The 82,674-nt window shown below is 71.7% G+C and carries 81 protein-coding genes; 35 read left to right on the top strand and 46 right to left on the bottom strand.

The window, feature by feature from the left end:
• The 3 genes from IEZ03_RS37335 to IEZ03_RS22015 all read right to left on the bottom strand — a co-directional run.
• The coding region (locus IEZ03_RS37335; protein ID WP_194506012.1) for a PEP/pyruvate-binding domain-containing protein at positions 1–2,310 on the bottom strand (2,310 nt) is incomplete at its 3' end.
• 2 nt (positions 2,311–2,312) lie between these two features.
• Positions 2,313–2,954 (bottom strand): methyltransferase family protein, encoded by a 642-nt coding sequence (locus tag IEZ03_RS22020; RefSeq protein ID WP_184885956.1) that lies wholly within the window; start codon positions 2,952–2,954, stop codon positions 2,313–2,315.
• Between the two features lie 7 nt (positions 2,955–2,961).
• Positions 2,962–3,777 carry an AfsA-related hotdog domain-containing protein gene (locus tag IEZ03_RS22015; protein ID WP_184885958.1) on the bottom strand — a complete coding sequence of 272 codons (816 nt, stop codon included), beginning with the start codon at positions 3,775–3,777 and terminating at the stop codon, positions 2,962–2,964.
• Between the two features lie 612 nt (positions 3,778–4,389).
• Between IEZ03_RS22015 and IEZ03_RS22010 the strand changes: the two genes are divergently transcribed.
• The 4 genes from IEZ03_RS22010 (at position 4,390) to IEZ03_RS21995 (ending at position 8,694) form a co-directional block, all read left to right on the top strand.
• On the top strand, positions 4,390–5,679 hold the full coding sequence (locus IEZ03_RS22010; protein ID WP_229808478.1) for a PucR family transcriptional regulator: 1,290 nt from the start codon (positions 4,390–4,392) through the stop codon (positions 5,677–5,679).
• A 183-nt stretch (positions 5,680–5,862) separates the two neighbouring features.
• On the top strand, positions 5,863–6,219 hold the full coding sequence (locus IEZ03_RS22005) for a histone-like nucleoid-structuring protein Lsr2 (RefSeq protein WP_131986053.1): 357 nt from the start codon (positions 5,863–5,865) through the stop codon (positions 6,217–6,219).
• 17 nt (positions 6,220–6,236) lie between these two features.
• The gene (locus tag IEZ03_RS22000; protein WP_132050768.1) at positions 6,237–6,566 is read left to right on the top strand and encodes a histone-like nucleoid-structuring protein Lsr2; all 330 of its coding nucleotides are present in this window, start codon (positions 6,237–6,239) and stop codon (positions 6,564–6,566) included.
• A gap of 244 nt (positions 6,567–6,810) precedes the next feature.
• A complete protein-coding gene (locus tag IEZ03_RS21995; RefSeq protein WP_308427991.1) occupies positions 6,811–8,694 on the top strand; it encodes a CASTOR/POLLUX-related putative ion channel in 1,884 nt (627 codons plus the stop codon).
• A gap of 18 nt (positions 8,695–8,712) precedes the next feature.
• Here the strand turns inward: IEZ03_RS21995 and IEZ03_RS21990 are convergent, their stop codons facing one another.
• Positions 8,713–9,672 (bottom strand): MBL fold metallo-hydrolase, encoded by a 960-nt coding sequence (locus IEZ03_RS21990; RefSeq protein ID WP_184885960.1) that lies wholly within the window; start codon positions 9,670–9,672, stop codon positions 8,713–8,715.
• A 175-nt stretch (positions 9,673–9,847) separates the two neighbouring features.
• Between IEZ03_RS21990 and IEZ03_RS21985 the strand changes: the two genes are divergently transcribed.
• The 5 genes from IEZ03_RS21985 to IEZ03_RS21965 are packed head-to-tail and all read left to right on the top strand — an operon-like array spanning position 9,848 to position 13,581.
• Positions 9,848–11,173: a hemolysin family protein gene (locus IEZ03_RS21985; protein WP_184885962.1), complete on the top strand. Its 1,326-nt coding sequence runs from the start codon at positions 9,848–9,850 to the stop codon at positions 11,171–11,173.
• On the top strand, positions 11,170–12,186 hold the full coding sequence (locus IEZ03_RS21980) for a CNNM domain-containing protein (RefSeq protein WP_184885964.1): 1,017 nt from the start codon (positions 11,170–11,172) through the stop codon (positions 12,184–12,186). Before IEZ03_RS21985 ends, IEZ03_RS21980 begins: the two co-directional genes overlap by 4 nt.
• A gap of 58 nt (positions 12,187–12,244) precedes the next feature.
• Entirely contained in the window at positions 12,245–12,475 is a 231-nt protein-coding gene (locus tag IEZ03_RS21975) for a helix-turn-helix domain-containing protein (RefSeq protein ID WP_184885966.1), read from the top strand.
• Between the two features lie 4 nt (positions 12,476–12,479).
• Entirely contained in the window at positions 12,480–13,025 is a 546-nt protein-coding gene (locus IEZ03_RS21970; RefSeq protein WP_184885968.1) for a Clp protease N-terminal domain-containing protein, read from the top strand.
• A 19-nt stretch (positions 13,026–13,044) separates the two neighbouring features.
• Positions 13,045–13,581, top strand: coding sequence for a hypothetical protein (locus IEZ03_RS21965; protein WP_184885969.1), 537 nt, complete (start codon positions 13,045–13,047; stop codon positions 13,579–13,581).
• 57 nt (positions 13,582–13,638) lie between these two features.
• Here the strand turns inward: IEZ03_RS21965 and IEZ03_RS21960 are convergent, their stop codons facing one another.
• From IEZ03_RS21960 to IEZ03_RS21950, 3 genes are read right to left on the bottom strand one after another with little or no spacing between them, the layout of a single operon-like run.
• On the bottom strand, positions 13,639–14,439 hold the full coding sequence (locus IEZ03_RS21960) for a carbon-nitrogen hydrolase family protein (protein ID WP_184885971.1): 801 nt from the start codon (positions 14,437–14,439) through the stop codon (positions 13,639–13,641).
• A 36-nt stretch (positions 14,440–14,475) separates the two neighbouring features.
• Positions 14,476–16,983, bottom strand: a complete 2,508-nt coding sequence (locus tag IEZ03_RS21955; protein ID WP_184885973.1) for a DEAD/DEAH box helicase — start codon at positions 16,981–16,983, stop codon at positions 14,476–14,478.
• Positions 16,984–17,042: 59 nt separating this feature from the next.
• Positions 17,043–17,633: an HD domain-containing protein gene (locus IEZ03_RS21950; protein WP_184885975.1), complete on the bottom strand. Its 591-nt coding sequence runs from the start codon at positions 17,631–17,633 to the stop codon at positions 17,043–17,045.
• Between the two features lie 95 nt (positions 17,634–17,728).
• Between IEZ03_RS21950 and IEZ03_RS21945 the strand changes: the two genes are divergently transcribed.
• Positions 17,729–17,914, top strand: coding sequence for a hypothetical protein (locus IEZ03_RS21945; protein ID WP_184885977.1), 186 nt, complete (start codon positions 17,729–17,731; stop codon positions 17,912–17,914).
• 46 nt (positions 17,915–17,960) lie between these two features.
• Here the strand turns inward: IEZ03_RS21945 and IEZ03_RS21940 are convergent, their stop codons facing one another.
• The 3 genes from IEZ03_RS21940 to IEZ03_RS21930 form a co-directional block, all read right to left on the bottom strand.
• A complete protein-coding gene (locus tag IEZ03_RS21940) occupies positions 17,961–18,257 on the bottom strand; it encodes an SUKH-4 family immunity protein (protein ID WP_184885979.1) in 297 nt (98 codons plus the stop codon).
• A 19-nt stretch (positions 18,258–18,276) separates the two neighbouring features.
• Positions 18,277–18,720 (bottom strand): ATP-binding protein, encoded by a 444-nt coding sequence (locus tag IEZ03_RS21935; protein ID WP_184885981.1) that lies wholly within the window; start codon positions 18,718–18,720, stop codon positions 18,277–18,279.
• 187 nt (positions 18,721–18,907) lie between these two features.
• Positions 18,908–19,132 (bottom strand): hypothetical protein, encoded by a 225-nt coding sequence (locus tag IEZ03_RS21930; protein WP_184885983.1) that lies wholly within the window; start codon positions 19,130–19,132, stop codon positions 18,908–18,910.
• Between the two features lie 419 nt (positions 19,133–19,551).
• Between IEZ03_RS21930 and IEZ03_RS21925 the strand changes: the two genes are divergently transcribed.
• The 6 genes from IEZ03_RS21925 (at position 19,552) to IEZ03_RS21905 (ending at position 24,051) form a co-directional block, all read left to right on the top strand.
• Positions 19,552–21,279, top strand: coding sequence for a hypothetical protein (locus tag IEZ03_RS21925; protein WP_184885985.1), 1,728 nt, complete (start codon positions 19,552–19,554; stop codon positions 21,277–21,279).
• Positions 21,266–21,706 (top strand): hypothetical protein, encoded by a 441-nt coding sequence (locus IEZ03_RS21920; RefSeq protein WP_184885987.1) that lies wholly within the window; start codon positions 21,266–21,268, stop codon positions 21,704–21,706. The genes IEZ03_RS21925 and IEZ03_RS21920 overlap by 14 nt, the downstream gene beginning before the upstream one ends.
• Entirely contained in the window at positions 21,703–22,314 is a 612-nt protein-coding gene (locus IEZ03_RS21915; RefSeq protein ID WP_184885989.1) for a hypothetical protein, read from the top strand. Before IEZ03_RS21920 ends, IEZ03_RS21915 begins: the two co-directional genes overlap by 4 nt.
• A gap of 665 nt (positions 22,315–22,979) precedes the next feature.
• Positions 22,980–23,147 (top strand): helix-turn-helix domain-containing protein, encoded by a 168-nt coding sequence (locus IEZ03_RS38060; protein WP_229808477.1) that lies wholly within the window; start codon positions 22,980–22,982, stop codon positions 23,145–23,147.
• A complete protein-coding gene (locus IEZ03_RS21910) occupies positions 23,132–23,860 on the top strand; it encodes a DUF5753 domain-containing protein (RefSeq protein WP_229808476.1) in 729 nt (242 codons plus the stop codon). The genes IEZ03_RS38060 and IEZ03_RS21910 overlap by 16 nt, the downstream gene beginning before the upstream one ends.
• Entirely contained in the window at positions 23,857–24,051 is a 195-nt protein-coding gene (locus IEZ03_RS21905; RefSeq protein WP_184885991.1) for a DUF397 domain-containing protein, read from the top strand. The genes IEZ03_RS21910 and IEZ03_RS21905 overlap by 4 nt, the downstream gene beginning before the upstream one ends.
• Positions 24,052–24,117: 66 nt before the next feature.
• Here the strand turns inward: IEZ03_RS21905 and gnd are convergent, their stop codons facing one another.
• A complete protein-coding gene (gene gnd / locus IEZ03_RS21900; RefSeq protein ID WP_184885993.1) occupies positions 24,118–25,542 on the bottom strand; it encodes an NADP-dependent phosphogluconate dehydrogenase in 1,425 nt (474 codons plus the stop codon).
• Positions 25,543–25,703: 161 nt separating this feature from the next.
• Between gnd and IEZ03_RS21895 the strand changes: the two genes are divergently transcribed.
• Together IEZ03_RS21895 and IEZ03_RS21890 are read left to right on the top strand one after the other, a co-directional pair.
• Positions 25,704–26,453 carry a beta-phosphoglucomutase family hydrolase gene (locus IEZ03_RS21895; protein ID WP_184885995.1) on the top strand — a complete coding sequence of 250 codons (750 nt, stop codon included), beginning with the start codon at positions 25,704–25,706 and terminating at the stop codon, positions 26,451–26,453.
• Positions 26,450–28,834 carry a glycoside hydrolase family 65 protein gene (locus IEZ03_RS21890; RefSeq protein WP_229808475.1) on the top strand — a complete coding sequence of 795 codons (2,385 nt, stop codon included), beginning with the start codon at positions 26,450–26,452 and terminating at the stop codon, positions 28,832–28,834. Before IEZ03_RS21895 ends, IEZ03_RS21890 begins: the two co-directional genes overlap by 4 nt.
• Positions 28,835–28,999: 165 nt before the next feature.
• Here the strand turns inward: IEZ03_RS21890 and soxR are convergent, their stop codons facing one another.
• The 8 genes from soxR to IEZ03_RS21850 form a co-directional block, all read right to left on the bottom strand.
• Entirely contained in the window at positions 29,000–29,533 is a 534-nt protein-coding gene (gene soxR / locus IEZ03_RS21885; protein WP_184885997.1) for a redox-sensitive transcriptional activator SoxR, read from the bottom strand.
• Between the two features lie 66 nt (positions 29,534–29,599).
• Entirely contained in the window at positions 29,600–30,163 is a 564-nt protein-coding gene (locus tag IEZ03_RS21880) for an HdeD family acid-resistance protein (RefSeq protein ID WP_229808474.1), read from the bottom strand.
• A gap of 140 nt (positions 30,164–30,303) precedes the next feature.
• Positions 30,304–32,139: a phosphoenolpyruvate carboxykinase (GTP) gene (locus IEZ03_RS21875; protein ID WP_229808473.1), complete on the bottom strand. Its 1,836-nt coding sequence runs from the start codon at positions 32,137–32,139 to the stop codon at positions 30,304–30,306.
• Positions 32,140–32,316: 177 nt separating this feature from the next.
• Positions 32,317–33,435: an ABC transporter ATP-binding protein gene (locus IEZ03_RS21870; protein ID WP_184886003.1), complete on the bottom strand. Its 1,119-nt coding sequence runs from the start codon at positions 33,433–33,435 to the stop codon at positions 32,317–32,319.
• Entirely contained in the window at positions 33,432–34,217 is a 786-nt protein-coding gene (locus tag IEZ03_RS21865) for an ABC transporter permease (protein ID WP_229808471.1), read from the bottom strand. Before IEZ03_RS21865 ends, IEZ03_RS21870 begins: the two co-directional genes overlap by 4 nt.
• A 137-nt stretch (positions 34,218–34,354) precedes the next feature.
• On the bottom strand, positions 34,355–35,125 hold the full coding sequence (modA, locus tag IEZ03_RS21860; RefSeq protein WP_184886007.1) for a molybdate ABC transporter substrate-binding protein: 771 nt from the start codon (positions 35,123–35,125) through the stop codon (positions 34,355–34,357).
• Positions 35,126–35,141: 16 nt separating this feature from the next.
• Positions 35,142–35,549, bottom strand: a complete 408-nt coding sequence (locus IEZ03_RS21855; RefSeq protein ID WP_132048754.1) for a TOBE domain-containing protein — start codon at positions 35,547–35,549, stop codon at positions 35,142–35,144.
• Positions 35,550–35,649: 100 nt separating this feature from the next.
• Positions 35,650–36,801 carry a nucleoside 2-deoxyribosyltransferase domain-containing protein gene (locus IEZ03_RS21850; RefSeq protein ID WP_184886009.1) on the bottom strand — a complete coding sequence of 384 codons (1,152 nt, stop codon included), beginning with the start codon at positions 36,799–36,801 and terminating at the stop codon, positions 35,650–35,652.
• Positions 36,802–36,890: 89 nt separating this feature from the next.
• On the opposite strand from IEZ03_RS21850, the gene IEZ03_RS21845 reads away from it, so the two are divergent.
• Entirely contained in the window at positions 36,891–37,514 is a 624-nt protein-coding gene (locus tag IEZ03_RS21845) for a hypothetical protein (RefSeq protein ID WP_184886011.1), read from the top strand.
• A 35-nt stretch (positions 37,515–37,549) separates the two neighbouring features.
• On the opposite strand, the gene IEZ03_RS21840 is transcribed toward IEZ03_RS21845, so the two are convergent.
• The 14 genes from IEZ03_RS21840 to IEZ03_RS21775 form a co-directional block, all read right to left on the bottom strand.
• A complete protein-coding gene (locus tag IEZ03_RS21840) occupies positions 37,550–37,753 on the bottom strand; it encodes a hypothetical protein (protein WP_184886013.1) in 204 nt (67 codons plus the stop codon).
• A 170-nt stretch (positions 37,754–37,923) separates the two neighbouring features.
• Positions 37,924–39,309 carry a ribosome biogenesis GTPase Der gene (der, locus tag IEZ03_RS21835; protein ID WP_184886015.1) on the bottom strand — a complete coding sequence of 462 codons (1,386 nt, stop codon included), beginning with the start codon at positions 39,307–39,309 and terminating at the stop codon, positions 37,924–37,926.
• Positions 39,310–39,344: 35 nt separating this feature from the next.
• The gene (cmk, locus tag IEZ03_RS21830) at positions 39,345–40,007 is read right to left on the bottom strand and encodes a (d)CMP kinase (RefSeq protein ID WP_229808470.1); all 663 of its coding nucleotides are present in this window, start codon (positions 40,005–40,007) and stop codon (positions 39,345–39,347) included.
• Positions 40,008–40,193: 186 nt separating this feature from the next.
• The gene (locus IEZ03_RS21825) at positions 40,194–41,285 is read right to left on the bottom strand and encodes a prephenate dehydrogenase (protein ID WP_268248550.1); all 1,092 of its coding nucleotides are present in this window, start codon (positions 41,283–41,285) and stop codon (positions 40,194–40,196) included.
• A 29-nt stretch (positions 41,286–41,314) separates the two neighbouring features.
• A complete protein-coding gene (gene aroH, locus IEZ03_RS21820; protein WP_184886017.1) occupies positions 41,315–41,677 on the bottom strand; it encodes a chorismate mutase in 363 nt (120 codons plus the stop codon).
• A 29-nt stretch (positions 41,678–41,706) separates the two neighbouring features.
• Positions 41,707–42,438 carry a pseudouridine synthase gene (locus IEZ03_RS21815; RefSeq protein ID WP_132048764.1) on the bottom strand — a complete coding sequence of 244 codons (732 nt, stop codon included), beginning with the start codon at positions 42,436–42,438 and terminating at the stop codon, positions 41,707–41,709.
• Entirely contained in the window at positions 42,435–43,010 is a 576-nt protein-coding gene (scpB, locus tag IEZ03_RS21810; RefSeq protein ID WP_184886019.1) for an SMC-Scp complex subunit ScpB, read from the bottom strand. Before scpB ends, IEZ03_RS21815 begins: the two co-directional genes overlap by 4 nt.
• Positions 43,003–43,884, bottom strand: a complete 882-nt coding sequence (locus IEZ03_RS21805; RefSeq protein ID WP_229808469.1) for a segregation and condensation protein A — start codon at positions 43,882–43,884, stop codon at positions 43,003–43,005. Before IEZ03_RS21805 ends, scpB begins: the two co-directional genes overlap by 8 nt.
• A gap of 126 nt (positions 43,885–44,010) precedes the next feature.
• Positions 44,011–44,541 (bottom strand): SecDF P1 head subdomain-containing protein, encoded by a 531-nt coding sequence (locus IEZ03_RS21800; RefSeq protein WP_184886023.1) that lies wholly within the window; start codon positions 44,539–44,541, stop codon positions 44,011–44,013.
• A gap of 286 nt (positions 44,542–44,827) precedes the next feature.
• On the bottom strand, positions 44,828–45,694 hold the full coding sequence (locus tag IEZ03_RS21795) for a ParA family protein (RefSeq protein ID WP_184890741.1): 867 nt from the start codon (positions 45,692–45,694) through the stop codon (positions 44,828–44,830).
• 150 nt (positions 45,695–45,844) lie between these two features.
• Positions 45,845–46,810: a site-specific tyrosine recombinase XerD gene (gene xerD / locus IEZ03_RS21790; protein WP_229808468.1), complete on the bottom strand. Its 966-nt coding sequence runs from the start codon at positions 46,808–46,810 to the stop codon at positions 45,845–45,847.
• Positions 46,811–46,991: 181 nt separating this feature from the next.
• On the bottom strand, positions 46,992–47,639 hold the full coding sequence (locus tag IEZ03_RS21785; protein WP_184886025.1) for an NUDIX domain-containing protein: 648 nt from the start codon (positions 47,637–47,639) through the stop codon (positions 46,992–46,994).
• Complete coding sequence (pyrG, locus tag IEZ03_RS21780; RefSeq protein ID WP_184886028.1) at positions 47,636–49,330, bottom strand: CTP synthase; 1,695 nt, start codon at positions 49,328–49,330, stop codon at positions 47,636–47,638. The genes IEZ03_RS21785 and pyrG overlap by 4 nt, the downstream gene beginning before the upstream one ends.
• A 444-nt stretch (positions 49,331–49,774) precedes the next feature.
• On the bottom strand, positions 49,775–51,586 hold the full coding sequence (locus IEZ03_RS21775) for a hypothetical protein (RefSeq protein WP_184886030.1): 1,812 nt from the start codon (positions 51,584–51,586) through the stop codon (positions 49,775–49,777).
• A 384-nt stretch (positions 51,587–51,970) separates the two neighbouring features.
• On the opposite strand from IEZ03_RS21775, the gene pip reads away from it, so the two are divergent.
• The 12 genes from pip to IEZ03_RS21715 all read left to right on the top strand — a co-directional run bounded on the left by pip (position 51,971) and on the right by IEZ03_RS21715 (position 63,243).
• Positions 51,971–52,954: a prolyl aminopeptidase gene (pip, locus tag IEZ03_RS21770; RefSeq protein WP_184886032.1), complete on the top strand. Its 984-nt coding sequence runs from the start codon at positions 51,971–51,973 to the stop codon at positions 52,952–52,954.
• Between the two features lie 597 nt (positions 52,955–53,551).
• The gene (gene ectA / locus IEZ03_RS21765) at positions 53,552–54,100 is read left to right on the top strand and encodes a diaminobutyrate acetyltransferase (protein ID WP_184886034.1); all 549 of its coding nucleotides are present in this window, start codon (positions 53,552–53,554) and stop codon (positions 54,098–54,100) included.
• A 50-nt stretch (positions 54,101–54,150) separates the two neighbouring features.
• The gene (ectB, locus tag IEZ03_RS21760; protein WP_184886036.1) at positions 54,151–55,413 is read left to right on the top strand and encodes a diaminobutyrate--2-oxoglutarate transaminase; all 1,263 of its coding nucleotides are present in this window, start codon (positions 54,151–54,153) and stop codon (positions 55,411–55,413) included.
• A 314-nt stretch (positions 55,414–55,727) separates the two neighbouring features.
• Entirely contained in the window at positions 55,728–56,123 is a 396-nt protein-coding gene (locus IEZ03_RS21755; protein WP_131982395.1) for an ectoine synthase, read from the top strand.
• Positions 56,120–57,028 (top strand): ectoine hydroxylase, encoded by a 909-nt coding sequence (thpD, locus tag IEZ03_RS21750; RefSeq protein ID WP_184886038.1) that lies wholly within the window; start codon positions 56,120–56,122, stop codon positions 57,026–57,028. The genes IEZ03_RS21755 and thpD overlap by 4 nt, the downstream gene beginning before the upstream one ends.
• A 105-nt stretch (positions 57,029–57,133) precedes the next feature.
• Complete coding sequence (gene ehuB, locus IEZ03_RS21745; protein WP_184886040.1) at positions 57,134–58,027, top strand: ectoine/hydroxyectoine ABC transporter substrate-binding protein EhuB; 894 nt, start codon at positions 57,134–57,136, stop codon at positions 58,025–58,027.
• Between the two features lie 6 nt (positions 58,028–58,033).
• The gene (gene ehuC, locus IEZ03_RS21740; RefSeq protein WP_184886042.1) at positions 58,034–58,750 is read left to right on the top strand and encodes an ectoine/hydroxyectoine ABC transporter permease subunit EhuC; all 717 of its coding nucleotides are present in this window, start codon (positions 58,034–58,036) and stop codon (positions 58,748–58,750) included.
• On the top strand, positions 58,750–59,403 hold the full coding sequence (gene ehuD / locus IEZ03_RS21735; protein WP_184886044.1) for an ectoine/hydroxyectoine ABC transporter permease subunit EhuD: 654 nt from the start codon (positions 58,750–58,752) through the stop codon (positions 59,401–59,403). The genes ehuC and ehuD overlap by 1 nt, the downstream gene beginning before the upstream one ends.
• A complete protein-coding gene (ehuA, locus tag IEZ03_RS21730) occupies positions 59,390–60,337 on the top strand; it encodes an ectoine/hydroxyectoine ABC transporter ATP-binding protein EhuA (RefSeq protein WP_221480798.1) in 948 nt (315 codons plus the stop codon). Before ehuD ends, ehuA begins: the two co-directional genes overlap by 14 nt.
• Positions 60,338–60,521: 184 nt before the next feature.
• Entirely contained in the window at positions 60,522–61,682 is a 1,161-nt protein-coding gene (locus tag IEZ03_RS21725; protein WP_184886046.1) for a thiolase family protein, read from the top strand.
• A 5-nt stretch (positions 61,683–61,687) separates the two neighbouring features.
• Positions 61,688–62,071: a Zn-ribbon domain-containing OB-fold protein gene (locus tag IEZ03_RS21720; protein WP_184886048.1), complete on the top strand. Its 384-nt coding sequence runs from the start codon at positions 61,688–61,690 to the stop codon at positions 62,069–62,071.
• A gap of 35 nt (positions 62,072–62,106) precedes the next feature.
• Entirely contained in the window at positions 62,107–63,243 is a 1,137-nt protein-coding gene (locus IEZ03_RS21715; protein WP_184886050.1) for an NAD(P)H-dependent flavin oxidoreductase, read from the top strand.
• Positions 63,244–63,266: 23 nt separating this feature from the next.
• On the opposite strand, the gene IEZ03_RS21710 is transcribed toward IEZ03_RS21715, so the two are convergent.
• Both IEZ03_RS21710 and IEZ03_RS21705 read right to left on the bottom strand, forming a co-directional pair.
• The gene (locus IEZ03_RS21710; RefSeq protein ID WP_184886052.1) at positions 63,267–64,526 is read right to left on the bottom strand and encodes an ABC transporter substrate-binding protein; all 1,260 of its coding nucleotides are present in this window, start codon (positions 64,524–64,526) and stop codon (positions 63,267–63,269) included.
• Entirely contained in the window at positions 64,523–65,506 is a 984-nt protein-coding gene (locus tag IEZ03_RS21705; protein ID WP_184886054.1) for a GlnX family signal transduction membrane protein, read from the bottom strand. The genes IEZ03_RS21710 and IEZ03_RS21705 overlap by 4 nt, the downstream gene beginning before the upstream one ends.
• A gap of 367 nt (positions 65,507–65,873) precedes the next feature.
• Between IEZ03_RS21705 and IEZ03_RS21700 the strand changes: the two genes are divergently transcribed.
• Both IEZ03_RS21700 and IEZ03_RS21695 read left to right on the top strand, forming a co-directional pair.
• Positions 65,874–66,464 (top strand): TetR/AcrR family transcriptional regulator, encoded by a 591-nt coding sequence (locus tag IEZ03_RS21700; RefSeq protein WP_229808467.1) that lies wholly within the window; start codon positions 65,874–65,876, stop codon positions 66,462–66,464.
• A 101-nt stretch (positions 66,465–66,565) separates the two neighbouring features.
• A complete protein-coding gene (locus IEZ03_RS21695) occupies positions 66,566–67,477 on the top strand; it encodes an SDR family oxidoreductase (protein ID WP_184886058.1) in 912 nt (303 codons plus the stop codon).
• Here the strand turns inward: IEZ03_RS21695 and IEZ03_RS21690 are convergent.
• Both IEZ03_RS21690 and IEZ03_RS21685 read right to left on the bottom strand, forming a co-directional pair.
• Positions 67,474–68,442: a CapA family protein gene (locus tag IEZ03_RS21690; RefSeq protein ID WP_184886060.1), complete on the bottom strand. Its 969-nt coding sequence runs from the start codon at positions 68,440–68,442 to the stop codon at positions 67,474–67,476. The genes IEZ03_RS21695 and IEZ03_RS21690 overlap by 4 nt on opposite strands.
• 78 nt (positions 68,443–68,520) lie before the next feature.
• Positions 68,521–69,069 carry a dihydrofolate reductase family protein gene (locus tag IEZ03_RS21685; protein WP_229808466.1) on the bottom strand — a complete coding sequence of 183 codons (549 nt, stop codon included), beginning with the start codon at positions 69,067–69,069 and terminating at the stop codon, positions 68,521–68,523.
• A 97-nt stretch (positions 69,070–69,166) separates the two neighbouring features.
• Between IEZ03_RS21685 and IEZ03_RS21680 the strand changes: the two genes are divergently transcribed.
• On the top strand, positions 69,167–69,742 hold the full coding sequence (locus IEZ03_RS21680; RefSeq protein ID WP_184886062.1) for a TetR/AcrR family transcriptional regulator: 576 nt from the start codon (positions 69,167–69,169) through the stop codon (positions 69,740–69,742).
• A gap of 10 nt (positions 69,743–69,752) precedes the next feature.
• Here the strand turns inward: IEZ03_RS21680 and IEZ03_RS21675 are convergent, their stop codons facing one another.
• Both IEZ03_RS21675 and IEZ03_RS21670 read right to left on the bottom strand, forming a co-directional pair.
• Positions 69,753–70,787, bottom strand: a complete 1,035-nt coding sequence (locus IEZ03_RS21675; protein ID WP_184886064.1) for an SGNH/GDSL hydrolase family protein — start codon at positions 70,785–70,787, stop codon at positions 69,753–69,755.
• 74 nt (positions 70,788–70,861) lie between these two features.
• Complete coding sequence (locus IEZ03_RS21670) at positions 70,862–71,368, bottom strand: GNAT family N-acetyltransferase (RefSeq protein ID WP_184886066.1); 507 nt, start codon at positions 71,366–71,368, stop codon at positions 70,862–70,864.
• Positions 71,369–71,530: 162 nt separating this feature from the next.
• Between IEZ03_RS21670 and IEZ03_RS21665 the strand changes: the two genes are divergently transcribed.
• Complete coding sequence (locus IEZ03_RS21665) at positions 71,531–72,367, top strand: GNAT family N-acetyltransferase (protein ID WP_184886068.1); 837 nt, start codon at positions 71,531–71,533, stop codon at positions 72,365–72,367.
• Between the two features lie 181 nt (positions 72,368–72,548).
• Here IEZ03_RS21665 and uvrB read toward each other — a convergent pair whose 3' ends face one another.
• The 7 genes from uvrB to IEZ03_RS21630 all read right to left on the bottom strand — a co-directional run bounded on the left by uvrB (position 72,549) and on the right by IEZ03_RS21630 (position 82,193).
• Positions 72,549–74,666: an excinuclease ABC subunit UvrB gene (gene uvrB / locus IEZ03_RS21660; RefSeq protein WP_184890745.1), complete on the bottom strand. Its 2,118-nt coding sequence runs from the start codon at positions 74,664–74,666 to the stop codon at positions 72,549–72,551.
• A 98-nt stretch (positions 74,667–74,764) separates the two neighbouring features.
• Complete coding sequence (locus IEZ03_RS21655; protein WP_184886069.1) at positions 74,765–75,916, bottom strand: sensor histidine kinase; 1,152 nt, start codon at positions 75,914–75,916, stop codon at positions 74,765–74,767.
• Positions 75,917–76,215: 299 nt separating this feature from the next.
• Positions 76,216–76,830, bottom strand: a complete 615-nt coding sequence (gene coaE, locus IEZ03_RS21650) for a dephospho-CoA kinase (RefSeq protein WP_184886072.1) — start codon at positions 76,828–76,830, stop codon at positions 76,216–76,218.
• A 16-nt stretch (positions 76,831–76,846) separates the two neighbouring features.
• Entirely contained in the window at positions 76,847–77,338 is a 492-nt protein-coding gene (locus IEZ03_RS21645; protein ID WP_184886074.1) for a GNAT family N-acetyltransferase, read from the bottom strand.
• A 38-nt stretch (positions 77,339–77,376) separates the two neighbouring features.
• Entirely contained in the window at positions 77,377–79,341 is a 1,965-nt protein-coding gene (locus IEZ03_RS21640; protein ID WP_184886076.1) for an endonuclease/exonuclease/phosphatase family protein, read from the bottom strand.
• 302 nt (positions 79,342–79,643) lie between these two features.
• Positions 79,644–81,134, bottom strand: a complete 1,491-nt coding sequence (gene rpsA, locus IEZ03_RS21635) for a 30S ribosomal protein S1 (RefSeq protein WP_184886078.1) — start codon at positions 81,132–81,134, stop codon at positions 79,644–79,646.
• A 237-nt stretch (positions 81,135–81,371) separates the two neighbouring features.
• On the bottom strand, positions 81,372–82,193 hold the full coding sequence (locus IEZ03_RS21630; RefSeq protein WP_229808465.1) for a polysaccharide deacetylase family protein: 822 nt from the start codon (positions 82,191–82,193) through the stop codon (positions 81,372–81,374).
• Between the last annotated feature and the right edge of the window lie 481 nt (positions 82,194–82,674).

The raw sequence follows: 82,674 nt of genomic DNA, 5'->3' as shown, positions 1-82,674 counted from the left end.
GTCCCGCAGGGCCGCCGCGACCGGGCGCCCGGCGGGCGCCGACAGCAGCGCCGGTGGCGGCGGTGCGGCGCGGTCGCGGTCGCGTTCCGCGCGCCGCACCGCCGCGATCCCCCGCAGGTCCGTGCCGGGGAGCGTGCCGTCGAAGGCGCCGATGACCTCCTCGACGGTGAGGTCGTGCACGTCCATGGGGTCGTCCAGCATCCCGGCCTCGGCGAGGTGGCCGCCGAGCCGCCACAGCACCTCGCGGGACAGCCCGAACAGCTGCGTGCGGATGAAGCGGGTGTCCTCCCGCGTCCGGACGAACCACCGCATCGGGGACAGCAGGCCGGTGAGCACGGCGCGGCGCAGCGGGTCGCGGCACGCGGCCCGCAGCCGGCGGCGGCTGTCCGCGGCCGCGCGCGCCTCCGCGGCCCGGTTACCCGCGACCGTGGCGCCCTGCCGGACGAACGGCGCGATCGTCGCGGCGACCGCCCAGGGGCGCTGCCGCGGCGTCGGCTCGTCGAGCTTGAGGTCGTGCATCCCGCGGTCCCCGTACCGCCGCAGGTACCCGCGGGCGGCCGCGGCCATCGGCGACCCGTACCGCCCGGCGGCGATGTCGGCCCAGACCGCCCGCAGGCGCTCCGCACCGGTGCTCTGGTCCGCGGCGCCGGGGTCTCCGGCATCCGCGGCCAGGAGCGCCGCCTTCAGCTCGGGGATCGCGGCGGCGCGCTCGGCGAGGGCGATGGCGGCGCGGGCGGCCGCCAGCGAGCGGTTCTCCCGGCCCCCGCACAGCAGGCCGGGGAGCAGCTCCGGTCCGGCGCCCGCCCAGCGGCGCAGCAGCGCGGTCCCCGCCCGCATGACGAGCAGGCCGTAGAGCCCGTTCGCGAGCGTGACGCCCCAGCGCCGCGCGACCTCGGCCCACACCCGCCGGTACAGGGCGATCAGCTCGTCCGGGGAGCGCTCGGCGAGCGGCGGGGCCGCCGGGCCGTGGACCTCCTCCATCAGCCCGTCCCACCAGCGCAGCAGCCGGGCGGTGGCCAGCCGGTGCCCGGCCGCGTGCCACGCGGTCGGGAGCAGGGCGGCGGCGGCGCGGGCGCGCGGCCGGCGCCGGTGGCCGCGCGCGTCGCCGGTGATGCCCATTCCCTCCTCCCACCCGGCGCGGACGAGGTCGAACACGGGCAGCTGGCCGTGCAGCTCCTGCCAGTCGTCCAGCCGGTAGTACACGCGGCCGTCGAGGTGCCCGACCATGCGCGGCAGCCGGTGCGCGTTCGCGCGCAGCCGCCGCTCCGGCACGCCCATCCGCCGGTACAGGTCGGTGAAGGCGAGTTCGTAGAACATGCGCGCCTGCGAGTAGGTCAGCGCGCCGGACACGCCCGGGAAGCTCTCGGTGACGTTGTGGTTGCCCCAGAGGACGCGGGGCCCGGCCTCGGGCCCCTCCCCCGCCAGCGGCCGCGCCTGGACGAGGTGGACGGCGCCGTCCGGCGTGAACGTCCCCTCGATGTCCTGCGGGCAGCCGAACCGCTCCTCGACGCGCGCGGCGAGGTCGGCGACCTCCTGCGCCTGGTCGTCGGTGAGGACGGGCACGTCCCGGAGCTCCTCCGGTACCTCGGTCACTCGCGGGTCGGTCTCGCCGTCCGCGGGCGGTCCGACCATGCGCCGCTTGGCGACGACCTCCGCGCGGACGGTGCCCGTCTTGGGATCGACGAAGAAGTGGTCGACGTCGGCCTTCTCCTGGACGACGCCCTCACCGATTCCGTGCGCGGCGGCGATGACGTGGTGCCTCGACCCGTCGCGGGGGTCGCGGGTGAACGCCACGAACGAGCGGGTCCCGAGGACCATCCGCTGCACGCCCACCGCCACCCGGACCCGCGCGGGGTCGACGCCCCGCAACGCCCGGTACCGGACGGCCTCGGCCTTGAACGCCGACGCCCAGCAGCGCGCCACCGCCTCCAGCAGGCCGTCCCGCGGGACGTAGAGGAAGCTGTCGCTCATCCCGGCGAACGGGTCGCCGGCGGAGTCCTCGCCGCCGCCGTCCTCGCCCGGCACGGCGCAGGCGCGCACCGCGGCCGTCGCGTCCGCGCCGATGCGCTCGTCGAAGGCGGCCAGCAGCCCGGCGGCGAGGTCCCCCTCCGGGACGGCCTTCGCCAGCGCCGAGGCGGCGGAGGCGCACCACTCCCGGACCGGCACGGACGCCACCGGCGGGAGCCCGCGGCGGACGCCGTCGAGCGCCCGGTCGAACTCGGCGGCGGGCAGGCAGAAGAAGTCCGGGACGGGGAGCCCAGCCGCGCGCAGAGTCTCCAGCCGCGCGAACTTGTGGCCGATCTCGTTCATGGTCACCACACCCCCGGCAGGAGGCGCGGCCTGCCCGCCGCGTAGCCCCGGTAGCCGGGGACGTCCGCGAGCGCCCGCTCCTCCACCCGGATCCGCCAGACCACGGCGGCGCCCAGCAGGAGCAGCGCCGCCGCGCAGGCCGGGGTGGCGAAGAAGGCCGCGAAGCCCGCGTTCGCCAGGAGCATCCCCGCGTAGGCCGGGTGGCGGACGACCCCGTACAGGCCGCCGGTGACCACGCGATGGCCGTCCTGCCGCATGACGTGGTGGGAGTAGAACCGGCCGAGCGTGCGGATCGCGGCTTGCCGCAGCAGGACCCCGGCCCCGAACGCGGCCGCGGGGACGGCCAGCCACGGCGACCATGCGTCCCAGGGCAGCGGCGCGAAGGACGCCGAAGCCACCAGCAGGATGCGGGCGAGCGCGTAGGGGAGCAGCGTCCGCGCGTCGGCGGGCGGGGCGGCGGCACGGCGGAACGTCACCGGAGCCTCCAGCAGCAGCCAGCCCAGGTAGGCCGCCAGCAGGGCCGCCGCGACGTTCCCGGGCGCGCCGCCGCCTCCCCCGGCGTGGTGGGCGATCCCGGCGAGGAGCGTGGCCGCGCCCGCGACTAACAGCAGGCGCGGCGCATGGATCAGGAGCCTGTCGTTCATCGTCCGGTCACCGCGCCCTGGTCCGCGCGTACTGCTCCGGGTCCACCGCTTGCGCCTCGTAGGTGAGCGATCCGAGGTCGGCGCCCGTCGCCGCGTCCGCCAGCGTCACCGCGCAGTGGGAGCGGCTTCCGGAGACACGGGCGGTCGGCCAGCGCAGCAGGAGGGGGACGTCCCGGTCAAGTCGGTAGGGGATGTCGAGACGCAGCGCCACCCAGAGCAGCGTCACGTCCATGGGCCTGCCGTGCTCCTGGTGCTCCAGAATCGTGGCGAACTGCCGGCCGGCCTCGACGAGCTCCACGGGACCGCGGAACGGGGGCGGCGGCTCCGGCCCCGCCGGCGGCTCCAGCACGGCGGCCTCCACCACCCCGCGGCCGCGCCGCACCGGCTCGCCGACCAGGACGTTCTCCGGGCGGTGCCGGTGGACCAGCTCCGCCGGAGCCTGCCGGGAGGGGGTCGGCGCGGCGGCCCCGCGGGAGCCGTCCGGGGCGGCCGGGGCGTCGTCGGCGAACGCGATGGAGCCGGCGCACACCTCCTCCCCCGACTGCCGGGCCGCGACCGTCCAGGCCCGGTTCGGTCCCGGCACCGGGGTGCAGGACAGCGCCGTCGCCGTGCGCAGCTCGCAGAAGCGGGTGAAGCCGAGCCCGGCCACCACCCGGCCGGGCCGCCGCCCCCGCGACCGCAGTTCGTCGGCGCGGACCGCCAGTTCCAGCAGGCCGCTGAACAGCAGCATCCCCGGCACGTGGTCGAGCGGGTGGTCGAAGTAGAAGGGATCCGACTCGTCGACGACCAGCTCGCGGAATCGATCGATCACGGACGCGGCCATGCGCCCTCCCTTCATTTTCCGGATCCCGGCTTCTCTCCGGCACCGAAAACGGCACCGGACGCGCTTCTCGACAAGAGCGGAAAAACCGGATGGACGGCCGTCATCTTGCTACATGAATGCGCGCAGCTGAACTGCACTCCTGGGCAGTCCAGGGCGCGGGAGTCTGCCCAGACCGGCAACCCGGCACCCGGCGAACACGCTCCGTGCAGGGGCGCCCGGACCGGAAAGCGCATGTCAGCGTCCACTTGCGGGCCGCGCCCCGTCCGGCGGCGTCCGGGCGCCCGGGCGAAGCGCGCACGTCATGAGGCCGCAATGGAGATCGATAGGAACGCGTTTGTCCGCACCCCGCGCGGAGCTTTTGGCCGCGGGTCGGACAAGATATATTTTCAAACTATTGTCCGGTCACTCCGAAACGGCGGCCGTTGTGACCTTGCCCACAATTAATTGGCTGAATGCGGTCAGCCCGCGTCCCGCCCCCCGGGACGCGGGCTTGTCAGGCGACTGACAAACACCGCCCCGCGGGCTAAAGACCGGTGAGTGTCGCGGATCACAGGGCGTGCCTAGGTTGAGACGACCGGCCCCCCGACCGGTCCCCAGGCGAGGAGGTGCCCCGTGGCGACGGCGTATGAGGACCCCCACTCCGCGGCCTCCGTCCTGGACGGCCTGACCGAGGAGCCGTGGCGCGACATCCCGCCGGAGGAGGCGCGGTGGATGCGCCCCCATCTCCCCGACCTCCTCGGCCCCATGGTCCGGGGCGTGCTGCGGCACGTCCCCGAGTACGACCGGCCGGGCGACAGGGCGTACTCGCGGGTCGCCGAGGCCGCCGTCGCGCACGCCATGGAGCACTTCGTGCACATGATCGCCGACCCCGACGCCTCCTGGAAGGAGGTGTACCAGGTCTTCTTCGACGTGGGCTACGGCGAGGCCGTCGAGGGGCGCAGCCTCGAACACCTGCAGAACGCGATGCGGATCGGGTCGCGGCTCGCCTGGCGGCACCTCGCCGTCGAGGCCGAGCGGCTCGGCCGCCCCCGCACGCTGATCAGCCTGCTCGCCGAGGCCAACTTCGCCTACCTGGACGTGCTGGCGTCCGCGGCGGCGCACGGCTACTCGCGGGCCAGGGAGAAGGCGGCCGGGGAGCGCGAGCAGCGCCGCGGCCGGCTGCTGACCCTGCTGCTGTCGGATCCGCCGGCGCCGCCCGAGGCCGTCCGCGAGCAGTCCGCCCGCGCGGGGTGGCCGCTGCCGAAGCGGATGGCGGTGCTCGTGCTGCGGCCGCGGCCGGGCAGCGGGGGCGAGGGCCCGGCCGGGCTGCCGCCGTCGCTGCTGACCGGGCTCGACCACGGCCGGCCCTGCCTGATCGTGCCCGACCCGGACGGCCCCGGCCGGATGGAGGAGCTGGCGGCGACGCTCGCCGGCTGGACCGGCGCGATCGGCCCGTCGGTCCCGGTCGACCGCGCTGGGACGTCGCTGCTGTGGGCGCGGCGCGCTCTGGAGCTGGCACCCGCCGTTCCCGGTAGGGGCCGGGCGGGCGGCGGGCCGGGGAACCGGGCCGGCGGGCGGGGCGCGCGCCGCGGCGGGGTCCTCGTCCGCGCCGAGGAGCATCTCCCCGAGCTGCTGCTTCGGGAGGGCGGCACGCTCGCCGAGATCGTCGCGGGCCGGCGGCTCGCCCCGCTGGAGGAGGCCGGGCCGCGGCAGGGCCTGCGGCTCGCGGTGACGCTCCTGGAGTGCATGAAGCACGGCTTCAACGCCACGGGGGCCGCCGAGGTCCTGTGCGTGCATCCGCAGACGGTCCGGTACCGGCTGGCGCAACTCCACGGCATGTTCGGGTTCGACATCGAGGACCCGGCGATCCGGCTGGAGATGATGCTGCTCCTGCACACCTGGATCGAGCGGCACGGCACCTGATCCCCGCCCGATACCGGCGCCCGATAGCCCCGCTCGATACCCCCGTCCGATACGGCGCCATTCCGGCTTCACTATCGAGGCTTCGGGTTCCGCCGACCGGCGCGTCTACGCACCATGCCGGGGCCTGGAATCCGCTACGGTCGGGGACGCCGCGCAGGCGAGGGGAAGGAACACCGAGTACACATGGCCGAGAAGGTCATTAGGGTGGACGACATCGACGGCTCCGAAGGGGCCGATGTCGCAAAGCGGGACTTCGAAGTCCTGGGCCGCACGTTCACGATCGACTTGAGCGATGACAACTTCAAGCGGCTGAACGAGATGCTGGACGCGTTGGCGCCCTTCATCGAGAACGCGGCCGAGGTGAAGCCCGCGGGGAAGGGACGCAAGTCCCGCACCGCGAAGATCAAGGGCTACACGAACGGAGATGTCCGTGCGTGGGCATTGCGAAGTAACATCGAAGTCTCTGAACGTGGCAAGATATCGGATGAGGTCTATGCTGCATTCATCGAGGCACATCCGGACGCCAAGCCGGACGCATAGCTAGAGGGAGTCCCCGCATGGCACAGAAGGTGGAAGTCCTTCTCGTGGACGACATCGACGGCGGAGAGGCTGACGAGACCGTCAGCTTTTCCATCGATGGCACCAGTTACGAGATCGACCTGAGCAAGAAGAACGCCGCCAAGCTGCGCGACGGCCTGGAGCCGTTCGTGGCCGGCGCGCGGAAGGCGCGCAAGCCCAGCGGGCGCGGCGGCCGCGCCGCGCGGACCGCGGGCAGCCGCGAGCGCTCCGCGGAGATTCGCGAGTGGGCGAAGAGCCGCGGCATCAAGGTCAATGAGCGGGGCCGTATCCCCGCCAATGTGATCGAGCAGTACGAGGCCGCGCACTAGCGGCCCGCCGCGTGGCCGGCGGCGTTCGGCACGGTTGCAAGGGGCCGGGGTGCGGAATTCTCCGCACCCCGGCCCCTTGCGGTGCGCAGGCGGGCAAATCGCCTTTTCGGTACGGCATTCGCGGGCCGCCGATCGCCCCGCAGCGCCCGGCGCCGAACGCGCCCGGGCCCGGGGAGAATGCCGGAATTGGTATGAGACAACACAATAGGCTGAGGCCCGGGGAACGGGCCGAGGGGGCAGACCGTTGAGACGCGCGACGCGATGGGACCGGGTCCGGTACTGGTTCGACAGGACCATGTCGAAGGGAACGCCCGCGCTCATCGGCTGGCTCGGCCTGGCGTCGGCGGCGCTGGTGGTCGTGGTGGCCACCGCGGCGGTCGTCATCGCGCCGCGCGACAGCGCCGACAACGGAGAGTGGCCCGGCCTGGTCTGGCGCAGCCTGCTGCGCACCCTCGACCCCGGCACCATGGGCGACGACACCGGCACCGGCCCGTTCCTGGCGCTGATGCTGGTCGCCACGATCGGCGGGATCTTCATCGTCAGCTCGCTGATCGGCGTGATCACCACCGGGCTGGAAGGCAAGATCGCCGAACTGCGCAAGGGCCGGTCGCGGATCGTCGAGCACGGCCACACCGTCCTGCTCGGCTGGTCCGAGCAGGTCTTCACCGTGGTCGGCGAGCTGGTGGAGGCGAACCAGAGCAAGCGCCGGTCGTGCGTGGCGATCCTCGCCAACCGCGACAAGGTGGAGATGGAGGACGCGATCCGCGACCGGGTCGGCGACCTCGGCCGCACCCGCATCGTGTGCCGGACCGGCGACCCGCTGAAGATCGCGGACGTGGAGCTGGTCAGCCCCGGCTCCGCCCGCTCCATCGTGATCGTCACGCCGGAGACCGACGACGCCGACACACGGGTCATCAAGGTGCTGCTGTCGCTCGGCTCCCGGACCTGGGGGCGCCACCGCCCGCACGTCGTCGCCGCCGTGCACGACTCGGCGAACCTGCCCGCGGCCCGGCTCGCGGGCGGGGAGAACGCGCACGTGATCGACGCCGACGACATGGCGATCCGGCTGATCGTCCAGTCGCACCGGCAGTCGGGCCTGTCGCAGGTCTGCACCGACCTGCTCGACTTCGCCGGCCACGAGTTCTACATGCGGCGCGAGCCCGCCCTGGACGGGGTGACGTTCGGCGAGGCCCTGGCCGCCTACGAGCTCGGCATCCCGTCGGGGCTGCGGCGCGCGGACGGGACCGTCCTGCTCAACCCGCCGATGGACACCGTGATCCGCGGCGACGACGAGGTCATCGTGCTGGCCGAGGACGACCTGATGATCCGGCTCGCGTCCGCGTCCGCGCCCGCCCCGCCGGTCCGCGAATCGGTGATCACCACGGCGGTGCCGCGGCCGCCGGTGCCCGAGCGCACGCTGATGCTCGGCTGGAACCACCGCGCCCCGAAGATCATCGAGCTGCTGGACGAGTTCCTCGCCCCGGAGTCGGCCCTGACGGTCGCGGCCCCGCGGGAGGACCCGACCGCCCGGCTGCGCCCGCGCGACAACCTCGCGGTCGACTTCGTCCGGGCCGAGCCGACCGAGCGGCCGTCCTTGGAATCCCTCGACATCGGCTCCTACCAGCACATCATCGTGCTGTCCGAGGAGGGCGTCGACCACGAGCACGCCGACGCCCGCACGCTGGTGACGCTGCTGCACCTGCGCGACATGGAGGACGCCCTGGGCGACCCGTTCTCGATCGTCAGCGAGATCAACGACGACGCCAACCGCGAGATCGCTCAGGTCACCAAGGCCGACGACTTCGTGGTCAGCGAGAAGCTGATCAGCCTGATGCTGACCCAGCTCAGCGAGAACCGCTACCTGTACGACGTGTTCGTCGACCTGCTCGACCCGGCCGGTTCGGAGATCTACCTGAAGCCCGCCTGCGACTACCTCGCACCGGGCGAGGAGGCCGACTTCGCCACGCTCATGGAGTCGGCGCGGCGGCGCGGGGAGGTCGCGCTCGGCTACCGGCGGACCGAGCGCTTCCACGAGCCGCCCGGCTACGGGGTGGTGCTCAACCCGGACAAGCGGGCGCCGCTCACGCTGGCGGCCGACGACCGCGTCATCGTCCTCGCAGAGGACTGACGGGTCTCGGCCGCCTGCTCAGCCTTGGAGCTGCGCCCAGACCTCGCGGTCCCGGTCGGCGGTCCAGATCCGGGGGCGCTCGACGCCGTCCAGCTCGTCCCACAGGCGGGAGACGTCGAACGGCAGGCAGTGCTCGAAGATCGGCCAGCGGCCGTAGGCGGGCGCCAGCGCGGCGTGCACGGCGGCGAAGGCGTCCTTGAGCGTGCCGCCGCCGTCCCGGACGCGGCCGGTCTCGCGGATCATCGTCTCCAGGAAGTCGCGGGTCTGCCCGATGGCGGCGTCCACGGCCGCGCGGCCGTGCGCGACGGCGCCCCGCCCGCCGACGAGGGTCTCGGCGCCGAACGAGTGCACGTGGTCCAGCGTCCGGGACGCCCACTCGCGGTGGAACGCGTCGCCGGTGTAGAGGGCGGCCTGCGTCTCCACGAGGTCGCCGGCGAACAGGATCCGCTGCCGGGGCAGCCACGCCACGATGTCGCCCTCGGTGTGGCCGCGCCCGCAGTACGCCAGGTCCAGGTCGCCGCGGTCGCCGCCGAGGTCGATGGTGAGCGTGCTGGAGAACGTCACCGAGGGCCAGGTGAGGCCGGGGATGCCGGACGGGTCCTTGAAGAGCCGGGGCATCCGGGCGAACTCCGACTCCCAGTCCTGCTCGCCGCGCTCGGCGATCAGCGACCGGGTCAGGTCGTGCGCTATGACCACCGGGGCGCCGAACGCGCTCGCGCCGAGCGTCCGGACGGCGTGGTAGTGCGACAGGACCAGGTACCGGATCGGCTTGTCGGTGTGCGCGCGCAGGACGGCCAGCCAGTCCCGGGCGGCCGCGGGCGTGGCGAGCGCCTCGAAGCACACGAGGAAGTCCTCGCCCTCGACGGCGCCGACGTTCGGGTCCCCCTCGGCGGTGAGCGCGTAGACCCCGTCGGCCAGGACCTCCAGCGTCTGCTCCTTGTCGCCCAGATCTGCGGACGACGCGAACGGTCTGGGCATCGGCGCCCCCTCGCACTCCCGGCCGCGGGCCGCCGCCCGGGCGGGCGGCGCCCGAGCGGCTCCCGTCCAGGGTTCCTTCCACGCGGAGCGCCCGATAACCGTCCATGATCCGGGGAAGAAGGCGCCGACGGGGTAAGGAGATCTCGGACATGACGGGCCGGGGAGGGAGGGCCGGGTGACCGCCGCGCTCGGGCTGCTGGCCGTCCTGCTGCTGACCGTCGCGACCGGGTACTTCGTGGCGCAGGAGTTCGCGTACGTCACCGCGGACCGGCCCGCCCTCGACCAGCGGGCGGCGGAGGGCGACCGGGCGGCGGCGCGGGCGCTGCGGGTGATGGGACGGCTGTCGTTCATGCTGTCGGGCGCCCAGCTCGGCATCACCGTCACCGCGCTCGTGGTGGGCTTCATCGCCAAGCCGGCGCTGGCCGACCTGATCGCCCCGGCGCTGGGCGCGGCCGGGGTGCCGGACGCGGCGACGGGGACCGTGGCGGTGGCGCTCGGGTTCGCGCTGGCGACGGTGGTACAGATGGTGCTGGGCGAGCTGTTCCCCAAGAACCTCGCATTGGCCAGGGCGGACAGCCTGGCCCGCGCGCTGGCCGCGTCCACCCTCGTCTACCTGGCGGTCGCGGGGCCGCTGATCAGGCTGTTCGACGCGGCCGCGAACCGGCTCGTCCGCGCGGTGGGCATCGAGCCGGTGGAGGAGCTACATCACGGCGCGACGCTGGCGGAGCTCGGACGCATGATCGGCGAGTCCGGCGAGCGGTTCCAGGAGGACCACGCCGACCTGCTGGAGCGGGCGCTGACGTTCGCCGAGCGGGACGCCGAGGAGGTGATGATCCCGCGCGTGGACGTGGTGACCGTCCCCGCGTCGGCCTCCGCCGACGAGCTGACCGACGTCATCGCCGCGAGCGGGCACTCGCGCTATCCCGTCGTCGGCGCGGGCGTCGACGACCTCGTCGGGGTCGTCGGGCTGGAGGAGCTGGTCCTGCTCGGCCCGGACGACATCGCGCGCACCGAGGTCCGCGACATCGCGCAGGCGCCGCTGCTGCTGCCGTCCTCCCTGCCGCTGCCGGAGGTGGTGCGTCGGCTGGAGGACGCCGATGCGCCGATGGCCTGCGTGGTGGACGAGTACGGCGGCTTCGCCGGGATCGTCACGTGGGAGGACGTCACCGAGGAGCTGGTCGGGGAGATCGCCGACGAGAACGAGCCCGACGACGACCTCGCGATCCGCACCGGCGACTGGTGGACGACCGACGCCGGGCTGCGGATGGACGAGGTCGCCCACGAGACCGGGATCGAACTGCCGGACGGCGACTACGAGACCGTCGCGGGCCTGCTGCTGAAGCGGCTCGGCCGGGTCGCCGAGCCCGGCGACGTGGTCACCGTCGACCTCCCCCCGACGCGGCTGGACGAGCCGCCCCGCACCGCCGTGGTGGAGGTCCTGACGATCCACCGGCACGTGCCGGAGCTGATCCGCATCCGCACCGTGGAGGCGGACCGGTGAGCCCCGTCCTCGGCGCTCTCGTCACCGTGGCCCTCCTGATCGGCAACGGGTTCTTCGTCGCGACCGAGTTCGCGCTGGTGGCCGCCAGGCGTTCCCGCCTGGAGCAGACCGCCGCGCGCGGCGGGCGGGCCGCCGGCGCAGCGATCGCCGGGATCGACGAGCTGTCGCTGACCCTCGCCGGGGCGCAGCTCGGCATCACGATGTGCTCCCTCGGCCTCGGCCTGGTCTCCGAGCCGGTGTTCGCCGCGACGCTCACGCCGCCGATCCACGCGCTCGGGCTGCCGGAGGGCGCGGCGCACGCGGCCGCGTTCGTCCTCGCGCTCGCGTTCGTGACGTTCCTGCACATGGTCGTCGGCGAGATGGCGCCCAAGTCGTGGGCGATCACGTACCCGGAGCGCTCGGCGACCGTGCTGGCGCTGCCGTTCCGTGCGTTCGTCACCGCGGCCCGCCCGGTGCTGGCCCTCCTGAACGGCTCGACGAACCTGATGCTGCGCGCGGTCGGGGTGCAGCCGGCCGGCTCGCGGGAGGTGGCGCGCACGCCGGAGCAGCTGCGCAGCATCGCGGAGGAGTCCCGGCGGCTCGGGCTCATCCAGGACACCGAGCTGACGCTGCTCACCACCGCGCTGGACGCACCGCGCGCCCCGCTGGCCGGGCTGGTCGTCCCCGTCGCGCAGATCGTGGCGGTCTCCGCGGCGGCGACGCCGCAGGAGATCATCGACACCGCCGCCCGCACCGGCCGGCTCCGCATGATGCTGCGGGGCTCCGGCAGGCGGGCCGCCCGCATGGTGCACGTCCGGGACGCCTACCTGGCCCGCGCGCGCGGTCTCGACACGACGGCGCGGGCCCTGTCGCACCCGGTGCCGGCGATTCCGGTGGGGACGCCGGTCGGCGAGGCCGTCGCCACGCTGAAGGCGCACCACAGCCACCTCGCCCTCGCCGTGGCCTCGGACGGCGGCATCGCCGGGATGATCACCCTGGACGACCTTCTCACCACCCTGGTGACCGTCCGCTGAATCCCGCCCTGCGTCAACATCGGTTGACACAGACGGACTGTCAACCTACATTGACGTCATGACCGATGGAGAGACGCTCGCCCGGGAGGCGGGCAGCCGGGACCCCGCGGTGGGACTGCGGGCGGTGCGCGCGCTGCGCGAGCTGGCCGAACGGCTGGAGGCGCTCCAGGTCGCGAGCGCCCGCGACCAGGGCTGGTCCTGGCAGGAGATCGCGGTCTGCCTCGGCGTGAGCCGGCAGGCCGTCCACAAGAAGCACGGCGGAGGCCGCCGCCTCAGGAAGGAGCAGTAGCGCCATGTTCGAGCGGTTCACCAAGGAGGCCCGGGCGGCCGTCACCGGCGCGCAGACGGCGGCACGCGACCTGGGGCACCAACGCATCGGCTCCGGGCACCTCCTGTTCTCCGTCCTGCGCGGCGACGAGGCCATGGCCCGCACGCTCCGCGAGCACGGACTGGACGCGGACGACCTGCGCGCGAGGCTCGCCCGCACCGGCAGTGGCGGCGAGACCCTCGACGCCGAGGCGCTGCAGAGCCTCGGCATCGACCTCGACGCCGTCCGGGCGGCCACCGAGGACGCCTTCGGCGAGGGCGCCCTCGACGTCCCCGCCGGGCAGCGCCCGCGCGGCCACATCCCCTTCACGCCGGAGGCGAAGAAGGCACTGGAGCTGAGCCTGCGGCACGCGATCCGGCTCAAGCAGAAGGAGATCCGCGGCGGCCACATCCTGCTCGGCGTCCTGCACGACGACGGTTCCGAGGCGGCACGGCTCGCGGCGCAGGCGGGCGCGGACGTGCGGGCCCTGCGCGCCCACCTGGACCGGCTGCTGACGTCCGAGGCGGCCTGATCACCCGCCGAAGGACCGGGTGAGCGCCGCGGCGCAGGCCGCGCGGCGGCGCGGATCGTCCGGGAAGCGGCGGCGGCACTCGGCGGCGATCCAGGGCGGCACGGCGGGGCGCGCGTTTCGCGGACGGGTCACCGGCGCGGAACGAGGCGTGGGCGGCCTCTGCGTGTGCGGCCTGTGCGTGCGCGACGGGACGGCCTGCCCCGGGCGGGACGGCTTCTGCCGCGTCGCCGGGCGGCTCGCGGAGGCCGCGTCCCCCGCTCCGGGCGCCGCCCGGCCGGGCGCGGACGCCGCGGCGGACCGCGCCGGTGCAGGCGCGGACGGCAGCGTTGGCACGGAGCGCGGCGCGGCCGAGGACGTGTTCGCGCCGGGCGACACCGTGCGGGCCGGCGCGGCGATCGTCCCGAGCCCAGCTGCGAGAGCCAGCCCTGCGCCCAACGCGACCGCGACGAGAACCCACGAGAGCCGGCGCGTACGGGTGGGCGGCCTGGGCTCGGCGCGGGTGAATCCGGCGGGCGGGAGATCGGAGGAGAGGCGCACCCTCCGATCGTCACGCTAAGCACTCGGCGGCATGCGGAGAATCAGGAAGACCGTTGCCACCTCGATACAACGGCGCCTATTCGGCCTTCGCGACCGTGAAGCGGCGAAGGCGCAGCGCGGGGTTCTTCTCCCGGACGGCGGCGACGCGCTCCGGCGAGACCTCGCCCGCCACGACCCCCGGGCTCTCCCCCAGCCCGGCCGTGACCACGCCCATCGGGTCCACGAGCATGCTGTTCCCGGCGCCGGTCGGGGCGCACTGCCCGGCCGCGGCCACGTAGATCGTGTTCTCGATGGCGCGGGCGCGGGCCAGCGTCCGCCAGTGGTCCTCCTTCAGCGGCCCCGGCACCCAGGCGGCGGGGAGGGCGAGCACATCGGCGCCCGCGTCCACGATCCGCCGCGTCACCTCGGGGAAGCGGACGTCGTAGCAGGTCTGCATGCCGAACGTGACGCCCTCCACCGTGAACGTCTCCGGGTTCCCGATCTCGCCCGGCCGGACTATCGCCGACTCCCGGTACCCGAACGCGTCGTACAGGTGGATCTTGCGGTACTCGGCGACGAAGTCCCCGGCGGGACCGGCGGCAACGAGGGTGTTGGAGATGCGCCCCGGCTCGTCCAGGCGCTCGTTCACCCCCGCGACGACGTGCACGCCGTGCCGTCGAGCGACGTCCTTGAGCCCGCCGGCGAACGGGCCGTCGAGCGGCTCGGCGGAGTCGGCGAACCGCTCGTCCAACTTCGGCGCGGTGAACATGGCGAACTCGGGGAACACAACAACCTTCGCCCCGCGCCCGGCCGCCTCCCCCGCCAGCTTGCCGATCGCCGCGAGGTTCTCGTCCTTGTTGACCCCGGGCGCGAACTGCGCCACCGCGACCTGCACCATGCCCGTGCTCCCTATTCCGCCAATGCCTGCTCTTCCCTACATTCTGTCCACGCCGGTCACGCGTATCACTGCCTCGCCCTCCTGGTCCGAACCCGCCAGGTCGACCTCGGCGCTGATCCCCCAGTCGTGGTGCCCCTCCGGGTCGTCGAACACCTGCCGGACCCGCCACAGCGCGTCCTGCGGGACCTCCTCGATCTGCAGGAGCTTCGGGCCCCGGGCGTCGGGCCCGGTGAGCAGCTCGTCGTGCTCGGCGAAGTACCCGTCCATGGCCTCGGCCCACGCGCCGGCGCCGAAGTCCGGGTCCAGCTCGCCCAGCTCCCGGTACTTCTCCAGCGCGGCGAGCTCCACCCGGCGGAACAACGCGTTGCGGACCAGGACCCGGAACGCCCGCGCGTTCGCGGTCACCTTCGTGACCCGCTCCTCGATCGGCTCGTCCACGTCCTCGTCGGCGGGGTTCGCGAGCTGCTCCCACTCGTCCAGGAGGCTGGAGTCGACCTGCCGGACCAGCTCCCCCAGCCACTCGATGAGGTCGATCAGGTCATCGGTCTTGATCGACTCCGGGACGGTCTGCTGCAGCGCCTTGTAGGCCCCCGACAGGTAGCGCAGGACGAGGCCCTCCGCCCTGGCCAGCTCGTAGAACCCGATGTACTCGGTGAACGTCATCGCCCGCTCGTACATGTCCCGCACGACGGACTTCGGGCGCAGCGGGTGGTCGCCCACCCACGGGTGCCCGGACCGGTAGATCTCGTACGCGGCGTCGAGCTCGTCCTCCAGCGGCTTCGGGTGGTCGACGTCCTGGAGCAGCTCCATCCGCTCCTCGTACTCGATGCCCTCGGCCTTCATCTCGGCGACGGCCTCGCCCCGCGCCTTGTTGAGCTGGGCCGCGAGGATCTGCCGGGGGTCGTCCAGCGTCGCCTCGATCACCGACAGCACGTCCAGCGCGTACGACGGCGACGCCGGGTCCAGAATCTCGAACGTCGCCAGCGCGAACGTCGACAGCGCCTGGTTGAGCGCGAAGTCCTCCTGCAGGTCGACGGTGATCCGCGCGTAGCGGCCGAGGTCGTCGGGCTCGGGCAGCACCTCGACCACGCCGCCCGCCAGCAGCGACCGGTAGATCGCGATGGCCCGCGAGATGTGCCTGCGCCGCGCCGCCGGCTCCTCGTGGTTGTCGGTCAGCAGCCGCTTCATGGCCTGGAACGCGTTGCCCGGCCGCGCGATGACCGACAGCAGCATCGCGTGGCTCACCTGGAACCGCGACCGGAGCATCTCCGGCTCGGCCTCCTGCAGCTTCTTGAAGACGTCCTCGTCCCACCCGACGAACCCCTCGGGCGGCTTCTTGCGCTGCACCTTCCGCCGCTTCTTCGGGTCGTCCCCCGCCTTGGCCAGTGCCTTCTCGTTCTCCACCACATGCTCGGGCGCCTGCGCGACGACGAACCCGACCGTGTCGAACCCGGCCCGCCCGGCACGCCCCGCGATCTGGTGGAACTCCCGCGCCCGCAGCCGCCGCACCCGGTGCCCGTCGTACTTGCTCAGCGCGGTGAACACCACCGTGCGGATGGGCACGTTGACGCCGACGCCCAGCGTGTCGGTCCCGCAGATGACCTTCAGCAGCCCGGCCTGCGCGAGCCGCTCCACCAGCCGCCGGTACTTCGGCAGCATCCCCGCGTGGTGCACCCCGATCCCGTGCCGGACGAACCGCGACAGGTTCCGCCCGAACTTCGTGGTGAACCGGAAGTTGCCGATCAGCTCCGCGATCCGGGCCTTCTCCGCCTTGGTGCACACGTTGATGCTCATCAGCGACTGGGCCCGCTCGATCGCCGCCGCCTGCGTGAAGTGCACCAGGTACACCGGCGCCTTCTGCTCGGCCAGCAGCTCCTCGATCGTCTCGTGCAGCGGCGTCACCCGGTAGTCGTAGATCAGCGGGACGGGCCGCTCCGCCGACGTCACCAGCGCCGTCGGCCGGCCCGTCCGCCGCGCCAGGTCCTTCTGGAAGAAGTCGACGTCCCCCAGCGTGGCCGACATCAGCAGGAACTGGGCCTGCGGCAGCTCCAGCAGCGGGATCTGCCACGCCCATCCGCGCTCCGGCTCGGCGTAGAAGTGGAACTCGTCCATGACCACCACACCGATGTCGGCCTGGGCGCCGTCCCGGAGCGCGATGTTGGCCAGCACCTCCGCCGTGCAGCACACGATCGGCGCGTCGGCGTTCACACTCGCGTCGCCGGTCATCATCCCGACGTTCTCGCGCCCGAACATCTCGCACAGATCGAAGAACTTCTCCGACACCAGCGCCTTGATCGGCGCAGTGTAGAACCCCACCTGCTCCCGGCCGAGCGCGGCGAACAGCGCCCCCGCCGCCACCAGGCTCTTGCCCGACCCGGTCGGCGTCGACAGGATCACGTTCGCGCCCGACACCACCTCGATGAGCGCCTCCTCCTGCGCGGGATACAGCGTGATCCCGCGCCCCGACACCCACCGCTCGAACGCCTCGAACAGCGAATCGGCGTCGGTGTCGTTTCCGGAGGGAAGTTCATCAATGAGGCTCACCCCTCCATCCTGCCCCCACCCGCCCACTGCCCGCGTCACCGCCGCCCACGGGAACCCGCCTATACGAGGGCGTGGCCGTACTCGTCCACGAGCGGCTTGAGATCGGGCTCCCCGAAGAACGCGCGCATCGCCTCGAAGACCGCGACCTTCTCCTCCCCGTACCGGCGCACGTGAACGGCGTAAGAGTCGGCGGACACGAACGTCGGCGGCCGCGTCTTGCTGTGGAACTTGTCGGCGTACATGACCAGCCGCTCCTCACCGGTCTCGGCCACATAATCACCCGGCGGCACCGGAAGCCCCTGCCGCGCGATGTCGTCGCGCGTCAGCCCCATCCCGGTGTGGCGAGAGCAGAACCGGCAGATCTCCTCGGGGAACCCCTCGTCGCGCAGGACCTCGTGCCCCAGCACCCCATGCCGCACGTACTGCCCCGGAACCCGGTCGCCGTCGTCCAGCCGGTAGACCCCGATGTCATGGAGCAGGCACCCGGCCCGCACGAGCTCCGCATCGACGTCGAGCCCCGCGGCCTCGATGATCCGCTCGGCGATCCTCCACACGATCACGCAGTGCGTGTAGACGGCCTCGAACGCCTCCGGACTGGGCGCGTACCTCTCATGCAGCGCCCGGATCTCCTCGTCCCCTGGAATCCGCACGCCCCGACCCTATGCCGGAGACCGGACCCACGGTTAGGGATTACTTCTGCGGCAACAACGTGCGGAACGAAGCAGCCGAACCAGAGGGGGCAGCGATGCAGAAGAGGGACCAGCCGGACGGCCCAGAGCCCGGCGCGAGATCGGGGCTGGAGGAACAACCCCGCGAGCGTTCTGTGCCGGGCAGCGAAAGCGCAGCCGAAGGCTACGAAAGCGACGCCGAAAGCGGCACCCGAGACGGCGACCCCACCGCCGGGGTCGAGAACGAGCCCGACGACATCTGAAGCCTTACGGGGCCGCCTATCCATAGGAAGCGACATCCGCAGCCGGTCAGAGTTCGCCACGTCGGTACCGGCCGTACTGGGTTGCGAGGGTGTCGGTGGCATAGGCGGGCCAGAGGGTGAGGGCGGCGGTGTCGCGGTCGATGATTAGAACGTGGTCGGGAGCTTCGGGCGGTGGTATGGCGGGGCGGGCGATGAAGCCGTGGTCAAAGGACTCGACGGACAGCAGGACGGGGCGACCACCGGTGGTGCGGGTATACCAGGCGTCGGCGCGGCGCCAGGCTTCGGGCCGGTCCAGCGGGTGGGCCTGGAGGTCATGGCGGAGCGGACCTGCGCAGCGGTCCACTCGCGCAGGTCACGGCCGCTCACACCGCCCCCAGCAGCGATGGGGCGGAGAAGAGCGCGGCGACGGTGCGCGAGCGATCGTTGCCGAACCAGCCCCAACTGGACGCCAGCAGCGAGACGGTGCGCAGGCCGCGCCCGGACTCGGCATCGTCGGCGGCGTCGGTGACGGCGGGTTCGCTCGGGCCGCCCTCATCGCCGACGCAGATCGCGACGGCGCCGTCCCATCGGGTGATCTCGACGGTGAAGGTGCCGCCAGGCTGACCGGACTTCGTGTGCCGTAGCGCGTTGACCACGAGCTCGTCCACGGCCAGCAGCACCTCGTCCAACTCGGGGCAGCCGGCCAGAAGAGCGCCGGTGAACCGACGGGCCGCACACGCCTGGTCAAGGTCACCGGGAAAGGCCCGCCGCCACCGCTGGGCACCCGCCGGAACGGGGACGGGCGGGTAAGGGATCGGATACGACATGGGGTTCCTCAACGCATAGTGGTCGGTTCGTCATCGTGCGTGCTCATCATCACGCCGACACCCAATGCGCACACGCAAAACCCCTCGTCGGCCCCTTGATCGGCACGTCCAAGGCATGTGCGTCGATCGCCGGGGCGACAGAAGTTCGAACATCCGCGATTTGAACGCTCACGAGTCCGGGCCGGGGCTACCTTCTGTCGGTCCGCAAGCGCTCTCCGGCCTCACGCCAGTGCAGATCCGCAAGTTCCTTGCCCAACGCCAGGTGCTCACCGCAGAACCACATGAGCCATGGGGGATGCCCGACCCAGCCGTCCCGCGCCCGGTCCCGTTCGAGCGCCTCCTCGTCCGCGTTGATCGCGAACCGGACGATCTCGAAGGCCGAATCTTCTTCCTCACCCTGAGGGGCTCGCATACAGATCACGCAGCTCGGCGGCCTCATGCCAATCTCCCAGGGAATGGGCCCATCCCGAGAAGGTATCGGGACCACGGTTGCGCTCGGGTGAACGCATGGCGTCCCAGCAGCCCATCCGGCACAGAACGGATAAATAGGGCATCGCCACGTTCTTTGAATCATGCGCTAGTCAACCGCTGACTGTCTTGCAGGCAGCCTCTCGGATGACGAAACCACACGCCACCGACCGGCGGACGGTTAAGAAACGAATGTACGGCGCTGGATGCCTGATATCGGTACGTGCAAAGTTCGGACGTGCGCGATTACATGGGTGCCGGTGTGGCCCCGGCGTCAGCCCCGCACGTCAAGGCTCACCTCGGCGAATCGTCCGCCGCCCTCCCTGACGGACGGTCGCCTCCCCAGAGGAAAGGGCCGCGGGCGTGGGCGTTGAAGACACCACCAAGACCGACACTCGCACGGAGACGTCCGACAAGCCCGCCCCGCAAGAGCGCCCCACCCCGCCACCCGACAACCCGGGCTCCCCCGGCCAGCCGTCCCGCCTGGAAAGCCTCCGCCGCGCCCGCGAACAGCAGGAAAGCAGAGCGCAGGAGACCCAGGGCGAGAACACCGGCACCTCACCTCGGGAGCAACGCGACGACAAGGCCGCCTCGCAACAGTCCGACAGCCGCGAGGAGAACGCAGATTCCGGCACGCCCGAAGCCGAAGACAGGCAGCAGGGCAAGGACAAAGACCAACGCGAGGACGACCCGCGCACCCAAGACCAGGGCACCAGCGCCGTCCGCGAGACCGACACCGGCACACCTGGCGACCGCAACCGCGACCGGCCCCAAGCCCAACCCGCCGAACCACGAGCCGACACCCGCACCGAACCCGCAGACAGACCCGCCTCGCCCCAAGGACAGTGGACGCCGCCACCCGACAACCCCGGCTCCCCCGGCCAACCGTCCCGCCTAGAAAGCCTCGCCCGCGCCCGCGAACAACAACAGGCCGCCGCCGCAAAACGTCTCGAAGTCGGAAACGACGAGCCGAGCAAAGGACAAGACACCGACCCCGCCTTGGCGGGCCCCGGAGACCTAAGCGACAAGACACAGCCCGCCGACGACCAGGAGCGCGAGCCAAGCGGAGCCGGACCGCGTGAAGCACAACGGCCGGGCGAGCATGAGCGCGACCGGCCGCCGACCCGAGACCACGAGGGGCTCCCTCAGCAGGACGGGCCACAGTCACAGCCGGCCGAACGCCCAGCCGAGCAACCGCCAGGCGCCGGACAGAACCATCCAGACCGGCCTGTCCAAGCCGGCCCCCCGGCCGAGAGCCCGCTACCCGACACCCCCGACAGCGAACAGCCGGGGACCACTGACACCCAGGCCGATCCCACGACGGAAACAACCGGCCAGACCGTCGAAGCCACCGAATCCGCCCGCGACACCGGGACGCACGCGGAAGGACCAGGCGATCAGCCGAACGGCGAGAACGCCCCTCCCCCCATTGAAGAACCAGCCACAAACCGGGAGACAGCGGAATCCGTCGGCCAGCACGAGGTCCGTGGTAGGAATGCCGAAGAACCTGAGACCGCAGAACCCGGCAGCGACAACAACACACAGGAGCGCATCACACGCCAATCCGGTGAAACGGATGAACCTGGCACAGCTCTGGCTCCACAAGAAGAGCGTACGGAAGAGATAGAGGAGGCCGGCCGCTTCGAAGGACGGATCCGGATAACGTTCGACAATGACGGCAGACCCATACCGCCAAGCCGCGACGCCGATAATGACAATGCAGACCACGGCGAACTCCAACGCCCCGAAGACGATCCCGTAGACCGCAGCCCAAACGAGCCTGATCCGGAAAATCAATCACCCCTCGATCGATTCCTGCGTATCGGAGTTTCCCGAGCAGAAGACTTCGAGAGCGTTGCTAAAACAGATGGAAAGCTTGTGGACGCTTTCTTGCGCCCACCGCCAACAGGAAAGGCAGAGGTCGGAACAGGTCCATATATAGAGCCCATGCAAACCAATGCAGGCACTGGAAATGCAGCACTCTCTTTGGGGATAGCCGCGATCGTGACCGTCGACGCCACACGCAGAGCCGCCCGAGGCGTAAAGAGCGGCATCAAATGGATAAGGGAGCAAAGAAGTGAAAATTACTGACCTACAGGCCGCCACACTGCGCGCCCAACTCGCAGGCCAAGGCGAAGAGCACCAGCGCCTCCTGAGCCAACTCACCACCCCCGAAGACAGGGAGGGTTACTCCCTACTCCTGGCCGTCGGATTCTTCGAAGCCGTCAACCGGCGCTTCCAGGCAAAGAGAGACGCCGTCGACAACGATGCCATAATCGACTTCGTCGCCAATCTCCGCGCCAGGACTCGAGAAGTTGCCGAAAGGCTTGACCCTGTGGTTGCAGAAAAAATGATATTGCACGCTCTCGGCAAAGGTGACCTCGTTGGAATCGACGAGAACACCAAGCTGAGCGGCCAAATTCTGATCTTGAGTGGTCTCATAGCCGACTCGGCACCCACCGAAGCAGAACTGGACGCCTTTATGAGCAAGGTCAAAGGCATGGCGCAGGGCGGGTGACGTTGGCGAACAAGAGGAGCACCTCCCTGGAAGATGTATCCAAAAAAGCATTGCGTATTCACATTCTTGATCCCGATGAATGGGAGTCGAAGTATGTCTCCAAGATCGAGGACGCGAGCCTCCATCCCGAGTATGGAGCATTAATTCTGTCCACCCTCCAGATAGCAGTTATCGATAAGTTTTCGCCTGCCCCGTCACTCGGCGACGTCATCCGCTACGTCGCCGATCTGCGCCTGCAACTCGGCGAACATGCGGGCATGTTGAACCCGTTACTCGCGGAAAAAGCGATCCGCTCGCTGCTCGGCGACGATGCTCTAAAGGAAGTTCCGCCTTTTGGCGAAAACCCCGAAGACATGCTGAGCACCGCCCTCCTCCTGCTCGCTTCTTTGGTCGCTGAAGCAGGTCTTGACGAGAGCGGCGTGGACGAGTTGATCAATGAAGCCACAGATAATGCCGAAAAGATCAACTGGTCCTCGCTCCCCATCGGCCAGAGAACTGGTTCGCCGCCCTTGCAGGGCGGTAGCGACACGGCTGCGGGCGCGGCATCGATTCTGAACGCAAACCCGGGGCCGTCGCGGGGCGTGGGCGGATCCTGGAAGGGTTCGTAGCCGATCGCGCGGTTCGGTCCGGAGTTGAGGGCGGCTCGCCCGTGGCAGTTGGTGGCGCCGTCACAACCGACCTCGTCCTCCGCAGCAGCGCGCGGCGCCACACTGAACCTATGGAGAGATTCGCACCGATGCTCTAATCTGCCTAGCCCTTCGCGATCTTGAGACGCTTCAGCTCACCCAAGACCACTGGCGTCCTCGATGGTGGCCAGGCTCACCTGTACGTTACTGATGCCATCCGCGAAGCGGATAACCTACTTCCCTTAAGGCTCCCCCGGCTTGTATGCAGCCGCGTCGGCGGCGCCCTGCCGAAGATCTAATAGCCTTCCGGCGCTAAGTTCTGGGAGCAAAGACGCGACCAGCCAGCGCTGCTGGTGCTGCACCTGACCATGTCGGTCTTGCCGACGCTGGACACTTCTCGCCCCATACACAGACGAGTCCTCGCATATATCAGGCGCTTGCGACGTATGAGACATCTATCTAAGCCCGGAGGGGGCAGGACGGGGCAGGGCTGGGTGTGCGAAGTGTGTACGTGCGGATATTGGCTGGGGCGGCGGTCGTGGCGAATGCTTGACCGAGCGTGACCTTATGATTGCCCGGCGGCGGTCGAACACAGAGAGTCAGTGTTCTGAACAGACCGTGACAGGTGCGATATCGGGAGGACGGTCATGCCTAGCCCCTACGTCCGGCGCCGCCAGTTGGCGGCGGAGATCCGCAAACTCCGCGAGAGCCGTGGCCTCACCACCGATGGCCTGGCTCAGCTCATGTACTACTCCCGTACCAAGATCTCTCGACTGGAGAACGGTCAGGACGCCCGGACGTGGGCGAGATCATGAACATGCTTGAGGTCCTCGAAGTCACCGGAAGCCAGTACGACAAGCTCCTCAAGCTTGCCCGCGAGGCCGCGCATAAGGGCTGGTGGGACAAGTATGGCGTCTCCATGGGTCCCCGCCAGAAGCTTGCAGCCGACCTCGAATACAACGCCGCTTACGTTCGCAGCTACGACCAGAGCGCGATGCCGGGTGCTCTGCAGTGCCGCTCGTTCATCGACGCCCTCGTCACGCTCGACGAAAGCCAGCAAACACTCGACTACCAGCCGGAACGGATGGCCGAAGCCCGCGAGAGGCGACAGCGGGAGCTCCTCCGTCCGAATGGACCGTCCTACGAGACCGTCCTGGATGAGTCCGTGATCCATAGATTGGGAGTGCCATCGGAGGTCATGGCCGCCCAGCTCAAGCACATGATCGCGACGGTCTTGGAGGAAGAGCGGATTACGGTTCGCGTGCTAATGCACAACGCCCGCATCCCCGGAGGCTTCCTTCCGAAGTCGTCCTTCTACCTCTACACCTTCGCCGGGTCAGACGACCCACCCGTGGCAATCGTTGACACCGTCACCACTGACCTCGTCCTGACACAGCGGGGCGAGGTAGCGCGGTATACCGAGAGATATGACCGCCTCCTGGAGGCCGCCCTGTCTCCAGAAGACAGCATCGCCTTCCTGGATCAGGTGGCCAACCGGCTTACCGACCGGACAGGATCGGGTACATGACCAAGGAATACAACGGCTGGCGGAAGTCAGGCCACAGTGAACCCAACGGCCACTGCATCGAAGTCGGCCAAGCGGCCGACGGAACGGTCGGCGTTCGCGACACCAAGCTCAACGGCACCGGACCGACTTTGGAATTCACCAGGGAGGAATGGCGGAGCCTGCTCGACAGGATCCGAGCCGAGGCTCACTGAGAACTCCCGACACCTGCGGCCTTGAGACGCCCGCTCTCGTCCAAGGCCGTTGGCGGCGGCAGAGGGTCAGCCGGTCACCTCTGTGCGGTCGGCGCCCCAGAGGGTGTGGAAGGAGCCTTCGCGGTCTACGCGGCGGTAGGTGTGGGCGCCGAAGTAGTCGCGTTGGCCCTGGGTTAGGGCGGCCGGTAGGCGGTCGGCGCGTAGGGAGTCGTAGTAGGACAGGGCGGTGGCGAAGCCGGGGGCCGGGATGCCTAGGCGTGCGGCCACGGAGACTACCTCGCGCCAGGCGTCCTGGGCTTCGCCGAGGGCTTCGGTGAAGTGGGCGTCGGTGAGCAGGGTCGGGGTTTCCGGGTCGGCCTCGTAGGCGGCGCGGATGCGGTCCAGGAAGCGGGCGCGGATGATGCAGCCGCCGCGCCAGATGGTGGCCATCGCGCCCAGGTCGATGTTCCAGCCGTACTCGGCGCTGCCCGCCTGGATCTGGTGGAAGCCCTGCGCGTACGCGACGATCTTGGACGCGTACAGGGCCCGCTCGACGGCGTCGGCGAAGCCGGAGCCCGCGTCGCCGGTGCGGGACGGGCCGGGCAGGTTCCGGGAGGCCTCGCGGAGTGCGGCGTGGCCCGACACCGAGCGGGCGAATACGGCCTCGGCGATGCCTCCTACGGGGACGCCGAGGTCGAGGGCGGTCTGCACCGTCCAGCGGCCGGTGCCCTTCTGCTCGGCCTGGTCGAGGACGACGTCCACGAACGGCTTGCCGGTGGACGCGTCGGTGTGCGCGAGGACCTCGGCGGTGATCTCGATGAGGTAGGACTCCAGGCGGCCGGTGTTCCAGGTGCGGAAGACCTCGGCGATCTCGGCCGGGGCGAGGCCGGCGGCGTGCCGGAGCAGGTCGTAGGACTCGGCGATCAGCTGCATGTCGGCGTACTCGATGCCGTTGTGCACCATCTTGACGAAGTGCCCGGCGCCGTCGGGGCCGACGTGGGTGCAGCAGGGCGTGCCGTCCACCTTGGCGGAGATGTCCTCCAGCAGGGGGCCGAGGGCCTCGTAGGACTCGGCGGAGCCGCCCGGCATGATGCTGGGGCCGTGCAGGGCGCCCTCCTCACCGCCGGAGATGCCGGTTCCGACGAAGTGGAGGCCGCGTTCGCGGAGGGCGGACTCGCGGCGGCGGGTGTCGGCGAAGTTCGCGTTCCCGCCGTCGACGATCATGTCGCCGGGCTCCAGCAGCGGGGCGAACTCGTTGATCACGGCGTCGGTCGGGCCGCCCGCCTTCACCATGATCACCAGGCGCCGGGGGCGCTCCAGGGAGGAGACGAACTGCTCGGGCGTCTCCGCCGGAAGGAACGTTCCCTCCGCACCGAACTGATCTACGAGCGCCTTGGTCCGGGTGGCGGTACGGTTGTGCACGGCGACGGGATGACCGTGCCGGGCGAGGTTGCGGGCCAGGTTGCGGCCCATGACCGCCAGCCCTGTGACGCCGATACGCGCCTTTTGCATTGGATCATTCCTCCTCATGTGCGACCCTGACCAAGGGGTTGTACGGGGATCGTGATCCCCGTGTTCGAGCGGTCGCGGCCCCCATCCCAGGGTCCGGCCCGAGTACGCGGCGCGCGTGCCAGGGATCTCTTTCAATGGTGACATTCTCCAGGGGGTTACGGATGCTGGGACTGCCCGACGAGGCAGCGGCGTGTCTCTTCGATCTCGACGGGGTGCTGACCCGGACGGCGGCCGTCCATGCCGCCGCCTGGAAGGAGATGTTCGACGGCTACCTCGGGGAGCGGGCGGAGCGGACCGGTGAGGCGTTCACCGAGTTCGACCCCGTGAAGGACTACGGCCGCTACGTCGACGGCAAGAAGCGCGAGGACGGGACGCGCTCGTTCCTGGAGTCGCGCGGCATCGAGCTGCCGGAGGGCTCCCCCGACGACCCGCCGGAGGCCGAGACCGTCCGGGGCCTCGGCAACCGCAAGAACGCGCTGGTCCTCAAGTTCATCGAGGAGAAGGGCGTCGAGGTCTTCGAGGGGTCCGTCGACTACGTCCGCGCGGCGCGGAAGCGGGGGCTGAAGACGGCGGTCGTGTCGTCCAGCGCCAACACCGTCCAGGTGCTGGCGACGGTCGGCATCACCGACCTGTTCGACGCCCGGGTCGACGGCGTGATCGCCGCGGAGCGGGGCCTGCCCGGCAAGCCCGCCCCCGACACGTTCGTCGCGGCCGCCCGGGAGTTGGGCGTCGCCGCCGCGCAGGCGGTGGTGTTCGAGGACGCGCTCGCCGGCGTCCAGGCTGGACGTGCCGGCGGATTCGCCTACGTTGTGGGCGTCAATCGCATGGACGACGCGCACGGCGCGGCCCTGGCCGAGCACGGCGCGGACATCGTGGTGTCTGACCTGTCCGAGATGTTGGAGGTTGAGTGATCGAGCGGGAGGGCCAGGGCGTGATCGACCGGCCCCTGTTCACGGTGGAGCCGTGGTGCATCCGCGAGCCGGAGCTCCGGCTGGACCGGCTGGCGCAGACCGAGTCGGTGTTCGCCCTGTCCAACGGCCACGTCGGCATGCGCGGCAACCTCGACGAGGGCGAGCCGCACGGGATGCCGGGCACGTACCTCAACTCGTTCTACGAGCAGCGTCCGCTGCCGCACGCCGAGACCGCCTACGGCTACCCGGAGCAGGGCCAGACGGTCATCAACGTCACCAACGGCAAGGTGATCCGCCTGCTGGTGGACGACGAGCCGTTCGACGTGCGGTACGGCCGCGTCCACCACCACGAGCGGAACCTGGACATGCGGGCGGGCACGCTCACCCGGCACGTCGAGTGGACGTCGCCCGCCGACAAGACGGTCAAGGTGACCTCGGTCCGCATGGTCTCGCTGACCCAGCGGGCCGTCGCGGCGATCTGCTACGAGGTCGAGCCGGTGGACGAGGCGGTCCGCATCGTCGCCCAGTCGGAGCTGGTGGCCAACGAGGCGCTGCCCGGCGGCGCCAAGGACCCGCGCGCCTCCGCGATCCTGGAGAGCCCGCTGGTCGGCGAGGAGCACGTCGCCAACGGCACCAAGGTCCTGCTGCTGCACCGGACGAGGCAGAGCGGGCTGCGGATGGCCGCGGGGATGTCGCACGACATCCAGGGCCCCGAGTCGACGACGATCGACACCGAGAGCTCCAAGGACGTCGGCCGGCTGACGGTCGCGACGCGGCTGGAGCCCGGCCAGAAGCTGCGCATCGTCAAGTACATCGCGTACGGGTGGTCGAGCCAGCGGTCGCGTCCCGCCCTGCACGACCAGGTGGTCGGGGCCCTCGCGGGCGCGCGGCGGACCGGCTGGGGCGGCCTGCTCTCCGAGCAGCGCGACTACCTGGACGAGTTCTGGGAGGGCGCGGACGTCGAGGTCGACGGCGACGCCGAGATCCAGCAGGCCGTGCGGTTCAGCATGTTCCACGTCCTGCAGGCGGGCGCGCGCGCGGAACGCCGCATGATCCCGGCCAAGGGCCTGACGGGGCCCGGCTACGACGGCCACGCGTTCTGGGACACCGAGACGTTCGTCCTGCCGGTGCTGACCTACACCTCGCCGGGAGCCGCGGCGGACGCGCTCGCCTGGCGGCACATGACGCTGCCGCTGGCGTGCGAGCGAGCCGTGCAGCTCGGCCTGGAGGGCGCCACGTTCCCCTGGCGGACGATCCGCGGCCAGGAGTGCTCCGGCTACTGGCCCGCCGGGACGGCCGCGTTCCACATCAACGCCGACATCTCCGACGCCGTCCTGCGCTACCTGGACGCCACGGAGGACGTGCAGTTCGAGCGGGAGATCGGCCTCGACATCCTGGTGCAGACCGCGCGGCTGTGGCGGAGCCTGGGCCATCACGACGTGGGCGGCGTGTTCCGCATCGACGGGGTCACGGGCCCCGACGAGTACAGCGCGGTCGTGGACAACAACGTCTACACCAACCTCATGGCGCGCCGTAACCTCCAGGAGGCCGCGGAGATGGCGATGCGCCATCCCGACGTGGCCGACCGGCTCGGCGTGGACGCGGAGGAGGCGGCGTCGTGGCGGGACGCCGCGGCCGCGATGCTGATCCCCTACGACGAGCGGCTGGGCGTCCATCCGCAGAGCGAGAGCTTCACCCACCACGCCCGCTGGGACTTCGCGGCCACCAAGCCCGACCACTATCCCCTGCTGCTGAACTACCCCTACTTCGACCTGTACCGCAAGCAGGTCGTCAAGCAGGCGGACCTGGTGCTCGCGCTGCACCTGTGCGGGGAGGCGTTCACCGAGGAGGAGAAGGTCCGGAACTTCGCCTACTACGAGGGGCTCACCGTCCGGGACTCCTCACTGTCGGCGCAGACCCAGGCCGTCGTGGCGGCGGAGGTCGGCCAGCTGGAGCTGGCGCACGACTACCTCGGCGAGACCGCGCTGGTCGACCTGCACGACCTGAACCGCAACACCCGCGACGGGCTGCACATCGCCTCGATGGCGGGCGCGTGGAGCGGGCTCGTCGCCGGGTTCGGCGGGATGCGGGCGGGCGGCGGCCAGCTTCGCTTCGCGCCGCGGCTGCCGGGCGGCATCAGCCGGCTGGCGTTCCGGATGCGGTACCGGGGCAGCCGGATCAAGGTCACCGTCACCTCCGACTCGGCCGCCTACGAGCTGATGGACGGTCCCGGCATCAAGCTGTGGCACCACGGGGAGCTGTTCACGCTGGGCGACGAGCCGGTCGAGCTGCCGATCGAGCAGATCCCCGCGCGTCCGGCGCCGACCCAGCCGACGGGACGGGAGCCGGCCCCGCGCCGCATCGACCCGCACGGCCGCTGATTTTTTGCAGTCCAGGTCCACTGCGCTCGCCTGGCGGCTCGCTCCGTGACCTGGCCTGTGCGAGCGCGAATCGCTTCGCGATCTTCCCGGTGAGGCTCGCCTCCGGCTTCGCCTCACCGGTCAGGTCACGCGCTCGCGTGCGTGGCTGAGGCCGCGTCGAACGGCCTAGTTCCGGGGGGCGCAGGGGTCGCCGCAGTCCGCGTCCGCTCCGCCCCCCGGACGGGATTCGGCGTCCCCGGCGCCCTTCGGGACCAGGAGCCTGCGCGGTCCAGGGCCCTCGTCGCCGAGCCTGTCGTAGGGGTTGGCGAGGGCGCACTTGCTCATCGACAGGCAGCCGCACCCTATGCAGTCGGTGAGGTCGTCGCGGAGCCGTTCGAGCTGCCGGATGCGGGCGTCGAGGTCGCTGCGCCACGCCTCCGACAGCCGCGCCCAGTCCGCCACCGTGGGGGTGCGCTCCTCGGGGAGCGTGGCGAGGGCGTCGCGGATCTGGCTGAGCGGTATCCCGACCCGCTGGGAGACCTTGATGAACGAGACCCGGCGGAGCGTGTCGCGGCTGAAGCGCCGCTGGTTGCCGGCCGTCCGGCGGCTGCTGATCAGGCCCTTGGACTCGTAGAAGTGCAGCGCCGAGACGGCCACGCCGCTGCGCTCGGCGAGCTGCCCGACGGTCAGTTCGTACACCCGGTGCTCAAGCCGCGTCATGGGCGCATCCTATGCGACCTCAACCGCGGTCGAGGTTCTGCCCGGCGGCGGTGGCCGGGGGCGCCGCTAGTGCTGGGGCGCGGCGCCCATCCCGTGCCGGCCCGCGGTCTCGTGGCCGAGCCGCCGCAGCCGGAAGGCGGCGCCGACCATCGCCGCGCCGGTCAGGATCGCGAACAGCCCGATCAGCCAGACGACGGCGAGCGCGCCGGAGACGGGCCACACGAACAGCAGGATTCCGAACAGCACCGAGATCGCGCCGGAGAGCAGGTACGCCCACTCCCCCCGCAGTTCCTTGCGCAGCGCGATCGCGGCGACGATCTCCAGCACCCCGGTGGCGACCGCCCACGCGGCGATCAGCATGAGCAGGACGAACGCGGTGATGCCCGGCCAGCCGATCGCCGCGATGCCGAGCGCGATCCCCGCGGCGCCCGACAGCGCGAGCAGGCCGCGCGGCGCACCCGTCGTGCCGCGCACCGCCAGCATCACGGCGACGAGGCCGTCCGCCAGCGCGAAGGCGCCGAACAGCACGACCAGCGCCCAGACGGTGATGGCCGGCCAGATGAGGGCGACGGCGCCGAACAGGATCGCGAAGGCGCCGCGCACGGCGAGCACCCACCAATGGCGGGCCATCAAATCAAACATAACGGACCTCCTGTCCGATATGTCTCCCTACTTTCGGCCCCTACACCTGCGGAAACGTCAAGACCGGCCGCGGACGCCCGCAGGCGCTCGCGACCGGTCTCGGTTCATGCCCTACCGACCCCCCGGGGTCAGTGCTCCAGGCGGCGGACCAGGTCGTGGTACTCGTCCCACAGCGCCTTCGGCATGTGGTCGCCGAACTTCTCGAAGTGCTCGGGGACGAGGGCGGCCTCCTGCTTCCACACCTCGGTGTCCACCGTGAGCAGCGTGTCGAGGTCGGCGTCGCCGATCGTCAAGCCCTCGGTGTCGAGCGCGTCCCTGGTCGGCAGGTGCCCGATCGGGGACTTGACCGCGTCGGCCTGCCCGTTCAGCCGCTCCACGATCCACTTCAGCACGCGGCTGTTCTCGCCGAAGCCCGGCCAGATGAACTTGCCGTCGGCGTTCTTGCGGAACCAGTTGACGTAGTAGATCCGCGGGAGCTTCTCCGGGTCGGTCGCCTTGCCGATCTTCAGCCAGTGGCCGAAGTAGTCGCCCATGTTGTAGCCGCAGAACGGCAGCATGGCGAACGGGTCGCGGCGCAGCTCGCCCACGGCGCCCTCGGCGGCGGCGGTCTTCTCCGACGCGACGTTGGCGCCGAGGAACACGCCCTGCTGCCAGTCGAACGACTCGGTGACCAGCGGGACCGCGGACGCGCGGCGGCCGCCGAACAGGATCGCCGAGATCGGGACGCCCTTCGGGTCCTCCCACTCGTCGGCGATGATCGGGCACTGCCCTGCCGGGGTGGTGAAGCGGGCGTTCGGGTGCGCGGCCGGGGTGTCGGAGTCCGGCGTCCAGTCGTTGCCGCGCCAGTCGGTCAAGGCGGGGCGCCCATCAGGACGAGTGGGCGGCTCGTCGGTGAGGCCCTCCCACCACACGTCGCCGTCGTCGGTGAGCGCGACGTTGGTGAAGATGCTGTTGCCCCACAGCGTCTTCACGGCGTTGGCGTTGGTGCTCGCGCCGGTGCCGGGCGCGACGCCGAAGAACCCGGCCTCCGGGTTGATCGCGTAGAGGCGGCCGTCGTCGCCGAACCGCATCCAGGCGATGTCGTCGCCGATCGTCTCGACCTTCCAGCCCGGGATGGTCGGCTCCAGCATCGCGAGGTTCGTCTTGCCGCACGCGGACGGGAACGCCGCCGCGACGTAGCGGGTCTCACCGGTGGGCGGCGTGAGCTTCAGGATGAGCATGTGCTCGGCCATCCAGCCCTCGTCCCGCGCCATCGTGGACGCGATCCGCAGCGCGTAGCACTTCTTGCCGAGCAGCGCGTTGCCGCCGTACCCGGACCCGAAGGACCAGATCTCCCGGGTCTCGGGGAAGTGGGTGATGTACTTCGTGGAGTTGCACGGCCACTTGGCGTCCTCCTGGCCGGGCTCAAGGGGGGCGCCGACGGAGTGGACGGCCTTGACGAACGACCCGCGCTCCTCGATGAGCCGCAGCGCGCCCTCGCCCATCCGCGTCATGATCCGCATGGACACGGCGACGTAGGCCGAGTCGGTGATCTCTACGCCGAGCTGCGAGATGTTGCCGCCGAGGGGGCCCATGCAGAACGGCACCACGTACATGGTGCGGCCCTTCATGCAGCCGTCGAAGAGACCGTTCAGGGTCTCCTTCATCTCGGCGGGCGCGACCCAGTTGTTGGTGGGGCCGGCGTCCTCCTCCTTCTCCGAGCAGATGAACGTGCGGTCCTCCACGCGGGCGACGTCGGTCGGGTCGGACGCGGCGTAGAAGCTGTTCGGCCGTTTCGCGGGGTCGAGCCGCGTGAGGGTGCCCTGCTCGACGAGGAGGCCGGTCAGGCGCTCCCACTCCGCGTCCGAGCCGTCGCACCACTCGACGCGGTCCGGCTTGGTCAGCTCGGCGATCCCGCGTACCCACTCGATCAGTTCGGTGTGGCCGGTTGGGGCCTGGTCGAGGCCGGAGACCTGGTTGGACACGGGCAACTCCTTCAGCTGTTCGCAGATCCTTGCATGATGAACAAGACCCGCCGTTTTTGCCATTTGGTCTGGACCAATCCCGTCCCCTATTGGCCCTTCCATGCCCCTTTTGTGGCGGATATCACCTACGTACGGCGATGACGGGCGGAGCGGAGCCACGTAACGTCCAGGTACCGGTCAAGCTGGGTAAACGTGCGTCTCGGTGGCCTTCACGGCCGCCCATATCAGGCTGCCCTCGGACAATTGGAGCTCCGCGACGGCCGCCGGCGTGACGTCCGCGACGGCGTCGAAAGGCGGCCCGGACAGCCGGACCCGGACCCGGTCGCCCTGCCGTTCGACCGCCGCGACGCGGGCGCGCCAGAGGTTGCGGGGGCTGCCGTCCGGGCGGGTCCGGTACAGCGCCACCGAGGATGGCGAGAAGGCGAGAAACACCTCACCGTCGAGTGAGTCCACCGTGTCGAGCGTCCCGGCGGCGCCCCCGGCGGCGCCCCCGTCGATCACCACCGAGCCCGCCTTCGCGTGCCCCCGGTACAGGTTCAGCCCGACCAGGCGCGCGACGTAGTCGGTGCGGGGCCTGCGGGCCACCTCGGCGGGCGTCCCCTCCTGGACGAGGCGCCCGCCCTCCACGACCACGATGCGGTCGGCCAGCACCATCGCGTCCAGGGGGTCGTGCGTCACCAGGACGGCCGCGCCCGCGAACCCGGCGAGGTGGCGGCGCAGCGCGGCGCGGATCTCCAGCCGGGTGTGCGCGTCGAGGGCGGCGAGCGGCTCGTCCAGCAGGAGCAGGCCCGGCTCGACCGCCAGCGCCCGCGCCAGCGCGACGCGCTGCGCCTGCCCGCCCGACAGCGCTCGCGGCCGGGCGGACGCGAACTCCGCGAGGCCGACGCGCTCCAGCCACCGCGCGGCGCGGCGGCGGGCCTCGCCGCGCCCGGCGCCCTGGCAGCGCGGCCCGAACGCGACGTTCTCCAGCACGCTGAGGTGCGGGAACAGCAGGTAGTCCTGGAACACCATGCCGATGCCGCGGCGGTCGGGCGGCAGCGCGCCCAGGTCGCCGCCGTCCAGCCGGAGGTGGCCGCCGGCCGTCGGGACGAGGCCCGCCAGCGCGCGCAGCGCGGTGCTCTTGCCCGCCCCGTTCGGCCCGAGCAGCGCCACGACCTCCCCCGGCTCGGCGGTGAGCGCGAGGTCCAGATCGAACACGGCCCGCCGCACCACGAGCCGCGCGTCCAGCCCGCCGTCGCCGCTCGTCGTGCCTCTTGTGGAGGGACGACCCCCCACACCCCCCCGTCCACTACTCATCCGGACGTCTCCATCCACCTGCCCCGCAGAGCGGCGAGGACCACCACCGACACCGCCAGCAGGACGAGGCTCAGCACGATCGCGGCCTCCGGGTCGGTCTCCAGCGCCAGGTAGACGGCCAGCGGCATCGTCTGCGTCCGGCCCGGGAAGTTGCCCGCGAAGGTGATCGTCGCGCCGAACTCGCCCAGGGCCCGCGCCCAGCACAGCACGGCACCGGCCACGACGCCGGGCGCAACGAGAGGCAGCGTCACCCGGCGGAAGATCGTCCAGCGCCCCGCGCCCAGGGTCGCCGCGGCCTCCTCGTAGCGCAGGTCCGCGGCGCGCAGCGCACCCTCCACGCTGATCACCAGGAACGGCATCGCGACGAACGTCTCGGCCAGCACCACCCCGGCGGTGGTGAACGGGAACGTGATCCCGAACGTGGAGTCCAGCCATCCGCCGACCAGCCCGCGGCGCCCGAGCACGAGCAGCAGCGCGACGCCGCCGACCACCGGCGGCAGCACCAGCGGCACCGTCACCAGCGCCCGGACCAGGCCGGCGCCCGGGAACCGGACCCGCGCCAGCGTCCAGGCCAGCGGGACGCCGAACAGCAGGCACAGCCCGGTGGCGAGGGTGGCGGTGACCATCGAGAGCCGCAGCGCGTCCAGCACCTGCGGCTGCATGATGCGGGTCCCGAGCGTGGACCACGGGGCGCGGACGAGCAGCCCGAGCAGCGGCAGCACCAGGAACCCGAGCCCCGCCAGCGCCGGCACCAGCAGCACCAGCGGCGGCCGCCCAGGCAACCGGTCCGAGTCCCGGAGCGTCTGCCTGCCCCGTCGAGGGGGGACGACCCCCCACACCCCCCGGAGCGCCTTCGGCGCCTGCCTGCCCCTTCGAGGGGGGACGACCCCCCACACCCCCCGGAGCGCCTTCGGCGCCTTCATGGCACCTCGAAGCCCGCCCGACTCAGCGCCGCCCTGCCCTGCGCCCCCAGCACCAGCTCGATGAACTCCTTCGCGAGTGCGCTGTGCGGAGCCTCGGCCACCTCGACGATCCAGTAGTCGTTGAGGGCCCGTGCGGACTCGGGGAACTCGATCCCCTTGACCCTGCCGCCGGCCGCCTTGGCGTCGGTCCGGTAGACGAGCCCTGCGTCGGCCTCCCCGATGCCGACCTTGGTGAGGACGGCCTTGACGTCCTGCTCCCGCGACACCGGCTCGACCTTCACCCCGGCCGCGCCGAGAGCCTTCTCCGCCGCGGCACCGCAGGGCACCTGGACGGCGCACAGAATGACCTTGAGCCCCGCCTTGGACAGGTCGCCGACCGACTCCACCGCACCCGGGTTGTCCTTCGGTACGGCGATGACCAGGCGGTTCCGGGTGAACACCCGCGGCCGCCCGGCCGCGTCGCCCGCGCCGGTGACCGTCGCCATAGTGGCGGGACTGGCCGCCGCGAAGACGTCCACCGGCGCGCCCTGCGCGATCTGCTGCGCGAGGGTCGAGCTCCCGGCGAAGTTGAACCTGACCCGCACACCGGGATGCGCCGCCTCGAACTCCTCGCCGAGCCCGGTGAACACCTCGGTGAGCGACGCCGCCGCGAACACCGTCAGTCCCTCGCCGCCGCGTGCGCCCGGCGAGCCGCCGTCATCGACGTCACCGCATCCGGACACGGCGACGACCAGGAGGGACACCACCGCCAGTGCGCGCTTGAACATGTGCTGCTCCCCGAGGTCAGGACGGCTCGGCCACCTCGACCACGACGTTGGTGGACTTCACGACCGCCTCGGCGACCACGCCCACCTCCAGCGCGAGGTCGTCGGCCGCCTCGCGGCTCATGAGCGACACCACCCGGAACGGCCCGGCCTGGATCTCGACCTGCGCCATCACCCCGTCGCGCACGACCTCGGTCACGATGCCCCGCAGCCGGTTGCGCGCCGAGGAGAACCGCTCGCCCTGGTCCGACGGCGCGGCGCCGCGCGCCTGCTCGCGCACGAAGGCGGCGAGCTCGGCGCCCGGCACCAGCCGGTGCCCATGCTCGTCGCGGGACGCGGGGAGGCGGCCCCCGTCCACCCAGCGCCGGACGGTATCTGCACTGACCCCCAGCAGCGCGGCGGCCTCACTGATCCGGAACGTCGTCACGCCACCCAGCGTACCCTTCCGCAGATGCCGGTTATAGACCGCTCCGAAACCAGCAGATGCCGGTAACACAGACTCTTAGGCTGGCAGATGCGAGAGCCGATCAGGCACCGGGCGCCGGCTCCAGCAGGGCTTCCGCGATCATGCCGAGGGTGGCCCAGTCCACGAGCCGCTCCCGCCGGATGCGGCCGAACGGGGTCACCTCCACGTAGGTGCGCTCCCCCTCCGCCGCCGCCCCGTGCGGGCCGGACCCGCGCAGCCGCACCAGCTCGTCCTCGGTGACCTCGGCCGAGAACAGGTGCGCCCGGTGCGCGGACATCGTGGCGTTCACCTGCCGCGTCCCGTGCTCGCGGAGCCGCGCCGGGGCCAGCACGAGCCCGGTCTCCTCGGCGACCTCCGCCAGCGCGTTCTCCAGCGCCCTGCCGGGCCCGGAGCCGCCGGGCAGCTCGTGGACGAACCCGTCCGCGCACGGGCTGCGGAACTCGCGGACGAGCACGATCTCGGTGTCGTCCAGCGTCCGGCCGGGGCGGTGGAGGACGACGGCCGACACGTCGGGCCGTCCGATGACGACCTCGTTGTCCTTCACCCGGTCCTCGGCCGCCACCCGCATCCGGACGTGCAGGCCCCAGCACACCCCGAACCGGAACACCACCCGGGCGCCGAGCAGCTCGTTCCCCGCCCTCCGCTGCGCCATGTACCAGTCCTGGAAGGGCCGTTCGCGCCAGAGCAGCAGCGGGACCGCCCGTTCCCCGCCCCGCCGGGCGGCGCCGGCGCCGATCCGCGCGAGCGCGACCGCGACCGTCTCCGCGAGGTCGGCCGCCGCCGGCACGCCGGACGCGGCGGCGTAGTGCAGCAGGTAGCGGTTCCGCGGAGCCCCGGGCGGCGCGCCGAACACCGCGCGCCCGCTGTCGTGCCACATCCCCCACTCCACGTTCGTGGTGAACGCGGGCATGGTGGCCAGGTCGCGCGGGACCCAGAAGATCACCTCGTCGGAAAGGTGCAGGCAGCGCTCCTCCCAGCCGACCTGGGCGTCGTAGTCCGGGTAGCGGCCGTGCCGGTCCTCCGGGACGAACACGACGAGCCGCCCGTCCCCGCGCCACCGGTGGCGGAGCTCCGCCACCGCCTCGGGCCGCCACGACGGGACGTCCGCGGAGCGGGGCGTCGGCCCGGCGAGGAAGACCGCGGCCGCCCAGTGATCCGGCGGCTCCTCCCGCGCGTACACGATGGTGATCTTCGCGGTGATCTCCGCGTTCATGCGAGGGCCTTTCCCGGCTGTGTGGAGTGGATTGCTCCGGGTATTGGGTGATTCAAACAAAATCCCCCGCCCGGTCAGGAGGAATGATCATGACTGGGACCATGCGCGCACCCCGCACCCGGGGCCTGCTCAGCGGGACGCTGCTGGTGCTGCTCGGCCTGTGGGGCGGACTGCTGCCCTTCGCCGGCCCGTACTTCGGCTTCGGCTTCGCACCGGACGAGACGTGGGTCTACGACACCGACCGGCTCCAGCTCAGCATCGCCCCCGCGGCGGCCGTCGTGCTGGGCGGCCTGATCGTGCTCGCGGGCGCCAACCGCGTGTTCGCGATGTTCGGCGCCTGGCTCGCCGCGCTCGGCGGCGCCTGGTTCGCCGTCGGGCACACCGTCGCCTCCCTGTGGGACGCCTCCGGTGTCGGCGCCCCGCTCGGGACGGGCGAGGGCCAGCGGATCGCCGAGCAGCTCGCCGGGTTCACCGGGCTCGGCGTCGTCATCGCGTTCCTCGCCGGCCTGGCGCTCGGCCGCTTCGCCGTGGTCGGCGCCCGGGAGGCGGCACGCGAGTCCGCCGAAGCGCAGGAGGCCGAACGGCCGGGCTCGGGCACCACGCAGCCGCTGGTGTACGGACGCTACGCGCGGGAGAACCCGCCGGGGCCGGCGTCGTCCCCGCCGGGATACGGCGACCAGCCGGTCGCGGGCGAGCACCGCTACGACCGCTGATCGGACGCACCGGCGCGCTTCTCAGATCGGAACGGCTACCGGTCGCGCCTGCGCATGTTGCGGACGGACTTGGTCGTCTCGTAGCTGCCGCGCTCGTCGTCGAGCCGCACGTCGTCGCGGTCGGTGAACATCGCCACGAAGGCGATCAGGAGGCCGATGCCGCCGATCCACGGCTCCCGCCACGCGAAGCTCAGCGCCACGCAGACGACCGCACAGGAGATCAGCAGCAAGAGCTTCACGTCGTACCCCTCGACCCGCTCCCGATGCCGGACACCCCGGTCACCGGCCGAACACCACTTGCGGGATCAGCGAGTAATGGAAGACTTACTCACGGCCCGCAGGATGCATACTGACATGCCGCGGCCCGCCCGGGAAAGATCCCGGGCGGGCCGGACGGCGAATATTTCGGTCACTTGCGGTTCTTGCCGCGCTTCTCGCGGATCTTCATGCTGATGTCGAGCGGCGTCCCGGCGAAGCCGAACTCCTCGCGCAGCCGCCGCTCGATGAACCGCCGGTACCCCTCCTCCAGGAACCCGGACGTGAACAGCACGAACCGCGGGGGCCGCACGCCCGCCTGCGTCGCGAACAGCACGCGCGGCTGCTTGCCGCCGCGCACCGGATGCGGGTGCGCGTTCACCAGGTCGGCGAAGAACTGGTTCAGCTTGGACGTGGGGACGCGGGTGCCCCAGCCCTCCAGCGCCGTCTCGATCGCCGGCACGAGCTTCTCCATGTGCCGCCCGGTCTTGGCGGAGATGTTCACGCGCGGCGCCCACCGCGCGTTGTGGAGCTGCCGGTCGATCTCCCGTTCGAGGTAGTGGCGGCGCTCCTCGTCCAGCAGGTCCCACTTGTTGTAGGCGATGACGAGCGACCGGCCCGACTCGACCACCATGGAGATGATCCGCAGGTCCTGCTCGGCGAGCGGCTGGTCGGCGTCCACCAGCACGACCGCGACCTCGGCGCGCTCCAGCGCCGACCGGGTGCGCAGCGTGGCGTAGAAGTCGGCGCCCTGGTTCTCCCGGTGCCGCCGCCGGATCCCGGCCGTGTCGATGAACCGCCACGTCTTGCCGCCGAGCTCGATCAGCTCGTCGACGGGGTCGCGGGTCGTGCCCGCCACCGCGTCCACGACGGCCCGCTGCTCCCCCGCCAGCTGGTTCAGCAGGCTCGACTTGCCGACGTTCGGGCGGCCCAGCAGCGCGACCCGGCGCGGCCCGCCCGGCTCGCCGAACGTCTCGGGGGGCGCCTCGTCCGGCAGTGCCGCCAGCACCGCGTCGAGCAGGTCGCCGCTGCCGCGCCCGTGCAGCGCGCTGACCGGGTGCGGCTCGCCGATGCCGAGCGACCACAGCAGCGCCGCGTCGGACTCGGCGGCCACGCCGTCGACCTTGTTCGCGACCAGCACCACCGGCTTGCCGGAGCGGCGCAGGATCTCCACCACGGCCTCGTCCACGTCGGTGGCGCCGACGGTCGCGTCCACGACGAACAGCACGACGTCCGCCAGCTCGACCGCCAGCCGCGCCTGCTCGGCGATCGCCGCGGCCAGCCCGGTCGAGTCGGGCAGCCACCCGCCGGTGTCGACGACGGTGAACCGGCGCCCGCTCCACGTCGCGTCGTAGGCGACGCGGTCGCGGGTCACTCCGGGGACGTCCTCCACGACGGCCTCGCGGCGGCCGAGGATCCGGTTGACCAGGGTCGACTTGCCGACGTTCGGCCGCCCCACCACCGCCACGACCGGCGCGGGGCCCGCGTCCTCGGGGACGTCCTCGACGACGTCCACCGTCTCGATCTCGTAATCGCTCACTGTCCCGTCTCCGCGGGGGCCCTCAGGCCGCCCGCTCACTCTTGCTCTTTGGCGAGCCGCACGATCGTCTCGACGACCTCGCTCAGGCTCAGCTCCGTCGAGTCGATCTCGTGCGCGTCCCCGGCCCTGGTCAGCGGGGACGCCTTCCGGGTGGAGTCCAGGCGGTCGCGCCGCGCCTGCTCGGCCTGCGTGACGGTCACCGTGGCCCCCGGGTCTGCCGCGAGGTCCTTCGCACGGCGCGCCGCGCGCGCCTCCTCGCTGGCGGTCAGGTACACCTTGACCGGCGCGTCCGGGGCGACGACCGTGCCGATGTCGCGCCCCTCCACCACGATGCCGCCCGTCCCGATGATCTCGCGCTGCAGCTCGACGAGCCGGGTGCGGACCGCGGGGACGGAACTGACGGCGCTGACCGCGTTCGTCACCTCGCGGGTGCGGATCGGGCCGGACACGTCCGTCCCGTCCACCGTGATCGTCGGCGCGTCCGGGTCGGTGCCGGACTCGATGGCCGGTTCGAGCGCGCGGGCCGCGACGGCCCCGCCGTCCTCGACCGGAACGCCGTGCTGGAGCATCCACCACGTCATGGCGCGGTACATCGCGCCGGTGTCCAGGTAACGGAGGCCCAGTGCGCGGGCGACGCCCTTGGACGCGCTGGACTTGCCCGACCCGGAGGGTCCGTCCATGGCGATGACGAGCGGCACGATCGCTCCCTCTCTGTTCCGTTGGAGCGCCCTCCGGCGCGAGGCCGCGGGCGGGCCGGGCGGCGCTCTCCGCCGCGCCGGCGCGCGGGTTCCCCCCGGACGGGCCCCGGCGAACCAGGCTACCGTTCCGCGCCGACTCCCCGGGCCGACTCCCCGGGCCGACTCCCCGGGCCGACTCCCCGGCCCCTAGCCGGGCACCGACCAGCCGCGGGCGCGCAGCTCGGCGGCGAGCCCCTCGGCCGCCTCCGGCACCACCGACAGCTCCAGCACGCCCAGCGGGCGGCCCGGCGAGTGCTCGATCGTCACGTCCTCGATGTTGACGCCCGCGATCCCCGCCGCCTGGAAGATCATCGCGAGTTCGCCGGGACGGTCCGGGATGACCACCTGGACGGTCGCGTAGGCGGGCTGGTCCCCGCCGTGCTTGCCGGGGATGCGGGAGCGGCCCGCGTTGCCGCGCAGCAGCAGGTCCGCCACGTGCGCGGCGGCCTCCTCGCTGCCGTCGCGCAGCAGCGACGCCGCCACCGCCAGATCGGTCGCGACGGCCTCCAGCACGTCCGCGACCGGCTCTGAGTTCGCCGACAGGATCCCGATCCACAGCCGCGGGTCGCTGGCCGCGATCCGGGTGACGTCCCGGACGCCCTGCCCGGCGAGCCCGAGCGCCGTGTCGTCCGCGCCGGTGAGCCGGGCGGCGACGGCGGCCGACACCACGTGCGGGCCGTGCGACACCAGCGCGACGGCCCGGTCGTGCTCGGCGGCGTCCACCTGCACCGGCGTCCCGCCGCACGCCTTCACCAGGCCCGTGACGGCCGCGACGGTCTCCGGCGTCGCCTCCGGCGGCGCGCACAGCGCCCAAGGGCGGCCGAGGAACAGGTCCGCGCGGGCCGCGCCCGGCCCGGACCGCTCCCTGCCCGCGAGGGGGTGCCCCGCCACGAACGTCGTCAGGTCGCAGCCCAGCTCGGCCGCCTGCGCCAGCGGCAGCGCCTTCACGCTCGCCACGTCGGTGTAGGCGGTGGCGAGGCCGCGCTTCTGCGCGTCCAGCAGCGTCACCGCCACCGCCGCCGGCGGCACCGCGAGCACCGCCAGATCGGCGGGCCCGGCGGCCGCACCGTCCGGCAGCCGGTCGCCGGCGCCGAGCTCGACCGCCATCGCCAGCGCGGCCGCGTCCCGGTCGGTCAGCAGCACCTCGGCGCCCCGCTCCCGCATGGCCAGGGCGATCGACGTCCCGATCAGCCCCGTCCCGACCACGATGATGCGCCGCGCCGCCGCGTCCTCACTCACGCCGGTCAGCCTACTGCCCTCCGGACGGGTCACTGGGCGATGTCGAGGCGGAGCGCCGTCGCGCCGCGCAGGTACACGTGCTGGACGGCGGAGCGCGGCCGGGACGTCTCGATGTGGGCCATCAGCCGGATGACCCGGGGCAGCGCCGCCGGCACGGCGATCTCCGACGCGCACAGCAGCGGCACCTCGTGGAAGCCGAGCTTGCGGGCGGCGAGCGCCGGGAACTCGGCCGTGAGGTCCGGCGTGGTCGTGAAGATGACGCTGATGACGTCGTCGGTGCTCAGCTCGTTGCGGTCCATCACCGCGGAGACGAGCTCCGTCGTCGCCTCCAGGATCTGGTCCCGGTCGTCGGCGTCGACCTGCGTCGCGCCGCGGACCGCGCGTACCGCCATAGCCGTTCCCCCTCCTCGTGCCGCCGGTGCTACAGCCCCACGGCCTTGTACAGCTCGCCGACCTCGTGGACGGTCAGCGCCCGCATCGTGCCCGGCTTCAGCGAACCGAGCCGGATCGGCCCGAACTCTATTCGGGCGAGCTGCTGGACCGGGAACCCGACCTCCTTCAGCAGCCGCCGCACGATGTGCTTGCGCCCCTCGTGCAAAGTGATCTCGACCAGCACGCGCCGGCCGACCTGGTCGAACACCCGGAACCGGTCGGCCTTGGCGGGCCCGTCGTCCAGCGTCACGCCGGCCCGCAGCCGCTTGCCGAGGTCGCGGGGGATCGGCCCGTGGATCTCCGCCAGGTAGGTCTTGGCGACGCCGAAGCTCGGGTGGGTGAGGCGGTGCGACAGCTCGCCGTCGTTGGTGAGCAGGATCAGGCCCTCGGTGTCGGTGTCCAGGCGGCCGACGTGGAACAGCCGCTCGGGCACGTCGACGTACTCGGCGAGGGACTTGCGGCCCCGTTCGTCCGCCATCGTGCTCACCACCCCGCGGGGCTTGTTGATGGCGTAGTAGCGCATCTCGGCGCGGGTCTCGACGCGCTTGCCGTCCACGTGGATGACGGCGCGCCGGGGGTCGACGCGCTCACCGAACCGGAACACCTTCTTCCCGTCGACGGTGACGCGGCCCTCGCCGATCAGCTCCTCGCAGTGGCGGCGGCTGCCGATCCCGGCCTCGGCCAGGACCTTCTGCAGCCGCACGCCCTCGTTCTCGGTCACGTGTCCTCAACTATGTCGTCAGGCAGGTCATCGGGCAGGAAGGGGGCGAGCTCGGGCAGCTCGTCGAGGTCGCGGAGCCCGAGCCGCTCCAGGAAGTACCCGGTGGTGCGGTACAGGTGGGCCTGGGACTCGGGGTCCTGCCCGGCGTCCTCGATCAGGCCGCGCAGCGTCAGGGTGCGGACGACCCCGTCGCTGTTGACGCCGCGGATCGCCGACACGCGGGCGCGGCTGACCGGCTGCCGGTAGGCGACGACGGCGAGCGTCTCCAGCGCGGCCTGGGTGAGCCGCGCCTGCTGCCCGTCGGTGACGAACCGCTCGACGACCGGGGCGCACACGTCCCGGGTGTAGAACCGCCAGCCGCCCGCGACCTCCCTGAGGTCGAACCCGCGGCCCTGCTCAGTGTATTCCGCGGCCAGCTCCCGCAGCGTCTCCGCGACCTCGCCGCGGGGGCGCTCCAGCAGCTGCGCGAGCGTCAGCTCGGTGACCGGCTCGTCCACCACCAGCAGGATCGCCTCGATGGAGGCCCGCAGGCCCGGAGGCTCCGGCGCGTCCGCGCCGGGTTCCTCAGTCATCGTCTCCCTCGTCCCTCTGATCCTTCTCGTCCTGCTCCGCGGCGCCGTCCTTCTTGGCGGCGCCCTCGTAGTCGTCGCCGACCTCGACGTCGCCCTCGTCGGTGCCGGTCCAGGTGACGTGCAGCTCGCCGAGGGGCTCCAGCTGCTCGAACATGACGTTCTGGTCCCGGTACAGCTCCAGCAGCGCCAGGAACCGCGCGACGACCTCGTAGGTGCCCTCGGCGTCCGACGCGAGGACGCGGAACGTCGTGCTCCGGAGCCGGCGGAGCCGGGCCACGACGATCGCGGCCTGCTCGGTGACGCTGGCCCTCGGCTGGTAGATGTGCTCGACGGAGACCGACGGCGGCTCCTTGGGCGCGAAGGCCCTGGCGGCGAGGCGGGCGAACTCCTCGGGCCCGAGGCCGAGCAGCACCTCCGGCAGCAGGTTCGCGAACCGCGGCTCCATCGGGACGAGGCGCGGGAACCGGCGGCTCGCGTCGGCGATCCGCCCCGCGAACACCTTCGCGACCTCCTTGTAGGCGCGGTACTGCAGCAGCCGCGCGAACAGCAGGTCGCGGGCCTCCAGCAGGGCCAGGTCCTCCACGTCGTCGACCTCGCCGGACGGCAGCAGCCGGGCGGCCTTCAGGTCCAGCAGGGTCGCGGCGACGAGCAGGAAGTGGCTGGCCTGGTCGAGGTCCCAGTCCCGGCCGTAGGAGTGGATGTGCGCGATGAAGTCGTCGGTGACCTTGTGCAGCGACACCTCGGTGATGTCGAGCTTGTGCTTGGAGATCAGCCCGAGCAGCAGGTCGAACGGCCCCTCGAAGTTGTCCAGGTGGACGCGGAACCCCTGCTCCTCCCCGGTCTCCCGCTCCGGCTCCGGCGACGTCTCGTCCACGTCGCTCACGGTAGCGGAGGTCACCTCCCGCGCTGTGCTCACCGGCCACATCGTCCCACGCGCCCGGCACCGCTCGCACCGCGCCGCCACCGGTCCCGAGGGGTGGTGCCGCGGGCCCCGGGCGCCCTACCGGCCGGTCATCCGGCGCACGAGGTCCTCCACCGCCGCCCGGTCGAAGTCGCCGCTGATCATCACCTCGCCGCCGGTGATCGGGTCCTGCACCATGGGGGCCGAGATGACGGTCCCGGCGACGATCATCGCGATGAGCCTGCCGTCGCTCCCCTCGGGCTGCTCGGCGGCCTTGCCGGTCAGCCGCCCGAACTCCGCGCCGTCGGCAGGGGTCAGTTCCAGTTGGACGGTCCAGCCGGCCTGGCCGCCCTCCGGCCCCTGCAGTGCCGCCTCGATGCGCTCCACCCGCTCGACCGTCATGCGCTCCGGGCCGAGCCGGTAGCAGGTGCCGGCCCCGTCGTCGGGGACGGTCCCGGACGCGCAGGGCGGCGCGGACTGCTCCGCCACGAGCTGGAACGTCAGCGGCTCGCGCAGGACGACCGGACCACCCCCCTCGCCGCCCTCACCGCGGTCATCCCGGACGGCCAGGAACACGGCGACGCCCGCCAGCAGCAGGCCGAACGTCAGGAGGGCGACGACGAGCACCACGCGCCCGCCCCCGCCCCGCGGAGGCGGACCCCCCGGCCCCGGCGGCGGGAACGCGGCATAGGGCGGCCCCGCCGGTGGAGGCGGCGGCCCGAAAGGCGGCGGAGGAGGTCCCGGCGGCGGTCCCGGAGGAGGCGGCGGCGGCGCGGGGGGCTGCTTCACGGGCGTTTCCCGTTCGTCGGGGTTCGCCACCGGGCCGGGCGGCGGACCGGGATCCTGTGCTACCGCGGCCTACGGCGTCCGTGCTCGCCGCGGCGACGGCCTCGCCGACTTTGTAACACGGGAGACCTCACCCTGTGAGGGCCCACCGTCCCAGAACCTCCCGCGCGAGCCCGCGGTAGGCGTTCGCGCCCATCGAGTTGGGGTCGAAGTAGGTGATCGGCTCCCCGGCGACCGTCGCGTCCGGGAAGCGGACCGTCCGGTTGATGACGGTGTGGAACACCTTCTCGCCGAACGCCTCGACGATGCGCCCGAGGACCTCGCGGGTGTGCAGCGTCCGCGAGTCGTACATGGTGCCGAGGACGCCGTCGATGACGAGGTGCGGGTTGATGCGGCCCTGCACCTTCTCGATGGTCTCCATCAGCAGCGCGACACCGCGCATCGCGAAGTACTCGCACTCCAGCGGGATCAGCACGCCGTCGCTGGCCGCCAGCGCGTTGACGGTGAGCAGGCCGAGCGACGGCTGGCAGTCGATGAGGATGTAGTCGTAGTGCTCGACGGCCGACTTCAGCGCCCCCTGGAGGATGTACTCGCGGCCGACCTCGTGGACGAGCTGGACCTCCGCGCCCGACAGGTCGATGTTGCTCGGCAGCAGGTCCATCCCGTCGACACCGGTCTCGATGACGATGTCCTCCCACTCGGTGTCGCGTTCGAGCAGCAGGTTGTGGATCGTCACGTCGAGCTGGCGCGGGTCGCCCTTGCCGAGCCCGACCGACAGGGCGCCCTGCGGGTCGAAGTCGACGAGCAGGATGCGGCGGCCGTACTCGGCGAGCGCCGCGCCCAGGTTGATCGTCGTGGTCGTCTTGCCGACGCCGCCCTTCTGGTTGCACACGGCCACGATCCGCGCGGGTCCGTGCTCAGCCAGGGGTTCGGGCTCCGGGAACACCGGCACGGGCCGCTGAGTCGGCCCGAGCCCCCTGCTCGGATCGGTCTCTATGGTGGCGGAGGATAGGACTCCATCCGCACCGTTTGTGCTGGTCACCAGATCCCTCCCCGGTGGCCCGGAAATGCCATCCAGAACGGGGACTCTAGGGCCGCCGGTGCCGGGTCTCAAGCCGACGCGCGCCGAACGTCGCGATTTGCCCGATCAGCTTCTGGCGCGCGGATGCGAAGTGGCGTAGACCTCGCGCAGCAACTGGACGGTGACCAGCGTGTAGACCTGCGTCGTGGTGACGGAGGCGTGCCCGAGCAGTTCCTGCACGACGCGGACGTCTGCGCCGCCGTCGAGCAGGTGGGTCGCGAACGAGTGCCGCAGCGTGTGCGGGGACACCTCCGACAGGTGCGCCCGGTCGGCGGCCGCGCGCAGCACCATCCACGCGCCCTGCCGCGACAGCCGGCCGCCGCGCGCGTTCAGGAACAGCGCCGGGCCGCCCCGCCCCGCCCGGGCGAGTTCGGGACGGGCCCGCACCAGATAGGCGTCCACGGCCTCCCGGGCGTAGTCGCCGATGGGCACGACCCGCGCCTTGCCGCCCTTTCCGGCGACGCGGGCGAACCCGTCCCGCAGGTCGAGGTCGTCGACGTCCAGGCCGACGGCCTCGGAGATCCGGGCGCCCGACCCGTACAGCAGCTCCAGCAGCGCCCGGTCGCGCAGGCCGCGGGCGGTGCCGGTGTCGCCGCCGGACGGCGCGTCCGCCGCGGCGAGCAGCCGCTCCACCTCCGCCAGGGAGATCGCCTTGGGCAGCCGCCGCGGCGGCGTCGGCGGCTTGACGTCGTGCGCGGGGTCCCCCGCCGCCAGGCCCTCGCGCAGCGCGAAGCGGTGCAGCCCGCGGACGGCGGCGAGCGCCCGCGCCGCCGACCCCGCCGACAGCGGCGGATGGTCCGCGTCGCCCTCCCGCAGGCTCACCAGGTAGGCCCGGACGTCGCCCTCGGTGATGTCGGCGATGTCCGCGCGGCCCCGGCCGTCCTGGACCTGCACGTAGCGCCGCAGGTCGCGGCGGTAGGAGCTGAGGGTGTTGGCGGCCAGGCCCCGCTCGACCGCGAGGTGCCCGAGGTAGGTGCGCACGGTGGCGCCGAGCGCGGAACCGGCGCCCGCGTCCCGCGCGGCCGGGCGCACGGACCTCCCGGGCGGCGGGCCCGCGGGCAGCGCGTCCGTTTCATCCGGCCTGTCGCCGCAGCCGGCACCCGTCGCCGGCGACCGGGGATGAAGAGTGTTCAGTTGCGGCACCTCTTCCGGGCGTGGCTACGGAGTCCCGCCCATCATGCCCCCTCCGGCCCGGCGCGGGGCCCCATCCCGGTCAGCTCTCCGGCGCGTCGACCGGGCGCAGCCCGGCGTATCCCGACGCCCGCGCGGCCTGCGCCGCCAGCACCCCCGCACAGGTGATCATGTTGTGCAGGTCGCCGGCCAGCACCTTGCGGACCGCCTCCTCCAGCGGCACCCACACGACCGGCATGTCGGCCTCCTCGTGGACGCGCTCGAAGTCGATCTGGTCCGCGGGCACCTCGGCGACGTCGCGGGCCAGGAAGATCCGGACGCGCTCGTCGGTCATGCCGGGCGAGGTGTACACGTCGACCAGGGTGTCCCAGCGGCCCGCGCGGTACCCGGCCTCCTCCAGCAGCTCCCGCTCGGCGAGCTTGTGCAGGGGCTCGCCGTCGACGTCCCGCAGCCCGGCCGGCGCCTCCCACAGCAGCCGCCCCACGGGATGGCGGTACTGCCGCAGCAGCAGCACCCGGTCGCGGTCGTCGACGGCGATGACGCCGACGGAGCCGACGTGCCGCACCAGGTCGCGCACGACGATCTCGGTGCCGTCGCCGCGCGGCATCTCCACCCGGTCGCTGCGGACGCCGAACACGCGCCCCTCGAAGACCGTGGACTCCTCCACGACGTCCCAGCGCTCGGGACGGTCCCGGACGTCGTCCGGGCCGAGGCCCCCGGCCGGGCTCATGAAACGGTCACGTTCCCCGCCTCGCCGTCGCCCGTGCGGGCCTCGGCATAGTCGAGCGCCGCGGACACCAGCCCGGTGAACAGCGGATGCGGGCGGGTCGGGCGGGACCGGAACTCCGGGTGCGCCTGCGTGCCGACGAAGAACGGGTGCTGCTCGCGGGGCAGCTCGACGTACTCGACCAGGCGGCCGTCGGGCGACAGGCCGGAGAACCGCAGCCCGGACTCCGCCAGCCGGTCCCGGTAGGCGTTGCTGACCTCGTAGCGGTGCCGGTGCCGCTCCGACACCTTCGCCTCCCCGTACAGCTCCCGGACGATCGACCCCTCGGCGAGGTCGGCCGGGTAGAGGCCGAGCCGCATCGTCCCGCCCATGTCCCGCTCGCCGGCGACCACGTCGATCTGGTCGGCCATCGTCGCGACGACCGGGTGGGCGGTGGCCGCGTCGAACTCGGCGCTGCCGGCGCCGGCGAGCCCGGCCAGTGTCCGCGCCGCCTCGATCACCATGCACTGCAGGCCGAGGCAGATGCCGAGGAGCGGGACCCGGTTCTCCCGGGCGTGCCGCACCGCGCCGAGCTTGCCCTCGATCCCCCGCACCCCGAACCCGCCGGGGATGAGCACGCCGTCGGCGCCGTCCAGCTCCCGCTTGGCGCCCTCGGGCGTCTCGCAGTCGTCGCTCTTCACCCAGCGGATGTGGACCTTGGCGTCGTTGCCGAACCCGCCGTGCCGCAGCGCCTCCGTCACCGACAGGTACGCGTCGGGCAGGTCGATGTACTTGCCGACCAGCGCGATCGTGACCTCGCGGGCCGGCTTGTGGACGCGCCGCAGCAGCTCGTCCCACGCGCCCCAGTCCACGTCGCGGAACGGCAGGTCCAGCCGCCGCACCACGTACGCGTCCAGGCCCTCGGAATGCAGCACCTTCGGGATGTCGTAGATCGACGCCGCGTCGACCGCCGACACCACGGCCTCCCGGTCGACGTCGCACATCAGGCTGATCTTGTGCTTGAGCCCGTCGGTGATCGGCCGGTCGGACCGGCACACGATCGCGTCGGGCTGGATGCCGATGGAGCGCAGCGCCGCGACCGAGTGCTGCGTCGGCTTGGTCTTCAGCTCCCCGGACGGGCCGATGTAGGGCAGCAGGGACACGTGCAGGAAGAAGCAGTTGTCCCGGCCGATCTCGTGCCGGATCTGGCGGACCGACTCCAGGAACGGCAGCGACTCGATGTCGCCGACCGTCCCGCCCACCTCGGTGATGACGATGTCGACGTCGCCGTCGCCGGCCATCCCGATGATCCGGTCCTTGATCTCGTTGGTGATGTGCGGAATGACCTGCACGGTGTCGCCGAGGTACTCCCCGCGCCGCTCCTTGGCGATCACGTTCGAGTAGACCTGCCCGGTGGTGACGTTCGCCGACCCGTGCAGCTCCGTGTCGAGGAACCGCTCGTAGTGGCCTATGTCCAGATCGGTCTCCGCGCCGTCGTCGGTGACGAAGACCTCACCGTGCTGGAACGGGTTCATCGTGCCGGGGTCGACGTTGAGGTACGGGTCGAGCTTCTGCATCGTGACGCGGAGGCCGCGAAGGGCCAGAAGCCGCCCGAGGCTGGACGCCGTCAACCCCTTGCCGAGGCTGGAGGCGACACCGCCCGTGACGAAGAGATGCTTGGTAGGCCGCGAGCTACCAGTGGCTGCCGAAGGCAAAGAAGATGCTCCCGTGGTCGTTGCGAGGCGGACAACGCACTGTCCACGGGCTCTCAGTTTATTGCATTGCCCTCGGCGGTCGGGCCCTGGGGGCTCGCGCTTATTGCATCGCCCTTGGCGGTCAGGCGCTAGAGCGCCTTCCCTTCGGCGGGCAATGCGTGCGATCGCTGCATCGCTCCGGCTCGCCTAGCGGCTCGCTGCGCGATCAGGTTTCTCGCAGGCTCGAAACCTGCCTTCGGACGCGATCGCAGGCGTTGGGGTCGTTGCGGGGTTGCGGCGGTGGCTGATGTAGCAGCGTCCGCGAAGACCCCTAGGTTCGGGACAGCGTGGCTGTGACGTACAGCGGGGCTGTGACGTGTGGAGAGCTCACGTCGGGCCTTACTAGGTCCCTGGCGGGGTGTCGGGGCTGGTGGCTTGCGGACTGGTCTTGTGCCTGGGCTCTGGTTAGAGGCGGGGGGTGGCTGCGGTGGGCATTATGGTGCGGAGTTGGCGGGTCAGTTCGTCGATCAGGGAGCGGGCCTGGTCGGCGGCGGTGCGGGCGGCGTCGCGTTCCTGGGAGAGTTCGGCGATCTGGGCGCGCTGCTCGGTGACGGCCTGGGCCAGTTGATCCACCCACTGGTCGCGTTCGGCCAGCTTCTCGGCGATGGCGTCGCGTTCGGCGGCCATCTGGCGCATGGCCGCGACGGCCTTGTCGCGTTCGCGGCCGGCCTGGTCGGCGCGGCCGCGGGCCAGGGTCAGCTCGGACTCGGCGCGTGCCTGGGCCTGGACGGCGGCCTCGCGGGCCCGCTCGGCGGCCTCCTTGGCCTTGGCGTTGCCGTCGCGCTCGCGCTCGGCCTTCTTGGCGGCCTCCAGCGATTGCGAAGCGGTGTCGAGGGCCTGCTGGCGCTCGGCCTCGGCGTTCTCGGCCCGTCCCACGGCCTCCTGGAAGCGGCGCTCGGCCTCTTGGGCACGGCGTTCCGCCTCGATGGCGCGGCGCTCGTTCTCCTGGGCGCGGTGCTCGGCGACCTCGGCGCGGCGGCGGGACTCGTCGGTCTCCTGCCCGGCCGCGACGATGGCGTGTTGCAGGTTCTGCGCGGTCATCTCGGCGTCGGTGACCTTGGCGCGCAGCGCCGACAGCTCGGCGTGGGCGGACTCCAGGCTGCGTGACAGCTCGCCGGCCTGCTCGGCCACGCGGTCGCGTTCCGCCTCGGCGGAGCGGCGCCCGGTGACGGCCTCCTCGACGGCGCGGAGCGCGTCGTCGCGGGCCTCGCTCATGGCGTCGCGCTGCTGGATGGCCTGCCGGACGGTGGCCTCGGCCTCGGCGACGCGGCGCTCGGCCTGCTCGACCTGGCCCTGCACCTGCTCCATCTGCGCGCGGGTCTGCTCGGCCTGCGCGCGGGCCTGGTCGGCCTGGATGCGCGCCTGCTCGGCCTGGCCGCGGGCCTGGTCGGCCTGGGCGCGGCCCTGCTGCGCCTGGTTCCACGCGGCGGCGGCGTCCCGCTGCGCGTTCTCCTTCTCGGTCTGGAGCGCGGCGATCTGCGTGACGGCCTCGTTCTGGACCTCGGCGATACGGCGGTCGGCGTCGGCGAACTGGCGCTCGGCCTCCACGGCGCGGCGCTCGGCCTGCTCGGCCTGGCCCCGGGCGCGCTGAACCTCGCCCCAGGCGGCCGCCGCGTCACGCTGGGCGGCCTCCTTCTCGGCGGCGACGGCCGCCACCTGCGAGGCGACCTCGTTCTGCGCATCGTTCAGGCGGCGCTCGGCCTCGACAGCGCGGCGCTCGGCCTGCTCGGCCTGGCCCCGGGCGCGCTGAACCTCGCCCCAGGCGGCCGCCGCGTCACGCTGGGCCGTCTCCTTCTCGGCGGCGACGGCCGCCACCTGCGAGGCGATCTCGCTCTGCACCTCGCTGACCTTGCGCTCACCGGCGGCGAGCGCGTCGCCGATGAGGTCGGCCATCTGGCGGAGCCGCTCGACCATGTCCCAGGGCTGGGCCTCGGGCTTCTCGAGTTCGGCGCGCACGAGTTCGGCGCGCACGAGCTCGCCGGGACGGCCCTGGCGGCCGTGCTGCCCCTGCGGCGCTTGGTGGGGCGGCTGCTGGGCCTGCTGGGCCTGCTGGGTCTGCTGCGGCTGCTGCTGGGCGGGTTTGGACATCTGGATCGGCTGCTGGGCGGCCGGCACCGGCGCCTCGGGCGCGCGGTTCGGGTCGCGCCCCATCGCGTTCCAGGGGGAACCCGCGTCCGGGACTCCGCGGGAACCGCCCGATCCGTTCAGCTCACTCACTGCTCTCCTCGCCTCACGGCTCGGTGCCACGTGAACGCCATGGCCCTGCTCGTCCCGCTCGCGGCGATCCTCGCCCGGCGGCTCGTCATCTCGCTCACGCGTCTCCTCGCCGGGCGGCGTCCGGCCGCGTTCGCGGGGGTAGGTCTGCACATCTCGTTCGCTCCGCCACCGGCCCTGCGCCTCGTCGCTTCGCTCACTGAAGGCACTCTAGTCGCGACCAGCGGAACCTTTGCCCAGTTTGGGGTTTACTTTCTTGATCCTCGCACGGTATCCGCGCACACGGCGTCCCTGCTCGGGGCCTGTGCGGGCCGTCCGCGGCGGGTCCGGCGGGTGCCGCGGGTCACACCGCGCGGGACGGTGTGACGGGTGGGACAATCGCGCTCCATGGAGCTTCGCACCCTGTATCCGCCCATCGAGCCGTACGACTCCGGGCTGCTCGACGTCGGCGACGGCAACCGACTCTACTGGGAGGTGTGCGGGAACCCCGAGGGAAAGCCCGCGGTCATGCTGCACGGCGGCCCGGGCGCCGGGTGCAGCCCGGCGCACCGCAGGCAGTTCGATCCCGAGAGGTACCGGATCGTCCTGTTCGACCAGCGCAACTGCGGCCGGAGCCTGCCGCACGCGAAGGACCCGGAGGTGTCACTGGAGGCGAACACCACCTGGAACCTGGTGGCCGACATGGAACGGCTCCGCGAGCACCTGGGCATCGAGCGCTGGCTGGTGTTCGGCGGGAGCTGGGGCAGCGCGCTGTCGCTGGCGTACGCGCAGACGCATCCGGAGCGGGTGACAGAGCTGGTGCTGCGCGGCATCTTCACGCTGCGGCCTTTCGAGCTGTACTGGTTCTACCAGGAGGGCGCGTCGCTGCTGTTCCCCGACCTGTGGGAGAAGTACCTGGAGCCGATCCCCGAGGACGAGCGGGAGGACCTCATCTCGGCGTTCCACGAGCGGCTCAACTCCCCGGACCGGGACGTGCGCGTCGCGGCGGCGAAGGCGTGGTCGACGTGGGAGGGCTCCACGATCACGCTGCGGCCCGACCCGGAGGTGGCCGGGGCGTTCGGCGAGCCGGACTACGCGGTGGCGTTCGCCCGCATCGAGAACCACTACTTCATGAACGAGGGGTTCTTCGAGGAGGAGCAGCTCATCCGCGACGTGGACAGGATCCGCGACATCCCGGCCGTCATCGTTCAGGGCCGGTACGACGTGTGCACGCCGGTCGCGACCGCCTGGGACCTCCACCGCGCGTGGCCCGAGGCGGAGTTCCACATCGTCGACGACGCCGGGCACGCCTTCAACGAGCCGGGAATCCTGCATCGCCTGATCGAGGCGACCGACCGCTTCGCGGGAAACGGCCGCCCGGAAGCGCCATAGGTCGGGGTCGCGGAATCCGACCAGAATCGGATGGGTCACGTAACCCACTTGTGACATGTCCATAAACAGTGCGGGGCGCGGCGCCGGTGCCGCGCCCCGGCCGGTCTACTCGTGACCGAAACACCTGATTCCTTACCTTTCAGCCATCCCGCTCTTACCCGTTCGTGAGTGAACCTGCCCCTTGAAGGGCAGGGACGGGGGCTCCCAGAACCCGCGCCAACGCCTTGCTCCACACGCGTCCCAGCACGCCCGCGACCGGACGACCTCGCGCGATGCGACGTGACGCCCGCCGCACCCGGGACGTTCACAGTGAATTTATGTGACTTACATCACACAACCGATACACAAAACCCCTCGCGCGGTCACGACAAAACATTAAGCTGACGTTCAGGAAGCGTCCCGGCACGTCCGGCCGCGGGTTCGCCAGTAACACCTGCGTAACACGGAGAAATGCGCGGAAGCGCCCGCGCGGGGCCCTCGCGAATTGCACCCAATTCGACAAAGCCTATTACCCTACCCAGTGGGCCGGGCCGCTAAACATCTCGTAGATAACATTCCTCTGCGATCACGGCGCGAGATTCGCTAAATTGCCTGGACATGGCAGCGCAACCCCTGGAATCACCGACCCGACGCCCCGGTCCGAACGAGACGAACGCGGACGTGCAACTCCAGGAGCCGAGCCTCTCCGACGGCCCAGAGCTCTGGCGGATGGCCCGGGACTCGCGAGTCCTGGACGTCAACTCGCCGTACAGCTACACGCTCTGGTGCCGCGATTTCGCGGACACTTCCGTGGTGGCATGCGACGCCGGCGCTCCCTGTGGGTTCATCACCGGCTACGTCCGCCCGTCCCGGCCCGACACGTTCTTCGTGTGGCAGGTCGCCGTAGACCACGACCATCGCGGCCAGGGCCTCGCCCGCCGCATGCTCGACCACCTCGCCGACCGACTCGCCCCGCGCGGGCACCGGTTCATGGAGGCCACGGTGACCCCGGACAACACCGCTTCCACCGCGATGTTCGAATCGTTCGCCCGGGACCGCGGCTGCGAGGTCGCCCGCAGTCCGCTGTTCGGCACGGAGCACTTCCCCGACGGGGGACACGAGCCCGAGGTGCTCTTCCGGATCGGCCCGATCACCGACGCGAACTGATCCAGCACATCCCAGTCCGCTCCCCCACGACAACCTGCCTGGAGGCAGACATGGACGTTTTCGCCAGCCTGGAATCGGAAGTGCGCGGTTACTGCCGCAGCTGGCCCACGGTGTTCACCACCGCGAAGGGCAGCTACATGACCGACGAGAACGGTAAAAGCTACCTCGATTTCTTCGCCGGTGCCGGAACGCTCAACTACGGGCACAACAACCCGCAGCTGAAACGGCGGCTGATGGATTACCTCGCGAGCGACGCGATCGTCCACAGCCTCGACATGTACAGCTCCGCCAAGCGGGAGTTCCTGGAACGGTTCAACGAGTACGTGCTCCAGCCGCGGGGACTCGACTACAAGGTCCAGTTCCCCGGGCCCGCGGGCAACAACTCGGTCGAGGCGGCGCTGAAACTCGCCCGCAAGTACACCGGCCGCGAGACGGTCGTCAGCTTCACCAACGCCTTTCACGGCATGACGCTCGGCGCCCTCGCCGTGACGGGCAATTCGATGAAGCGCACCGGCGCCGGCGTACCGCTGGGCCACGGGGTCGCGATGCCCTACGACAACTACCTGGACGGCCGGACGCCCGACTTCCTGCTGTTCGACACGATGCTGGACGACAGCGGCAGCGGCCTGGACAAGCCCGCGGCCGTGATCGTGGAGACCGTCCAGGGCGAGGGCGGCATCAACGTCGCCACCCCGGAGTGGCTGCGCGGCCTGGCGGACCTGTGCCGCCGGCACGAGATCCTGCTCATCGTCGACGACGTGCAGATGGGCTGCGGCCGCACCGGGTCGTTCTTCAGCTTCGAGGAGGCCGGGATCACCCCGGACATCGTCTGCCTGTCCAAGTCGCTCAGCGGCTACGGGCTGCCGTTCGCGATCACGCTGATGAAGCGCGAGCTGGACGTGTGGGACCCGGGAGAGCACAACGGCACCTTCCGCGGCTTCAACCCCGCGTTCGTCACCGCCGTCGGCGCGCTGGAGGACTACTGGGGCGGCGACGACATGGAGAAGGAGACGCTCGCCAAGGGCCAGCAGGTCCAGGCGGCCCTGGAGTCGATCGCGATCACGCACGCCGGCGCCGTCGACTCCGTCCGCGGCCGCGGGCTCGCGTGGGGCCTGGTGATGAACGACGCCGAGATGGCGCCGAAGGTGTGCGCCGAGGCGTTCGAGCGCGGGCTGCTGATGGAGACCTCCGGTCCGGAGGGCGAGGTGGTCAAGCTGCTGCCGCCGCTCACCACGACCGAGGCCGAGCTGGGCCAGGGCCTGGAGATCATCTCGGACTCGCTGGAGGCCGTCCGCCAGAAGGTGGCCGTCTAAGCAATTCCGCCCACATTAGGTCATAACGGGCCGTCAGCGGCTCACTGAGCCGCTCGCACCGCTCCGGACCTGCCGGGACACCCCCAGGTCGTTCCGGGCCGCCTCGGGCCCTCTGAGCCGTCCGGCTCCGGACGGCGGGGGCCGCCTGACCGGGTGCCCCGGGACGATCACGGGCTGACCGGGCACATACCTGGCGGACGCGGTCCGGCGACCCGCGTGAAACGCGACGAAGACGACCCCAGCGAACACCGCCCGAGCGGCACCGGGCCCTGCGCGGGCCCCGGTCCCCGGGCACAGCCGGAAAGAGGAGATTCATGATCGTTCGTTCCCTTGACGAGATCATCGGCACCGAGCGGGACGTGCAGGCGCCCACGTGGTGCAGCCGCCGGTTCGTCCTCGCCAAGGAGGGCGTCGGCTTCTCGATGCACGAGACGATCCTGTACGCGGGGACCGAGACGAAGATGTGGTACGCGAACCACGTCGAGGCCGTCTACTGCATCGAGGGCCAGGGAGAGCTGACCAACGACGAGACCGGCGAGAAGCACAAGATCGAGCCGGGCGTGATGTACCTGCTGGACCAGCACGAGCACCACACCCTCAGGGCGCACACCGACGTGCGGACCGTCTGCGTGTTCAACCCGCCCGTCACCGGCCGGGAGGTCCATGACGAGAACGGCGTATACCCGCTGCTGACGGAGGAGGACGCATGAGCATCATCGAGTCGCATCCGACGATCGACGACACCTACCCCACCCGGAAGGCCGCCGAGGCGGCGCTGCTGTACCGGCAGGACCCCGTCGTCTACGGCGCGCCGGAGGACGGCCCGATCGACCGCTCCACCCTCGACTCCTACGAGGCCGACGGCTTCCTGACGGTCGACCAGCTGATCTCGCCGGAGGAGGTCGAGGACTACCGCGCCGAGCTGCGCCGGCTGTCCGCGGACCCGCAGATCCTCGCCGACGAGCGCACGGTCACCGAGCGCGGATCGGACGAGGTCCGCTCGATCTTCGAGATCCACAAGATCAGTGAGGTCTTCGCCGGCCTCGTCCGCGACCCCCGCGTCGTCGGCCGGGCCCGGCAACTGCTCGGCTCCGATGTGTACGTCCACCAGAGCCGGGTCAACTACAAGCCGGGCTTCAACGGCAAGGACTTCTACTGGCACTCGGACTTCGAGACGTGGCACGCCGAGGACGGCATGCCCCGGATGCGCGCGGTGAGCATATCCATCGCGCTCACGGAGAATTTCGTGCACAATGGCGGGCTAATGATTATGCCCGGTTCCCACAAGACCTTCGTGGCGTGCGTCGGGGAGACGCCGGACGACCACTACAAGGAGTCCCTGCGCGGGCAGGAGATCGGGACGCCCGACCCCAGCAGCCTGTCGATCCTCGCCGAAAAGCACGGGATCGAGCTGTTCACAGGGCCTGCGGGCTCTGCCACCATGTTCGACTGCAACTGCATGCACGGCTCGAACGGGAACATCACCCCGTTCCCGCGCTCCAACGTGTTCATCGTGTTCAACAGCGTCGAGAACGCGTGTGTCGAGCCGTTCTCGGCACCGGCACCCCGCCCGGAGTTCATCGGCGCCCGCGACTTCACGCCCGTGGGCGACTGAATGAATACAACAATTCGATAACCCGACCCACCTCTGCTCCCGCGCCCGGGGGAGGCCGCACCGGCTTCCCCCGGGCGCGGGAGCGCACCCATCAGGAGATCGATGATGACTTCCTCGAGACGCGACTTCCTCCGTACCGCCGTGCTGCTGTCCGCCGCGGTGCCGCTGGCCGCGGCGGGCTGCTCCACGACGGATCCGGAGGAGGAGCGGTCCGGCGGCGGCACGCTGGAGAAGGCCCGGGACGCGGGGACGATCACCGTGGGCTTCGCCAACGAGGCGCCCTACGGCTTCACCGACAAGTCCGGCAAGCTCACCGGTGAGGCGCCCGAGCTGGCCCGCGTCATCTTCAAGAAGCTCGGGATCGACGAGGTCAAGGGCGTCCAGGTGGACTTCGCCGGCCTGATCGCCGGGCTGAACGCCAGGCGGTTCGACACGATCGCCGCCGGCATGTTCATCACGCCGGAGCGCTGCGCCTCCGCGGCGTTCGCCGACCCCGAGTACGTCGCCAAGAGCGCCTTCATGGTGAAGGAGGGCAACCCGAAGGGCCTGACGGGCGCCAAGGACCCGGCGGAGAAGGGTGCCAGGGTCGGCGTGCTGACGGGCGCAGTCGAGGCCGGCTACGCCGAGAGCACCGGGGTGAAGAAGGGCGACATCAAGACCTTCGCCGACCAGGCCAGCGCGTTCGAGGGGCTCAAGGCCGGCCGCATCGACTGCATCTGGCTGACCCGCATCTCCCTCGCCGACCTGCTGTCCAAGCACGAGGGCGAGGGCTTCGAGGTGACCGAGGCGTTCACGCCGGTCATCGACGGCAAGGAGCAGCTCGGCGCCGGCGCGTTCGCGTTCCGCAAGGCCGACGCGGAGCTGCTTAAGGCCTGGAACGACGAGCTCGCGAAGCTGAAGCAGGGGAACCAGCTCCTGCCGATCCTGCAGCCGTTCGGATTCACCCAGGCGGAGATGCCCGGACCGGACGACACCGCCGCGAAGTTCTGCAAGGGCTGATCCCGGGTGGCGGACGTCCTCGGAAGCTACAACCAGTGGCTCGCCGGCGCGTGGCTCACCATCCAGCTCACCCTGCTCGGCGGTGCGCTCGCGCTGGCGCTCGCGCTGGTCTTCGGTATGGCGGGCGCGTCGCGCCACGCGTGGGTGCGCGGGCTGAACCGGCTGTACGTGGAGTTCTTCCGCGGCAACGCGACGCTGGTGCTGCTGTTCTGGTTCTTCTACGCGCTGCCCCTGATCGGGCTCCGGTTCACCACCATGTTCGCGGCGGTGCTCGCGCTCGGCCTGAACATCGGCGCCTACGGCGCCGAGGTGGTCCGCGGCTCGATCAGGGCGGTGCCGAAGGCCCAGTACGAGGCGACGGTGGCGCTGAACTTCACGCCGTTCCAGCGGATGCGGCGGGTCCTGCTGCCGCAGGCCTTCGCGCTGATGCTGCCCCCCTTCGGCAACCTGATCATCGAGCTGATGAAGGGGACGGCCATCGTGTCCCTGGTCGGCCTGGTCGACCTGACCCGCGCCTCGAAGGACATCCAGGGCAGCAGCGGGGAGACCATCGCGGCGTTCTCGGTGGCCCTCGTCCTGTACTTCGTGATCGCGCAGATGCTGCAGCTGTTCGTCCGCTACGCCGAGCGGCGCGTGGACCGGATGCTGGGCCGCAGGCTGCCCAGTGAGCCGTCGCTCGGCACGATCGCGGCCGGTGCTCCCGGAGCGGGGGTGACGGGCTGATGACCTGGAACTGGGAATACACGGGCGAGATCCTCCCCGATCTGCTGAGCGGGCTGCGCTACACCGTCATCGCGACGCTGGTCGGCTACGTGATCGCCCTGATCCTGGGCCTGGTGTGGACGCTGCTGCGCCGCACGCCGTACCCGGCCGTGAACCACGCGGTCCGGTGGGTCACGGAGTTCATCAGGTCGACGCCGCTGATCCCGCAGCTGTACTTCGTGTTCTTCGTCCTGCCCTCCCTGGGCATCACGCTGTCGCCGCTGACGGCAGGGATCATCACGCTCGGCGTCCACTACTCGACCTACACGGCCGAGGTGTACCGGGCCGGGATCGCCGACGTCCCGAAGGGGCAGTGGGAGGCGTGCACGGCCCTCAACCTGCCGAAGTCGCGGGTGTGGCTGGACGTGATCCTGCCGCAGGCGGTCCGCCGGGTGATCCCGACGCTGGGCAACTACCTGATCGCGATGTTCAAGGACTCGCCGATGCTGTTCGCGATCAACGTCGCGGAACTGCTCTACGCCGCCAACAGGGCGGGGTCGGTGAACGGCCAGTTCCTGGAGCCGATGACGATGGTCGGGCTGTTGTTCGTCGTGGTCAGCGTCATATCCTCGATACTCGTCCGCCGCTTGGAGAGGCGCTATGCCACCCACTGACACCACACCGGAAGCCCCGACGCCCGACAATGCCGGAGCCGGAGGCGGATCGACACCGGGGGACGCCCCGACGACGGACGAGAGCGCTCCGGCGGCGAAGGGCGTCTCCACGCACAAGGACGCCGCGGGCGAGGGCGAGGCCGCCGCGGCGCTTCCGCACGGCGCCGCCCCGGGCATCCGCTTCGAGAAGGTGGTCAAGCGGTTCGGCGACAACGTCGTGCTCCGCGAGCTCGACTTCACCGTGGAGCCCGGCGAGCGGGTCACGCTCATCGGGCCGAGCGGGTCGGGCAAGACCACCATCCTGCGGCTGCTGATGACGCTGGAGACCCTCAACGAGGGCGTCATCTGGATCGGCGACCAGACGCTGTGGCACATGGACCGGGACGGCAAGCGCGTCCCGGCCAACCAGAAGCACCTGCACGAGATGCGCAAGCAGGTCGGCATGGTGTTCCAGCAGTTCAACCTGTTCCCGAACATGAACGTGCTGCGCAACCTCACCGAGGGGCCGGTGCGCGTGCTCGGGGTGTCCAAGGACGAGGCGGTCGAGCGCGCCAGGAGCCTGCTGGACCTGGTGGGCCTCGCCGACAAGATCAACGCCCACCCGACGCAGCTGTCGGGCGGCCAGCAGCAGCGGGTGGCGATCGCGCGGGCGCTCGCCATGCAGCCGAAGGTGCTGCTGCTGGACGAGGTCACCTCCGCCCTGGACCCCGAGCTCGTCGTGGGCGTCCAGGACCTGCTGCGCGACATCGCCCGGCAGAGCGACCTGACCCTGCTGTGCGTCACCCACGAGATGGCCTTCGCCAAGGACATCTCGGACCGGGTCCTGATGTTCGACCAGGGCCAGATCGTCGAGGAGGGTCCCCCGGACCAGATCTTCGGCGAGCCGTCCGAGCAGCGCACCCGGGACTTCCTGCAGGCGGTCCTGGCCTCCTGAGCAGGCCGGCAGGCGTACCCGTCGCCCGTGTCCCCGTCGCCCCGGGGACGCGGGCGACTCTCGTCGGCGGGCCGTACGCCGCCGTACCTGCCGACCCGTTCGCTGATCTTGCCTCGGCCCCGCCGTGGATTACACCGAACGTCATTCGGTACCGTGGCGGCATGAGTGGCGGAGGGGCACAGTGATGGGCGCATCGATCGTGGGGCTGGGCATGACCGAGCTCGGCAGGGTGTACGGGCGCAGCCCGCGGCGGCTCGCCGCCGACGCGGTGCGCCTCGCCGTCGCCGACGCGGGGCTCGCGCTCGGCGACCTGGACGGGCTGCTCGTCAGCCACGGCATGGGCGGCTCCCCCGGCATCGAGCTGGCCGGCGCGCTCGGGCTCCGCGACCTGCGGCTGCTCTCCCAGGTCAACGCGTTCGGCGCGACCGCGGGGGCGATGCTGTCGTACGCGGCGACGGCGGTGCTGAGCGGGACGGCGACCACCGTCGCCTGCGTGTTCGCGGACGCGCCGCTGAAGCCGAAGAAGTCCGCCGGGTCGGCCTACAACCGCGACGCCCGCGAGTGGTACGGGTTCGGCGGCATGACGGCGGCGCTCGGGCTGCGCAGCGTCAACTCCTTCTACGCCCTCGCCGCCCAGCGGCACATGACCCGGTACGGCACCACCAGCGAGCAGCTCGGCGCGATCGCGGTGTCGACCCGCGCGTGGGCGTCCCGCAACCCGCTCGCCCAGATGCGCGACCCGATCACCCTCGAGGACCACCAGGCGTCCCGCTGGGTGTCCGAGCCGCTGCACCTGCTGGACTGCTGCCTCGTCTCCAACGGCGCGATCGCCGTGGTGGTCACGGGCGCGGACCGGGCGCGGGACCTCGCGCGGCCGCCCGTCCACCTGTGGGGCTGGGGGCAGGGCCATCCTGGGCACCGCAAGGAGCGCGGCAGCGAGTACGGCCTGACCACCGGGGCGGCGTCGTCCGGGGCGACGGCGATGAAGATGGCCGGGATCACCACCGACGACGTCACCGCGTGCGAGCTGTACGACTGCTACACCTACACGGTCCTGGTGTCGCTGGAGGACTACGGCTTCTGCGCCAAGGGCGAGGGCGGCGCGTTCGCCGCGTCCGGCGCGCTCGGCCCCGGCGGGTCGCTGCCGACCAACACCGGCGGCGGGCAGCTCTCGGCGTACTACATGTGGGGCATGACGCCCGTGTCGGAGGCCGTGATCCAGGCGCGCGGGGACGGCGGCGAGCGGCAGGTCCCGGCCAACGACGTGATCCTCGTCAGCGGCAACGGCGGCATCCTCGACCACCATTCGACCCTCATCGTCAGCCCGCACGAGAAGGGGGCCTGAGAGCCATGGACATCGGCGTTCTGCGGCGGGACGGCCGCACCGACCCGTTCTTCGACGGCACCGCCGCCGGCCGGCTCGTCGTGCGGCGCTGCGAGGCGTGCGACCGCTGGTTCGCGCCGGACGAGACCGGCTGCCCGGGCTGCGGCGCCGACGACCTCGCCTGGGCGGAGGCGAGCGGCGAGGCGACCCTCGTGACCTGGACCGTCACCCGTCCGCGGGACTCGGACCAGCCCCCGGCCTACCTGGCGCTGGTCGAGCTGGCCGAAGGGCCGTGGCTGCACACCCGCCTGGACGGCGTCGACCCGGTGTCCCTGCGCGAGGGCCTTCCGCTCCGGGCGGCCTTCGTCCACCCTGACGAGGGCGAGTCCTACGTCCTCTTCCGCCACTAGACCGAACGTCATTCGGTCCGTTAGGTTCGAGGGTCATGAACACCGAGGTCTGCGCACGGTTCGGCATCGAGTTCCCGCTGTTCGCCTTCAGTCACTGCCGCGACGTCGTCGCCGCCGTGACCAACGCGGGCGGCTTCGGCGTGCTCGGGGCCGTCGCCTACACCCCCGACCGCCTCGAAGAGGAACTGCGCTGGATCGACGACCACGTCAACGGCCGCCCCTACGGGGTGGACGTCCTGGTCCCCGGCAAGATCGACAAGTCGGCGGAGGGCGGCGGCGGCCTCGGCTCGATGCTCGCCGCGATCCCCGAGGAGCACTGGAACTTCCTCACCGGCCTGTTCGCCAAGTACGACGTCCCGCTGCCGGACTTCGACAAGGCCAAGCGGTCCAACGCGCACAGCGGCGCGCAGGTCACCGCCAAGGGCGCGACCGAGCTGATCGACGTGTCGCTCGCCCACCCCATCGGCCTCATCGCCAGCGCGCTCGGCACCCCTCCCCCGCTCATGGTGGAGAAGGCCAAGGCCGCCGGGATCCCCGTCGCCGCGCTGGTCGGCACGTCCGAGCACGCCCGCCGCCAGGTCGCCGCGGGCGCCGACCTGATCGTCGCGCAGGGCGGCGAGGCCGGCGGGCACACCGGCGAGATCTCCACGATGGTCCTGGTCCCCGAGGTGGTCGACACCGTCGCCCCGGTGCCGGTCCTCGCCGCCGGCGGCATCGCCACCGGACGCCAGATGGCCGCGGCGATGGCCCTCGGCGCCTCCGGCGTCTGGTGCGGCTCGGTCTGGCTCACCACCGAGGAGGCGGAGACGCCGCCCCAGGTGAAGGAGAAGATGCTCGCGGCGACGTCCCGCGACACGATCCGCTCCCGGTCCCGCACCGGCAAGCCCGCCCGGCAGCTCCGCTCCGCCTGGACGGACGAGTGGGAGGGCCCCGAGAGCCCCGGCGCGCTGGGCATGCCGCTGCAGATGATCGTCGCCGAGGGCGCGATGCGGCAGATCACCAAGATCGCCGAGTCCGGCAACCCCGGCGCCCGGCAGCTCGCCAACTACTTCGTCGGCCAGTGCGTCGGCCTCATGAACACCGTCAAGCCGGCCCGCCAGGTCGTCTACGACATGGTCGAGGACTTCGCCAACGCCGTCGACCGCCTCAACGCCATCACCGGCGAGGACTGACCCGCCGCGTCCCCGGCGCCCGGTCAGGACGGGAAGCGGGTGGTGCGGCGGAGCTGGTCGAGGGAGCCGAGGATGTCGTCGAGGCGGCCGTCCGCCGGGTCGGCGACGTACTCGAGGACGGCGTGGTTGAAGGCGGCGGCCATGACCGTCGGCATCGTGTCGGACCCGTCGAAGCGGACCGTCCCGGCGTCCGCGAGCGTCCGCGCGATCCGCCGCGCCGCCGGATCGGGGTAGTCGTCCGGCCGCACCTCGCGGTTCAGCGAGAAGGCGCCGCCGCCGGGACGGCCGGTCCACGTCCGCTGCGCGCCGGCCGTCGCCAGGTGGGCGACGAGCCGGCGGGTGGCCGGGGTGTCGCGGAACACGCCGAGCACGTCCCCGCCGATCACGACCGACGACGCTCCCGGGAAGGGGATGTGGTCGTAGTCCCGGCCGGCCTCGGGACGGCCCGGCGCCTGCCGGTAGAAGGCGGTGATGAACGAGCCGGCGTGGTCGAACCGGCAGCCCGGCGGGGTGGCGAACATCGGCGCCCCCGCCTGGCCGTAACCGGTGAGCAGCGCGGTCCGGGCGTCCCCGCGCGAGGCCGCCACGACGGAGCCGAACGCCCGCCAGGCGCTCCGCACCGGCTCCGACGTCCAGGCCAGGCGGCCCGACACCCAGGCGTCGTAGGCCTCGGGGCCGGACTCGTGCAGCAGGAGGTCCTCGATCCAGTCGGTGCCCGGCCAGCCGGAGACGGACGTGTCGGCGAGGCCCAGGCACCAGGGGCGGGGACCGGCCTGCCCGGCGATCTCGGACAGCTCGTCCCACGTGAGGTCCGGGGCCGTGAGCCGCTCGCGAAGTCCGGACGGCAGGCTGCGCGGGTTGTACCAGATCAGGCTCTTCACCGACGCCTTGACGACGATGCCGAACGACCGGCGCCGGCCGTCCGGGCCGGTGGCGGACGTGAGGTCGCCGCCGATGCCCTGCGAGCCGCCCGGCAGCGGGCGCAGCTCGCCGGCGGCGGCGTACGCCCGCAGGTCGCCCGGCGTCGCCAGGACCGCCGCGTCGGGCGGGTGGCCGTCGTGCAGCTCGCTGGCCAGCACGGCGCGGGCGTCCCGCGTCCCGGTGTACTCGACGTCGATGCCGGAGTCCTTCTCGAAGCCGGACAGCATCTCCCGGAACGCGTCGCCCTCCTCCCCCGTCCAGGAGCCGAGCACGGTGATCGTCCTGTCCGAGCCGGACCCGCCGCACGCGACGAGGCCGAGCGAGCACAGCAGCAGGATCGCCGACAGGATTCGCACGCTCATCTCCTGAACTCGCGCAGCCGGGACCAGAACCCCAGGCCGGTCAGACCGGCCACGGCCAGGCTCAGCAGGGGGACGCCGGCGGCCAGCGCCCCGGTGTCCGCGGCGCCCGCGAGCCGCGCGTCGACGGGACGGCGCGCATCGTCCACCGCCTTGACGTCCAGCCCTTCCGCCTGGTCCACCGGACCTCCCGCGCGCAGCGCGGACGCACCCGCGCGGGCCGTGCCGATCTGCGCCTCGACGACCCGGTCGAACGCCGGGAGGTCCCGGTCCCACGCCCGGTCGAAAGAGCGGTCGAGGTTCAGGAACGCGTTCGCCGTCCACATGACCAGCCCCAGCAGGACCAGGCACGCGGCCAGCAGCGGCGGGTTGAACACGCGCCGGAACCGCCGGGCCATCGCCGCCTGCGCGTACACCAGCACGGCGAGGAGCGCGAAGCCGGTCACCGCCGTGCCGAGCGCGGCGGCGGTCCCGCCCCACGCGGAATGCCGCCGCTCGTCGATGGCCCGCAGGTCGCGCTTCGCTATCTCGTCGATCCGGGCGAGCACGCCGCCGTCGCCGTGCAGAAGGTCGGAGGCGTAACTCAGATACGCGTATCCGAGGTCCTCCAGCCCTTCCCGGTAGGTGGCGTCGGCCTGCTCCACCAGTCCCTGATAGGTCACGACCTGCGCATTGACGGCGCGCAGCAGATCGCGTTCGGCCGCGCCGCCGAAGTCGCGTTCGGCGATATGCGCAAGGCTGTCCCCCGCGGTCGTCAGATTGTCGCGGAACCGCTGACCCGGCCCGATCAGTTCCGCGGCCCCGGAACGGAAACTCTGCCAGGCCGCCCGGTCGGCGTCCGACAGCGCGGCATGGGCCGTACGTGCGCTGACGTAGGCGGGGACGCCTCGGTCCCGCACCGACGACACCGCCGACCCGCCGCCCACCAGGACCCCGGTCGCGGCCGCCCAGAACAGGAACGTCATGCCCAGGGCGAGGGCCATGATGGACCACAGCCAGCGCGGCGTACTCCATTTCCTCGGGGCCGCTCGAAACCGCAGGGCAAATGACACGGGTGCCATAGTAGGCCAATGCCATTGCGGTGACGGCGGGCGACGCCCGCCACAAATAGTGGGAAATGCACCGGAAATCAAGCGCAATTGCCGACCGCTTTCGGCCATCGCCGCGACATCGCGGAAATGGTGAGCCGCATGATAACCGCCGCCGGACCGGCCGGGCCGGAAGTGATGCGGCCGCTCGATGGGCCCCCGCCCGGGCCGGGAGCCGGCGCTTCGCCTATGCTCCTAATAAATGCATGTTCATTTACAAGGGGGACGGATGGCGGGACGGCCTCGCGGGGTCGATGACGCGGTGATCCTAAGGGCGGCGGCCGAGGTCATCGGGCGGGTGGGCCCGGCGAAGCTCACCCTCGCCGCCGTGGCGGACGAGGTGGGGCTCGTGCCGGGGACGCTCATCCAGCGCTTCGGGTCCAAGCGGGGCCTGCTGCTCGCGCTGGCCGCCCGCTCCGTGCACACCCCGGAGGAACTGCGCGAGCGGGTGCGCGAACGGCACGGGTCGCCGCTGGCCGCGCTGCTCGCCTTCGCCGTCGAGTCCATGTCCGACGCGGCCACCCCGCAGAGCTACGCCAACCACCTGGCGTTCCTGTGCATGGACCTCACCGATCCGGAGTTCCACGAGCACGCGCTGGCCGTCCACCGGGCGCAGGGACGGGTCATCGAGGCCCTGCTCGACGAGGCGGTCGCCGCGGGCGAGCTGGCGGCCGGGACCGGCACCGCCGCGGTGGCGGCAACGATCCAGACGGCCATCGCCGGAGCCGGCCTGACCTGGGCGCTCGAACGCCGCGGCACGCTGGCGGAGCGCCTCGAACGGGAGATCGGGAGCGCGCTGGCTCCGCACCTTCCGAGTACACCGGCCGCCGGCTCCCCGTCCTCCCCCGCCTGATCGCGGACCGCGCCGGTTGCGCCGGGACCGAGTGGGGGATTTAATAAATGTATGTTCATTTATAGCCTGGCCGCCTTGGCACCGCGCACCGGGAGGGAAGCATGACCACGGAGAAGCGCCCGCTGGCCGGCAAGGTCGCCCTCGTCGCGGGCGGGACGCGAGGGGGCGGGCGCGGTGTCGCCGTCGAGCTCGGGGCGGCGGGGGCGACGGTGTACGTCACGGGCCGCAGCAGCTCGGCCGGGCGCTCCGACCTCGGGCGGCCCGAGACCATCGAGGAGACCGCCGAGCGGGTGACCGCGGCCGGCGGGACCGGTATCCCGGTCCGCGTCGACCACGCCCGCCCGGACGAGGTGCGGGAGCTCACCGAGCGCATCGCGGCCGAGCAGGACGGGCGCCTCGACGTGCTCGTCAACTCCGTGTGGGGCGGCGATCCGCTGACCGACTGGGAGCACCCGCTGTGGGAGCAGGACCTCGACCAGGGGCTGCGCCTGCTGCGCCAGGCGGTGGAGACCCACGTGATCACCAGCCGTTTCGCGCTTCCGCTGATGGTCGCCCGCGGCCGCGGGCTGGTGGTGGAGGTGACCGACGGCAACACCGCCCGCTACCGCGGTTCGCTCTTCTACGACCTGGCGAAGTCCTCGGTGATCCGCCTGGCCGTCGCCCAGGCCGCCGAACTGAAGCCGCACGGGATCGCGGCCGTGGCCATCACCCCCGGCTTCCTGCGTTCGGAGGCCGTCCTCGACCACTTCGGGGTCACCGAGGCGAACTGGCGGGACGCCATCGCCGAAGACCCGCACTTCGCCCACTCCGAGACCCCGGCCTACCTGGGGCGGGCCGTCGCCGCCCTGGCCGCAGACCCCGAGGTCATGACGAAGAGCGGGCGGGCTCTCGCGACGTGGGGCCTGTACAAGGAGTACGGCTTCACCGACGTCGACGGCACGCAACCCGACTTCGCCGCGCACTGGGCCGAAGCCCTCGTGGACGAGTACGGCCCGCTCGGAGACCCCCTCTAGGACGGCACCTCGATGACCAGACGGTCGCCTTCGGGGGTGACGCTCGTCCCGAAGGCGGCGCACGCCTCGCGGAGGCGCCAGGTGATCCACATGTGGTCGGCTCCCCCGGCCAGGCGGGTGCGGGCGTGGTCGAGCCGCAGCGGGACCGCCTCGATCCGGGACGGTCCCGCGTCGTCCAGCGTGACCAGGAACAGCAGCCCCAGGTCGTTGCGGAGCGACGCGCTGACGGCGTAGTCGTCGATGAAGTCGCCCATGTCGAAGATCACCGGCGGGGCCGCACCGTGGAAGACATGGGCCGAGCTCCCGGCGATGAGCGTCGCACCGGCGTCCACCAGCTCCTTCGCCGCCCGCCGGACGTAGTACGGAGGCTCCCGCGTCATGTTCGGCCCCCAGTGCGGGAGGACGACCACCGCGTCGTTGCCCGCCCGCAGCCGCCGGACGCGGTCCGCCAGCCACCGTGGGACGCCCTTCTCCAGGTGGGCGTGGGCGACGCCCGGACGGGCGGGCGCGGCGGCGAAGTCGGCCGGGTGATCCGTGATCCCCACGACCGCGACCCGGGCGCCGCGGGCCTCCAGCACGGCGGCCTCCCGCGCCTCCCCGAGGTCCGCGCCCGCGCCGACGGCCCGGATGCCCGCCCCGGCGAGGTGGCGGAGGGTGTCCAGCAGGGCGTCCGGGCCGTAGTCGAGCGCGTGGTTGTTGGCGAGCGTCACGCAGTCCACGCCCAGATCGGCGAGTGCCTCGGCCGCCTCCGGAGGCGCACGGAAGTGGAAGGCCTTACCGACCGGGTCCCACCGCCGGCCACGGGCGGACACACAGCATTCCAGGTTCACCATGGCCAGGTCGGCTTCGGCGAAGACGTCGCGCACACCCTGGGAGAAGAGCCCGTGCGTACCGGACGCGGCGATCTCGTCCGCCACGCCTCGCCCGAGCATCGTGTCCCCGGCGAGCGCCGCTGTGACGACCATCGGGTCCCCCAATCGGCGGCAGTGCCACATTGACACCCCTACCCACGGAAGGCCGGCCGGTGGCGGCGGCGGTTCGGCTCAGGTGGCGCGGGTGAACCACGTGACCTGGGCGCCGTTGCTGAACGACCGCCGGTCGGTCGGCATGAACACCGTGGGACGGAACCCGCCGGAGAAGGCGGAGACGCCCGCGCCGGCCACCACCGGGTAGCTCTTGATGATCAGCTCGTCGATCTCGGGGAGGAGGGCGGCGGCGAGCCGGCCGCCCCCGCAGAGCCAGATGTCCTTGCCGCCTTCCTCTGCCTTGAGTTCGCGGACAGCGGCGAGCGGCTCGCGGACGAGCGTCACACCGGGATCGGCGATCTCGTCCAGCGTGGTGGAGACGATGTACTGCCGCAGATGGGCGTACGGGCTGGTCACACCGATGTCGAGGGCGGGCTGATACGTGGCCAGCCCCATCACCAGCGTGTCGAACCGCTTGTTGGGCTCGTCCTCCAGGCCGGCGTGCGGGCGGATGTGGGTGGGGACGGTCTCCGGAAAGCGCTCGTTGATCCAGGCCGCCATGTCGTCCGCGACCGGATAGAAATCGACCTCATCGCCGGGCCCGGCGATGAAACCGTCGATGCTCACGCCCACGTAGTAGACGAGCTTCGCATATTTTCACACCATCCGTAGTACTCTCTTTGTAGTGGTTTGAACGTAGTACTACAAACGGAGTGGTGTCAATATGCGGCGGAACGTCGAGCGGAGGACCGCGCTGGTCGACGCGGCGATCGAGGTCCTGGCCAGGGAGGGCGCGCGCGGGCTCACCTACCGGGCGGTGGACGCCGAGGCCGGCGTGCCGGTCGGCACCGCGTCCAACTACTTCGCCAACCGGGACGAACTGTTCACGCAGGCGGGCAGTCGGATCTACGAGCGCCTGGCGCGGGACGCGGCCGCCGCGATGACCGGACCGCTCGAAGGGCCGCGCGACCTCGCCAAGGTCACCGAACTCCTCCGCGCCGCCGTCGGGCGGATCGAGAGCTTCCGCACCGGCTACCTGGCGCTCCTGGAGCTGCGCCTGGAGGCGACCAGGCGCCCGGAGCTGCGCGCCGTCCTGACCGAGCGGGTCCGCGAGGACGTGGAGGCCAACATCGCCTACCACCTGGACTCGGGCCTCCCGGGCGACGCCACCTCGGTGCGCCTCCTCTACCTGGCGCTCAACTGGCTGATCGTGGAGCACCTCACCCTGCCGGGGGTGTTCTCCGACGAGGACGTCCAGGAGCTCGTGGCGATCGCGGTGGAGCGCGCCGTCCCCCGCTAGGACGGCACCGCTAGGAGAGCGGGCGGCCGGGCCCCTTCTTGACCTGCTGGATGAACAGCCCGGCCAGCGCGCGCTGCCCGGCGGCCGTGGGGTGGTAGCTGCGCGGCTCGGCTTCGAGCGCCGACAGGTTCAGCGTCAGGCCGTTCATGTACGGCTCCTTGCTGCCCACCTCGTGCCCGGCGAACGCGCCGTAGGCGTCGACGAACTCGACGCTGCCGCGGCCGCCGCGGGCCGCGATCTGCGCGTCGGCCTCGGCGGCGGACTGGCCGATCAGGCGGCTCAGGTCGTGGGCCCGGGCGTTGAGCCAGCGCTGGTCGGACACCGTGATGTTGTCCGCGCCGACCCCGCTCATCTCGGAGAACGCCCTCGGGTACCCCATCACGATCACCCGGGCGCGCGGCGCCTTCGCGGTGATCTTGTCGAGCAGGCCGGGCAGGTTCCTGCGCAGTTCGGCCATCCGCTCCGCGATGTCCTCGCCCTGCCGGGTGCAGTCCTTGCTCCACGGCAGCTTGACCACGCACCCGGCGAGCACCTTGGAGAACCCGACGTCGTTGCCGCCGATGCTCAGCGTGATCAGGCTGGTGTCGGGGCCGATGCGGTCGAGCTGCGGCGGTTCCCCGCCCCGCCCCTTCAGGACGTCGGACGTCGTGGCGCCCGAGCACGCCCAGAACCCGGTGCCCTTCGCGAAGTCGAACGCCTTCGAGACCTCGTGGTAGTACGCCTTGGACGTCCGGTGGCACCGGTCGAGCGGGTTGTGGTCGGACACCGTCGCCTCCGACCCGACTCCCGACGAGTACGAGTCGCCCAGCGCAACGTACGACCCCCACGTGGCGGCCTCGACGGGTGTCAGCGCCCTCGCGGTGGCGACCGGGTCGGTGCGGACCTCGGGATCGGGCTCGCGGCACCCGATGTCGAAGGCCGCGCAGCGCGCCGCCGGCAGCGCCACGAGCGGCACGACGGCCAGCACCAGCAGCGCCACGAGGACGACGACCGCCGCCCTCCGCTCACCGAGACGATCCCGCAGCCACCCCGCCGGGCTGATCATCGCCCTCCTCCCGTGTCGTGCTCATGGGGCAGACGTCCGTCCGACGTTCCCGGTTCCCGCCTTTACATTGTAGATCAGGAAGTGCGGCCGGCCGGCGCCCACATCACCGCCCGCGGGCCCAGCTCGTGCAGCCCCGCCTTGACCTCCGCCTCCCAGTGGGACCTGATCCCCGGACCCCAGCGTTCCTCGGGCAGCTCCTCGAAACCGTGTGCGGCGTACCAGGGCCCGTTCCATGGGACGTTCCGGAACGTCAGGAGGCTGACCCCGGGCGCCCCTGCCTCGCCGGCCCGCGTCATGACGGCGTCCAGCAGCCGGGCGCCGATCCCCTTGCCCGTCAGGTCGTCGCGCACCGAGATCTGCGCCAGGTACGCGGCACCGTCGACATCGTCGACCACCGCGAACCCCACCGGCGGGTCGCCGGCGACGATGATCTCGGCGTCCCCGTCCGACATGAGCTCGACCACGGTCGGGCCGGGAGGGAACACGATCCCGATCTCGGCGAACATCCGCTCGCCGGAGATCTCGATCGGCGGCAGCGCCGGCAGATCCGCCGGCCGCGCCACCCGCACCTCGTAGTCCATCCCGCAATGGTAAAACGCCGTCCGCCCCCGCCCTTCCGGCATCTGCGTCCGGCCGACACCCGGCGACGGCCGTCGCGCGTCTCCGGGATGCCCGCCGGCTCGGCGGTGCGGATACGCGATAAATCGGATGCGCGGACGGGGCGGCCGTGGTCATGATCGAGCATGGAATGGACGCTGAGCTACGACCTTGACGAATTCATGGCGGCGGCGGGTGGATTCCTGCACGACGACCCAGCCCGGAACACCGTGGCGCTCACCGTGACCGGGGACATGCGCGCCGAGGGCCCCCAGGTCCGCAAGGACGTCCTGTTCGGATGGTGGCCGGCGGGCGGGCACGTCGAGGGCGCGTTCCTGTGGACGCCTTCGTATCCGCCGCTGCTCAGCGCGATGCCCGAGCGGGCGGCGCGGAACCTCGCGGACGTCCTGGCGGAACGTGCGGCGGCGCTGCCGGGCGCCAGCGGCTCCCAGGCCGCCACCGAGGCGTTCGCGGACGAGTGGAAGCGGCGGACCGGCGCCGCGAGCCGTGTGACCATGCACCAGCGCCTCTACCGGCTGGGCGAGCTCGAGGTGCCCGATCCGCTGCCGGCGGGCACCGCCCGCACCGCGAACCGGGACGAGCGGCCGCTGATGCTGGAGTGGGCCACGGCGTTCTGGACGGAGGTCGACGAGCACGGTCCGGTGAACACGGCGATGATGGACGCCAGGCTCGAGACGGGCCGCATCGCGCTGTGGGAGGCCGGCGGGCAGCCGGTCGCGATGGCCTGGTGGTCCCCCGTGGTCGCCGGGATGTCCCGCGTCTCGGCCGTGTACACACCGCCCGAGCACCGCCGACGGGGTTACGGAGCGGCGGTCACCACGAAGGCCACACGGTCCGCCATGGAGGAGGGCGCGACGGACGTCGTGCTGTTCACCGACCTGGCCAACCCGACGAGCAACGCCGTCTACCACCGCCTCGGCTACCGCCCGGTCGAAGACCGCATGGTCCTCGCCTTCACCTGACCCTCTCCAGCCCTGGCGCCGCCCTCGGGCCGCCCGTCCGCAGCCGGCACGCCTCCAGGAGAAGCGCCTTTGCCGATCCAGCGCGCCCCGGGAACGGCACCTGCCTCCTTGCTCAGCGCGTCCGCGGGTGCGGGCGGCCTCCGGAGGTCGGTTCTCGCCGACGGGCGGGTCGGCGCGAGGGCTAGTGGACGCCGGCCTCCTTCATGTCGCGCAGTTCGCGCTTGAGTTCCTTGATCTCGTCGCGGAGGCGGGCGGCGAGTTCGAACTGGAGGTCGGCGGCGGCCTGGTGCATCTGGGCGGTCATCTGCTCGATGAGGGCCTCCAGGTCCTCGCGGGGGTGGTCGCCGACCAGGTCGGCGGCGTGCCGGCCGACGTCCTTGGTGCGGGACGCGAGCCCCGGGACGGGGGCCTTGCCGCGGCTCTGCTGGCGGCCGGCGCCGCCGATGAGCGTCTCGGTGTCGGCGTCCTCGCGGGCGAGGGAGTCGAGGATGTCGGCGATGCGCTTGCGGAGCGCCTGCGGCTCGATGCCGCGCTCCTCGTTGTACGCCTGCTGCTTGGCGCGGCGGCGGCTGGTCTCCTCGATCGCGCGCTCCATCGACGGGGTGACCGTGTCGGCGTACATGTGGACCTGGCCGGAGACGTTGCGGGCCGCGCGGCCGATCGTCTGGATGAGGGACGTCTCGGAGCGCAGGAAGCCCTCCTTGTCGGCGTCCAGGATCGCGACGAGGGACACCTCGGGCAGGTCGAGGCCCTCGCGGAGCAGGTTGATGCCGACCAGGACGTCGAACTCGCCGACGCGCAGCTCGCGCAGCAGCTCGATCCGGCGCAGGGTGTCGACCTCGCTGTGCAGGTAGCGGACCTGGATGCCGAGTTCGAGGAGGTAGTCGGTGAGGTCCTCGGCCATCTTCTTGGTGAGGGTGGTGACGAGGACGCGCTCGTCGCGTTCGGTGCGCTCGCGGATCTCGTGGATGAGGTCGTCGATCTGCCCCTTCGTGGGCTTGACGACGATCTCCGGGTCGATGAGGCCGGTGGGGCGGATGACCTGCTCGACCACGTCGCCCTTCACGCGGCCCATCTCGTACGGGCCGGGCGTCGCGGACAGGTAGACGGTCTGGCCGATGCGGTCGAGGAACTCCTCCCACTTGAGGGGCCGGTTGTCCATCGCGGACGGCAGCCGGAACCCGTGCTCGACCAGCATCCGCTTGCGGGACGCGTCGCCCTCGTACATCGCGCCGATCTGCGGGACGGTCTGGTGCGACTCGTCGATGACGAGGAGGAAGTCCTCGGGGAAGTAGTCGAGGAGGGTGTTGGGGGCGCTGCCGGGGCCGCGGCCGTCGATGTGGCGGGAGTAGTTCTCGATGCCGGAGCAGGTGCCGACCTGCCGCATCATCTCGATGTCGTAGGCGGTGCGCATGCGCAGCCGCTGCGCCTCCAGCATCTTGCCCTGCCGCTCCATGACGGCGAGGGTCTCCTCCAGCTCGGCCTCGATGGCGCGGATGGCCCGCTCCATCCGCTCGGGGCCGGCGACGTAGTGGGAGGCGGGGAAGACGTACAGTTCGTCGTCCTCGGTGATCTGCTCGCCGGTGAGGGGGTGCAGGGTGGCGAGCTTCTCGATCTCGTCGCCGAACATCTCGATGCGGACGGCGAGCTCCTCGTACTGCGGGATGATCTCGATGGTGTCGCCGCGGACCCGGAACGTGCCGCGGGTGAAGGAGAGGTCGTTGCGGGTGTACTGCATGCCGACGAGCTGCCGGAGCAGGTCGTCGCGGTCGATCTCCTGGCCGACGCTGAGGCGCACCATCCGGTCGACGTACTCCTGCGGCGTGCCGAGGCCGTAGATGCAGGAGACGGACGCGACGACGACGGTGTCGCGGCGGGTGAGCAGCGAGTTGGTCGCCGAGTGCCGCAGCCGGTCGACCTCGTCGTTGATCGAGGAGTCCTTCTCGATGTAGGTGTCGGTCTGCGGGATGTACGCCTCGGGCTGGTAGTAGTCGTAGTAGGAGACGAAGTACTCGACGGCGTTGTTCGGCAGCATCTCGCGCAGCTCGTTGGCGAACTGGGCGGCGAGCGTCTTGTTCGGCTGCATGACCAGCATGGGCCGCTGCACCTTCTCCACCAGCCACGCGATCGTGGCGGTCTTGCCCGTGCCGGTGGCGCCGAGCAGCACCACGTCCTGTTCGCCGCCCTCGATGCGGGACGTCAGCTCCGCGATCGCCTGCGGCTGGTCGCCGGACGGCGTCATCTCGGTGATGACCTCGAACGGCGCCACGCGCCGCCGCAGATCCGTGATCGGCCGCATCGTCGCGTCCCCCTGCTCCATCGGCTGCCTGCTCCATCAACTGTATGCAGCGGCTACGACAATCGGTATCCGCGCAGGCCGGCGGGCCGGTACCCCGGTCAGGACGCGGGCAGCGGGATCCTGGCGCGGACGGCGTAGCCGCCGCCGCACGGACCGGCCTCGAAGGTGCCGCCGAGGGCGGTGACGCGCTCGCGGAGGCCCACCAGGCCGTTGCCGCCGCTCGGCAGCCGGTGCTCGGGGCGGGCGACCGGCGGATCGTTGGCGACCTCCACCTCGATCGCCTCCGGAAGCAGGCCGAGGTCGACGCGGGTCCCGGCCATGCCGGCATGCTTGTGGACGTTGGTGAGCGCCTCCTGGACGAGGCGGTACACCGTTCGCCCGACGGCGGCGGGGATGGGACGCTCGTCGCCGCGGATCGACAGGTCGACGCTGAGGCCGGCCGCACCGGACTGCCCGACCAGGTCGCGGACGTGGGCGACGGTCGGGGCCTCTAGGGTCAGAGACTCCTCGCCCTGCCTCAGGACACCGATGACATGGCGGAGTTCCTCCAGGGCCTGGCGTCCCATGTCCCCGATGACGCCGGCCGTCTCCGCCGCCCGCTCCGGGTCGCGGACGGCGACCGCCTTGAGCGCGCCCGCGTGCACGACCATGACGCTGATCCTGTTGGCGACGACGTCGTGCATCTCCCGCGCGATGCGCGTCCGTTCCTCACCCCGCGCGCGCTCTGCGAGGAGGTGCTGTTCCCGTTCGAGGCGTGCGGCACGTTCCTGGAGCGAGGCGAGGAGTTGCTTGCGCGCCCCCATGTACAGCCCGAGCAGGACCGGGACGCCGATGAACGCGACGCTGAATATCGCCTGCGCGATGAAGGGCTCCTTCGACGCCGTGGGCCCGGCGACGGCGAGCGAGGTGATATAGCCGAGAATCGCGATGGTGATGACGGTCCGGCGGGACGCGGTGTAGGCGGCGAGCGAGTACAGGATGACGAGCGCGGAGAACGCGCCCGCACCGGTGATCGTGCCGAACGTCACCAGGAAGAGCCCGAGACCCACGGGATGGATGCGCCGCACGACGGCCGCCAGGCCGAGCACGACGCTGCACGCCGAAACGACGGGCGCCGGAAGGTAGAAGTCCTGCTCGGCGAACCAGAGGAACAGGCCGTCACCGACGGCGAGGGCGAGCGCGAGGGACACGTCGAGCGCGCGTGAACGTCTCGTCGGCCACGCCGCCGACCACCAGCCCCGCACGCGCATGCGATGAGCCTATAGCGCGCGGCAGGGTACCAGGACCGCTCAATGAGGAAGGTCACCGACACCTTCCCCGACAACTGGATCTGCCCAAGCACGGTCACTGCGAAGCATGCCCCTGGAAGGGGGTTCCCAGGGTCATTGCCATGTCCGGGCCGTGTCCGGGCGGTTACCGCACCACGCCACCGGACGCGGCGACCAGGCGGGCAAGGATCCTGCCCTGCTCCTCCTGGAGAGCGGCGATCTTCCCGAGCCCACCCATGATCAAATCCCGCCACAGCCGGAGACTCTTCGTGCACAGTCGGTCACTGTGAGCCATCAGGCTCCGCGGCACGGCTGGTGAGGGCCTTCCAGAGGTTGTCCACCTGGCTCTGCAGGGATTCGAGGGTTCCGGAGTTGTCGATGACGTGGGTGGCGACGGCGCGGCGGTCCTCGCGGGACGCCTGGTTCGCCATGCGGGCGCGGGCGTCCTCCTCGGTCATGCCGCGCCGGGCGACGAGGCGGTCGAGCTGGACGTCGGCGGGGGCGTCCACGACGACGACCTCGTCGTACATGGGGGCCAGGCCGTTCTCCACCAGCAGGGGCACGTCGTAGACCACGACGGCGTCCTCGGGCGCGGCGTCCATCAGCTCCTGCATCCGCTCCCCCACCAGCGGATGGACGATCGCGTTCAGCGCCGCCAGCCGGTCGGGGTCGCTGAACACGATCCGGCCGACCTTCTCCCGGTCGAGACCGCCGGACGGGAGGAGCACCTCCTCGCCGAACTCCGCGACGACGGCGGCGAGGCCGGGCGTGCCCGGCTCGACCACCTCGCGGGCGATCCTGTCGGCGTCGATGACCACGGCGCCGAGCTCGGCGAGCCGCGCCGACACCTCGCTCTTGCCCGACCCGATTCCGCCGGTGAGTCCCACTTTCAGCACGGGCTCACCCTAATGGTCACCCGGCCGCGGCCGGTACGAGGGGCTTGCGCATGTGGACGAGCGTGAGGTGCGCGGCGACGCGCTCCCGGCGCGTCTCGGTGTACCCGGCGCGGCGGTACAGCCGCAGGTTCGCCTCGCTGAGGTGGCCGGTGAACAGCACGCACGCGTCGGCGCGTCCGGCCACCTCGTCCTCCAGCGCGGCGAGGAGGCGCCGCCCGATGCCGCGTCCCTGCAGGTCGGGGACGACGACGAGCCGCCCGATCAGGCAGGTGTGCTCGCTGAACTGGGCGCGGACGGCCCCGACGAGGCGGCCGCCGAGCACCGCCTTCAGCACGACCGCGTCGCTCGACAGCACCTTCCGGAGCTGCTCGGCCGACTCGACCAGCGGGGGGATGAACGGGTCGCCGTACAGCTGCGCCTCCGCGACGTAGGCGGCGCGCTGGACGGTGAGCACCTCCCCGGCGTCCTGCGGGCCGGCCCGCTCGACCGCGACGCTCGGTTCGCTCATGGGCACGACCCTAGCGGCGGAGCGCGGGCCGGGTCCGCTCAGCGCCCGATCCGCACGGTGACCGCGACCGGGTAGTGGTCGGAGGCGTCCGACACCGGCACGTCGTACTCGGTGACGAGGATGCCGTCCGACCCGAAGATCCAGTCGACGCGCGCGCCGTCGGACCTGGTGGGGGACGTGTCGTCGCCGATGGCGGTGCTGCGCAGGTCGGTCCCTTCGGTCATCGCGGCGAGTTCCGGGCTGTCGGGGCCGGCGTTGAAGTCGCCGCCGATCAGCGTGCGGGGCGCCCCGCCCCAGGCCCGCAGCAGCGCCGCGATCGAGCGGGCGCGCTCGTCGGCCTGGTTCTCGCCGCCCTCCAGGTGCGTCGACCACACGTCCATGGTGGTGTTGCCGACGCCGAGCCGCGCCCAGACGTAGCCGCGGATCTGCGACCAGTCGCCGCGCGGCCAGCGGCCCGTCCCGGAGCTGTGCACCGGCAGCGACGTCAGGATCGCGTTGCCGAACTGCCCGTCGGCGGCCGGGCCCCAGATCAGCTTCATGCCGAGGCGCCGCGACAGCCAGACGCCGACGTCGGCGGTGCCCGACAGCAGCGACCCGCGGCTGGCCTCCTGCAGCAGGACGACCTGGGCCTGCTGCTCCTCGATGACGCGGGCGATGCCCTCCGGGTCGAGGCGTCCGGCCTGGTTGACGGCGTCGTGGATGTTGTAGCTGAGGACCCGCACGTGGCCCGGCAGCGGCGGCGCGGGCGCCTTCCCGTCCGGCGCGGCGACGGTGAACACCAGCGTGCCGGCCAGCAGGCCGAGCGCCGCGGCACCGGCGGTGAGGGCGCGCAGCGGAGCGCGGGCGGGCAGCGGGCCGCCGCGGGCGGACGCGATGGCGGCGAGTGCGCCGAGCGCGATCCCGGCGATCCCCGGCAGCACGTTGTTCGGGAACGGTAGCGGCGAGATGGCGCTGACCTGGTACGGGACGAGGATCAGCGCGATCAGCAGGCCGCCGAGGGCGGCGCCGGCGTCGACCCGCCAGGCCGGCCCGCCGGCTCCGGCGCGGCGCAGCGGCGCCCGCACCGCCACCGCCAGCAGCCACGCCGACAGCACCTGCCCGAGGATGACGATGGGGACGACCTCGATGCCGGACAGCGCGTACGTCCCGGCGACGGCGCCGGCGCCGACCCCGAGGACGGTGCCGCCGAGCACGCACACGCCGCCGGGGACCGCCCGCACGGCGAGGCCGGACGCGAGGAACGCCAGCGCGAGGCCCTGCCCGGCGACGATCGTGATGTGCGCGGCGGTCAGCGACAGCCACCCGGACGACGCCACGAACGCGGGGCTGGACAGGATGAGCACCTGCAGCGCCAGGAACGGCCCGAACGCGGCCGCGCCGAGCGCGTCCCGCCAGGAGATCCCGGGCGCCGCGACGGGCTTGGCCGACATCTCCCGGTAGAGCGCGGCGGCGCCGAGGCCGACGAACGCCAGGCACGCCAGCCACGGCCCGACGCCGCCGCGCCACACGGGGTCCCAGGTGGCGAAGCACATCCGCACCGCGGCGTCGATGGACAGGCCGGCGACGGTCGCGGTGGCGAACCCGACGCCGGACAGGCCCCGGGCGCCCTCGTACAGCGCGCCGACGGCGATCATGCCGATGGCGGTCGCGGCGAACGCGAGCCACACCCGCGGCTCGACGGCCTGCGCGAGCAGCCGGACGGCGAGCAGCCCGCCGACCGCGCCGAGCAGCAGGGCGCGGGAGCCGGCGGCGCGGCGGACGACCGGCGCGGCGAACCCGGCGAGGAACACGACGAGCAGGCCGGCCGCGGCGACCGCGGGGCCGGTCCGGTCGGCGAAATGGTCGAGCTGGGGCAGTGCGAACCGCAGGGTCTGCGCGAGCACCGCGACCGTGACCGCGATGAGCGCGAGCCTCGCGGGGCCCGGCGGGACGATGGACGGGCCGGACGCGGCGGGGCCGCCGGTCCTGGTGCCGGCGTCGGTGTTGGCGTCTGTGCTGGCCACTTGAACGAGTGCTCCCCGGGGGACGAGCGGACCTGCGGGACGGGTGGGCGCTGCGTGGTGACGGGCCGGCGGTCATCGCCGGTGCCGCGCGCGGCCCGACATCATGGTGACGCAACCGAGGCACGGCCGGAGGCCGATCTCGCAAGATCGTTCTCCGGCCGTGTGCTGGGTCGTGTTGGGATTGTCGGTGGCCGCTTCGCGGCGGTCTCGCCCCCGGGGCGTTGGCCGCGGGGGCGGAGAGCCGTCACCGGTCTCCCGTCCTCCGGCGCGCCGCACGCGGCCCGCCGGAGGAGGGATGGGGCTTACTGGCCGCCGGAGAGCTTCTCCCGCAGCGCGGCGAGCGCCTCGTCGGTGGCCAGGGCGCCACCGGCGGTCTCGCTCTCGCCGCCACCGGAGTAGGAGGTCTCGCCGCCGCCGCCTCCGCCGCCGGCCGCGGGCTCCGCGCCGGCCTCGGCCTCGGCCTTGCGGGCCTCTTCGATCTGCTTGCGGTGGGCGTCGAAGCGGGACCGGGCCTCGGCGTACTGCCGCTCCCAGGTCTCGCGCTGCTCGTCGAAGCCGGGCAGCCACTCGCCGGTCTCGGCGTCGAAGCCCTCGGGGTACTTGTAGTTCCCCTGCTCGTCGTACTCGGCCGGCATGCCGTACAGCGTCGGGTCGAAGTCCTCTTCCTCGATGCTCGCGGCGCCCTCGTTGGCCTGCTTGAGCGACAGGGAGATCCGGCGCCGGTCGAGGTCGATGTCGATGATCTTCACGAAGATCTCGTCGCCGACCTGGACGACCTGCTCGGGGATCTCCACGTGGCGCTCGGCCAGCTCGGAGATGTGCACCAGGCCCTCGATGCCCTCCTCGACGCGGACGAACGCGCCGAACGGCACCAGCTTGGTGACGCGGCCCGGGACGACCTGCCCGATCTGGTGGGTGCGGGCGAACTGCTGCCACGGGTCTTCCTGCGTCGCCTTGAGCGACAGCGAGACCCGCTCGCGCTCCATGTCGACGTCCAGGACCTCGACCGTGACCTCCTGGCCGACTTCGACGACCTCCGAGGGGTGGTCGATGTGCTTCCAGGACAGCTCGGAGACGTGCACCAGGCCGTCGACCCCGCCGAGGTCGACGAACGCGCCGAAGTTGACGATCGAGGACACGACGCCCTTGCGGACCTGGCCCTTCTGCAGCGTGTTGAGGAAGGTCTGGCGGACCTCGCTCTGCGTCTGCTCCAGCCATGCGCGGCGGGACAGGACCACGTTGTTGCGGTTCTTGTCCAGCTCGATGATCTTGGCCTCGAGCTCGCGGCCGACGTAGGGCTGCAGGTCGCGGACCCGGCGCATCTCGACCAGCGACGCGGGCAGGAAGCCGCGCAGGCCGATGTCCAGGATCAGGCCGCCCTTGACGACCTCGATGACCGTGCCGGTGACGATGCCGTCCTCGTCCTTGATCTTCTCGATCGTGCCCCAGGCGCGCTCGTACTGCGCGCGCTTCTTGGACAGGATCAGCCGCCCCTCCTTGTCCTCCTTCTGGAGGACGAGGGCCTCGACGTGATCTCCGGTGGAGACGACCTCGTTCGGGTCGACGTCGTGCTTGATGGACAGCTCGCGCGAGGGGATGACGCCCTCGGTCTTGTAGCCGATGTCGAGGAGGACCTCGTCACGATCGACCTTGACGACAGTGCCTTCGACAATGTCGCCGTCGTTGAAGTACTTGATGGTCTCATCGATCGCGGCGAGGAAGGCTTCCTCGGACCCGATGTCGTTGACCGCTACCTGCGGGGTGGTCGAGGTGGCCTCGGTGCTGCTCGTCATGTGTCGGCTGGCTCCGGTACGGACAGTGAAGTCGTTATGGGTTCTGCGCGGAGGGCCGTTTTCCGCCCTGCCGAGGACCGGAAAGGGACGCGGACCTTGCCGCGTCAGTACACCGAACCGTTGTCGCCGACCTGACCGAGCTCGAGCCTGCTCCGTCCGAAGCTCGCGCAGGCCCACAGCGCAGCGATCAGGATATGGGACCAATCTCCCGTGGTCAATCCGGCTCCCGCGCGCCGGTCAGTATGTCCGTGCCCGAGCCCGGTACTCCTTGGCGAGGCGGTCCTCCGCCGTCTTGGGAAACGTCACGGTGTTCGGGTCACCGTCAGATGTGTACCGCTCCGCCGGGTTCTTGTCCAGGTGTTCGAGCCACGCGGTCGAGCAGAACTTCGTGCAGTCGTTCTCCTTGATCTTGCCCTCGGACCGGACGCGGGGGATGTTCCACCGGTCGAACTCCTCGTCGAACGGCGATGCCGACGGCCGCCACCCGGCGAGGAAGATCCCCTCGAAGGAGTACCGGCCGTCCTGCTTCCGCGCCCACTTCTCCTTGCCGGGCACGGCCCCGAACGGGTAGGCGAGCGTCGCCGTGTTCGCCCCGCTGAGCTGGACGACCCGATCCTCCAGGGCGCCGATCTCGTCCTGCACCTTCTTCTCGGACAGCCCCGAGAGGTTGGGATGCGACTTCGTGTGGTTGCCGACGTCGTACCCGTGCTGGAGGAGCCACTTCAGCCCGGCCGACGCCTGCGCGTCCTCCATCCCGAAGATGTCGTCGACCAGGAAGAACGTCGCCGTCGCCCGGAACCCGGGGTTCTCGCTCGCGACCTGCTGGATGATCGCCACGGCGGTGTCCGGTGCGGGGTTGCCCTGCGCGTCGAGCGTGAACTGGTCGGGCGAGCTGTCGTCGAACGTGAGCACCACCGGGTACTTGCCGGCGGGGACGTTGAACCGCCCGCTGACGAACTCGGCCGCCGTGATCGGCTGGTAGCCGCCCTTGGCCAGGCGCGTCAGCTCGTCGTAGAGCTCGTTGACGGACCGGTCCAGCGACCGGTCCGGCTTCTTCACGATCCGGTGGTACATCAGCACCGGAATCTGTCCGAGCTCGTTCGCCTTGACGGCCGCGGCCGCAGGCGCCGCCGCGGCGATGGGCGCACTAGGCGAAACCGACGGCGACCCGCTCCCGGCCGCAGGCGTGGTGGCCCCCGCCTCGACCGCACCCGCGGCCGGCGAAGCCTTGGAAGCGGCCCGCTCGGCGGCGCCTTCCTCCCCACGCCCCTGCCGCTCTCCCGGAAGCGTCAGCCCCAGGACCACGGCACAGACGATCACAACTCCAGCGATCTTGTGAAGCAGAGGCACGCTACCCCCCGCCGGTCGACCCGAACAGGACCCGGAGACAGCCTACGGTTCCCGGGACAACAAGGACACCTACTCGCCTACCCCCAGATCCCCACGCTCCACCCCCCGCCCCATCCCACATCCCACCAATTCCAGGAACCCCGGAGTAAAACCCGCCACCCCCACCCAACAAAACCCACCCCCAACCCCC

It is taken from the genome of Actinomadura livida (genome assembly GCF_014648675.1).
Classification (GTDB): domain Bacteria; phylum Actinomycetota; class Actinomycetes; order Streptosporangiales; family Streptosporangiaceae; genus Spirillospora; species Spirillospora livida.
The sequence above is the reverse complement of the archived record's forward strand: the minus strand, read 5'-3'. Positions and strand labels throughout refer to the sequence as shown.

Coding starts and splice junctions, on each gene's coding strand:
- modA (WP_184886007.1), bottom strand. CDS start 35,125: ATGTTCAAGCGCGCACTGGCGGTGGTGTCCCTCCTGGTCGTCGCCGTG.
- aroH (WP_184886017.1), bottom strand. CDS start 41,677: ATGGCGGTACGCGCGGTCCGCGGCGCGACGCAGGTCGACGCCGACGAC.
- IEZ03_RS21715 (WP_184886050.1), top strand. CDS start 62,107: ATGAACACCGAGGTCTGCGCACGGTTCGGCATCGAGTTCCCGCTGTTC.
- IEZ03_RS21945 (WP_184885977.1), top strand. CDS start 17,729: ATGCAGAAGAGGGACCAGCCGGACGGCCCAGAGCCCGGCGCGAGATCG.
- pip (WP_184886032.1), top strand. CDS start 51,971: ATGGAGCTTCGCACCCTGTATCCGCCCATCGAGCCGTACGACTCCGGG.
- IEZ03_RS21880 (WP_229808474.1), bottom strand. CDS start 30,163: ATGGCCCGCCATTGGTGGGTGCTCGCCGTGCGCGGCGCCTTCGCGATC.
- rpsA (WP_184886078.1), bottom strand. CDS start 81,134: ATGACGAGCAGCACCGAGGCCACCTCGACCACCCCGCAGGTAGCGGTC.
- IEZ03_RS38060 (WP_229808477.1), top strand. CDS start 22,980: ATGCCTAGCCCCTACGTCCGGCGCCGCCAGTTGGCGGCGGAGATCCGC.
- ectA (WP_184886034.1), top strand. CDS start 53,552: ATGGCAGCGCAACCCCTGGAATCACCGACCCGACGCCCCGGTCCGAAC.
- IEZ03_RS21705 (WP_184886054.1), bottom strand. CDS start 65,506: ATGGCCCTCGCCCTGGGCATGACGTTCCTGTTCTGGGCGGCCGCGACC.
- IEZ03_RS21960 (WP_184885971.1), bottom strand. CDS start 14,439: ATGGTGCAGGTCGCGGTGGCGCAGTTCGCGCCCGGGGTCAACAAGGAC.
- IEZ03_RS21670 (WP_184886066.1), bottom strand. CDS start 71,368: ATGGACTACGAGGTGCGGGTGGCGCGGCCGGCGGATCTGCCGGCGCTG.
- IEZ03_RS21905 (WP_184885991.1), top strand. CDS start 23,857: ATGACCAAGGAATACAACGGCTGGCGGAAGTCAGGCCACAGTGAACCC.
- IEZ03_RS22000 (WP_132050768.1), top strand. CDS start 6,237: ATGGCACAGAAGGTGGAAGTCCTTCTCGTGGACGACATCGACGGCGGA.
- IEZ03_RS21935 (WP_184885981.1), bottom strand. CDS start 18,720: ATGTCGTATCCGATCCCTTACCCGCCCGTCCCCGTTCCGGCGGGTGCC.
- ehuD (WP_184886044.1), top strand. CDS start 58,750: ATGACCTGGAACTGGGAATACACGGGCGAGATCCTCCCCGATCTGCTG.
- thpD (WP_184886038.1), top strand. CDS start 56,120: ATGAGCATCATCGAGTCGCATCCGACGATCGACGACACCTACCCCACC.
- scpB (WP_184886019.1), bottom strand. CDS start 43,010: ATGACTGAGGAACCCGGCGCGGACGCGCCGGAGCCTCCGGGCCTGCGG.
- ectB (WP_184886036.1), top strand. CDS start 54,151: ATGGACGTTTTCGCCAGCCTGGAATCGGAAGTGCGCGGTTACTGCCGC.
- IEZ03_RS21690 (WP_184886060.1), bottom strand. CDS start 68,442: ATGGTCGTCACAGCGGCGCTCGCCGGGGACACGATGCTCGGGCGAGGC.
- IEZ03_RS21655 (WP_184886069.1), bottom strand. CDS start 75,916: ATGCGCGTGCGGGGCTGGTGGTCGGCGGCGTGGCCGACGAGACGTTCA.
- IEZ03_RS21720 (WP_184886048.1), top strand. CDS start 61,688: ATGGACATCGGCGTTCTGCGGCGGGACGGCCGCACCGACCCGTTCTTC.
- IEZ03_RS22015 (WP_184885958.1), bottom strand. CDS start 3,777: ATGGCCGCGTCCGTGATCGATCGATTCCGCGAGCTGGTCGTCGACGAG.
- uvrB (WP_184890745.1), bottom strand. CDS start 74,666: ATGCGGCCGATCACGGATCTGCGGCGGCGCGTGGCGCCGTTCGAGGTC.
- IEZ03_RS21755 (WP_131982395.1), top strand. CDS start 55,728: ATGATCGTTCGTTCCCTTGACGAGATCATCGGCACCGAGCGGGACGTG.
- IEZ03_RS21970 (WP_184885968.1), top strand. CDS start 12,480: ATGTTCGAGCGGTTCACCAAGGAGGCCCGGGCGGCCGTCACCGGCGCG.
- IEZ03_RS21710 (WP_184886052.1), bottom strand. CDS start 64,526: ATGAGCGTGCGAATCCTGTCGGCGATCCTGCTGCTGTGCTCGCTCGGC.
- IEZ03_RS21895 (WP_184885995.1), top strand. CDS start 25,704: ATGCTGGGACTGCCCGACGAGGCAGCGGCGTGTCTCTTCGATCTCGAC.
- IEZ03_RS21845 (WP_184886011.1), top strand. CDS start 36,891: ATGACTGGGACCATGCGCGCACCCCGCACCCGGGGCCTGCTCAGCGGG.
- IEZ03_RS21785 (WP_184886025.1), bottom strand. CDS start 47,639: ATGAGCCCGGCCGGGGGCCTCGGCCCGGACGACGTCCGGGACCGTCCC.
- IEZ03_RS21870 (WP_184886003.1), bottom strand. CDS start 33,435: ATGAGTAGTGGACGGGGGGGTGTGGGGGGTCGTCCCTCCACAAGAGGC.
- IEZ03_RS21645 (WP_184886074.1), bottom strand. CDS start 77,338: ATGAGCGAACCGAGCGTCGCGGTCGAGCGGGCCGGCCCGCAGGACGCC.
- IEZ03_RS21680 (WP_184886062.1), top strand. CDS start 69,167: ATGCGGCGGAACGTCGAGCGGAGGACCGCGCTGGTCGACGCGGCGATC.
- IEZ03_RS21665 (WP_184886068.1), top strand. CDS start 71,531: ATGGAATGGACGCTGAGCTACGACCTTGACGAATTCATGGCGGCGGCG.
- ehuB (WP_184886040.1), top strand. CDS start 57,134: ATGACTTCCTCGAGACGCGACTTCCTCCGTACCGCCGTGCTGCTGTCC.
- soxR (WP_184885997.1), bottom strand. CDS start 29,533: ATGACGCGGCTTGAGCACCGGGTGTACGAACTGACCGTCGGGCAGCTC.
- IEZ03_RS21990 (WP_184885960.1), bottom strand. CDS start 9,672: ATGCCCAGACCGTTCGCGTCGTCCGCAGATCTGGGCGACAAGGAGCAG.
- IEZ03_RS22005 (WP_131986053.1), top strand. CDS start 5,863: ATGGCCGAGAAGGTCATTAGGGTGGACGACATCGACGGCTCCGAAGGG.
- IEZ03_RS21675 (WP_184886064.1), bottom strand. CDS start 70,787: ATGATCAGCCCGGCGGGGTGGCTGCGGGATCGTCTCGGTGAGCGGAGG.
- ehuA (WP_221480798.1), top strand. CDS start 59,390: ATGCCACCCACTGACACCACACCGGAAGCCCCGACGCCCGACAATGCC.
- IEZ03_RS21850 (WP_184886009.1), bottom strand. CDS start 36,801: ATGAACGCGGAGATCACCGCGAAGATCACCATCGTGTACGCGCGGGAG.
- IEZ03_RS21930 (WP_184885983.1), bottom strand. CDS start 19,132: ATGCGAGCCCCTCAGGGTGAGGAAGAAGATTCGGCCTTCGAGATCGTC.
- IEZ03_RS22020 (WP_184885956.1), bottom strand. CDS start 2,954: ATGAACGACAGGCTCCTGATCCATGCGCCGCGCCTGCTGTTAGTCGCG.
- IEZ03_RS21725 (WP_184886046.1), top strand. CDS start 60,522: ATGGGCGCATCGATCGTGGGGCTGGGCATGACCGAGCTCGGCAGGGTG.
- IEZ03_RS21975 (WP_184885966.1), top strand. CDS start 12,245: ATGACCGATGGAGAGACGCTCGCCCGGGAGGCGGGCAGCCGGGACCCC.
- gnd (WP_184885993.1), bottom strand. CDS start 25,542: ATGCAAAAGGCGCGTATCGGCGTCACAGGGCTGGCGGTCATGGGCCGC.
- IEZ03_RS21695 (WP_184886058.1), top strand. CDS start 66,566: ATGACCACGGAGAAGCGCCCGCTGGCCGGCAAGGTCGCCCTCGTCGCG.